Raw genomic sequence first — 115,343 nt, forward strand, 5'->3', positions numbered from 1 at the left:
CCATTCCTACCTCCTCTATGTCAGCAGGAGGTGAATACTCATAACGCAAGATGTATCAGAGCTAAACATGACAGAACAAATACTTAATAATGGAAGGCCAGAAAAACCGTCGGGAATGGATCGATTTCTAAACGCGATAGAAAAAGCCGGTAACAAAATCCCGGATCCCGCAATCCTATTCTTTTATGCACTTCTAATTGTTTGGGGCGCATCCGCTTTACTTTCTAACGTTTCATTCGACTTGATCAACCCTCGAACCGGTGAAGCGCTTGAAGTGACCAACCTTCTCACTGGTGAGGCCCTTGCATCTTTCCTAGCGAACATGGTGACAACATTTACCAGTTTCGCTCCATTAGGTATCGTACTCGTCGCGATGCTGGGTGTTGGTGTGGCTGATTCATCAGGCTTTATCACCACTGGCCTGAAAAAGATGCTTAACTTCACACCCCAGAAGCTTTTAACTCCAATGTTAATTCTGGTAGCTATTGTTTCGCACACAGCAGCAGATGCGGGTTACGTACTGGTTATCCCTCTTGGTGGTATTATCTTCCACGCTGCGGGTCGTCATCCCCTAGCAGGTATTGCCGCAGCTTTCGCTGGTGTGTCAGGTGGTTTCTCAGCAAACTTTATTCCATCGGGCATCGATCCACTTCTTGCTGGCTTTACTCAGACAGCCGCACAGGTTCTTGATACTGAGTACGTCGTGAACCCACTGGCAAATATCTTCTTTACTGGTATTTCGTCTGTGATCATCGTAGCGATTGGTTGGTGGGTAACTGAAAAAGTAATTGAACCTCGCCTATCAGCAACCCCTGTTGATGAAGACGCAGAACAAGCACCAGATCTGGCTAACTTTACAGAAACTGAATCAAAAGCGTTTAAGTGGGCTGGCTACTCTATGCTTGCCGGTATCGCTCTGCTTGTGTTCGCAATCATGCCAGAGAACTCGGCCCTTCGTTCACCAGAAGGCGAAATCACAGCCTTTACGGCGCCTCTGATGAAATCTATTGTTCCGTTGATTTTCATCTTGTTTGTGATTCCGGGTATCGTATACGGACGCGTGGCTGGTACGTTCAAATCGAGCAACGATGTTATTAAAGCGATGTCAGAAACCATGGCAACCATGGGCGCTTACATCGTTATGTCCTTCTTCTGTGCTCAGTTCCTTGCTGCATTTAGCCAGTCAAACATCGGTACTATGTTGGCGTTATACGGTGCTGAAGGCCTTAAAGCGATGAACCTGCCTGGCCAGGCAACGGTTGTAGGTATGATTCTGCTTACAGCTTTTGTTAACCTTCTGGTAGGTTCAGCGTCAGCTAAGTGGGCATTAATCGGTCCTATTCTGGTTCCGATGCTAATGGCAGTTGGCATCTCGCCTGAGCTATCTCAAGCCGCTTACCGTGTAGGTGATTCGGTATCGAACATCATCTCACCTCTAATGGTATTCTTCCCGCTGGTTGTGGTTTACTGCCAACGCTACGTTAAGTCTACCGGCATTGGTACGCTTGCATCTCTGATGATGCCTTACTCTATCGCTATGCTTATTGGATGGACTATCTTCCTGCTTGCGTACTGGGCACTAGGTATTCCACTAGGCATTCAGGCTCCATATACTTACAGTATGTAAGTTATATCAAGCAATATGTTTTGAAGCAGCCAAACGGCTGCTTCTTTGTTTTGCCCATTTGCTGAAATCGTCTTTAAAAGCAGGTAGAATTCGCGCCAGAACCTTTTCAATCCATACCTTCAATACTCGCCATGACATCCAGTTCTTGCTTTACACCCTTTAAACACTCTATCGAACACATTCCGTTACCAGAGAGGTTTACGTTTCCATTTTTCTATCAACCTCATCCGTTGTGCGAGTTGGCTGCGTCTGAGCTGCAACAACACCTTCAGACCCAGCAAGATTGGCAACACAACTTTGGTATAGAAGGAGACACGGAAGATGCTATCGGAAAAATGTTCGGTGTTCTGATCGTCAAAGATCAGCAAGGGGAAATTGGCTATCTTTCAGCCTTCTCGGGAAAGATGGCGGACCAGAACCTTCTGCCAGGATTTGTCCCCCCGGTGTTTGACATGTTATCGGAAGACAGTTTTTTCTTACCCGAGCAGAAAGAAATCAATGCCATTAACCATCAAATAGAAGAGTTGGAGAATAACGAGTCGATATTAAATGCGGTTGAAGTTCTCTCGCGAACCCAAAAAGAGGCAGAACAGTCCATTGCCGAACATCGCAAAGCGATGACAGTAAATCGCAAGAAACGTAAAGCCCTTCGTAACACACCGGATCCTGAGATATCAAAAGAAGCCCATTCAGAGTTGATACAAAAACTAAATCAACAAAGTGTGATAGAGAAACTGCAACTCAGAGATCTGAAGCTCCATTGGGAACAGGAAACCGAAAAAGCACAAACCACACTTGAGGAACAGGTTCAGCCTCTAAATGCCCTAAAAGAAGAGCGTAAAGTTCGCTCGAACAAACTACAGAAAAGACTGTTTGAGAACTACCGTTTTCTCAATAAAGCAGGTCAAGAAAAAGATCTTATCGATATTTTCAAAGACACAACCGCTGTTGTACCACCAGCTGGTGCTGGTGAATGCGCCGCACCAAAGTTACTGCAATACGCTTTTAGCCATAACTTAACACCAGTGGCGATGGCGGAGTTCTGGTGGGGTATTTCACCCAAATCAGAAATACGACGCCACAAAAACTACTATCCGTCTTGCAAGGGAAAATGCGAACCTATTCTTGGGCATATGCTCGAAGGAATAGACATGGATGAGAATCCTCTTCTTAAAAATCCTGCAGAAGGCAAAGAGTTGGAAATCGTCTATCAGGATGAACATATGGTTGTGGTAAACAAACCTGCGGACTTCCTCTCCGTTCCGGGCAAAAACATTGAAGATTCTGTCTATTCAAGAATCAAAAAGATGTACCCCGAAGCCACAGGCACACTGGTTATTCATCGTTTAGACATGTCGACTTCTGGTCTGATAGTACTGGCTCTAAGTGCTCGCGCTCAAAAACAGCTTCACAAGCAGTTTATTACTCGTCAGGCAGAGAAGCGTTATGTGGCACTGATTGAAGGTGTACCTGAATGTGACAGCGGCGAAATTAGTCTTCCAATGCGTGGGGATCCAGATGACAGGCCTAGACAACTAGTATGCTTCCAACATGGTAAACCCGCAGAAACTCGCTGGAAAAAAGTGGAAGTGAAAGATGGCCGCTGTAAACTCTACCTTTACCCCAAAACAGGCCGAACCCACCAACTCCGCGTGCATTGCGCTCATCAGGATGGACTCAATATGCCTATTGTCGGGGACGACCTATATGGGCAGAATGACCACCGACTGTTTCTACATGCAGAGTCGTTGACGCTAGAGCACCCGATTACCAAAGCGCTGATGACTTTTAAGGCAACCGAGCCCTTCTAGTTAAGTCGATTGATCTAGAGTATGTTCTTCGGAACTATGCGCCTAATCTTCACCTTGATGCGCTTATATAAGCTAACTTCCTTATCTGGATTAAAGCTTTCGGAAATGAGCCAGGCATTTTCTGGTTCCATTTCCAGCAACATAGAACTCTTCACATCCTGGGCAATACTCTCCGAGTAAATAACCGTGAAGCTCTCAGTGTTCAGATTCGCACTACGAGGGTCAAAGTTATAGGTGCCAACGACCGTAATGTTGTCGTCAATGGTCATTGTTTTCGCGTGAAGACCAAATATTGGTGTATTAGGGAGGCGCTTGTACATATGCTCGGTCATGACGCGTTGTCTGATCTTGGCATCCGGCCTAAACTCATATATCTCAACACCGGTCTTCAAAAGGTCTTTACGATTCCTTTGGTAGCCACTAAACGCTTCCAGGTTGTCATTTGAAGCCAGACTATTGGTCAGAATTTTGATTTCAACGCCACGATCCACAAGCGATTTGAGGAACCTGCGATCGGCCTTTGTGGTAATCAGGTAAGGCGTTTGTATCACAATACTTTTCTGAGCTTCACTGGCCAGTTCTGCGAGCTTTCTTTGTGTAACACTGCCGCCACCCAAAAAGGACGTTTGATCATTTTTTCCAGGCTCGTCAGAAATGTATTCGACTCTGTCGAGAAACTGGAACTTCTCCTCCTCCATCAGAGATTGAAAGGTTTGTGGGACTTTGGTTATTTCATCTCTGATTTCTGGATGAAAGTTGTCTGGGTTACAAGCGTATGCGTGCAATCGTGAAAAGTCAGGGTTCTCTGAATAAGGATTATCACTAACTAGGTTTTCTACCGAAATACTCTCGCTATACTGCCAGTACTGCTCAAACGACTCAGACACACTGTCGACCACTTCACCTACCAGAAAAACGTCTCTGTCTCTGAAATTATAGGTATGGTCAAAACCAAAATACTCATCAGCAATGTTTCGGCCTCCAGTTATGGCAACCTTATTGTCTGCGAGAAAAACCTTGTTGTGCATTCTCTGGTTCAGCGAGTGAAAATCCGTGGTGAGAGTCACCAGTTTATCGACAATATTTTTCCCTATATTGGCATTGGGATTATAAATTTTAATCTCAATGTTCTCGTGGGCAGTCAACATCAGTAGCTCATCGCCACGAGCTTCTAGCATAATGTCATCGACTAAAACCCGAACCTTTACTCCTCTTTCCGCGGCTTTTACCAGATAGTCGGTCGCAATCAAGCCAACATTATCTACAGAAAAAATAAAATACTGAATATCAATGGTTTTCTCTGCGCGCTCTGTCAACCAAGCCCGAGACATCATAGCCTCAGCCCCTTGCTCCAAAACGTAAACACCAGATTGGTCGTCGAGTTTATGTTGATACGGCTCAATAAAATCAGACAGAGGTGCAGGCTTTACGAACTCGATATCATCGCAGTAGTCTTTGTCTGAAACAGGGACGCTATCCGGTGCCGTACCACACCCCAGCAGCAACAATGAAAGGGAATACAAGGCAGTTCGAATGGTTTTAATTACTCTCATCTCGTATGATCTACAGAAATATTAATGACGCAATTAATACAACATACTCAATACGCTAATTTTTGTCACTCTCTGGGCGATAGAACGTTGAACTGAATATATGAACTGTTCTCAGCAAAAAGGCATTTCAAGGTATATTATTTAATGATAACTGTATTATAATTTAATTATCATACGACGTTACACTACGAGATAATATTTATCATGGAAACCAAAAGTGCTCGCCTGACCGTTCTTATTGATCCTCGCAAAAAACAAGCTTTAGAGCAGCTATGCGCTTCACAGGATATTACCCCTTCTCAGGTTGTTCGCCAGTTGATCCGGGATTATCTGGACAAGCATGACATAGACTATGGTCAAAACGAGCCGGTAAAGAATCCTCAAGTTAAAAGCTAAATGAACATTACTTCTTACAGGTTTACTGCACTGCTTAGTTTGGTAAACCTGTTTTCCAATCCAACCAGTTCAAGCACGCCAGCTTTATAAAGTTTCTTGGACACTCTGGCATTACACCCAGAAACTCGCACAGAGATTCCTTTATTCTGAAGGTCTTGGATTACGCCTTCCAGAGATTGAATACCTGTGATATCGATAAACGGTACTCTTTCCATATCAATAACCACCGTTTTAGGTTCTGTATGGGTTGTTTCTAATACCTGTTCAAACTTCTCTACCGCAGCAAAGAAAAATGGTCCATCTATCGCGAAAATAACCAGATCGTCAGAAAGACTATCCATACCATCATAACTTAGCTCTCTGGCAATGCTCTTGTCCTTACCACTTTTGATCTCAACACTGGATGCCATCCTTCTCAGGAAATGCAACATAGCTAGCACGACACCAATGTTTACAGCGATGACCAGATCAGCGAACACCGTTAGTAAAAATGTAATCAATAGTATGACTACGTCTGCCACTGGCGCTTGCCGAACAATACGCACAAAATGTTTCGCTTCACTCATGTTCCATGCAACAACAAACAGTATCGCTGCTAATGAGGCCAGGGGAACGTGAACTGCCAATGGTGCTAAGAAGAGCAAAATTAAAATCAGAGTAACAGAATGGACAACACCGGAAAGTGGGCTATTCCCTCCATTACGTATGTTAGTTGCCGTTCGGGCTATCGCCCCAGTGGCCGCGAAACCACCAAATAAAGGTGTAACAATATTAGCCAGACCTTGACCAATCAGTTCCTGATTAGAGTTATGACGTGTTCCGGCCATTCCATCCGCCACCACAGCAGATAATAGTGATTCGATAGCACCTAGCATGGCGATAGTAAATGCCGGACCAATCAGTTCTATGATATCTGCACTTTTTATTTCCGGAACAGAAAACTCTGGAAGTCCACGAGGAATACCACCAAAGGCAGTACCTATTGTTCTTACACTTTCAAAGGAAAAGTGGAACTGGATAAGAGTTCCCGCTACCAATGCTACTAGTGGCCCAGGAACTTTCTTTATACCCGGAATACGTGAGCTGAATATAACCAGTAAAATAGAAAAAAGAGCTAGGAGTGTTGTAGTTAAGTCAAACTGCGGTAACACCTCAAACAGACGTATAACTTTCTCATGAAAGTGCTCTCCTGTTACCGAAGGCAGGCCAAAGAAGTCTCGCCATTGCCCAAACCAGATGGTCACACCGATCCCTGAAGTGAATCCAATGATCACTGGTGCCGGAATATATTTGATTACCGCGCCCATTTTAGCCAGACCCAGAGCAACAAGAATAATCCCCGCCATTAACGTCGCTATCTGCAAGCCGGTAATGCCATATTTCGCAGTAATCCCAGACAGGACAACGATAAACGCACCAGTAGGGCCCGCAATTTGCAGGCGGCTACCACCAAACAAAGAAACAATCACACCAGCAATTATTGAAGTATAAATACCTTGTTCTGGTTTAGCGCCAGAGGCTATTGCAAACGCCATGGCGAGAGGTAACGCCACCACCCCGACAATCACGCCTGATACAAGATTGTTTAACCAATTTTTTTTGTTAAATAGGCCAGCCTGACTGGCTTCAGATAAAGCGATCACGAGAAACACCTAAGCACATGTAATTACAATGGCATTATAATACTATTATAATCCAACGCTACAGAAAATAAGAGTATTTACTCTAATGGAGTATGATTATGACCATATATAACTGTTATTTAAGGAATAAGCCTGATAAACGATTGAGTATACGATTGGCAATTAGGAAGACGATAGGATTAGAAACGAGACGAATGGAATTGAAAGGTTTACCCCATCAAATGTGCTTTTTTATTGCCCACTAGCTACTGATAACATGTAGGAAATACCAAGGAGGTGTATATGAATAAATCACCATGGCCATTTATGTTGCTTATCGGAGTATTGGTTCTATCCCCAATCGTTGTTACTCAGATCCTTACTAGTTTCACTTATTTTTACAGTAGCCTATTCATACCAGACGCATCTTCGACCTCTAACGTTTCAGACTCGTTACTAAGCCTAGGGTAGAAACAGGCTCGTCAACTAGTTAAAGGCTTTTCACACTATCGCGAACAACTAAGGTTGGTTCTAGTTGTACTACATCCGGATCAGCGACCTTGTTTTCGATCCGCTGCAATAAAGTATCAACTGCAGCTTTACCAAGGCGATATTTAGGCTGATGGATTGTAGTGAGAGGAGGGACCATAAAATTAGAAATGTAGACATCATCGTAGCCAATAATAGAGATGTCATCAGGAACAGAAAGCCCATGTTTGTTTGCTGCGTTAATGATGCCCATCGCCATCATGTCATTACAGGCAAATATCGCGGTTGGCAAACCATCTTTGCCATTCTGCTCAATAAGTTGATTGAATGAGTCAACACCGCCATCACATTCAAAGTTGGCTTCAATTACCCAGTTGTCTTTGACTTCAAGCCCCGACTCTTTCATTGCCTGACAAAATCCAGCAAAGCGGATTTGCGCCTGGTGACGCTGTAACGGCCCCGTGATACAGCCAATTTCCTTGTGACCACTATCGATTAAGTATTTCGCTGCCAAATACCCACCAAGCTGAGAGTTGTCGATGATTTTGTCGCTTGGGAAATGGGTCTCTCCCCAGTCCATCACTACAGTCGGAATATCTGGATATCGGTCAAACACATCCAGGTACTGGCCTTCCAGTGTCGAACAGAGTAACAGAAGCCCATCAACTCTTTTCTCAAGTAGAGTGTTGATAGAAGACTTCATTCTCTCTTCATCTCCTTCGGTATTACATAGAATAAGGTTGTAGTTTTGCTGATAGCAGCGTCGTTCAACGCCTTTTACAACCTCACCAAAGAAGGGGTTTGTCGAAGTAGTTACAATCAATCCGATGGTTCGGGTTCGGTTCATCTTGAGGCTTCGAGCCAGTGCTGAAGGCGCATAGTTCAATTCTTTAGCTGCCTTCTGAACCTTCTCTGAAATCTCTTCGCTGACAAATCTACTCTGGTTAATGACATGACTTACCGTTGAGGTTGACACCCCAGCCAGCTTTGCAATATCTTTCATTGTTGCCATGTCATTATCCTGTGCTAGTTACTTCGAATGTACTCAGTATACCTTATTGATTTTTAAGAAAACTCTCAACCTCGTCACGATTTGGAATCGATGTTTGTGCACCAAATCTTGTCACTGAGATTGCAGCAGCACCATGGGCAAAAACAATGGCCTCTTCCAGTGGCTTACCGTCCAGTAAACCTGTTACCAATGCACCATTGAAGGTATCACCAGCGGCCGTGGTATCTGTTGCTTCTACTTTAAATCCAGGAATGATACTGCCCTTTCCTTTCTCCTGACTTAGCCAGACGCCTTTAGACCCAAGGGTGATCATAACCGTCGCAATACCTTTCGCGTGAAGTACGTCAGCAGCTAGTTGTGCTGATTTATCGTCAAATACGGTTACGCCAGTCAGTACTTCCGCTTCGGTTTCGTTCGGGGTAATTATATCAACGTGTTTTAGCAGTTCATCGCTTAACTCTCTTGCCGGAGCAGGGTTCAACACCACCTGAGTTCCCGATTTTTTTGCTTCTGCGGCGGCAAGCTCAACACCATTCATTGGTGTCTCAAGCTGCATCAGCAAGTATTCTGCGTCCTTAACTGAATCCAGATAAGGTGTAATTCTTTCAGCGGTTAACTTACCGTTCGCTTCGGCAGAGATACAGATACTATTTTCACCTGTATCTGATACCTGAATCATCGCGATGCCGGTAGGCGTGTTTTCTTCAATCAGTACCGCTTCTGTATTCATTCCTTCATTAGCAAAACTGTCTCGAATTCCGATACCGAAGGCGTCATCGCCTACGCTGGCAATAAACCCGATATCAGCACCTAATCGAACGGCTGCAACTGCCTGATTCGCTCCTTTACCACCTGGGATAACCTGATAACCATTACCATGTAGTGTTTCGCCCGGACGAGGGAAAGAAGGAACTTTTAGGACATGGTCAGCGTTAACACTGCCAAGAACGATTAGCTTGCTCATGAGAATAACCTACCAAATGAAGAATTTTATAAAGATATGATTTCTGAATTTTGCTTCCCTCCCTATAGGGGAAGGGAGAGAAGCAAATAGAGTTTCTTAGGTATTAATTACTTAAGAACCAGTTTTAGAGGAACAGGGATGTATGCTTCAACCTGCTCGCCTTTCAGGATCTTGTCAGCAGTTTCAATACCAAGTGCACCAATTAGCTCAGGCTGCTGTGCAACTGTTGCTGCCATGTCACCACGCTTAACTGCTGCAACACCGTCGTCAGTACCGTCGAAGCCAACGATCATTACATCTTTACCAGATGCCTGAACTGCGCGAAGTGCACCAAGTGCCATTTCATCGTTCTGAGCAAATACAGCTTGTACGTTAGGGTTAGCTGCAAGCAGGTTTTCCATAACGTTCAGACCTTTAGTACGGTCGAAGTCAGCTGGCTGGCTAGCCATTAGTTCCATGTTAGAACCTTTCACTGCGTTCATGAAGCCTTCACCACGCTCACGTGCAGCAGAAGTACCAGCAATACCTTCTAACTGGATAACTTTCGCGTCTTTACCTGCAACTTCAGCAATGAAGTTACCAGCAAGCTCACCACCAACTACGTTGTCAGAAGCGATGTGAGAAACAACTTCACCACGAGTCGCACCACGGTCAAGAGTTAGCACAGGGATCTTAGTGCGGTTAACCATACGAATTGCGTTTGAAACTGCATCAGAATCCGTTGGGTTGATAAGAATAGCTTTAACGCCACGTACTGTTAAATCTTCAACGTTAGAAAGCTCTTTACTTGGATCGTTCTGAGAATCAAGCACGATAAGCTTATAGCCAAGCTCTTTTGCTTTTTTCTCAGCACCGTCTTTCATTGATACGAAGAACGGGTTGTTCAGTGTTGATACCACGACCGCCAATGTGTCTTGCGCGTACGCTGTTGCACTCATCGATGCGGTTAGAACAGCAGCGGAGATAAAAGTAGCAATCTTTTTCATTGTTGTAGTCCTTTGTTTCTGATGTTTCAGTTTCTGATTTATTTATGGTTTAGCATTTGGCCAGCTTACACCAGCCTGTTCGTTATTGTATAACTAATTGTTTCACTTACTTGTTTTTATTATCCACAAGCACTGCCAGAAGAATAACCACTGCTTTCGCAATCATCTGGTAGTACGAAGATACATCTAATAAATTTAGTGCGTTGTTCAGGAAGCCAATGATCAATGCACCAATCAGGGTTCCCATGATTCGGCCACGTCCACCAGCCAGGCTGGTACCACCTAAAACTACTGCGGCAATGGCATCTAGCTCATAAGCCATACCGGCTGTTGGCTGTGCTGAAGACAGTCGAGAAGTCACGATAATGCCGGCCAATGCAGACAACGCACCACAAATGGAGTAAACACCGATCTTCACTCGATCAACGTTGATACCTGACAGGCGAGTCGCAGATTCGTTACCACCCAGAGCATACACATAGCGGCCAAAGCGAGTATGGTTCAGTACATACCATGCTGCTGCGAAGACGATAACCATAATCCATACCGGAACTGGAATACCTAGCGTATAACCGGTACCAAACCATGCAAAAGCATCTGCGGTATCGGTAAAGCCAGTAGAGATTGGTCGACCGTCAGTGAACACCATGGTTACACCGCGCAGAAGCGTCATCGTAACCAGAGTCGCAATAAATGCCTGGACTTTACCTTTGGATATGATGATGCCGCTAATAGCCCCGAGTATCGCACCCGCTAGTAGGGAGACCGGTACAGCAATAATTACCGGAACTTCCATCGCTATCATCGCCGCGGCGAATGCACCACACAGAGCCAGAACAGAGCCGACACTCAGGTCGATACCTGCGGTTAAAATAACCAGTGTCATACCCACGGCAATAATCGCGTTAACAGAGGTTTGGCGAAGAATGTTTAGAATATTGTCGACAGTAAAGAAGTTTGGATTCAAGAACGACACGACTGCAATCAAAAACAGAAGTGCAATCAGTGATTTTTGTTCTATAAGCCACTCTTTGCTAAATAATTTTTTATCATGCATTGGCTGTGTGTTACCTATATTTGTTTTCGTGTTCATGCCGCTTCCTCACTTACTTTCTTACCTACTGCACACGCCATGAGTTTTTCCTGATCTGCATCGCTGGCATCAAATTCACCACTAATACGACCTTCATGCATCACAAGAATGCGGTCACTCATACCCAGAACTTCGGGCATTTCAGAAGAGACAAGAATGATGCTCATGCCTTCTGATTTAAACTGGTTGATTAGTTGATAGATCTCTTTCTTTGCACCAACATCTACACCTCGGGTTGGTTCATCCAGAATCAACACCTTAGGTCTTGTCATTAGTCCTTTAGCGATAGCCACTTTTTGTTGGTTACCACCAGAAAGGTTACCGATAATTTGGTTTCGGGAAGGCGTCTTGATGTTGAACAGACCAATAAAGTCTTCAACAGCGTTTGATTCTTCACCACCTTCAATATGAATGCCTTTGGTAAAGTGTGCTAGCGCGCTCAGCGACATGTTCTCCTTTACTGACAAGCTTAGGACAAGCCCGTCACCTTTACGGTCTTCAGAAATGTAAGCAATACCGCTTGCCAAACCTTCCTGAGGAGATCGAGGTGCGATAGTTTTACCATCAATGATCACTTCACCCGATGTTCTTTCAAGTGCACCGTATATCACTTTCATCAACTCGGTTCTTCCCGCTCCCATTAAGCCGGAGAAACCTAGAATCTCACCGTGATTGAGCGTAAAGTTAATATCTTCTACACCAGAACCTGATAACCCTTTCACTGTCAGACAGTTGGTTTCATGGGCAACTTCAACTCGCGGATACTGCTCATCCAGTCGGCGACCTACCATCATTTCGATAAGAGCATCTTCGTCTGTTTCGACAACGGGTTTTTGACCGATAAATTTACCATCTCGCAGAACGGTAATATCGTCACAAATTTCAAAAATCTCTTTTAGACGGTGAGAGATGTAAACAATGCCACAACCCTGTTCTCTTAGCTCATTGATCACTTTAAACAAAGACGCAGTTTCCGTATCGGTTAGTGCATCTGTTGGTTCATCCATAATGATGACCTTAGATTCAAAAGAGAGTGCTTTTGCAATCTCAACCATCTGCTGTTCACCAAGACTCAACTCGCCCAGCAACTGTCTGGAGCTATGTTTTACATTCAGTCTTGCAAGCAGTGCATCCGCTTCGCGATACATCTCTGGCCACATGATGCGACCAAACTTAGACGTTTTCTCCCGGCCTAAGAAGATATTCTCAGCAATCGTTAATTCAGGTATCAGGTTGAGTTCCTGATGGATAATACTAATACCGGCTTCCTGAGAATGTTTCGGTCCATCAAACTTTGCGTCCGTTCCCTGGTAACGAATAGAACCTGCATCCAGCGAGTAGATTCCAGTGAGCACTTTCATCAAAGTAGACTTACCAGCACCGTTTTCACCTAGCAAAGCCATTACTCTGCCCGGGTATACATTCAGACAAGCGTTATCCAGAGCTTTTACCCCTGGAAATGCCTTATCTATACCGCTGAGTTCTAATATTGGTTGGGTCATTACCGTTCCTCAATACTCTTTACCCTAATGGGCTTAAAACGTTACGCCAGTCTGGAAAATCACATTCGCATAAGGCGTGCATTCACCAGTGCGAACAACTGCTCGGCTTTCAAATGTTCTGACTTTAAACTCTTCATGAGACACATAAGAAATCTTGGTCTCGCGTCCTGTCGATTCAGCGTCTTTACGGATAACTTCTAACAACTCATCATGAAGCTCAGGGCTTACCTGCTTGGTTTCTTCAGCAATCACAACACCTTCAATCTGAGATTCCTTCAGTATGGTTTCTACTGTCTGGATAAAGCCAGGCACACCATGAGTAAGCGCCAAATCAATACGCTCGACATCCTCAGGGATTGGCAGGCCCGCATCAGCAATAGTAATTTCATCAGTATGGCCCAGTGTGCCTACCAGATATGAGATGTCAGAGTTGAGTAGCGCTGATTTTTTCATAATTATTAACCCGAATAGTTTTGCTCTGATTCTTTGTGTCTCGTTTTGCGAACAACACATCGAAACGTTTCGATGAGATAACTATAGACACTATTCTGAAAAGATCTTCTGCATAGAAAAAGATGTGTGACGGAGATCTATCGAAACGTTTCGATGACAATAAAAAATCAGAATCTCGTCACTATTGAGAAATCTATTAAAGGGTTAACTCAGAGAAGAGACCGTCACAAATGGAGCACCATTTGCCTTGGATTCATACATGGCTTTATCCGCTTTCTGGATGATAGAAAGCATATTATTACCATCGAATGGGTATGCACCGAGTCCAATACTTGTCCCTACATTAAGGTCTTGGTCAAGATGAGAAATGTTGATGGGTTTATTAATAATCTGCTGAATTTTATAGCCAAAGTTAGCCAACTCACTCTGGTAATATTTAGGATTAGTGATTGAAAACAAGAGTAAAAACTCATCACCGCCAATCCGGAAACTCAAATCACCGGCTCTGAGCTCTCTGCTCAGGCGTGACGCAATTTCTTTTAAAACAATATCTCCAGCTTCATGCCCATATGTATCGTTTACTTCTTTAAATCCATTCAGATCTAAAAATGCTATACCATAACTGGCGGAGCCTGTGTTTTCAAAATAACGTTCGTTGTAGAGACTTTCTAAGTGCCGTTTATTAAACAAGCCTGTAAGTGCGTCGGTGCTTGCTTCGTTAGAAAGGCTATCAATCATATTTTGAATGGTGGAGTAGTCCTGAATAGTTGCAATGCCACAATGCTTACCAAGATATTCAATATTAGCGATTGAAATTCGCGCATTAAAATCAAGGCCGTTTGAATTTACGCAAGGCATTATATTTCGGGACATCATGACTTTCGCGCTGGACTGGCTACCAATAAAGCCTGAAACTTTTTGTCTGTGATTTTTGGCAGGTGCTTTATGCATTAACTGTTCTAGTTTCATCGAACAAAAAGTTTGCTTGTCATACCCAAAGAGCTTAGAGCAGGAGTTATTCACGAAAACAATATTCGATTCTTCGTCAACGATAAGAATAGCGTCTGCTAAAAAATCTAAAAAGCGACCAATTTCAGTATCTTGTTCCATGAACCATATTCCCGTAACTCTTTGTCAGCAATCTAAATTAGGCTAACGCACTGTGGTAGTTAGTAAAACACACTCCTCTATTAAATCAAAAATATTCATTTCTTGATAGGAAAATAATTGAATAATAAAAGCGTATGCTTTCTATCCTATATCGAATAACTCCACTCTGTTCCTGCCTTTGGTTTTCGCCCGATACATCGCAATATCTGCTTTTTGAATCAACTCTTTCCTTACCGTTCCATTTGTCGGATAACTCGAAACACCGACACTCACTGTCAGTTCTACTCGTTGACCTTCAGACAAAATGACTGGTGTTTGTTCTATTGACTGACGCAGATTCTCAGCGGCCTGGAATGCATGATCACTGTCCAGTCCCGGAAGCAAAGCGACAAACTCTTCTCCTCCCCAACGGAAAAGCACATCTTCTTCTCTTAGATGTTCTTGTACCGCAGTAGTAAACTCTCTGAGCACTTTATCTCCCGCGCTGTGACCAAACTGATCATTCACGCCTTTGAAATGATCAAGGTCTAAAAAGAATACTGAAAAAGAAGATCCACTAATTCGAGCAGTTAAGATTTGCTGCTCAAGAACTTCTTTACACACTCTTCGATTGAAGACACCAGTAAGTTCATCTCGCGCAGCCTGATTTTCTAGACGTTCCTGAAGCATCACCTGCTCTGTGACATTTTGTACCATACCCACGGCCACCATTGGGTTTCCATCCGGGTCGATTTCACTCACTTTGCCTCTGTCATGCACCCAAATGAAATGGCCTGCTCGATTTCTTAATCTATATTTTGCTTCGAACCTCTCTAGTTTTCCCTCGATGTGTTCATCCATAATAGCCAGAACTCTGTCCTTATCTTCTGGATGAATGCCATCTGTCCAAAAATCAACGCTCTTTACCATTTCGTGAGGGCCATATCCCCTCATCTGTTTCAACTTCGGGCTCACATAGAGTTCGTTCGACTGAATATTCCATTCCCATATCCCATCGGTCGCTTCATTCAATGCATACCAAAGACTGTACTTGTGTCCAGCGAGCTCTTCGTTCAGAACCTTTCGACTAGTCATATCCCTGGCGACAGACAAAAACAGATGCTTACCTTCCTTATGTAGATTGCTGGTTCTGACCTCTACAGGAAATACTGTTCCATCTTTTCTTTTGTGTCTGCCCAGAAAAACGTATGGCTCTTTAGACTCGGCAATAACGTTGGCGATCTCTCCCCATTGAGACAGATTAATAACATCGGCCTGGAGACTCAGAACGGATTGATTGAGAATTTCTTGTGGCTCATATCCGACAGATTCAAATGCGGCTTTATTGGCGTATAAAATGTTTGAAGATATGGGGTCAATGAGATATATCGCATCCGGCAGGTCGTGCAGCACGCAGCCTTCTACAACATCGTGCGGGGTATTACTCGTACAATCGGCTTTTGTCACTATTGGTATATCCATCGACAACACCATACATTCAGCAAATAGATATAGGGAAAGATTAGCTATTGGCTATTTTTATGACAAGACCATGACAGTAATAGTGACATTTTTATCCAAAAAAACTATGCATTGGTCACTAAACAATGAATACGATTAGAATAATTTCTTAGGTGGGGAGTCATTTACGGAGATATAAATATCTGTAATACCATTCGCCGCTGCGTACTCTTTTGGTGTGTATACACTTTTCTCTTCGGTATTTATAGGGGTTCGGTTTTTATCATTCCAGATGGCCATCGACACCAGTGCATCAATAACAGAACTGACATCCCCTACTCCATAGTACTGGGCTATCTCTTGGTAAGCACTTTGTGATGTAACCGCAAGTTCACCACATATTTCATTTAGCTTGAACTGAAACTCAATCATCAAAAGTAATTATTTATCATTATATATTTATAATTTGTATACTAATAAAAAATAGTTGTTGAGTAAAAAGTTAATTAATGTGCAAAGTCTCAGTTAGAGCAAATAGTTTAGCGAGCTATTTATGAAAGCTTATTGAGACCTCCCTTCCACAAGGTTTCTCTATACTCGTATAGCGCCAGCCATACTTAGAAATCAGTTTTTCAGTTAACTCCAAACCTAGTCCAAAACCAAGATCTTCGGCTGCTTTATTCTCCGATACATCACTATTAATTATGATTAATTGATCACCCAATTGTCGAATTTCCACGTGCCCTTCATTTGTATGCTGAAAAGCATTTCTCAATAGGTTGGTAACAATAATGCGGCTTAATGTTTCAGGGACCAATATTGTCGTCTCGTCCGTAAAATAACTTACTTGAACCGCTTTTTTCTCGACCAAAAAGCTTAGCTCTTCGCTGATTTGCATTGTAAGAGCACCCAGTGAAATCGTGGTTACCGGCAACTCTTTATCTTCCTGTCGGTTTAACCATAGCAATGTTTCGGTCAGATCAGTCATGGTCACACCTGCACGTTCAATGCGCTCCAGAACCTCCAACTGTTTCTCTTTGCTTTTCTCTTTTTCGATTAACTTACGCAAAAGCTCGCTGTTCGTCCGCGTGACAGCAATAGGCGTTCGCAGCTCGTGACTGGCAAAACCTAGAAATCGTTTTTCTCGCTCTGCACTTTTTCTTACGGAGATGAGGCTCGATTTAATTATTCCGGCAAGCGTATCTAGCTCGCGATAGTGAAAGTCTGGCGTTGTCCTTTTCAGGTCCGTCTCATCGATATTTTTGGCCCAGTTTTTTAAACGCTCGACGGGTGTAGAAACCTGCCGCATCAACAGACCCAGAACAACAGAAAGAATTAAAATGGCTAAAAACGCGAATACAAAGACGATCACTATGTGGGGAAACTTGCCGATTTTTATCTGTTCATCTCCACTTGAAAAATAGATCCCGACATATCGCAACTCACCATCCAAAGTCGATTTCATTACAAAGAAGCCTTGCTGCGGAGGTGTCATCGTCAACAAGGATCCTCCTATCATCTCCTTGTAGACCTGATTCTCTTTTAGTTCTGAGGGATTAAACCTTTCTCTCAGAACGATCGGCAAATCCTCCCATCTTGAAGCAATAACCATATTGTCTTTCACTTCCTCAAGAGGCCCCCTGAGCACCTTGGTTTCCGGATGTCCATCAGAAGCAGTGGAATATCTGGCTTCAGACATCATCAGACGCTCCATCGTGACATCCATTCCTGAAAAAAAGTAACTCAGACTTAACCAAGAAAAAGCAAAGATAGTGACCATACCCGTAATCAAGACAACAACAAGAACATGCAATCTCAAACTCCAACGAATCTTCATGCGTCTTCCTTACTTTGAATAGCAAATCCCTGATTCGTAATGGTGTGAACAAGTTTATGTTCAGACTCTCCATCGACCTGTTTACGGAGGTTATACATATGAACTTTAAGGCTATTACTATCGGGCTGCTCATCTCCCCATACCCGTTGCATAAGAGCTTCACGGCTTACGGTTTTTGGGCTCTCACGCATCAGCACTTCAAGTAATTTTAACGCGGTCGGAGAAAGTTTTAGAGGCTTTCCATTTCTGTAGACCGTTTTTTGGTCAAGGTCCAACATAAGGTCACTGACACCTAGCTTCGATACCTGACCACTACGACGACGAGCAAGTACCTGAGCTCTCACAATGAGCTCTTCCATCGCAAATGGCTTGATCAGGTAGTCATCAGCACCTTTAGAGAACCCGGTTAGTTTGTCATCCAGTGTGTCTCGGGCCGTGAGCATAAGAACGGGAATATCTAGACCCTGCTGACGTAATTTTTCACAGACTTCCAGGCCGCTCATTTTCGGCAAATTAAGATCCAGTATCAGAACGTCATACTGGTTTTCTTTAACCAGGTTATACCCCGAAAAGCCGTTTGCAGCATGATCACAACGAATATCTTCCAAATCCAGATAATCAACCACAGCAGTCGCTAGATCGATGTCATCTTCAACTAGCAAAAATGTCAGATTCTCTTTGGCCATTTTTCCCTCTATGCATGCTACTCGTTGTAATCATGGTCTTTTACGCTTCAACAGTATCGTACTGCTTTCTTTGTAGTTTAGTCACTACCTTGTAAATCAAAGCTTTAATTTCACACTGAATGAAGAGTAATGAAGGCGTCAATATCAGTGTAATCAATGTAGCAAACAAAATACCGTAACCCAGTGCCGCTGCTGCAGGAATCAAAAACTGTGCCTGCACAGAGGTTTCACTCAGCAGTGGAGCAAGGCCCGCAAATGTTGTAATTGAGGTTAGCAATACCGCTCTTAAACGTCCGGTACAAGCGCCAACTATCGCATCGTGTACAGACATTGATTTCTCTTTGACCAGCTCATTAAATCGGGAGACCAGAAGTAAACTGTCATTCACGACTACACCACTCAGAGCAAGAATACCATTCAATGACAGAATACTGATGGTCAAATCATTCCCCCAATGACCCAGAATCGCTCCCACAATACCAAATGGAATGGCAACCATGATAATAAGCGGTTGTACATAGGACTTCAGAGGAATAGCCAGTAAAGCATAGATACCAAACAGGGCCAGTATAAACATATTGCTCATCGAGGACTGAGCCTCTTGCTGTTGTTCAGCTTCACCAGCGAAATCCACCGCAAGCCCCGGATATTGAGCCTGTATAGACGGCACCAACTCGCTCTCTAGTTTCGCCACCAGTTCGTTAGAGGCAATCACACTGCTATCCACGACGGCAGTTAAGTAAACCGCGCGCTGACTATCGATACGTGTTACTTCCGATACCTGATATTCAGAATAGACATTGGCAACCGTAGTAAGTGGTACCAGCGCACCATCCGCAGTTCGAATATTGGCATTCATGACATCAGCAAGTGTCTGTCGTTCTGTCTCAGGATAACGAACTTTTACTTTCACCTCATCTTTGCCACGCTGGAATTTTTGCACCGTATCCCCACCAAAAGATAGCAGCACCTGCGAAGAAAGCATCGCAGTATCAAGTCCTAACGCACGGCCTTGCTTTGTCAGTTCGAATCGATACTGGGGCTCACCAGGGTCCAAGTTATCGTCAATTCCGCTCACGCCATCAATTTTCTGGAGCGCCTGTTTGAAATCGTTACCCGCAGAAATGACTGTTTCGTTGTCCCACGCTTTCAGCTCGACCTTGAAGTTATCCACCATTTCACGTTTGGTTAAAATCTTCAGCTTCTTCACACCTTCCATGTTTCCGGTTAGCTCTCCCCAACGCTTTGCAAAGGTGTTCGCATCGTATGCTGCATCCTCTCCAAGCTCCACCTGAATCGAGCCAGAGTCATCCGCACTGGCAATAACCTGAAGGTGAGCAATACCTGAAGCTGAGTCTGTTGATAATTCTTCCGTCAGTTGTCTATCCGCTTCCAGAGCAGTGGCTTCCAGCGAGATTAGATTGCTATGGGTTTGGCCAAAGCTGGCATCGTTGTACATGCTCATATCTGCATTGATTCGGTCGCCAACGATTTCAGGGAAGAAAGCGACTCTGACCGAACCGGTAAAAGGCATTCCAATCACCAATACAAACAGCGCGATAAACAACATAATCACTGCATATCTGAATTTCAGAGCCAACTCTATGACGTTCTTATAAACATTATCGTTAAACCACTGTAAAGCAGAATCAGCACCATGCTGAATGTAAGCAAATGGCCCTTTTTTCTCACTTCGTTTAGTGTTTATATGCGCCAAATGAGAAGGGAGAATTAGCTTAGACTCCACCAGTGAAAGTAATAAACAAATGGTCACGACCGTAGCAAACTGCGCATAAATCTGGCCCAGCTTTCCTTCGACATTAGCGATTGCCACAAAAGCAACGACTGTTGTCAGCACACCAAAGATGGTTGGCGCAGCCACTTTTAATGTCCCTTTAATGGTATTGTCAACGGAATCACCCTCGTTTCTGCGTGTGGTATAGATGCTTTCTCCAATGACTACCGCATCGTCTACCACAATCCCCAGAGCCATGATAAAACCAAATGTTGTCATCTCGTTTATTGTCAGACCGGTAAAGGTGTCTGTCATAAAGAAGAGCGTTCCGCAGAACACAAACGGTAGACTTGCAGCGACCCAGAACGCTACTCTGATGTTCAAGAACAGCGCCAGAACAGCGAATACCAACGCAATACCTGTAAGCGCATTTTTTATCAAAAGTGATAGCCTGTCTTTAATGATCTCACTTTCGTCGGCCCAGGACTCAAGCGCTACACCTTCAGGAAGAATATTGCTACTGTTCCACTCTTCTACCACCTGATTGACCTGCTCTACAATGCTGACCACATCACTGTACTGATCCATAACCACCTGAATAGCAATTGAGTTCTGTTGGTTGTAACGAGATAGCACAAAGGTATCATCTTCAAAACTGTCGGTTACCTGTGCAATATCACCCAATAAGATTTCAGTGCCACCTGTTGTCGTTAGAACGGGAATTGATTTGAACTCTTCTATCTCATAGGCTTGTTGCGACACTTTCAGGTAAGCGCTCTTGTCACCATTACGCAGGCTCGTGGAAATCAAAGTGGACGACTCCGCATTTATCGCATCCGATATGTCCGAAAGCTTCAGACCATATGCCTGCAACATAGCTTCGTTTACCTCGACCGACAGCATAGGATCTATTTTCCCGCTCATTTCAAGATCGCTGATGGCGTCTTTACTCAATAGTTCTGATTTCAGTCGTTCAGCCAAAGATTGCAGAGTCGTTCTGTCTGCTTCTCCTGACAACTGAAGCCAGATTGCGTGATCTTGATGCCTGGCTTTATCAATCACAGGTTTTTCAGCATCCGAAGGGAAATTACTAATCGCATCAACGTTTGTTTTAACGTCTGCTAATAGGGTATCCAGATCATAATCACTCTCTTTTTCGATAGAGACACGACTGCCGCTCGAGTTCGATGTAGAAGTGATCCGCTTGATACCCGATACGGTTTCCAGCGCTTCCTCTATCTTGATGGCTAACCCTTCCTCAGCTAAGACCGGGTCACCACTGTCATAAACCACAGAAACTGTCACAACATCGGGTTCAAGTGCAGGGAATGCTTCTTTTCTCAGCTCATTGAGAGAAAACAAACCAACAACAATCATGCCAATCATCAAAAGATTGGCGGCCACTGAATTTCGGGCAAACCAGGCAATCGGCCCGGTATATTTTTCTGCTGAATTACTCATAGTAACCCTCTATGACTGGCTGAACTTTCATGTTGTTCTGGAAGCTGATCAATGGACGTTTTACCACTTGAGCATCTGATTCAGTAACCGGTGTTACATAAACACTGTCTTGTTTGGCAAACTTCACATCGGCCGCAACACGGTTTAGAAGACCACTATCGTTGACTAGCCAAAGTTCCCCTTGCTGGGATATAGCTGATGATGGTAATTCCCAAAGATTCTCAAGAGATTTGCCAGAGATGGTTGCCTGGACAAAGGTGCCCGGATAAAGGTGCGTCCCTTTTTCCAGAGGTTCATCTACCGCGATAACTAAAGAGCGTTGTCTGGTTTCGCTGGAAAGATGCTGCTCAGTACGAACAACATACCCTTGCCACTCAAACCGAAGATCAGAAGTCGTTAAAGTCACAGGCCACTTTTCGGTTTTAAGCGTTTGATTGTCGAAAACAGGCAGGCTGCTCCATTGTTCCTCAGACAAGGGAATTTCTACTTCAACACTATCAATGCTGTATAAGGTCGCAACCTGAGAGCCCGCCTGAACGTAACTACCGGGTTGAATATCTCGGGTAATAACCAATGCATCAAATGGGGCTTTGATGATTGAATTACTCAGATCACGTTGTGCTTTCTTCAGCTCTTGTTGTGCATTTTCTAGCGTTGCTTTTGCATTCGCAAGCTGAGGCTCACGAAGAACAAGTGGTGAATCAGGCTCACCAGACAAACCTGAACGCTGCCATTCAAGCTTTGCCTGTTCACCCTGTCTCTGTTCTTCAAGATAGTCCAGTTTTGCTTGTGCAACACTCGCTTTCGCCTGTGTCACAGCCTGCTGGTAACTGGTATCGTCAACGTGTGCTAATACCGTCCCTTTTTTCACTACCATACCTGTTTCGAAACTATCACTGATGCTCTCCACTCTTCCTGACACTTCGCTGGTAAAGGTAAGTTCATATTTAGAATGAACTTCACCATAACCAACAACTTCAGATTCATAGCTTGAAGGTTGAGTTTTCTGAACCGCAACCTGCTGCAGAGCAATAACAGGTGCAGCCTTCACAGGTTTAACATGAACTGGTTCTGACGTAGATTCATGCTGGATTTGCTCCGATACCTCTTTGTTCGGCACCTCTTTTTTTGGCATTTGGGCCCCATTAAAAGCCGCAGCTCCAAAAATGGCCGAGGCTGATAATAAAGTGATTGCGATAGTAATAGTGTTTAGTTTCATGCTTTATACCCCAGCCCCAAAGCGAGACCTAAGTCAATCCGGTTTACCAGACGCTCGTAAATCGTATTTACCAACTGAGCTTCTGTGTCGTATGTTGTTTGTTGTACCGTCAGCAAATCCAGAATGTTTACTAACCCCTGACGATAACTCTCTTCATAGTTATCTGAGCTACGCTGCGCACTGGCTAATGCATCACTCAGGTGCTGCTGTTGTTGCTCAAACGAATACTCTTGCCCCAATGCGTTTTCAACCTCATTTACCGCCGTCAACAATGTGTCCTGATACACCCAGAAACTCTTTTCTGTCGTTAGCTCCGCTTTTTCAGCCGCAGACTTCAGAGCACCTCCCTGAAAAAAAGGGGCAGACATTTTGCCTAATAAGCTCCAAAGAGGGCTGACGAGAAGTGCATCTGAAGGATTATCGGCAACGGAAGTTAAGCTGGCCGAAAGATCAATAGAAGGAAGCATTGCTTTGTATGCGGCTTCAGTTCTAAGCGCTTCGGCTTCGATGGAGTAATAAGCCGCTTTGACATCAGGGCGACGCGAGAGAGTCTGATCCGATAACTGACTGACTGGATTAATTACATCTGGAAAACTTGCTGATACTACAATCTCAGAAGCGTCCTTACCCCACTCACCGGTAAGTAAAACAAGACTGCGCTGACTTTTCGCTAAGCTTTCCTGATAACCTGCCAAAGTTGAACGAGTGGATGCACTTGAGGTTCTGGCATCGTCCAAATCTTTAAGGCTACCCAATCCAACCTGATAGCGTTGAAGAACCAAATCTTCATTATTTTCCAGGATGTCCAGACGACGGGTTTCAATTTCTACTAACTGTTCATATAAGCTGATTTGCAGCCAGGTGCGCATTATATTCGCCACCAACACATCTTGTGTTTCCTGCAATGTCGCCTGTGAGTTCGCGATATCTTTATCCGATGCAGCAACACTCGCTCCAAGCTTGTTCCATACATCCAGCTCCCAACTTACGGTGACATCACCGGTGTAACTATCGTCACTATCTTCTTTGGCATTTCCGCTATAAGAGGCGTTCACAGTGGGAAGGCGGTCTGCGTTTGTCACACCCTTTTGGGCATAAAGAATCTTAAGCGAAGCGATACTTTGCCGAAGGCTGGGGTTGTTTTTTAGGGCCGTATTGATGTAGTCATTCAGCTCAGGGATATCGACAAGATCGGTAAGTGAAACCTCATCAGGAACTTCCTGATTTTGATTACTGTGCTCTGCAATGTACTTGTCAAGCAAGGCCGCGGTTGTCACTTGCGAACTGTTGGTTGCACGTTCAGCATAATTGACATCGCTGCTACTCGCACAACCAACAAGGCCGGTAACCACAATTGCGATTAATGTATGTTTAAAGGTCATTTAGACTGTCTCCTTTAAGGTTAGAGACAGAATAACGACCTATAGGGTTAAGGCTGGGTTAAGGCACCTTTACCACAATGAACAACCACCCGGTTTTTGCCCAATCGTTTTGCTTCAAACAAAGCTTCATCAGCCTGTGTAATCAGCCATTCTGGTCGTGTGTCGCAGGAAGGCACCATATAAACCCCTCCCACACTAATAGTAATAAACTCACCTGCATTCTTGGCACGGGTAGCTATCTTCATGCTTTCGACGGCCATGCATAGTTTCTCGCCAATATCACGAACACCCTGTTCGTCCGTTTCAGGCAACAGAATACAAAACTCTTCGCCACCATAACGAGTTACCACATCTGCAGGCCTATTTACCGTATGTTGTAACGTTCGAGCGACTGTTTTCAACGCTTCATCTCCGGCAAGATGGCCTTGAGTATCGTTGTAAGATTTAAACCAATCAATATCAAGCATTAACACACCCAGAGAGTATCGCTCTCTGGCTGCGCGCCTGACTTCCGTGGGGAGATGCATATCCAGATGACGGCGGTTGTAGATTCCGGTTAGCCCATCCAGTTCCGACAGCTGTTCTGCCTTCTCTTTCTCATGGATTAGCGCTAACTCAGCAATGTGCTGCTTTTGAATGCGTTTGTGAGAGAAGTTGTTTCCAAATCCAATGCCAACTGTTCCGAGTAACCAGACAACACCATAAGAAAGGGTGACAGTTTGAATTGTTTTGTCTTTTACCTTGAGATAGGGATCTATTGGAACTGAGACACCTACCCCCCCTCTTACATCGCCAACTTTATACCCCTGGTGAGCATGGCACTTTAAACAGCCTTCAGATGTGATAAATGTTTGCATGTATCTCAGAAAGGGTTTTCCATCGATGGTGGTAAATTCTGAATACTCTTTTACTCCTTCATCAAACATGTCCAACACTTTGCGCTCCCATTCATCAGGTGCGTTGTCGGGGTTTAATGGTTTGAGGCTTGTTATGCGCCCCTTGATGCCATAGAGCTCAGAGTATTCGTCCATGGTTTGCCGCAACATATATGCTGGATTCATTAAGGTCAGGGATTTGCCTTCAGGGGTAACCAGATCCCTGTCAACAATATGCGCTAAGTGTGGGTTCGGAGGGGTAGACTCAGATACCGGAACATATATACCACCACGTTTTGTCACCCAGTTACGCAAGGCGATATCTTTGTTGAAGTTAGCTCTGGCTTCCATCTGAGCATACTCTACGGCATGCTTTTCCTCTATCAAGATAGTCCAGCTAACCAGACCTGCGATAGACAAGGTCCAAAACAGAAATACGGCAAATGTTGTTGTGTGTAGCCGCCTGGTTCTTTGTAATAATTTGCTACTCATAGCGTGGTCATTTTTATCTAGCCAGATTTTAGTATGGCACAACAAATATGAATCAACAGCCATATATTGCTCTTTGTTACAGATGTTTCTCGCATTAACACTATTAATAATTTTGTTAAAAATCAACGCACAAGGAAGTAGTTAGTCATAGCGATAAAGCCCTTGCTCTTAAGTTCGAAAGCTCGTTATACTCTGCTCATCATTTCTTCAGGAGATTACGCCAATATGAACAACTAAGCCTGTCATCCATTTATCACATTATTTTTTTGGATCTACAGGGTTAGTAGGCGTAGCTCACTTTCCGATACTTCTTTGCACTCAAATTTTTATCTATAGCGTTATTGCGCCCGTAAATTGTGCATCGATCTATACTCACAATGCTTTCGTGAAGCTGCGGCTCTTGTCCCTGATATACAGGAGGCAAACTATGCCAGTATTAAACGCTTATGAAATAAGCCATCAGTTCGATAATGGCGAAAAACTGTTCGAACATATCTCTCTCACCATGAACAAACGTCGTATTGGTTTAGTCGGCAAAAACGGAGTTGGTAAAACGATTTTGTCATCCATTTTGTTGGGGGAAAGAGCACCATCCAGTGGTGCGGTTATACCACCAGCGTCCTATGCTGCTTACCGACAACAAGCATCAGAACTTCTCTCAGGAGATGCTTCTATTGCTCAATTTTTGGGTAAAGACAAAGTTCTTCAGGCACTTGAGGAAATCGAAACAGGAAGCTGTAGTGCTGAGTGGTTTGATTTGGTCGGCGATGACTGGGATATAGAAACCCGACTAAGACAGCAGCTAGAAATCATGGGACTGCCACAAGATCTCTATTTTCCCTGCGCCCAACTCAGCGGTGGGCAGTTGGCTCGTTTGCAACTATGGCAACTATTTGATCAGAAGGCAGAGTTACTTGTTCTGGATGAACCATCCAACCACCTGGATACGCACGCAAAACAATGGCTGATTGAGTCTATAAACTCGTATGACGGGGCAATTTTGCTTATCAGCCATGACAGAGCGTTGCTTCGTGAGATGGAAGAGATATGGGAGCTCTCCACACTCGGACTACAAGTATTTGGCGGTAACTACGACTTCTATGCTGAGCAAAAGCGCACTGAGGTGAATGCGGTTGAAAGGCAGTTAGCCAGTGTTGAGAAGCAAAAAAAGCAATTGGAAGAACAATTACAGCGTAATCGGGAGAAAGCCGAACAAAGGGCATCACAAGGCAATAAATCGCGTAAAGATGGAAGCCAGTCAAAGATATTACTAGATGGCCAGAAACAAAGTGCTGAAAATCGCGCCTCAAATCGGAACAAAAATGCTCAGCTAAGGCAAATGCATTTACAGCAAAAAGAGCAGGAGTTGAGTTCCAGAAAAGAGCAACTTAAACCCCAGAAAATCTATCTGGCAGACAGCCATACCTCTGCGCGCAAAGTTATCTCGATTTGCGAGGGCATGCTTGCATTTGGGGATCATCGAACGATTACGCTACAGGTTTATGCTAACGATAAGATACACCTCAAAGGCAATAACGGATGCGGTAAGTCTACGTTGCTGCAAACGTTGCTCGGCAACTTGTCTTTGTCTCAAGGTGAGATGCTGGTGAATACACCACTGTATTACCTAGACCAACACTTTGGCGTCATTCGCGAAGATATTTCGATATTGAGTAACTTAACTCGGAGCTGCGAAGGCTTAAGGGAAAGTGATGCCAGAACATTGTTGGCAGGTATTGGTTTTCGACGTGATAGTGTGTTTCGACTTGGGGGAATGCTGAGTGGTGGTGAGAAGATGAAACTATCAATGCTCATTGTCAGCCACCAACCATCAAAACCTTTGTTGTTACTGGATGAACCGGATAACCACCTCGACCTTGATTCGAGAATCATGCTGGCAGAGGCTCTCAGCTCTTATCAAGGCGGATTTATTCTGGTCAGCCATGATGATGATTTTTCATCTGAATCCGGAGTTAATCGCAGATTTAGTCTGGGCTAAGAAAGAGTAACTTGATAAAGCAGGTCACGATATTTGACCTGCTTTATCCTGGAAGTCGAGTTATGTGCGACGAATCGGGTGACTTACTTGCCCGAGGCTGAATAACACGTTAAATTTATTCACATTCTTAGCGTTCTTTGTAGAGTAATTCCATTGATCAATCTCGAACAAATTCTAGCGTTTGTCACAACCGTTGAGGCAGGATCATTTTCCGCAGCGGCAAGAAAACTCAACAAAAGCCAAAGTTCTGTAAGTATTGGCGTCAGTAACCTTGAAGACGAGTTAGACCTGGCACTGTTTGATCGCAATACCCGCAAACCTACGCTAACCGAACCCGGTGAACGCCTTTACCACCAGGCAAAACTTCTACTGCGCCAAGCGGATAAGATGAACAGTTTTGCATTAGCACTCAACAACAATGTTGAAAGCAAAATTGTTGTTGGTGTTGATCCTATGGCGCCACTCTCCTGCATAGACTCCATCTTGCTCAAGATAGATCGAGAGTTTCCCAATACGGAAGTGGAAATCCAACTACTCAATCATTCAGATCTGCAACAAGCACTCCTTAATCACACCATCGATCTAGGCATCCATTTTGGTGCGGATGCTTACCCTCAATACCTCAATTTCGTGACTATCCTCCAGTACGAATGGTTATGCGTATGCAGCACTGACTATTCTCTCGCTGCACTTGATAGTATCTCGAACGAAGAACTGCTAGCTGCTCGCCAGATCATCTGTGAATCGCTCCGGCATCATCCCGTGTTAAGCAAAACCTCAATCTTCTCTCAGGATACCTGGGATGCAGACAACCTTGCTCAGTGTAGCCATTTAATTGAACTGGGATTAGGTTGGGGAATTTTACCCGCGGACTGGTGTGCTGAACGTTTTGAGCTAGGCGCTTTAATAGCCATTGAACCTGAATTTAATCAAGCCAAGATGTTCTCAGGGTTAGATCTTGTGTGGGCCGCAAATCGGGATATAGGAAAAGTGTGCAGAACCATCATCGAGCACTTTACTGCTAGAAAATCGGGTAGTAATTAGATGAGTTTATTTGATTATTGCGAGTAGGATGAAGTCATCCTACTCTCAACCTGAGTTCTACGAAAGCACCACAGATAAGCAGATGCTGCGCTACTTATTTTTACTCTGCTCCACCAGTTTCTCATGCCAGGCGTCGTTTCCGTCCCGTTTACTCACATCATATTCAGAACAGAACTGAGATATGGTCATGTTGCTGTCACCCGTTGCTAACTTAAGCGCCAATTCGACCCTTTGAAGTTTGCTCTGGAGACGCAAAATCTGACCCGCATTCGGGCTTTTTTGCTTAGCGTACTTTAGAGCGGCATGTTTACGCTCTGCAGCCCCGGCTCTTCGATCGGCCTCACCCAGTAGAAATCTAAGCTGGGCAACACTTTTCCCTTTTTTGAAAGCAGGACCGATCAGCTCCACACAGTCATCAAATGATGGTTCTTCTATATAGGGATCTACTTTGTAAGCCTGCTGGCGCATCCACTCTAAAGCGAGTTCTTCATCTGACATAATGAAATCTTTACGAATAAAAGGGTTCTAATACTATCTTTTTATGACACGTCGCCGCAACAGCGATTGGTCTCTTAGAAAAAGGAGATCGACTTGCGGCCCTTGCCTGGTTTCTTGTCTTCTTCAGGCTTGCTCACGCTATCTTGTTCTTCAGTTTCCTCAGATGCATCGACATCTTCTAACTGAGTTTCAATAGGATCTTCGTCTGCCATTACCGTTTCATGCATCGGATTATCATCATAGTGATACTCCTCAGGAAGCTCTTCGCTAGCACCCTCTTCCGACTGATCACAGATGATCAGATAGTACTCCTGATTAAACTCAACCAAATCACCATCATAGAGTTTGCGTCTTTTTCGGGTCTCTAATTCACCATTAACCGCGACATAACCTTCACTAATGATATGTTTCGCTTCGCCACCGCTTCCTACCAGATTAGCAATTTTGAAAATCTTAAAAAGCTCTATAGGTTGCTCAGCAATCTCAATACCTATCGCTTCTACTTCAATCTCTTCCATCGGCTCTTCAGAGTGTTCGTCGTACATTTTATTTACCAGTCTTAAATTTTGGTGGGTAGAGTACCCTATGGTTCATCGGGTAACAATCTTGCGCGGGACTAATTCTACCCCGGCTTGATAACGTTTTGCAGAGGCATTCAGGGCACACGCAAGGGCACTGTCCGCAATAAGTTCAAATTGCTGCGGTAATGAGTTGATTTTAATAGGTAAAAAGTCCAGTAATCTGTTGTCACCAAAGGTACCTAACTTTAACTGTGTCATCAGCGCAGGGCGTTCCAGTAAGACATCAAGCACACCTTCAAGCAAAGTATATGAAGTCGTTACGATCGCATCGGGCAAAGTACCTTCTTTAATCCAATTCTCAAGTATCTTTTTGCCCTCTTCCCTATGGAAGTGGTCCCCATGCGCAACAATCGATTTCTTGGACTGAACTTTCACCGCGGATTCAAAACCCATTTGTCGCTCTCTGGATACGTTCAAATTAGGGAGTGCGCCAATAAGACCAACCGTATCGACCTGCTCAGATAAAACAGAATGTGTTAACTCAAACGCAGCACTAAAGTCTTCGCTGATTACACATGCAAAATGTTCATCGTCTAACGGGCGGTCAATAGCAACAACCGGAGTGCCCTTTTTCTGAACTTTTATATAGTGCTCACTCGCGTTAGGTAAGCAGCTTGCAACAAATAAAGCCTCAATTCTTCTGCTGATCAGCGCGTCTGCAACGCTGGTTTCGATTTCTGGATCGTCATCAGAGCAACCAATCAAAATCTGATATCCCGCCTGACGAGAGTTTTGCTCTAGCAACTTTGCAAGTTTGGCGTAACTGGTGTTTTCCAGGTCCGGAATGATCAAACCAAATGAACGGCTATTCCCCGCCCTCAGTGATGATGCAGCATGGTCCGGTCTGTAGTTATGCTCTTCAACTACAGCCATCACTTTCTTCTGTGTCTTCTCACTGATTCGGTACTTTTGAGCTTTACCGTTAATTACATAACTGGCCGTTGTTTTAGACACGCCTGCCAGCTTTGCTATTTCATCCAATGTCATCTAGGTCACCTTTGCTTCACGCCACCACCGCAAACTGTGGTTACAGAGTATATGTGCGCTGGATCATAATTTCACAGCTTATTTTATTTTCTTGGTTGAATTATACGCTGAACCGATTCAGTATTAAAGCTGAAAGGATTCAGCAAAACTTGAAATTTGATGAAAGTCACCTAAATTTCAGATATGCGGCAGGTACAAAGCAATCTAAGCTATTGAAACGTATTTGCTGAATTTTTTTAAAGCAAAGCTGAACCGATTCAGCTTAAGCAATATATAAAGATAAACGTAAAAAGCAGAACAGAATAACGGATAAGCAATGCTCCTATGGAGCAAATGAGGCTATAAACGATGTTAAAACTAACAACCACCGAGATAAAACTTCAGCAAGCAGCAGACGACAAGCAAATCGCGATTAAAGCAATTGCCGCTGACCTGACAGAAAAAGGACTGGTTGACACCGGTTATGTTGAGGGAATGCTAAACCGCGAAGCTCAGAACTCGACATTTCTTGGCAATGGTATTGCTATTCCGCACGGAACAACAGATACCCGTGATTTAGTAAAGCATACCGGTGTTGCAGTTCACCATTTCCCTCAGGGTGTGAATTGGGGTGATGGCAATACCGTCTACGTTGCTATCGGTATCGCAGCAAAATCCGATGAGCACCTTGGTATTCTCAAGCAGTTAACTAAAGTACTTTCTGATGATGAAGTTGAAAATCGTCTGAAACAGGCAAAATCGGCCAAAGAAATAGCGGCCCTGCTCAATGGCGAAGTTCAATTTGAAGCCGATTTCAACGAATCACTCATTCAGACCAACTTCCCTGCTACCGATATGGTTCAGCTTAGCGCGGTAGCCAGTGGTCTTGTCAAAAATAGTGGTGCCGCAACCGAAAGTTATGTATCCGCTCTTGTGACTAAAAAACCAACCAACCTGGGTAATGGCTTATGGTTAGTCAGTAGTTGCGAGGGTGTATCCCACACTGCTATGTCTTTTGTATCCGCTGAAACTCCTTTCAATTATGAGGGTAAATCAGTTAAGGCGCTTATCTCTGTAGCAGCCTGCAACGGTGCACACAAAGAGATGATGGACAAACTGAGTCAGCTTGTCTTCCAGCAAAAGCAAAAAGCAATTGCAGAAGCAACTTCAACAGAGTTAGTGGCAATGTTTAGCGATGAAGAAGCTGAAGCACCTGTTGTTTCAGATGACAACGTTGCTGTTTTCAAGATTAAAAATGCTCATGGTCTGCATGCTCGACCTGGTGCAATGCTGGTCGCCGAGGCGAAGAAGTTCGAATCAAGCATCAAGGTAGCTAACCTGAATGGCGATGCAAAGCCAGTTAACGCTAAGAGCTTGATGAAGGTAATTGCAATGGGCGTTAAAAAAGGCCATGAACTCCGCTTTGTCGCTGACGGTAGTGATGCACCACAAGCTCTTGCAGCAATAGGTGCAGCAATTGAATCTGGCCTTGGCGAAGGTTAAGGAGCGAGATATGACTACCAATAAAGTTGTCACTGTTACCTTAAACCCGGCTTTGGATCTAACCGGAAGCCTGAACACATTAAATGTTGGTTCAGTTAGTTTGGTCAACAAAGGATCGCTACACGCAGCAGGCAAAGGTGTGAACGTTGCCAAAGTACTCTCTGACCTCGGTGCCGAAGTTACAGTTACCGGTTTTCTTGGTAAGGATAACGAAGAGATGTTTTGCCAACTGTTTGAAGAGATGGGAGCAAAAGATCAGTTCGTTCGTGTAAATGGCGCCACCCGGATCAATGTAAAGCTTGTTGAAGAGTCTGGTTCTGTCAGCGACATCAACTTCCCTGGTGTAGAAGTGAAACAGCCTGAAATCGACGAATTTGAGAAAACCATCTTCGAACTCGCAAAAGACCACGACTACTTTGTGATAGCCGGAAGCCTGCCAAAGGGAATTAGCCCTGAGCTCTGTGCTAGCTGGATTCAACGTTTGCATGAACTTGGTAAAAAAGTCCTGTTTGATAGCAGCCGCGAGGCACTTGCCGCTGGCCTTGATGCAAACCCATGGCTAATAAAGCCAAATGATGAAGAACTGGCTGAGTTTACTGGTCGCACTCTGGAAAGCGCAAAAGAGTGCCAGTTGGCTGCGATGACACTTGCCGACAAGGGCATTGAAAACATCGTTGTATCCATGGGTGCAGACGGTGTGATGTGGTTAAACGATAATCAGTGGGTTCGATCACAACCGCCTCGTATGGAAGTTGTCAGTACAGTTGGAGCCGGAGACACGCTGGTAGCTGGTCTGTGCTGGGGACATATGCAGAATATGGATAAGCCACAATTACTCACTTTTGCCACTGCCCTTTCTGCATTAGCGGTATCTCAGGTGGGCGTTGGTGTACAGAGCCATGAAGAGCTCCAATCACTACAAAAAGAAATTCAATTTCAAACGCTTAACTAGTACGGAACGAGTTAAGCAATAAAATATTATTAAATAAGGTCGAACATTATGAATATTGCAATTATTACGGCATGTCCGAGTGGAGTTGCAAACAGCATTATCGCTGCGGGCCTGCTAAAACAAGCAGCTCAGTCGTTATCGTGGAATGCAAAAATTGAGTGCCAGTCTGCTGTCATAGAGGGCGATACTCTTTCAGCACAAGATATTGTAGACGCAGAAGTGGTCGTTATTGCGGCTAACGCACCGGTCGATACAAACCGTTTTGTAGGAAAGAAAGTTTATCAGGCCGAGATTTCGGACGTGACAGAAGACGCAAAAGCGTTTCTGGAAAAAGCAGTCTCTGAAGCAACCGTTCTAAGCACTTCAGAGGCAACGACATTTGAAGCTACTTCTGCTTCTGAAGGTCCAAAAAAGATCGTTGCTATCACTGCATGCCCGACCGGTGTTGCTCATACCTTTATGGCTGCTGAAGCATTAGAAGAAGAAGGGAAACGTCGTGGACACCAAATTAAAGTTGAAACCCGTGGCTCAGTGGGTGCTAAAAACCAGCTAACAGAGCAAGAAATCGCTGAAGCGGATTTGGTTATTATCGCAGCTGATATCGACGTACCACTTGATCGCTTTAATGGCAAAAAGCTTTATAAGACAAACACTGGTCCAGCACTTAAGAAAACAGCCGAAGAGATGGATAAAGCGTTTGCTCAGGCAACCACGTACTCACACTCAGGTGGTTCTGCTTCTCAACCCGCATCAGAAGAGAAAAAAGGTGTGTACAAGCATCTAATGACTGGTGTATCTCACATGTTGCCTGTGGTTGTAGCAGGTGGTCTTATTATCGCCCTGTCTTTTGTATTCGGTATCGAAGCCTTTAAAGAAGAAGGTACTCTGGCGGCAGCACTCATGCAGATTGGCGGTGGTTCCGCATTCGCTCTAATGATCCCTGTTCTGGCGGGTTATATTGCCTTCTCTATTGCTGACCGTCCGGGTCTTGCTCCGGGTCTTGTTGGCGGTATGCTGGCATCTTCAATTGGCTCTGGCTTCCTTGGCGGTATTGCAGCCGGTTTCATTGCTGGTTACTCAGCAAAATACATTGCGGATAACGTAAAACTGCCTCAGACACTGGAAGCACTTAAGCCTATTCTAATCATTCCACTGGTATCGACCTTATTTACTGGTCTGGTGATGATTTATATCGTGGGCGGTCCGGTTGCCAGCATCATGACAGCAATGACTGATTTCCTTCAGAATATGGGCAGCGCTAACGCGATTCTTCTGGGTATAATTCTGGGTGCAATGATGTGCTTTGACTTGGGTGGTCCTGTCAACAAAGCAGCCTATACTTTCGGTGTCGGTCTTCTGGCTTCTGAAACTTACGCACCAATGGCGGCAATTATGGCTGCGGGCATGGTTCCGGCTCTAGGTATGGGCCTGGCAACTTTCCTTGCTAAGAACAAGTTCACCGCCAGTGAACGCGAAGGTGGCGTGGCTTCATTCGTGCTAGGTCTGTGCTTTATCTCTGAAGGTGCAATCCCATTCGCAGCTCGTGATCCAATGCGTGTCATCCCTTGCACAATGGCAGGTGGTGCAGTAGCGGGCGCGCTGTCTATGCTATTTACCTGTGAGCTACTGGCGCCTCACGGTGGTCTGTTTGTTCTCCTGATTCCAAATGCTATCTCACCAGTTCTAATGTATCTGGTAGCAATTGCAGCGGGTACCGCAGTAACAGGTTTTGGTTACGCATTTCTTAAGCAAAAAGACCAGGCAACAGAAGCTATCGCTTAACCCATTCCAGCGGTAAACTTGAACCCTTAGGGCACTCTCATCGAGTGCCCTTTTTCATTTCTCTGTAACGTTTTTCTTCACGAGATCATTCAAGTGTGCGAAGGATCATAAATTTAATTTTTGGATCGAAATATTGATTGAATTATTAGCTGAATCGATTCAGTATAAACATAAAGCTGAAGCGATTCAGCAAAAACAAGAAATCTGGTCAATCAATATATTTCAATAAGTTAACAACATTGATTGAGTGGTAAATCAAACAAAAAAGGTCGATTATTATGAACATTGCAACAGGTACAAAAAAAATTGTCGCCATTACTGCATGTCCAACAGGTGTTGCACACACTTTTATGGCAGCAGAAGCACTTGAACAGGAAGGAATTAAGCGTGGCTATCAAATTAAGGTAGAAACACGTGGCTCAGTGGGTGCTAAAAACCAGTTAACCGATCAGGAGATTGCTGAAGCCGATATCGTGATCATTGCTGCTGACATCGACGTTCCACTAGACCGTTTCGATGGCAAAAAAATGTATAAAACCAAAACAGGCCCGGCTCTGAAGAAAACCGCTGAAGAGATGGATAAAGCACTAGCCCAAGCTACCGTTTACAAACATTCTGGCTCTGCTTCATCCTCTCAATCTACAGCAGAAGCAAAAGGTGTTTATCAGCACCTGATGACCGGTGTATCTCACATGCTGCCTGTAGTTGTCGCAGGTGGTCTTATTATCGCCCTATCCTTCGTATTTGGTATCGAAGCGTTTAAAGAAGAAGGCACATTAGCGGCTGCATTGATGCAGATTGGCGGTGGTTCCGCCTTCGCTCTGATGATCCCTGTTCTGGCTGGTTATATTGCCTTCTCTATTGCTGACCGTCCGGGTCTTGCTCCGGGTCTTGTTGGCGGTATGCTGGCATCTTCAATTGGCTCTGGCTTCCTTGGCGGTATTGCAGCCGGTTTCATTGCTGGTTACTCAGCAAAATACATTGCTGATAACGTAAAACTGCCTCAGACGCTGGAAGCACTTAAACCTATTCTGATCATTCCGCTGGTATCAACTCTGTTTACTGGTCTGGTGATGATTTACATCGTGGGTGGCCCGGTTGCCAGCATCATGACGGCAATGACTGACTTCCTGCAGAACATGGGCAGTGCTAACGCGATTCTTCTGGGCATTATTCTGGGTGCAATGATGTGCTTTGACTTGGGTGGTCCAGTCAATAAAGCAGCCTATACTTTCGGTGTCGGTCTTCTGGCTTCTGAAACTTACGCACCAATGGCGGCAATTATGGCTGCAGGTATGGTTCCAGCTCTGGGTATGGGTCTGGCAACTTTCCTTGCTAAGAATAAGTTTACGGACAGTGAGCGAGAAGGTGGTGTAGCGTCATTTGTTCTGGGTTTGTGCTTTATCTCTGAAGGTGCGATTCCGTTTGCAGCGCGTGATCCAATGCGTGTCATCCCTTGCACGATGGTAGGTGGTGCAGTAGCGGGCGCGCTGTCTATGCTATTTACCTGTGAGCTACTAGCGCCTCACGGTGGCCTATTTGTTCTGCTGATTCCAAATGCAATCTCGCCAGTTCTGATGTATCTGGTAGCAATCGCAGCAGGTACTGCGGTAACAGGCTTTGGTTATGCATTTCTTAAGAAAGGTGAAGAAGTCCAAACAGCAACAGCTTAAACCTTGATTGACTCTCCCCCTAGAGAGCAGGCCCAGCTGCTTTTATAAGTGGCACTTTCTGGACACTCATCTGAGTGTCCTTTTTTCTTTAATTACTTTTGTTTAATATCACCTTCGTTTAACAGCTGTAAGAGCTTCGAACCTGGCATTGGTCGGTGATAATAGAATCCCTGGATATTATGAAAGCCAAGAGAAGACAAAATCTCTACCTGATTCCTTTCCTCTACCCCTTCCACGATGACGTTCATATTTAAGGTCTCTGAGATCATTTTCATCGACTCAAGAAGCGGAATAATGGTGGAATCTTCACTTAGGTTATTCACAAATACCCGGTCAATCTTGATGATATCAAACGGATATTGACGAATAAAATCAAGCCCGGAATACCCTGTTCCAAAATCGTCTATCGCGACTTTAATTCCTATGTCGGTTAATTGTTTAAGGTGGCTTTTAAGTAACCCAAGCTCATTAGAAGAGAAGTTTATATCTTCGGTGATTTCGAATATTAACTTACCCGTTATTCCCGGCTTATCTCGATACAGATCAATAAAACGCTCAACAAAATTAGCCTTCAGGATCAAAGAGCGACTGATGTTCAAACTAACATAACGCTTTTCAAATATTTGCTCGTTATCAACAACAAAAGCAATGACTTTATTCATCACCTGCTCAGTTATTGCGTCAATTAAATTTAGCCTTTCTGCCAACGGAATAAAAATACCCGGTGAGATATAACCTTGTTTGGGATCCTTCCATCGAACTAGCGACTCAAAACCTACGACACTTTCATCTTTGCTATCAACAATTGGCTGGTAGTAAACGTCAAGCTCATTGTTTCTCAGTGCATTTTGCAATGCACCTTCCAATGAATTTCCTGAGATTCTTTTGTTTCGGGCATAGACATAGTAAACGGAAAGAAAAGCCGCAATGAGTAATCCTATCCAGCTTTTCACCAGGAAAAAATGAACGTAATACTCTTTAGAAGTGTAGACACTTACCTTGATTGGATATTTGCCAGAAACAGAGCTGGAAGTTGCCTTTTTATCCTGAAGGGATGGATCTTCTGCAATGTTTCGGGATATCACATTTACTTGATACCTGAGCCCCGGTTCTCTTAAATCTTCAATCGCTCTAAAAATATAACGTGGCGGAATTAAAGCGGTAACACCATTGCCGCCTTCACCTGTGAAAAGAAGAAATACCGAGCGTAACTGACTCACTTTAGATTTTGTATAAGAGAGTGTCGCTCCCTCGCTCTCCAAACGATTCATTATCGTCTGGTAGAGAAAGAATGACCCATCATTGGCATTATTGGTGCAAAACACTTCACCACTCGGATAAAAAACGCCTATTTCCTTAGCTAAATTGGATTCAAAGACTTCCTTATTCAGCAGGACAGAAAGCTCATCACATCCACTATCAATAATTTCCGTTGAAGTCAGATGCATCAAATCTGACTGAACAGAATCAAATGCGTGGTTAAGCTCCGATACTGCATCGGTAGCAATATTGTCCGCATGCTTATTCGCCATAGGGACTAAAAATATTAAACCGGACAAAAACACGACAAGATATATAAAGGCAATATGCACCCAAAGAGCACTTACATATTTCTGAAGCCATAGAGGAATCTGATTCACGTTCATGATGGTTTTCTAATATTTGAGTTATTACTCAATACTATACGCTTAAACCCAAAATATAAAAACAACAAATACTTGGCATATGCAATTGTATTCTATGGAATTTAATCGGGGTATTTAACACGGATAGCTTTAAACTCCTCAATATGATCAAGGAAGAGATCTATCAAATTTGGATCGAACTGAGTGCCGCGATTTTCTTTGAAATACTCGATCACACTTTCAATGGGCCAGGCTTCTTTGTAGCAGCGCCTGCTTCTTAACGCATCAAAGACATCTGCAATCGCGGTTATTCGTGCAAAAATATGGATTTCTTCACCCGCTTTTCCATCTGGGTATCCTTTTCCATCCCAGCGTTCATGGTGCTCTAGCGCGACTACAGATGCCAGATTCATGATATCGCCTTCATCGTTGTGCAATAGGTTGTAACCAAGCTTGGCGTGAGTCTGCATCAACTTCCATTCCTCTGGAGAGAGTTTACCTGGTTTATTAAGAATCGCTTCCGGGATGCCGATTTTTCCAACGTCATGCATCGGGCTTATGATTTCTATGACCTCACGCTCCCGGTGAGAAAGCCCGGCTAATTTTGCCAGATGCGAAGAAAGGGTGGCTACACGCTTAACATGGTTCCCGGTTTCGCCTGAGCGCGTTTCAATAGAATCACCGAGTACGTTAATTAAGTTTTTCTGAACATGTAGCGTCTGATTCTGCAACGCGACAATTTTTCGATCCTTGCGAATCATTTCCCGCTTACGTTTTAAAGACAACGAAAGCACGCCAATAACACATATAAGCAGGACGATAACTGCGCCCAGGCTCAACAGTATCTCGTAATTTCGCGTCCAGAATGAAATCGGCTTTCCAATAATGACCGAATCTTTAGGTAAGGCTCGTTCTGATATTCCATATTTCTTTAGGGCTGAGTGTATAAATACAGCGGGTGAATCTACCTCTGGAGATATCGAAATCTGAATAGGATCAGGCAATTGTTTACCTAAAATATCCACCATCTTTATACCCAAAGAGTAGGAGCGATTCACGTATCCTCCCAATACGTCTCCTTTGAGATAAAACCCCCAATAGACAAAAATTGGAGCACGGCTGGCTGAAGACAAGGTCAGGGCTGTTTTGGTGTACCCATGATAGATATTATTATCAATCTCGGTATTGAAGTGGGTTAAAATAACTGCGTCATCTGGAGATATCTTAGAAAGTAAAGATTCCGCATCGGCCAATGTTATGCCTTTTATTTCGACGATTTCGATATCTGTGTATTTCTTAGCTTCATTCATAAATACACTATGAATCAGTACAGAAGAAACCGACTCATCCGTCAGATAATATAGTTTCTTCAGATTCGGCCTTAATTTAGCAATAAGTGCCAGGTTTTCGGCTATATAGTCTCGCTCGTTAAGGATTGTCCCTTTATCTGTTGTATCTGTTAACGAGACTTCAAGATCACTGATTCCAGCCGCAACGGTTGGAACACCTTTCAGGCTCTCTACCATAGAACTATTTAAAAACTGTAGGGCGCGATCATCGGTGACTAGAATGCCATCAAAATGGTAGTTACGATATTTTTCATCAAGATAGTTATCATAAACCTGGAAATACTCCTGATTAACTAATCGCTTCGTGTCCATATACTCTATAGACAACTTTACGGTTTTATTGGAAGAGTCAAACGCATCAGAGATGCCAGCCTGAAACTCTTTTGTCCACTCGTAACCGGGATCGTATGAATGCAGGATTAATATATTCTGATGACTGGTTTTCTGAAGACCTGCTTGATGAACTGCTGGCGGAGAAGAATTAGCAAAGAGCCCCGAGCTAAAAATACCGAAGAGAAGAACAAACAGCGCTAATATGAAGTTGCTTCCCAGCTTCACCCTGCTTCTCTCCTCAACTCACTAATATATAACTAAGCAAAGCATATTTTAGGGAATTTACACCTGCAAATTCGGCTAAGCGTGACCTGGTACTGCATATTTCTGTTTGACTCGTGCAGCAATGAAATCCACCGCAACTTTTACTTTGGGAATGGCATAGTCGAGCTTCTGATAAAGAAGGAAAATAGCCAAATCACCACTCGTGTTCACTCTTAAGCTCTGTTCAAAACTAAGGGCAACCAGATCACCGCTTTCCAAGGCTGGCCTAAGAGACCATTCCGGCAACATGATGATTCCCTCTCCTTCTATCGCTTTCTCCAACAACCAGCGCCCATTGTTGCTAATAAGTGCCGGATTTCCCGAAACGTTTTGCCACTGCCCATCGATTTCAGACAACCAAGGGATCGGCCCTGAGGGTGTTTTAAAGAGCAAAGCTTTGTGCTGTTTTAACTCCAACGTATCTTCTGGCAGGCCGACAGAATTAATGTATTCAGGGGAAGCGGCTGCAATAAAGTCGTTATCAATCAAACGAAGCGCGATCACTCTCTCATCCGGTGCATATCCACCACGAATGGCGATGTCTACATCATCTTTGTCTAAGTTCGATAGCGTATCACTCATAACCACATCTAATACGACATCGGGATAACGCACACGAAACTCATCAAGAATTGGACGAAGAACGGTCTCACCAAACCCAACCGTGGAGCTAATTTTCAAAACCCCTGTTGGTTTGCTTTGATATTGCTGCACCATGTTTTCAGATTGCTTCAACTGCCCCATGAGAGACTTCATCTCGACCAGATAAGCGGCACCGACTTCAGTGAGTGCGACACTTCGTGTGCTTCTTACTAACAATTGAGCACCAAGTGACGCTTCCAAATCAGCAACTCGTCTGGATATAGAGGAAGCAGGAACATTGTGCCGTTTGGCAGCTGAAGTAAAACTGCCTAACTCAACAGTATCGATAAAGTATGAAATCGCTTTGAATTTATCCACATTATTGCCTTAATGACAAAACTGATTCGTAAAACATACCCTATTTCACTCTGTTTTCATATGTAATACTCATTTCAAATTATAAGGAGAACACGATGAGTCAGTACAAAGAAATCTTGCTAACGAAAAGACCTGATAGAAATCCAATTGGTGCACACCTTTTTGAGGTCGTCGAAAAGAAAATACCGACCCCTGCACCTGGAGAGTTCCTTATCAAGCAAACATACATGTCAATGGATCCAGCGATGCTGGGATGGATGATGCCTGATGAAGACAGCTATATCCCACCTGTCGCACTAAACACGCGTATGCGCTCTAGTGGCTATGGCGAAGTTGTTGCTTCAAATCACCCAGATTTTGCTGTCGGTGACAAAGTAATGGGCATGATTGGTTGGACAGAGTACTCAGTAAGTAATGGACAGGGTATTAACAAGCTTTCTTCCGATATCGATGCAGAAACCGCATTATCGGTATTCGCGCTTCCAGGCCTGACAGCAACGCAAGGCTTATTTAATATCGGTAAACCTAAAAAAGGTGAGACCATTGTTGTTACAGGTGCAGCGGGTTCTGTCGGTTCTATCGTCGGTCAACTTGCAAAAGCGGATGGCCTGAGAGTTATCGGTGTGGTTGGTAGTGATGATAAAGCAGCCTGGATTGTAGATGAGCTCGGATTTGATGGCGCGATTAACTATAAAAAAGACGACCTTGCCTCAAAGTTGGAAGAACTGACTCCTGAAGGTATAGACGTTTTCTTCGAAAATACCGGTGGTGCCATTCAACAACATATATTTAATCGAATGAATGTACACGGTCGAATTGTTGTATGTGGCATGATCGCCGATTATACAGCGGCAACACCATCACCCGGTCCGAATTGGATACCATTAATTAAAAAGCGTATTACTGTTCAGGGATTTGCTATGCCCGATCACTTTGGTGACGTCCCTCAGTTGTTGGCGAAACTTACCCCTTACGTAATGCAAGGTAAAATTAAATATCGCTCTCACGTCTTAGAAGGGTTAGATAGTGCTATGACTGCACTGAACTTGTTTTTCACTGGTGAAAACCAAGGAAAATTAATGATTAAGCTATAAAAACAGACATTTCTGATAGTAGTTTAAATAGCGGCAGTCGAAATTTCGATTGCCGCTTTAATTGCAATAAAGATTAATATATACAAAGAAGCATATATATTAATCTCAATAATGATTTTGAGCTTTAAAGCAAACTAAATACATTGAACTTATGTATGTATATTAGATAGAAACTGATCAAATCTCTAATCACGAGACATTTTGTCGCTAATTTCACGTTTATATATCAAATTTTGAATAAAACCTTGAGCTAATATGAAATTGTTATATTGCATATGTGGAATATATTTTTTACAACCAGTAGAATCGAATTATCTCGAAACAATAAATTAACAAATTTATCGATAGGTTGGCTCTTCTTCGCTCGGAATTATGGAAATAAGGAAATTTTCAAACATCCCGCTTATCCTAATGGTGTCGGTCTTCCTGACGCTAGACTTTACTTTGCTGTTCTTAAACCTCAACTTAACCCAAAAACTCGAAAAAGACGCTGAAATAATTAACCTCGCGGGCCGTCAACGCATGTTGTCTCAACGAATTGCGAAATCATGTCTTGTTGATTGCGCAAGTACTATTCCAGAAGAAAAAAAACGGTTTGGGGACACTATCCATTCAGCAGAACTGTTCCAAAACACATTGATTGCTTTCTCTAAGGGTGGCTATGTTGAAAACTCCTATGGAGAGACTATTTACATCAACGCTATAGAAGATTTGGAAAGCCAGCGATATATCGTAAGTACGTTTTCTATTTGGGATGGAGTGTACGAAACACTCAAATACTGGGAAAAGAACAAAAACAGACCGTTAACAGAAGACAAACGCCAGTTAATTGTCTCTTATGCAACGGAGACTAACGAAGATGTTCTAGTGTTAATGGATAAGCTCACAGTACGCTCAGAAGAACTCTCAAATCAACACGCATCACTATTGAGGCACGCTCAAGTCGTTATCTTCATCCTGGTTCTTATCAACTTTCTTGCGATTTTATATCGCTTTAAACAAGCTGGCCGAGATCAGAATATATTTGTTCACCAGTTGGAAACGCTTATTCATCACTTGCCGCAAGGTATTTTATTTATCGATGAAAATCAAAACGTTGTTTATGCGAACAGTGTTGCAAGCAAAATCTTCCGTATGACGTTAGATGAACTAAAACTTCACTCGGTACATGAATTACTACCTACACCACTCGTTAGTGGCTCTGTGATGATCAACGATAAACATATTGAAGTAGGCATCTCCAGTGTGGTCTCAATCCCACGCGAGATGAAGATGATAAGCCTGTTAGATGTCACTGAATCAATAAATCTCAAGAAGAAATCTTCGTACGACCCACTCACTCAATTACTCAATCGCAATGGTCTGGTAGAAGCTTATAGCCAAATTAAAGGCACATCTTCTCAGGTTTGCTGCCTATTTTTAGACCTGAATAAGTTTAAGGCTGTGAACGATAGGTATGGTCATGCCATTGGTGATCAGGTACTTGCGATCATCGCCATGAGGATTAAGTCATGTGTAAAATCTGAGGATATAGTGGCAAGGTTTGGTGGAGATGAATTTGTCATTCTTTTGGATGAAAAAATGGCTAACGAAGAGATAGCCCAACTATGTTCGCGTATCGACAATGCCGTTAACAAGCCCATTGACATAGAACACCTTATTATTGAATTAGGTGTCAGTATTGGTGTGCGGATCGGCTATCCCGATGATGAGTCGATGGAAGTTATTATCGATGATGCCGATCGTGCAATGTATATCAACAAACGTCAGTCACGCTTGCTACTGTAGTCACCCCCTGCTCTCTTTAGCCTGTAAGTACATTGTCCTCTGGATACTTAAGTAATGTAGGCTCTGGCCGAGCCAGCATAAATGCGAGGGTTAGCGGCCCTATTCGACCAATTATCATCACCACTATCATGATGTACTTCCCGTACACGGTGAGTTCTGAAGTTAAACCCGCCGTTAGACCTACTGTTGCAAAGGCAGAGATCACTTCAAACATTATCTTGTCAAAAGAAGCGCGCTCAGTAAGCATAAGCAGAAACATGGACACCGTTATCACAAGACCACTCACGACTATGATTGCTAGCGAGCGGGTTACTGTCGACCTGCTAATTGTTTTCTTAAACATAACAACATGTTTTTTCTGCCGAAGAAAAGCCAATGTCGCGGTAATAGCCACTGCGAAGGTAGATACCTTTATTCCGCCCCCTGTAGAAGTCGAACCCGCACCGATTAACATCAGAATAATCATGATAAACAGTGCTGGCTGAGTAAATCTGGTCAGATCTACACTATTAAAACCTGCGGTACGAGCACTTGCTGATTGGAAGAATGCTGCAAGCCACTGTCCAGATACACTAAGCTCACCCAAGGTATTAGCATTGCCTTTCTCCAGCATCCAAAAAAAGAGCATTCCTAAACCAAGCAACACTGGCGTCGCTACCAACATGATTTTCGTGTGAAGTCGTAATTTTCGAACTCCCTTTTTCCGATTCATTACAACATCACCGACAACCGTGAAACCGAGTCCACCGATAATGAACAGTGCCGAAATAGGTAGTATGACCATTGGTTCATTTACAAAACTACTCATACTATCTGAATAGAGAGAAAATCCGGCATTATTAAAAGCAGAGATAGCGTGAAACAGGGCATAAAAGGTACCTGTTGACCAACCATACTCAGGTACCCACTTAAACGATAGCAACAAAAAACCGATCAATTCAGCGACCAATGAAAAGGCGATAATTCCCTTCACCAGTTTATGTACATCCACTCGCTTTTCCTGACCAAGCTCCTCTTTGGTGACCGCTTGCTGTTGCAGGGACAATCTCATGCCGAACATATAAAAAAGAACAGCTGACAACGTCATCTGCCCTAGCCCACCAATTTGCATAAGAAACATCAGTAGAATCTTGCCGGAAAGCGTAAAATGTTGACCAGTATCGACCACACCTAGCCCAGTGACACTAATAGCAGAGGTTGCAGTAAATAGAGCATCGACAAAAGATAACCCCCATACCGAAAATACCGGCAAAGTGAGTAATACAGCGGCAGGAATAAGTATCGCCAGAAAACTCCCAAAAATAACCTTAGGCTCTGAACCTGTCTGCTTACGTCCGCCTTTAGTGACGGTGTAACTAGAGCTTCCAATTAACATCGGCCTCATAGTGTTAGTATCTTTCGCTCTAACAACGATTGAGGTCCCGTCACGATTAGGAGGTCACCAATTTCCAAAACTTTCGACATATCCGGTGATGTGATGACCTCTGGCCCTCTTTTAAAACCCAAGATCTTAATATCGTTGCCCTGACAAACGGGCAGTTGAGACAACTTTTTCCCCATCAGCTTGTGACCAATAAGTACCTCAGTCATAGCAATGCCACTACCTAAGGAGTGAAACTCCAGAACCCTTTTATCCAACATTTTTCTGGCGACCCTAATACCCATATCTCTTTCGGGCATGATGATGTGATCAGCGCCAATCTTCTGCAGTATCTTGCTATGAAATCTGTCGTTGGCTTTCACCCAAACGGTTTTAGCTCCAGCCTCTTTAACAACCAACGTAGTCAGAATACTGGCATTAACATTCCCCCCTATTCCCACCAGCACCATGTCGTACTCTTCCAGCTTTAGCTCTGCAACCGTCTCCTCGCTGGCACAGTTCGCGACTATCGCCTGGCTCACTACACTGGCGGCTTGACGAACTTTTTCTTCATCAATATCAATCGCCAACACCTGAGCCCCAGTCTCTTCCAGCTCCTGACAAACGGAAAGTCCAAATCGTCCGAGACCAATAATCGCAAACTGCCTGTTTTCAAATCTCATACAAAAACCTTTAAAAAAAACCAGCAATATAAATGTCAGAAAAAAAACTTAATTGATTGATTTATATAAACTAGTTAAGAAAAACAATAACCGAAACAATATCGGGGAAAGATACCGCAACAGGTGAATAGTTTTGCAAACGTTAAGTTAAATTCATAAAAATGTGATAGTTTTCTTCTTATAAACAAACAAAATGAATAACTCGCCAATCCCATGAACGACTTTATCCAAAAGCTAGAAGCGACTCTGGCCACCTACAATCTCGATTGGAGCAACGATATTCTGCTGCTGACTCTCTTCAGTTTATTCGCCTGGATCATCTGGAGAGTCGTTGTCGGAAGAATAGAGAGCATTGCTGACAAAACGCGAATTCAGTGGGATAACGCAGTCATATCCGCCGTCAAAACTCCTATCAGTACGTTAATCTGGTGTTGGCCAGCAACCGTTTCGTTCGGGCTAGTCATGGAAAATTTCCTGACTCACTCAGTAAACTGGCTTGGTACGCTGAAATACATTCTGGTCATTACCATTTTCGTCTGGATTATTATTCGATTAGTCACCAATGTTGAAGAGCAAGTCCTAAAAGACTCCAAACGGGACGAAACAACGGTTCAGGCAATAGCAAAGGTCATCCGACTCGCCTTTATCGTGATGGGCCTGCTTTCTGTTATGCAGACTCTGGGACTTAGCCTCTCGGGATTACTTACCTTTGGTGGTGTCGGTTCTATTTAATCTTGATTCTAAATTGTTATCATTTCATCAAAAAGCCTTTAAATACAAGACAAAACCAGCCAAAATCCACCCAGCGGAACATTGACAATTGTCAGTTTAACACCTAATGTCAATTTACTTGTCAAAATTATGGTAAGAAAATGAATCCTGCGGCAATTTCTGAACTATCACTATTAAGAAGTGCGTTATCGAGTGGGTACTCTATCTATCTAGAGTCTGTAATCGATACTGTAGTTACTGAGAATAATAGACGAACATTAATGAATATTTATGCATCCTACTGTTATTTGATGGAGCAAGGTAGTTACTCAGGCTTGGATATTTTAAATAACTCGAAAATGTTTAATCAACATTTTCGGCTATATACAGGTTTCATCTACTCAAACGACAGGTTAACGATGAAAACTAAATATAGCTACTGCCACTCGTTAAAAAATATATTTAAGCGCATCGCACAGGATAAGCAGTTAACGTTTGATAACATCAAGCTTTCTCATTCTAAAATTTCAGAGGATGCCTCTAATTGTATTGAACAGTTTTGTGAGATTAGGGTTGATCAGACAAAGGCGAAATATCTGAACGGTTGGAGCGTTGAATCAAAAGAAGGCAAAAAGTTAGAAGTTCATCTAGACGCTATTTATGTAGCATTTGGGGAATCTTTTACGGATATAATTCATTCAGCCATTAAAGATTACGCATTTAAACATAAGGTTTCAACACTTAAACATAACATCAGTCACCTCAAGAATCTATTCATAGGCATGGTGAGCATCTATACTAAGCGCAACGGCTTTACGATAGAGACCTACCTTAGTCGAAATCACGCCCAAGCCTTCTTTCATAAGATATATAAAATCAATTTGGCTCGCTCTCAAGCTTCTCTACGCTGCCCCAAATCCTTCCATGAAAAATGGAAGGCGTTAATTTCAGTCTACCGAGAGTGCTTTATCGACACAGGCATTTTCGATGAGCCACTTAAGCCATTCATTATCCCTGAGTGGAAAGAGCCAGCGGGCAAAGCCCCCACCTTTTCTGTTGGCGGAGAGCCAAAAAAAGAAGAAACTCTTCGCTGGTTCGCAAATATTCCGTTAAAAATCAAGGATCAAGAAGCAATTGAAATTATCACGCAGCGATTGGATAGAGATATGTCTCATATCAAGCATGTGTGCCAATTAAAGTTTAAAGAACTTATAGAGCGTGATGTGAGAAACCAAGAGTACATGAAAATAGGCTCAGTGAAGCCTGTAAATGCTAAATCCAACTACGCTTATTTTGGTTTTTGTGGTGTGGGTGAGCTTGAAAATACTATTGCTACGTTTTTCCATTATGGAATTAAAGGAAAGGCAGACTACACAAGATACTTAGGCTTTAAAAGCAATACACAGCAACTCATTAAAGAACTGAACCTCCCTACTAAATCAACACTTCATGTGCTGCTGACATTACTTATCATAGAGCACCCTCTAATTACGCCCAGCTGGATTGATAAGTGGTATCTGTTTGATGAAAATGGCAATCAAACAGGTTACAAGGAAATGAATGGTCAGTATGTTGCGGTGAGTTATAAATCTCGTAAAGGAGCAAGTAACGCACAGCAAACCGTGATACTTAATGAATTCAGTAAGTCTGTGGTTGAGTTTTTAATACAGCATACTCAGATGGCCCGTGATTATTTAAAAAACCAAGGGAAAAAAGGGTGGCGAAAAATGATGCTTACTGCGACTGTAAATGATGTTTTGCCTGTCCATATCATCCATAACTCTAAGATTCATAATGCTGAGTTTTCCGATTGGTTGCGTGACCCGAAATTGATGGATGAAAATCTGAACATCACCCTATTAGACGCCATAGAGATTGCGGAAATTTACTCGTTGCGCTCTGTGAGAAGGCACCGTGGTCTTCAAATCTATCTTGAAACTCAATCAATGGACGCTGTTGCCGAAGGATTAGGGCATAAGCGTAAAGACCCGAAAATACTGGCTTCGTACTTACCTAAACCTTTGATGGACTTCTTTAATGCCAGATGGGTGCGACAGTTCCAAAATGCGATCCTACTGGAAGCTCTAAAGGACTCTAAATACTTGCTGCAAGCCGTAATTATGAGCACAAAAGATATTCAAGAATTTTTAGAACATCATGGGTTGAGTGGTATTCCAGAGCATTTCAACCATGGTTTCGGGAAACAGGCAACAGGCCGCAACAATGCTGATTTAGCTTTTAATGAGATTGCGTACACAATCTCAACATCACTCTTACAACTGTTAATAGCAATCCGCTTTATTGTAGAAAACTCTGATGATGAGGTGATTTTTTTAGACATTGTTTCTCACTGGTATCAGTCAGCCGTGTTCGTTATTGATTCCCTAACGACAAGCGGTAATTATCGAGGTGATGCGGAACTGATGGATATGTACGAAATTGCATCCAACAATAAAATAGACACCAACTTAATCATTGGAGCGTTATTATGCTAAATGTCGTCATTAATAATAACCAAACAGCGCAACTGATAGAGGACATTGTACTAGACCACTCCCTTCTTGATGGTTTGGATTCTGATGTGGTTAAAGACATTATCAATTATTCAGCATTCAACGATGACTACCGAGTGTTAGACATTCTGGCGAACATTCATACTGGCATTTACGATTATAACGAAAAAACGCCTGAGTGGTTAGAGTCGAGCTTTGAAGACGCGCAATGGGTAGTCAAATTCAAGAGTAAACCCAGAACTATATATTGGGATAGCGTCTATTTGGATGATGGAAAGAACCTGACTGATAAAGCCCATGGAAAGCTCTTAAATGCCTTTAAATACTGGATTTTAGCGGTTGGCAACCCCTTTGAAAATGGTGGTAAACTTGTCAAGAAAGCGACAGCCAATGGTACGTTTAATCGGGTTATCCTTCTTATCAACGCTATCTTATTGCACTCCAAAACATTAAAACTTGCGGAATACCAACTGCAAAATGTGGACGAAGATTTCTGGCGTAATACCCTAATGAAAATAGCCATGAATGGCACTGATGGTGTGTATGAATTTGATAAGCGAGCCGAAGATCTTCTTAATCAAGTCAGCGATGAGATTTCAGACGATGAAGTTCAACAATTTCAAAATAGCTACCCACACATATTAAAAACCGCTCATAACGATGACACTCGCTTGTCTTTAAAGCATCGCCAAAAAGCCTGTGCGTGGCTTTTTAAGCAAGGTTTTTATAAAACAACTCACCGTGGTTATTTATACAACGGCAATACCGCAAGACTTATGGCGTTGTTATTTGAGGGCAAAGCGCTTTATCACGACGTTCTTGGGTTGAGAACTTATCCAGAACTGCACCTTAAAGGGGCTGAGCTAAGAACTGAGTACCGTGCGGTTGAAAATAAAGATACTTCATCAGGATTAATCGATATTAATATTTCAGCCCATATCTCCTCACTGAACCTGATTTATACTAACCTTGAGCGTAAGGATGCTGCTCAGCCACCTTTAACTACCAAAAAGCTTAATACTCGTAGCATTGGGTTGTTGATTGACATCAAAAAGTCAGGACGAACACGAACACTACCGCCTAAATTCGTTTTTAATTTAATTAAGCAGTGCTTCGAATTTGCAATGGAGCACCTTCCCGAAGGTCCAAGCACAGTTAATCTACTGGATGAGACACTAACTCTACTTTCAGAGGGGAGAGATAAGTCAACAAAAAAGAACTCCAACGCACATCGCCCCAATAACGGTACCAAGGCGTTTGATGAAGTCCTACATCGAAATATGGCTACTACAGAGCGGAGCTACTGGTTTCAAGCTGACGCGATAAATTGCTTGAGCAGTGATTACCTAGAAAAAGGGGTTAAGCAAATCGAACGCTTTATGCTATGTGATGAAAGTCGCTACGGTAGAATAAGAAACAATGAGAGTCTCTTTGATCTATTCTCGGTACTCCAAGGTGCAATACAGATACTCGTAGGCGCACTCATGGCAAGGCGACAAGATGAATTAGTGAGTCTGAAATCGCATGAAAATCTCTCCCCTAATATTGACCCCTTTTCAGAAAAAGGAAGTCAATCTGAATATAATTTAGTGTTCAAGGTTAAGAAATCGGGCAATAGTGAAAAGAACGCCACTGTAGAGAGACCGATTCCACACGCTATTGCTCGCCTCGTTTGGCGCCTTGAGCAGTTCAATATAAAAGCGATGAGTTTAAAGCTAGGTCAAAAAAAACTGTCTCTCTTCAATGTTTTAGATACGCAAAAATGTCAATTATCACCTATCGGTACAGACACATTCAATGGACATCTTGATGCTGCATGTGATTTTTTCGAAACGGATTTAGTTCAATACCCTGATGGGGAGTATCGCAGGAACTACGTGCGTCAGCACCAATTCAGACGCTTTTTTGCGATGACGTTCTTCTGGTCGAAAGGCTTTGACGGCATGGACTCGCTTCGTTGGATGCTTGCACATACCGATAAGGAACACCTATACCGTTATATCTCTGAATCCGAGCCGGGCGAGGTGCTAAACGGAGCGAAGGCAAGTGTGATTGTGCGTGGTATCGTAGACCCAGATTCAGACATTGCCGATCTTGATGGTATTGAAGAGCTTCGTAAGATAATTGCTGAGCGATTAACGGGTGACACCTCAACCCCGATAACAATCCAAACACTCAGTGAAGCGGTAAAGGATTACGATGATGAGTCTTATTTAACCGTTCCTACTATCAGCCAGATTCAAAAAGAACAGGATGTAGAATCTGAAGTGCTTACACTTATTGATAAAGGTTTAATTACGTTAGAGCCAGACTTTTTCACAATAAAGGACGTTGACGGAGAGGAAGTTAAGGACTTCAACCTCATACTAAAAATAAAAGACTTAGATTAAGAATTAAACGAATGAAAGTTTTAGAGAAGAATCAAACGAAGGTACTTGAAACAGAGAAGTTCTTGCGAGAAATAATTACCTCACCTACTGAGTTTAAGGGTAATGAGGAGTTGATAAAGGCACTAAACTCTCAAACTGGCATTGCTAAATACGAAAACCCAGAGAGAAATATTCCGTCATGCTCTCTCAACACCCTAAAAAGCAATTCAGAAGCGCTTTTAGATAGAGGTTTCTTATCTCTTGACGAACTTCGTATCAACGCTAAATTGGCGATTAATAGCGTTCCTTATGGTGAAAAATCTACCAGAGGTAATAAGCAAACAGCTACTGGTTTAAAACATAAAGTCTCCGAACTTGAAGCTCAACTTGATGCTGCGCAACGTAGTAACGCCTTGCTGACCGCTATGGTTATGGAAATGCGCTCCAAGCTAAAGCAATTAGCAATGCATGAGGGTACTCAAGAAGAGCGTCAGGAACTTTATAGAGTCCACAACCGAAAACTTGAAGCTCAGATGAACTACACGTTAAATGGAGAGATGTAATGCCTGTTAGTAAGCTTGAAGGTTTTGAGCAGTGGGATCATCTTGGTTTAGATCGGAAACTGGTTTTTCGAAAGCCTGTCGATATGCATTTCATCACTTACAGTAATCATATGCCTTGCTACGAGGCTAATGCCTATATGCACATGCTTATGTCGAGGGGTCTAAAAAAAGGCACGCTTCGTAGTTACGCCCACGACATTATTCACCTTGTTCGATTCGTTGAAACACAACCGCTTTTAAATCGGTTCAGCCAATTAACCGATTCGACATTCACGCTTTTTGTTCAATCATTACAAGCGGAAAGAACCCCTCTTGGTAAACTAAAACGCAAGAACAACACAGTGATAAAAATTGCTCATACCTGCCTTGAGTTCTTACAGTTTATACAGAATTTTCATGATTTGAGCCACTTTATCGGCAAGGGTAAAGAGAACTCGGTTCAAATACAAGAGAAGGTCTATAAGCTTAAACAGGAGGGGTACAGTGGGTTTATAGAGGGTGTTACAGTCTCCCACACAGCGATACCAACAAAAAATGATATTGTTAAACGACACCCAGTTTCGGTAAAAGATGCTCTTCGTGTTTGGGATTTTGTATCACGACAAAAGAATAAGGATAGAAGACGTAGGGATATGGCACTCTACTGCGCTATGGAGCAATTAGGCGCTCGTGTCAGTGAACTTTGTTTAATTAAACTGAGTGATTATGAGACCGCTAGGCGTAGTGGTCTGTTGAAGTTAACCACATTAAAACGCAAGGATGACAACAGCACTCGAAAGATCCCTGTGCCACACGTTTTCCTATCTTCGGTTGCAGGGTACATTAAGACTCGAAAGAAGATTATGAGACAGAAGAAGGTACAACATGACTTTTTATTTATCAGCTTAACCTCTGGTCAACCTCTCTCTCCTGATTCATGGACAAAGTATATGAATCAATGGAAGAAGAAGCTAAATATCAAAGGTGAACTCCACCCTCACTTATGGCGACACGCCTTTATCACTGACAAACTAAAAGAACTTATTCTGACCACGAAAGAGGTGAACGATAAGGATGATTTTAGAAAACATATCCTTCATACACACACATTTAAGCTACAACTACAGCAGTGGACAGGTCACACGACGCTCTCTTCGTTGGATATATATATTGACCTCGCATTTGCTGAAATTAACGGCTATACAAAGGTTTACAATGCATTATCCCTAAAGTCGAGTGTGGAACTTGTTAAGCAAAATGTAGAACTATTAAAAGGTCAGATTTCACGTAAAGAGCTTACAGCTACGGCCGCAATTGTCGAGCTAGAGAGGTTGCTAAAGAGTTTCGAAACGGATATTGAGGGCAGCATCAATCCACCCTCTAGCAGTTAGTTCACAATGTTGGGCTTATTTAACCTGATCCCCATAATGACTCGCTTCTGGAACTGAAACTTACTTCAAGCCACCAAACTTTAACCTCAGACGTTTTCAGCTATTGACTAAAGTTAAAGTGATGTCAGGTCAGGAGGTGCGGTTTAGCTAACGTGTTTCTGCCTCGAATCAAGCCGAAAAACCCAGAATTCTTACCTTCGGAACAAGCTGGAAACAGGTTAGGACAAGAGCCATAGGATTTCGCTTGAAATTGGTAAAAAACAAAGATCATATATGAATAGGGATCAATTTATTGATCACGCTTTATTGACTTTTTTTTTCGTAAATATAATAAGTTACAGGGGGAACTTTGTCTTTTTAAAAAACAGAAAAGTTCCGCAACCATACTAAATAAGCAGCCCTATAACGAAGCTGGACATAAATCATTTAGGAAAGTTAATCTAAATCGCTTCGATAGTATTAGTTTTTCCTTCGTGATTAGATTCTGTGCATTAACTTTGAAAAGTTAGTGCTGAGTATAAATGCAAAAGGTAATACTTCAAAACCTTACCTTTATTTGTATTCTAATTACGCAGCGTACCAATCAGCCAACACTTCCGCTTGCTCAAGTACCAGTTTTGGGGATTTCCATTTACGCAATAATTGACCTGCTCTTCCTAATCTAGCCTGTTACATACAGGTAATCCACTCACACTTAACCAATGAGCCTCATAAAATACTTGAAAAGTCCAACCCGGAACCGCCTTCCTCCACCCACAGAGTTTTTGTAATAAGTTCCCGTAACATCAAGTTCCATTGCACCACTTTCAGCCCAATGAATTGCTTTGTTTGAAAAGTCTAAACCGGAAAGTTTTTCGGCTGCGGCCTTCACTTTATCTTCACAACCACCTGCACTTATAATCTCATGAATAACTAAACCAAGGGCTAACCAAACAGATGGTGAGTAGTGAAGTCCATCCCTGTCGTTTTCGAACTGCTTTTTCATGCTAGATAGCCATTCTATAAAGAAAATAGTTATTAGTTTTTTAGCGTTAGTCTTAGTTTTTTCGTCAAAGGGGGCTTTGCCGGAATTAAAATCATTTATTCTGTTTTTATCTTGAGCACTAGCTCCTGCAATTGCACCAAGAATCATTCGAATCATGGTGGATTCTGTTGTTATGGCTAAATCTGATTTGGCTAACCTGACAGACGAAACCATTCCGCCATATTTATTCAAAGAAATAGTATCAGCGATTTCTTGGACATATTCTTTTATTGGTTCTTCTTTAGTTAAGACTCCGGGTAAAGGAGCATGTAGTTGTTCGTTTTTCTTACTATATAAATTGTAGTAAGAAGTCATGTCACGGCGGTCAATTCCATTATCTGAATTAAATATCAATGTTAGTTGGATAGGGAGTTTAGATAATAGCTGCCTTACTTCACTATTATCAACGAGATTTTTTCTAGATGATTTTCTTTTTTTTCCAAAAGGATGCTTAATACCAAGCAGGTCCATTATTGCAAATAAGCTCAGCACTCCATCAACGATTAGTGTGTTATTTGCGTAATATGATAACTGGATTTGGTTATTACTCTTCTTTTTAACTAAAGGCACATCTCCTATGGCGAAAGTTAGGGACAGCACTGGCATTTTAGTTTTTCCTAACAGACCTTGAGAAATGATGTCACAAATATCTGAAATCTTTGATGCATTTGTCCTATGATGAATAGCCTGAAATGTAGCCTCCATATCTGAAGCGCAAGAAGGAGACGCAAAATCGAAATAGTTTGGAAGCTCAATAGCCATTAGGTGTGTAACTAAGCACTGATCGTATAAATCACCGAGATCTGGACTAAGACCTGTAACTGAAACTCTCTTCACGAATACCACTCAATCATAAAATCACAACACACCATTTTCGCATTTTTTTATCATTGCAACTTGATCGGACGCTGCGTCCGATCAATAATTACTTAATCTAAAGTAAACTAAAATCCAAATCAGATGAATACAGAATCAAACCAACATGAAGACTCGCTTGTTCAAGCTTTTCTCGACGAGTATGCAGCCCTGCCTGAAAGCTATATTGCTAGCTCTAAAGAGCTGATGGAGAATTCGAAGGAAAAGCTTTCACCAGAAATCATGATAGAGATTTTCAAATCAAAGGCTAAGTACTACCCACAACTTAAGGTCATTGACTTACCTATACGTATCGAGACAGTTCATGTAACTCCAACAATTGCACGTGATATGTTGAGGTTCTCTAGGCGCGGCGCAATCAATGAAGGACTAAAAAATCGTCGAGTCAAAGTAACGACCGTTAAGCGTTTCACAAAAGATATGGACGAAAGGAAATGGTGTTTAACAGGAGAGCCTATCATTATCGGTTTTGATGGAGAGATCCAAGATGGACACACTCGCCTAGAAGCAGCAGCCCAATCCAAATTTGGATTTATTACCGTAATTCTTTGGGGTGTCTCCGATCAATTGTCATTTGCGCATATAGATGTAGGAAACATACGTTCAAGAGCCGAAGTTTTAGAAATGTCTGGTGTCAAAGTTAATGCAAGAATACTGGCGCAAGCTGCATTGCTAGCCCAATGTTTTGATAACACACCGAATATTTATCACTTTCGTGGTACTCAAGGTAACAAATACCATCAAGTAGAGACCATGGATTATGTAAAGAAAAACCAAGAACTCCTCCACTCTGTAGCTTTGGTTGAAAATTTAGCCAAAAAGTACCGAAGAGAGATACAAGCCTCACCAGCTACATACGCTTTTGCTCACTACCTTATTAATAAAGAAATAAAAAATTCAGGGCTAACTGAGTTTACGATCACACCAGAACATTACATAACAAAAATAATTTCTGGCATAGGGATTAATAGCAAAGACGAAATTGAGTATCAAGTCAGGAACTATTTGCAGACAATGCTTGGGCAGGGGACATCTTACAATCTACTTTGTCGGCTATCGTCAATATTTAAGGGATGGAATAAACACCTTGGAATTTCTATTTTTGGAAAAAAAATCGCTGTTCGTCGTGTAGCCAAATTCACAAGGGACGATGACGGCAACAGAGTAAAAGCCAATGGTTCTGGAAACATAAATGAGCCATTTACTGTACCATGCCTTCGTCCCGGAAAAGCATCATCCAAGATTACAAAACAAGCAGCTATAAAAATAGTTTAAGTTCACGAGGATTATAATGCTTTTGTTGATACTTTTTACTCTCCTGAGCACGTTTTCTATTTTATCTATTAGATTCATAATCTTAATAGTCTTTGCTATCAAAAGTAGCCAATTAAGCGTTAGTTTTGGATGGCACTATATGATAGGAATACCAATCACCTTTTCTAGCGCGTTTACTACTTTAGTCGCAATTCTAAATTATTATTAGTTAGTGTGCTTGGTATTGGTACTGATAAACTTGTACCAATACCATAACGAAAATCCTAAACATACCAACCATCAGCCAACACTTCGGCCTGTTCAAGCACAAGCTTGATAGCCTCTTCAGCAGCATCCGGCGGGTACTTCCAACGACGCAATAAACGTCGGACAAGGTTACGCATACGAGCACGAACGCTATCCCTCTTTTGCCAATCTACAGTCGCTGATTTTCTGAGTTGGTGCGTTAGTTCAATAGCCAACTTACGAAGGTTTTCATCGCCTAGCTCTCGTACAGAGGCTTCATTGGTTACCAATGCACGGTAAAATGCGATCTCATCTACCGAAAGGTTCAGACGATCCATCATCTCTGCATCGGCCTGCATTTCTTTAGCCCACTGGATCAGCTCTTCGATCACCTGAGCTGTTTCAATATTCCTGTTGTGGTATTTCTTGAGAGTGCCCAAAATACGGTCAGAATATTTTTTCTCCTGAATCACATCATTTTTCATCCGGGCCTTTACCTCATCACGAAGTAACTTTTCCAGAAGCTCGACTGCTAAGTTACGCTCCTTCATATGCTTAACATCTTCAAGGAACTCTTCGGAAAGTAGGCCAATGTTTGGCTTGTCTAACCCAACCATCTTGAAGATGTCATCGACACCTTCAGCTACCACAGCATTGTCCAAAATCTGTTTTAGAGCAGAATTTCTCTCTTCATCACTACGCTTTTTATCTACCGTAGAATGCTTGATGAAAGCTGTTTTTATCGCAGAGAAGAATGCTATCTCGTTCTTATAACCCTGAGTTTCGTCCATGGTGTTGCAAAGCGAGAACGCCTTCATCAACGCAGCCATTACATCAAGAAAACGACGCTTGCCATCCCGTTCACCTTTAGCGTTAGTCAGGCCAGATAAGTGGTTAACAGCTCCCGGAAGCAACCTTAGTGCATCGGTCTCATAATCTGGGCGGTAATTAAATACGGAACCCTCAACGGGAGTTGCGAACATCCCTCGGACAATATCGACTTTTTCCATCAGAACAGAAAATGCTTCTGCTGTGTCAACGGTTGGTTGACCTTTACCTTGGCTATTGGTGTAGGTCTTCAGGGCGTTTTTCAACTCATTGGCGATACCAATGTAGTCAACGACCAAGCCTCCGGGCTTGTCCTTAAATACCCGGTTAACTCGGGCAATTGCCTGCATTAGGTTGTGCCCCTTCATGGGTTTATCTACATACATAGTATGACAGCACGGAGCATCAAAACCTGTCAGCCACATATCACGCACGATAACCAATTGCAGTTCGTCTTCAGTGTCTTTGTAACGTTTCTCAAATAGCTTTTTCGTTTTCTTGTCGTAGATATGAGGCTGAAGCTTTTCCTTATCGGCAGCAGAGCCCGTCATTACGATCTTGATTGCGCCTTTATCAGGATCTGGGTTGTGCCATTCTGGTTTGAGGGCAACGATCGCATCATAGATATCGACACATATCTCACGGCTCATTGCTACTATCATCGCTTTTCCGGGGAAAGTAGCTGTCCGGGTGGTAAAGTGCTCTACCAAATCTTTGGCAACCTGCTCCACGCGAGGCTTCGCACCAACTAATTTTTCTAAAGCTGACCACTGAGATTTAATCTTTTCACGAGACTCCGTCTCTTCATCTTCACCAATCTCATCTTCGACTTGGTTGTTGAGTTCGTCGATTTCTTCTTGGTTAATATCCAGTTTCGCCAAACGTGATTCGTAGTAAATTGGCACAGTAGCACCATCATCAACCGCATCTTGAATATCATACACAGAAACATAATCACCAAAGACACCTCGGGTATCTTTGTCATCCATAGCGATAGGCGTCCCTGTAAAGCCAATGAACGAAGCATTAGGCAAAGCGTCACGCATATACTTGGAATAGCCATAAACGTACTTGTGACCTGTTATAGAACCATTGCCGTCTTTGATTTCCGTTAGCTTAGCTTTGTTTCCGTATTGGCTGCGGTGCGCCTCATCTGAAACCACAACAATATTAACTCTTTCAGATAGCACCGGATGCTCCGTTTCTTCTGCTAAAAGGGCAAATTTCTGGATAGTAGTGAAGATAATTCCACCGGATTGGCGATCTAAAAGGAGCTCTCTAAGTTCATCTCGATCATCTGCCTGCTGCGGGATCTGCTTGAGCGTCTCCTGAGCCATACCAAATGTGTTAAACAATTGCCCATCAAGATCATTTCGATCTGTGACTACAACAATAGTTGGGTTGTTCATTAAAGGCTGTTGCAGAAGCTTGCTGGCATAACAAACCATAGATATAGATTTACCGCTACCTTGGGTATGCCATACCACTCCCGCTTTACCAGAGCCCTGTTTAATGTTGTCTAATGCAGGAATTGTCGTCTCAATAAAATTCCCTGTGTTATTGGCCGCAAGCACAGTGGCATCAACGGCGGCACGCACCGCATGGAACTGATGATATCCAGCTATTTTTTTTATGATGTTGTCATTGTCCGTTTCAAAAAGAACGAAATAGCGAATGTAGTCTAATAATAAATCTTGTTTGAAGAAGCCTTTGACCATAGTCTCAAGTTGATACTCCCATAATGGTCTATCACCTTCATAAGAGACTGTTTTCCACGGTAAGAATCGTTCCTTATTCGCTGTCAGCGACCCTACTCGTGCGTGTATACCATCACTTATTACCAATGCCTCATTAAAAACAAACAGGTCAGAAATTTCATTTTTGTAAGTTTGAAGCTGGTTATAGGCATTCCAGATATCAGTGTGTTCATCGGCAGGGTTTTTTAGTTCCAGCACAGCAATAGGTAATCCATTGATAAACACCACTACATCCGGACGACGATTCCCTTTGGTTCCTGTGATGGTGAACTGGTTTACAACCAAGAATTCATTCTTGTCGGGATTATTGAAGTCAATCAGAGAAACATGAGTATGCTTTGTAACAGGAACACCGCCTTCAATAGCAGTGAACTCAACAGGAACCCCTTCTATCACGTACTTATGGAAACCCCGGTTATTTTTAATCAGGATCGGAGATTCTGGAGTGGTTATGGTAGCAACCACTCGGCTTAATGCTTCCTGTGGAACAGTTGGATTGATGACCTCAAGTTGATTTAACAACCGCTCCTTTAGAACGACTTGGTGATAATCCTCCCTTTCTGGAGATTCTCCATCAGGAGCGATTTCATAACCATTTTTGTAAAGGTATCCTTGCCCGGTAAACCACTCCAAACATTGAGTTTCCAACTGATCTTCAGTAATCATTATATTATTTCCTGACGTTACCTATTTGTTCCACGCACTTGTTATTAGTCGGCCTGTTTGATTGTAAATGCCCACTTGTTCTATGTAGTGGTGGAAGTCTGAATTTTCTAAAACGATGCGGTTTGCAGATTGCCAATCGACACCGTTGCGCTCTTTGGCTGGGATCATAATTTGGCTGTCAAACAGAGATTCGGTATCAAGTATCAACACACCTATTCCATGCAGACTGCTAAGCATTTGAAGCTCTGCCTCGACATCAGCGTTTAATCCTGTAGCGACCAAATAACCGAAGTTTGCCCAACTAGAATTCGAAACAGCTTGAAAGAAGTATTTACGTACGTTTCCTTTGGTAAGGTGCTTCTTAACTTCAAATGACCAGAGACGAGTTGAACTGTGATTTCCGCTACGCACACACGTACGGACAATTTCATCCCACCCTTGATCAAGTGGCTCCAGAGCAACGATGTCTGGATGTAACCAATGATTTCCACCGCTTCCATGAGTATTCTTTGATTTTCGCTCATCAATGCGTTGGCAGAATAACCCAAGATCCTTGCTAAGGTATTCAATCAGCATTGGATATAGATCGTGCTCACTGAAGCTTTGTGATACTAGCGGAGTATCAACTTCTGGCTCATCAATACCATCATTTGAATCGTTAGTTGGAAGTGTTTCTGGATTATCATCCCAGTAATATATCCTCGGGCGGGGTTTATCGCGTGTAGCCACATTTGCACACGTTTTTTGAGCTCTTTTAGTCCGTTGACCACCGACCTCAGCAGCGAGTTGCGCAATGAGCTTTTCTTCGGTGTCATAACGAGGATTCGTCTGCTTCTCTTCCATTTCTTTTGGGTAACGAACCACAAACTCTTTTGCGAGATCCCGAGCAGTAAACTTCTTGTCGGGATTCGCTTTCAGCGTTTCGATAATCATTTCTACTCGGGTAGTCATCAGCTTACCTCTGTCAATTCGTCGTTTTGCGCTAACTCGATTTCGCCGGAAAGCAATTTAGGAAGCAGGGTGTCACGTAGGCCCTCTAAGCTTTGGTTTTCTTCATTGCCAGCAATAGTCTTCTTCAGCATAATCGAGATTAGAGTCCCAAACTTTTCAAGCACTGAGTCAGATGGAATAGGAAATTCCAGACTGTTTAGAACCTTCTGATTGAGAAGGGGCTGTGCCGCACCTCCTGCATGCTGGTTTAAGTCAAGATATTTCAATAGGTATAGAACAAAAGGTAATTGCGCTTTACCTTTCTTAGGGTTAGCCACAATTGTGTTATCCGACGCCCAAAATTCAGAATTGCAATATTCGATAGAACCGCAGTAAGCCCCAACTCGACCGATAATTACAGCATCATCAAACTTAGATTCCTCGCTAAAACCAATAATGCCATTGGCTCCGTATAGCGGGTAGCTGCCACCCTCTGATTTCTTCCCTGATTTGCCATTTGCAAACTTAATAAGGTCAGAAAGGTTACCTACTGACCATCCTTCAGGTATCAAACCTAACTCGCTTTCAACGAGCTTTTCCGGGAAAAGCAAGGCAGTGGCAGCATCCATACCCTCTGGTTGTTCACCATTCATCTTGGCTTTTACAGGATCGAAATCGACAAACCATGACTTGAAGATGGCTTGCGCCATTTGCTCTAAGGTTTGATTTGTTTGATTATTGACTTCAGCTTTTTTATTTAAGTTATACAGAGTGTCACCAATGATCTTCTGAACTGCCATTGGTGGAACTTTGATATTCAGTTTCAAAACTTCAGTCTGACGTAAACCAAATACAGATGAACCTGTTGCCCTACCGACTATTTCAGATTGAAAGGCTATTGTATTCATGTATGCATATAAGTAACGGCTATAAAGGACTTCAGGGTTGGCCCGCAAACAAAAGATCCTTTGACCTAAGACTATCGGATAAGCCTCGTCCCAGTACATGCAATGCCCTAGAGTCGCGCCTTCAGAAACTAAAAAACAGTCACCTCTGGCAACATCAACTGACATCCATTTCTTGTATACATCATACGTGACATATCTGATTGCATCTGTAGCGACTAGTTTTCCCGCATTTACATTTTTAGCTGAAATAGTAGGTATTCCACTTTCTACCCAGTCGCTTTTTAACTTTCTCGGTGTTTTACCTCTATGGTCAATTACAAGCTCCAAGCAAGCGCCAAGTTCCATATCAACGAAGTCGGTTGGACTAGATATCATAACCTAACCCCGCAAGATTATTCTTGATCTCGGCTTCCAGCGATGCTGATTCGGCAAGCTGTTCACTTAACTTAGAAGTCAGTGCTGCCATCTTCTCGGCAAAAGGAACACCATCATCCTCTTCTTCCGCAGCACCAACATAACGTCCCGGAGTTAGAACAAAGTCATGCTTAGTGATTTCTTCAAGCGTTGCTGATTTACAGAAACCAGCGTGGTCTTCATAACCAACACCATGAACTTCCTCACCAGTCTTCCATGCGTGGTATAGGTCGGCGACTTTCTGAATATCGTCAAAGGTAAAATCACGCAGAACACGGTCTTTCATATAGCCAAGGTTACGCGCATCGATAAACAGAACTTCACCGCTACGACCACGTAGCTTGCGCCCGGCCTTATCCACACGAGGATTCTTATTCTTGGTCAGAAACCAGACACAGGCAGGGATCTGGGTATTGGTAAACAGTTGACCCGGAAGAGCTACCATACACTCAATCAGATCATTTTTGATCAGAGCTTTACGGATCTCACCTTCGTTGTTGGTAGTTGAACTCATAGAGCCATTTGCCAACAGGAGTGCCTGTGAGCCATCCGGAGCCAAATGGTGAAGCATATGCTGCATCCATGCGAAGTTCGCGTTTCCAGCAGGTGGCAGGCCGTATTTCCAGCGTGGATCGTTATCGTCTACCCCCGTATTCCACTCTTTCATGTTAAACGGTGGGTTTGCCATAATGAAGTCAGCGCGTAAATCTGGATGCTGGTCATTGGTGTAAGTGCTCGCTGGCTCTTTACCGAAGTCATAATCCAAACCACGGATAGCCATATTCATCGCTGCTAGCTGCCAAGTGGTATGGTTATACTCCTGACCGTAGATAGAAATTTTCTGTTTCTGGGTGACAGGGTCAAAGTGCTTTTCATTTGCATAACGTTCGATAAACTTCTCTGACTGAACAAAGAAACCACCGGAACCCATTGCGGGGTCATAGACACGACCTTCGAACGGCTCAATCATCTCAACAATCAAGCTTACGATAGAAGCAGGCGTATAGAACTGACCACCTTTCTTACCCTCTGCAAGAGCGAACTGACCCAACATGTATTCGTAGACATGGCCTAAGATATCTTTACTATTCAGGGATGCATGGTTAAACGGGATGGTCGCAATCAGGTTGATTAGTTCATTTAACTTTGACTGGTCTATGCGAAGCTGGGAGTAGTGCTTGTTCAGAACGCCTTTCAGCTTGGGGTTATCGCGCTCAATTCCTTCCAGTGCATTATCTATTAGGTGGCCTACAGAAGTAATGCGCTTCGTTTTTCCCTCGATTTCAAGGTCTGCCCCACCGATAACCAAAGGGCCGTTGTCTTGCAGGAACTGCCAACGGGAGCCCACTGGCAACCAGAAAACATTTTTCTCTGTGTAAAAATCTCGCTGTTCGAGTTCGATGTTGATCTCTTCGAACAATTCTTCTTGAGAGTAATTCTCAGGATCTAAAAAGTACTCATGATCTGGATTCGATAGATCTGCTTTGATTTCTTCTTGGCGGATCTGAAATGCATCGGATACGTACTTAACAAAGATCAGACCCAGCACTGCATGCTTGTATTGTGCAGCATCTAGGGTGGAGCGCAGCTTATCTGCGGCAGTCCAGAGCTTGTTATCCAGCTCCTTAAGGAATTCTTGTTCTTTCTGGTTCATTTTGCGTAACTTTTTGACGTTCGAATCGGGAAATAATACTCCTAAGTTGGTGAGTTTTCATTGGTTTGTACCATGGTTTAACTGATTTGTTACGAAAAGAGGGGCATATCATGGTTGGTGGATGGAACAAAGGAATGAGAATTGGACAGAAGAAGGCGCTTAAGCTTGAAGATATCTGGCGCATCCGCATTCGATTAGAGCTTGAAGAGCGATTATTTGAGTTGGCACTGTTTAGCCTTGCCATTGACTGTGAGCTCAGGGCTTGTGACTTGCGAAACCTGAAAGTACAAGACGTTAGCCGTAGTGGTTGCGTAATGTCTAGAGCCATCGTGCGGCAAAAGAAGACCCATCAAGAAGTTCACTTTGAGATCACACCAAAGACTCAGCAGACACTGTCACAGTGGATCATTCAAAATACATTGGTACCAGCAGACTATCTGTTTCCTAGCCCGCGACGAAAGGGGCAGCCAATCTCATACCATTACTACACCACATTGGTTAACCGTTGGGTGACTGATATCGGTCTAGATAAAACGCAGTACGGGACATATTCCTTGCGAAGAACCAAGGCTTCCTTGATCTACGCCAAGACCAAGAATCTTAGAGCTATTCAGTTACTTCTGGGTCATGCTAAGCTCGAAAGCACGATTGAATACCTTGGTGTTGAGATTGAAGATGCGCTAAGGGTTTCAGATAGTTGTGAAACTTAAACATGACATGTTTATCAGGGAGATAAGCTTGCTGTTGTTAAATCGAAGGAAATAAATTATGAGCATCAATGATATATCATCTCAAATAGACTCAACAATTGAAGAGCTAACAGAACAAGCAGAAAATTTAAAAGAAGATGCAGAGGCAACAATTGGCTACGCACAAAGCATTAATAATGAGGTAGTAAATCGTTCTGAACATTACGTTCCACTAGATGATCAACCATGGGGTGAAGAACTAGTTCGCACTGATGGCATGATTGAGGAAATAGAATCGGTCATTACCAATCTAGAGCAAGCTAGGGAAGAAGAAGACCTGAGCAAAGCCGTTGAAATGGTTAAGAATTCAGAAGATGTTATTAATGAACGTCAAGATACTTTCGATGACTGTTTCCGCGATGATTTTATTAAAAAGGCAAAAAAAGAAACCAGTGGTGACTGGGGCGATGAGTACGATGAAAATGACTGGGACGAGGATTATTAACGAGTATCCTGTGTTGAGAATACAATACCCCTTCACGATCTAATCAATATAGTTTTCATGGGACGAAAGTTAACTCGCTTTTGTCCCAGATAGAGCTGAAAGCCCGGAACCGCTAACCAAAAAAGGATTTTTGTTTTGTTATGCTTGTTGTTTACTGGCCTTTGTTACCAGTTGAAACTCCAAACCAGAACGTTTTGAGTTTCTGGTTTTGTAGCGAGCAGCATATAGTTCAAAAAAGTCTGAAAGCTTCTTTAGGGGTTAATTAGCTATTAGAACACCAGTTTTCAGGCTCAGATTCATTTGCTAAGTCTATTCTTATCAATGAGTTAAACTCATCATTTTGTAAATCATAAATTAACTGATCTAATCTTTCTTCTATGTGAAAAAATGACACTTTTTTATACAGGCAAAAAATATGTATTTTATGAATCAACTCACTATACTTAAATATGTTTAGATCAGCGCTATCGAAGTGACAATCTTTTAGGTTTGAACCGAGTGTATGAAACTTGAACTCTATACAAAATTTAAGGTTGTCAGAGTACCAATACCATTTACTATCGCGACAAACGAGACTGTACTTACTGACTATTGACAACTTACTCATCTTCACTCCAATAGGGGGACTTTTCTAAGAACCACTTCCAACATTTTTATTGAAGGTGAAATAAAAGGAGATTCTGGATTGGTCAGCCTGTTAAGACATATCGAGTTCTCACTTTTATGTGAATAAACTCCATCCCCTAAAGAGTTGACGTCACACTCTATCTTGTCGACGGCTAAATTAAACCGCTCAAGAAGATGTTCTCTCTTCTTTGAAGATATTATAGCAACTCCATTACGTTCGAGAATCCAAATACTATTCACTTTTATCCTTTAGAAGAGCCACGAGCTCAGCTCTTGTCAATTTAAGCCATTCTGGAGGGTATATCCCATTATTTACTTCCACGCCGAGGTGCTTACAAATACGACACTGATAGCGATTGTTATGAATTTGTTCTCATTCGTGCTGATCGCCAGTATAAGGGCAAAGCAGAAAAGATGCTAACTCACGAGTATATGCTTGCAATATATTATTAATATCTGATGAGCTATCCATTTTACTTTATCAGGCGATAATCGTTTGTTCAGAGAAGAAGATATGCGCTTATCTCGCTGTTAACAAGAAAACAAATGACGTGATTCTCTAGAGTTAGGCATAATATGCGTCATAGTGTGGCTTGTCGTTCGTTTCTATGGCGTTTGTAATGATCTCCCATGCGTTAGTTAACTGCGGCTGCACAGCTTCGGGGAACTGAACGCCTAGCTCCATTGACCTAGCATGGCATTTTTCATTCATGTACTCATACAACGTATTTGCTTTAACTTCCGCATCTTCAATGTTTTTCAGTAGATTAGGTGCTATCTGGTCTTTGCCGTTACCCCTGAACTCAGTCAGATTGAAACGGAACGAAAAGTACACTTCCATTATCTTCCTCACGTACGATTGCACTGCAACAGAATCACAATTCTCTGGTCGCTCTACAGCTTCTTTAACCTTGCTGATCAAGTAAGCATACTCGGATCTGTGGTCTTTAAGTAGCTTAGGCAATGGGTCAATCTTAGATTGATCGCCTGTACGATTAACTAGGAAGAACTGTGCTCGCTTTGCTGTGCCCGTCTTAGTCCTACTGAAATAGGACAACCACGTTTTTACTAAGTTGAAGAACTCAAAGTTATGCGTAGAAATGAAAAGCTGTTCGACCTGCTCATGACCTAGCTTACTTTTGATAATGCCTAGAACGTTATAAATGTGGTTTGAATCAAGGCTACAGATCGGGTCATCCAAATACACGATAGGCTTGATGCCATTTAAGGATTCATCTTCTAATTGTGTAATGAAGTACGCAAATGCTATTGCAGTACGTTCACCATCAGATAAGTGCTTTGCCTCTCGATCTTCACGCATGAACTTATACGTGCCATCTACAGGTTTAATCTCTATATCAGTCTTACCGAAGTACTGTCGCAAGTTGTCGTTTAGACTATGCGCTCCCTGTTTAGTGTTATTAAGTTCAGCCTTTATCGCATCAATACGTGCCTGATTAGCGTTGATCTCGTTTTGTGCGGTGACAGCAGCATCTTTAAACGCTTGTATATCAAGCTGTGCTTGCGGGTGGTCGTAGTTCTGTGTTTCTTGGTACACATAGTGACATTTGATTGCTTCAATAGCCTGACGCTGCTCTGTGGAATGGTTAGCAGCCCGCTCATTGTGCGCTTTTATCGATGCGTTGAATTGCTCCATCAAGTCTGTAACTAACGGTAAAGGGTAGTCTGATGCATTAAATGGAAGTACCTCAGCCATGTGCTCTTTCTTGTCAGTAAGTAACTTAACCAGTGACGCTTTTAGTTCTTCGACAGAATCATCGATTGGCTGGATTTGGCTTCTTAATTCGTCAAAACCTTTCTGTAGATCTGGGTAAAGTTGACTGGTATCTGGAATACTTGATGTGAATGCTTGTGATTGAACCGAAGTGATAGCAACATCAATCCTTTGGCTAAGGTCTTTGTACGCTTTCGAAAAATAAGCATTTAACTCATCAATTCTTGCCTGACTAATCGTGTTGTGACAGAACTGGCAGGTGGTGTGTCCAGCGTTACGCTCTATCCCTTCTTCAACCCAGCTTCTAAGGCTTTTATCTGCATCCAACTCAGCAATAGTTATCTGTGTTACTGAAGTCGCCATGATTGATTCAATGTCACCCAAAATACCTTTCATTTCTGGGGTGCTAAGTTTAACTTTAGACACACTTGAAACAGCACTGGCTCTCGCTGTATCAATGTAAGCACTCATTTGTTCTGGTGTTAGATCATGGCTAGCTTCAGCAGATGCAAGCATGGATCTTACGCTTGAAGCATTGAATGTAGACCTACCTAGAATACTCAATACCGCAACGTTTCGACCTACTTCAGTTAAACGATTGTTTTTCTCTTTTTCTTTGCTTGCTGCGAATCCTGTGTTTTGATCTCGCTTAACTTCCTTTGCAGGAATAGCCTCTTGCAATCCTTGAAGCTCTGTTTCTAGTTCGATGTTACGTTCACCTACGATCAAAACAGGGCTTACGCTTGATTCATCAAAATTAACGTTTTTAACGATGTAATCTGAATTGAAAACGCGTAGGTTTTCTATTTTTTGTAAGTTGTTACTTTTGATAGAGCTAGCTTCATGACAATCGACTTCAAAAGATGCCCCAGTGAAGCCTTCTGGTATTTCACCTAGCTGCATTGCTTGGAAAACACGTGAAAGCGTGGTCTTTCCAGAATAATTAAAGCCATAGAATAAGTTAAATTGATAGAAAGGTTGACCAGCGTTAGTGTTGGCATCCTTGAAGATACCGAAGTTTTTTATAGACTTTACGTTCTTAAACATGCACATACCCCAACTAGGTGACTATTCATTCTACTATGCATCATCTAAGATTGGATGTGACTGCTATCAACTTAGTTGCTTAATTTAATTAGGCGTTTGAATTACCACCCCTGAAGGAATTCTTCATGGTTGCCAGCACGGAATGGGGCAAAACCGCTTTAGGCGATTTGCTCTAACGAGCTTTTGTCCCGAATAGAGCTGAAAGTCCGGAACTGCTAACTTCAGCAATAACACTCAAATGAGGCTGGAACTCTGGTGATGATTGAGATGATATAGCTCACCGTACCACCACTAAAACGGCTGCAATTCAGTTAGCATTGTAGGCTCTGGCAAGTTCTCGCTCCACCTCCACTAAAGGGTGGCTGACGTTATGATTGCAAATTTCGTCAATCGTTTCAGACACATTCTTCCACACTAGATATGTATCATCAGTATTCAATGTGAAATCATCTGACTGAGCCAGTATATCTAAAGCGTCTTTTATCGAGCTGTGCTCTAGGTATGGGCTAAGCGAGTTAATCAAGATTGCTCTTTGGTTTGTCCGCATATCTTCAGTAAACCAGTTTCGTCTGTAATCGTCATAATCAACTCCGACGTAACCCCACTTTCCAGTCATCGAGTCCCATAAATTTGAGAAAATGCATTTGATATTTCGAGCTATCAGCGATTCATTTTGACGGAGAAAGCGCGGATATCTGGCATTCTTAATGCGTCGTTTTTCATCTTTGTTAGGCATACCTTCCTCCCTTAAACAACTATAAGGCTCTCCAAACGAAGTAAACACGATAATTGACAGACAATAGTAATTTTTGAGCTTTTAGTGATTCTATACCAAGCGGGTGTATCACCCTGCTCCCCTTAGGGTAAGCTATGAATAATCTTGGCATAATCTAGAGCCCTCAATAATCATAAACAGATTGGATAGAGCATGAGCCATCTGTAAGCTTAACTCTCGTAAGCTTGTCACCAATCAAGAGTGGGTTCCAATTTACTTCGAGCCTAGAGTTTCCATGACCATAATCAAGATAGATACGCTGCGTAATTGTCTCACCCCCCTGAGAAGGTAAAATCCCGTTTTCAGTTTCATAAATGAATTCTGCGGAGCAATTAACGTCGGCAACCATAAATTCATTGCAGGTGGTATCTAAGGCCACGTTGTAATACACACTGCATGATACAATTTCTTTACTTATAATAGATCTTTGACATTCAAAATTCGTGTCAGTGATACTTATCTTTAATGCGGCCGTATCTGCGTTGCATTTAGGTTTATCCTCACCGTTTTCATCAAAATAATGTTTCCTCAGAACTCTCATGTATTTTGAAGAGGCATATCCTAATTTCTTTCCTTTTAGATATACTATCGCCCAGCCTTTTGTAACGGGGAGAGCGAATAATGTCTGACCTTTCTGGAGCTGACTTGTTACACTGGCCGTAGTAGAGGGCTTATCCCTTACGTTTAATTTCTCTGCCGTAATCTCTACAACCAATATTTCATCAGCATACGATGAAGCTATCAGTGTAGTGACTAAAATAAAGCACAGTGAAATTTTCTTTGCCAGCCTGAATATCATGATAAAACCTTATTGAATTGTACCTAGCGTGCGGCAGCGGCTTCTAAATCAAGATTTGATGCAGGTATGCCGCAAATATCTAAAACTTCGATACACTTTCTAAAATTTTTTTCATCAATAGAAGCAAGTGATAGCATCGTTGGTTGATGACGCCACATCATATATAAAAACTCATTTAACATATTTACTGCCCCCACATCACCAATCTGAGCGGCGTCCTTCTTTTTATCTTGTAACAATAACACCCAAGTGAAGGCAGCTTTCTGATTGAGCTCTAGAGGGCTTAAACATGTATCAATAATTTCCCATGTCTTAGTGGGTAACCCTCTAAGCATCATAGTAATTTCTATCTTGGAATGCCCAATGTCTGACATCTTAGACTTAGTCAATTTTTTAACTCATGTTCAAACATGTTGTTCCTTACAATAATATTAAATGAGCGATTTTGTCCCGAATAGAGCCATAGCACCCAGAGCAGTCGCTTAGTTAAATTGTAACAACCGTCCTTTGTAAAAGCAGAGAGCTTGAGCTTATTCTTTCCATGCAATTAAACCCTCCAACTCAGCAATACTTCTATCCCCGTATCGGGAATAAAGCTGCTTGGTATTAACCGATGCGTTAGAGGTATTGTTCACACCTGCAACAGATTTGTAGTTACAGATTTTGGCGCTGATATTACCGACCTCAAGTCCGGATTTCCGAGAAATTTCGCGAGCAAACTCGCTTTGCTTTCCTCTAGGAAACCCCAATTTTTCTAATTTCTTGAATGCCAATAAGCAACGTAATTCATTTAGTTCGTTCCATAGAGAAGTTTCACGATAGGTCATATGAGTCACCTTGTTGTTTCTGTTATGCTTGTTGCTTACTGGCCTTTGTCACAAGTTGAAACTCTAGACCGGAACGCTTTGACTTTCTGGTTTTATAGCGAGCAGGATATAGCTCAAAGAAATCTGAGAGCTTCTTTAAACCATAGTTTCTGGTATCAAAGTCGGGCTTCAGCCTTTTCAAATAGTTTCCAACTTCACCCAACTTAGCCCATCCAGACTCGTCACGATAGTTCTGCCATGACTGGTGCATCAACCTCCAGAGTTCACGATCTCCGTCTTTTATTGCTAAAGGTTGAGGACTCTCTTCATCAGGTTGTGATTCTTCCGGGGTGATCGAAGCTAAATTCTCTATCGCAATAAAATCATCGCAAGCGTTCTTGAAGGCGGTTGGTGTCATAGATTTGCCTACACCGATGACATGGATTTCTGATTCTCTTAACCGTGTAGCTAAGCTTGTAAAGTCACTATCACTAGATATCAGAGCAAAAGCATCAAACCTTTGGGTATAGAGCAAATCCATCGCATCAATGATCATCAGTGAATCAGTGGAGTTCTTCCCTGTTGTGTACGCAAATTGCTGCTTAGCCTGTATTGCAAGTTCGTTTAGCGGTTGCTTCCAGTTCTTTAGGTGTTCGGAGGAAAAATCCCCGTATGCTCTTTTAACGATGATCTGGCCGAAGCTGGATAACTCTTCAACGATCAAACTTAATTTTGAGTGCGGAGTATTATCTGAGTCGATCAGAACCGCTATTCTTTTATTTCCCATATGCCAATTGATTCTTTATTTATTATCAAACTCATCGTGCTCAATCCATACAAGTTAGCACAAGAGCCAAGAAGGAAGTTTGGGATATATCGAATTCAAGAAAATTTTCAGGATTGCTTTTGTCCCAGAGTGTAATGGAACTAATAATTTTCCACTCAGGTTGTCCATGAGCTGAATCGCCGTACTTTAGTAAGAAGATCCTGCCGTACCAATACTCTCAAAAAAGTCACCATGTTGTGCATAGTCATCCACCTTTTCGATAATGATCTGCTCTTTTAGACTAGGACGGTTTGGTAGGCTAGTCTGTCGATCTCGACCTGAATCTGGAATAAATCCTAACAATTTAGTTTGTTGTGTCACCGCACCACCAACCAAATCAAAATCACGTTCAAACTCTTTTTCAGTTATATGCCTCGCCTGAAATTTGCACAATGAGGCGATCTCGTAGAATAGCTTCATAAGCAAGGGACCAGATTTATACATAGCACCATCAAGAGCAGCATTATATTGTTGGGCTGCTTCAACATTCTTCCCCTCTACACGAAGACGCTGAGCGTCAAGCCATTTCAAAGCCCACTTAGGTGGTATAGATAAAGTATTGACCCATTCTTGTATCGAGTATTCTGATCCCGACCCCATCGTCATTAAATCGGAGTTGGGGATGGTTCCAGATTGATTATAAGCGAGTTGATAATAAGCTATGCGCTCATGATATCGCTCAAGATCCTGAACAGCCTGTGCGAACACTTCAACCGTTCCGTTACCATCAAGTCGACCATCAAGTAAAACAGAAGCTGGTGTGTTGGATATGTCGTCTAACCTTGGATAAACAAACAAAGGATCCCAACTGACTTCACATTGATTGTCTTTCAGATGAAGATTAACGTTATGTGAAATAAAACAGGCAAAAGCCAAACGATGTGTGTGGTCACTCCAAGTCTCACTCTCTTGGCTCAGAATGGGAGATAGAACCTGTTTAAAACCTCGCCACTTAGTACGTTGATAGCGTGATAACCCCTCAATGCTTTGTTTAATCGCCAAGTCAACTTCACAACTTTCAACCTCGCTCCATGACGTTGGTGATGCTCCGGACTTTTGGAGTGCATGGTACTGGCTAAGCTTGTAAGGCGATTCGCCTTGGCGTGTCAGCGCGTCATCAAGACATGCTCGCATTGGCCAATTATTATGCAAAATCGCCTGTAGATTGCTCAATTGTGGGTAACCAGCCTGTGCAACCAAATTAACTAGTAGAGATTTGAATACCTGATTAATGAAATACTCATAAGCCTGCGGTATCGACTCTTCGACAAACGTGAACTCGCGGATCCATTCAGCATAATACTCCATTGCTTGATGGTAAAACGATGCAGCCAAGGAGGCCTCAACGTCATTAGGATATCGCTTTGCAATAAGTTGACTAACCGATTCAGTGAGCATTCTAAGCTCATCCACATGACAAAACCCATGTTTAGCATAGCTAACCACAGCGGCACGGACCGAACGATGCTGCTTGGTGCGCAATCGCATTTTAGGTACGCGTTTTGTGGTTTCCTCAATCAGTGCCTCAAGCGTCACTTGTCCATACAGATTATTAAGATGCTTTACCGCGTCGTCTAATACCTTTCGGTGTTCAATTTCTGTAGGAGGGACACGAAAAGGCGTCTTTTGTGTATCATCGTGCCAAACATTGAGTACATCACAAAGGATCTTATGAAATTGACTAAGAGACGGCATAGAAAAAGTTGAAGTGTTCATTTATAACCCACTGTGTTGTTTTGATACTTCCAAACTAATCGAGTCGAATATCAAATGGTTGCAATTTGTTTAGGGCAACCGCGCTAAGAGCGCTTATAGTCGAGTTAGCAAGAACAGAAATAGACTTTCAGATGAATGGTAGTTATTAGCGAACTAATAGAGCCTTCTAACCTCATTGATTCTATCCTTACCATAAGCAAGATCACCATTTATTATGATGGTGATCTAGATGTTTTCAGTAAGTAGGCTTTATCAAGCTGTTACTTCGAACGAGGCGGATTGTTACCTCTGCCACCACCAGATGGGTTGCCTGTTTTACTCGGGCCATTTGCAGGTGTTTTACTTGTCATTTTTATTTCTCCTTTTCTTAATGACGGCTATTTTTGATTAAAAGCTTAGATGCCTCTAGATTAAGCCAGTCATGAAAACCTGACTAGGTATGAAAACGTCTATTAAGGGAAATTCACATTATTTATGTTTAATAACAAGGAGGTAATCATTGATCAAAATCAAAGCCGAATGCCCGCAACACCTTTCCTGTACCGATGTTTTAGAGTCGTGACACTAAGGCGCTTTTGTACCGAATAGATAGAGACAGAACACCCAGAACAATTGATCAGACTTTATTGTCATTCACAATGGGTATTGAAGAATCTGCAAAGCCGTAAATGATCAAACTTTATTGTCTGCCAACAGATGTATCGCGACGAATATGCTGCTTCCCACGCACATCGGTACACATATAGTAGATGTTTTATGGCTGGATCGAGACCTACGATGCATTCGATGCTCGTGTTTATATGTGGTGTGGTCACCTGAATGTAGGTCGCTGACCCAAATGCGGATTTCTATATTTGCGTGGACAACAAATGTTTCATTCTGAATTTTAGGAAGTGGGTGGCTTTGTTGCGTAATTCAGACGAGATACCTAACAGCCTAAAGTTGATCAGGGCTGTAGAGCGTGGTGACTTGATACTATTTAGCTGGAAAGCTAATCGGCGTAGAAGCCCCGTCATGACTGGAGCTTCTAACTTTTTCAGCCTATCATTTGGTTACATGTACTTTATTGACTTCTGACAAGCGGTGGAAGTCGTTACCAGTTGGGGCCTGAGATACTCTTAGCTTGAATTCTGGCATTACAGCATACAAATGGTCAAAAATGTCCGATTGAATACGTTCATAATCACCCCATACAGTGGTGGTGGTAAAGCAATAGATCTCCATCGGGATACCATCACGCGTTGGTGCTAGCTGTCGAACCATCAGGGTCATGCTGTTATTTATGTCTTGATGCGCACGTAAATAATGCTCCAAATAAACACGGAAACTACCCAAATTAGTCAGTCGACGGCCATTGATAGAGCTAATGTTATTTATATGGTGTTCCTCATTGTAGAGCGTAATCTCCTCTACCTTACTTTTAATATACGGCTCTAGCAATTGCACTTTAGTTAGTTCAGACACCTCAACTTCATTGAGGAAATGAACACTGGTTGCATCTATCATCACACTACGTTTAATGCGTCTGCCCCCCGCCTCTGTCATCCCTTTCCAGTTTTTGAATGAATCTGAAATCAGAGCGTAAGTTGGGACTGTGGTGATGGTTTTATCCCAGTTTTGTACTTTAACTGTAGTGAGGTTGATTTCAATGACATCACCGTCTGCGCCATGTTTCGGCATTTCGAGCCAATCACCCACACTGAGCATTTTGTTGGCTGATAACTGAACCCCTGCGACTAAACCAAGAATTGGGTCTCTGAATACCAACATTACTACTGCAGTCATAGCACCTAAGCCACTTAGCAATATGATTGGTGATTTCCCAATTAAAATGGAGGTAGATAGGAGAGCCGCAATGACAAAGATAATGATTTTAATGCTCTGAATGATGCCTCTAGTAGGCATGTTACGCCCAGCCTGAGTACGCTCAAGTAGTACATCGAGAATACTCAGCAATGAAAATATCGATAACAAGGCATAAAGTACAATCCATAGTGAGACTATTGTCAGCAATATTTCCCGAAGTGCGCTTTCTTGTGAGAGCCATAAATTGGCCTGAAAACCAACCACTACCCCTTGAATAAGCAAAGCGATTTGACTGAATAAATTACTACTGAACAGCTCATTACGCCAAATAGCCCGAGATTTATTGGCGCTACTCTTTAACCGCACTAAGAAAACACGGTGAAACATGAGATGAATGACAATAGCAATCAATAGAATTAGGCCAAGTGCCTCTGCAACTTGAATCAAGTCCGATAACTGGATGTTGTATTGGCCGAGCCAACCTTCAAAGGATTTTAACATTGAAATCTCAACTTTAAATTATTGATAATGGCAACATATGTTACTTACAACTGTGCAATTGGTACATGTCAAAACTTATGTATACGAGAATTATATTGTTAATGCTCTCTTCTTTAGGTACACGATATTAGTTTACATAATCTGCAACTGTAATTGACTGTAAAGTATCAACTTGAATAAGTGACAAATGGACTCTTAAACACAGGTGATGTGGCAGACCCAGTGTTCACATCTAACTACTAAATGAATATCTATTCATGAGGGTGAGCTAGATAGAGGTAAAGTTGAGTGGGGGACATAGATAGCTACTCGATCAAATGAAAAGATGAACCGCCAATCGTTCTGCTAGCACCTGAAGCGATTAATCCCACTAACTCTGACAATATTCTAAATATACAATTGACAACATTCCCAACTAAAATTCAGTATCAGGAAAAGGTTTAATTGTCGGTCTGGCAGCAAAAGACCTGCTATCTAACTTCTTCGGTGGGATGATGATCTACTTCGACCGTCCATTTAAAGTTGGAGACTGGATTCGTTCACCTGACAGGCAAATAGAGGGAACGGTCGAGAGAATTGGCTGGCGAATGACCATCATCAGAACGTTCGATAAACGCCCACTTTATGTACCTAACTCTGTATTCAGTAGTATCGTTGTGGAAAACCCTTCAAGAATGCTTAACCGCCGAATATACGAAACCATCGGCCTGAGATACGACGATACGCAGAAAGTTGAAGCTATTATTCAAGACGTGAAAAGTATGCTAGAGAATCATCCTGACATCGATTCGAACCAAACTTTGATTGTTAATTTCAATGCGTTCGGTCCCTCGTCACTCGATTTCTTTGTCTACACTTTTACCAAGACCGTAAACTGGGTTCGTTTTCATGAAGTGAAGCAAGATGTTTTGTTGCAAGTGATGGCAATTATTCATAAACACGACGCAGATGTTGCTTACCCGACACAAACTCTAAAAATAGAGCCACAGGGTTTGCCACCAGAACTTAGAACACCTTCAACCGATGTTAGCTGAGGTGTACCCGTTTTTATAACCAAAGGATTGAGAGGGGAAAATGACCGCTAAGGTAAAATGGGGAATTATTGCACCAGGACGAATTGCACATAGATTTGCCGCGGCCTTCTCAGATATGGGCGATGGCGAACTGTATGCCGTAGCCAGCCGTAACAAAACACGAGCAAATGAGTTTGCGGCACATCACAACATACCCGTGGTTTTCGATAGCTACAATGAACTGATCGATAGCGATAAAATTGATGCTATCTACATAGCAAGCCCTCACCGTTATCATTTTGAAACCGCAAAACAGTGCTTAGAGGCAGGCAAAGCGGTGCTATGTGAAAAACCGCTCACGGTTACAGCTAATCAGAGCGAGATGTTGTTTTCAATTGCCAGAGACAATAACGCATTTTTGATGGAAGCGCTCTGGAGTCGCTTCTTACCTTGCTGGAAACAGGTAAAACATTGGGTTGATGAAGGAGAAATCGGAGAGATTCAACTTCTGCGTTCTACCTTTGGTTTTCAACCAGAAAACAACAAAACGAATGAGCGACTTTTTAGTCTTGATCTGGCGGGAGGGTCACTTTTAGATACAGGAATCTATAATATTGCTCTCACTCAATTTCTAATGCAGAAACGCCCTGATCACATACATTCTTCAGTAGCGGTCGGAAAAAGCGGGGTAGATGAGCGCTGCTCAGTTTTGCTTGACTATGGCGATGTCACCAGCCAGTTCACCTGTTCATTCCTGAGTAAGTTAGATAACGAGTTCCACATTACTGGAAGTAAGGGAACCATCGTAGTTGATGGCAACTTCTGGGAGTCGACGTCCGCAAAACTCATTCCCGTAGATGGAGAGGTGCAGATTTACCATCAACCCTATCGAGCTAGTGGATTTGAGTATCAGATAGATGAAGTGCACCAATGCCTTATCGAAGGTAAAGCTTTCAGTGACAATATGTCTCCACAAGCAACCATCGACAATATGAAGGTTATGGACGAAATATTAGATAAAGCAGGCGTTAAATATCCGTTCGCTGATCGATAGATAAAAAAATCCACCTCATGATATGAGGTGGATTTTACTTTCTAACCAAAGTCGTTGTTATTTTGATCCTTTATGCTTTGCGTCGAGCTTCGACCGCGTCTGCCAGTTGGCGAAGTACTTTTTCTGTATCTTCCCAACCAATACAAGCATCAGTGATAGACTGACCGTAAGTTTCCGCTTTACCGTCAACTAAATCCTGGCGGCCTTCTGTAAGATGTGATTCGATCATCACGCCAAAAATCGACTGCTCACCACCAGAAACCTGCTCGCTCACATCATCAGAAACCACCAACTGACGTTTGAACTGTTTTGAGCTGTTTGCATGGCTGAAGTCAATCATCACTTTCTGACGTAGTTTCGACGCTTCTAGTTGCTCTTTGATGCTTGCAACGTGTTCTGCACTGTAGTTAGGCTCTTTACCACCACGAAGAATGATATGACAATCAGGGTTACCCGCTGTTTCAACAATCGCAGAGTGGCCAAATTTAGTTACTGACAAGAAGTGGTGTGAAGACTCTGCTGAGCGAATTGCGTCTGAAGCGATCTTAATATTGCCATCAGTACCGTTTTTAAAGCCAATCGGACAAGACATACCCGAAGACAGCTCACGATGAACCTGAGATTCAGTAGTACGAGCACCAATTGCCCCCCAGCTGATAAGGTCCGCAATGTACTGTGGTGAAATCATATCCAAAAACTCACTCGCAGTCGGCATACCCATTTCCGTTAGATCCAGCAACAGTTTACGTGCTGTGCGAAGACCATCATTGATACGGTAAGTGTCATTCATGTATGGGTCGTTGATAAGTCCTTTCCAACCAACCGTTGTACGAGGCTTTTCAAAGTAAACGCGCATAACAACTTCAAGGCGATCACCCAGCTCATCACGCAGTACTTTTAACTTTTCACCATACTCAATAGCCGCCTTAGGATCATGAATAGAACATGGGCCTACAATGACCAACAGACGGTCGTCTTCACCTTCTAAAATGTTGTGGATAGCCTTTCGGGCCTGATAAGTCGTGGAAGATGAATTTTCTGATGCTGGAAAGCGCTCAAGTAGTGCTATTGGAGGCAGTAATTCTTTAATTTGATTGATTCTTACGTCGTCAGTTTTGTACATCATGTTGCTTCTAGTCCTACTTTATAATACTCACCCACATAGTATTTTTATCTAAATGTGAGCTATCTCTCGTTCTATATAGACGTAACTTATCTTTTAAAAACGAAGAGTTCAATCATTATTTTTATCAAATTTCAATAAAGGCACCAATTTTACACTTTTAGCAATTCGTACATTATTATTTACAGCTCAAATTTCAGTCTTTCGAAAAGCTTTTCTCAACACAACAAATGCAATATCACCGGGATATTGTTAAGGTAATAAGAGAACATAAAACCGTAAAGAGCATATAGATTTCAGTGACTAACGCAGTTGAGTTTAAACTTGTCGACAAATGGTTTGGCGATTTTCAAGCGCTAAAATCCATAAACCTTGATATACGAGAAGGTGAGATTGTTGTTATCTGTGGCCCTTCTGGTTCAGGAAAATCGACGCTTATCCGTTGTATAAATGGGCTTGAAGCCTATGACAGTGGCAAGGTTACGGTTATGGGTGACAACGATCTGAACAATCAAAGCGGTAAAGTTGGGATGGTATTTCAGCACTTCCACCTTTTTCCTCACTTGACGGTGCTTGAGAACCTGATGCTGGCACCGATGCGCACTTTAAAGCTCAGCAAAAATGAAGCTGAAGATCGTGCTAGACACTTTCTCGAAAGAGTTCATATCTCAGATCAAGCGGACAAATACCCTGTACAGCTTTCCGGTGGACAGCAACAACGCGTAGCAATAGCACGCTCGCTCTGCATGAAGCCAACTATTATGTTGTTTGATGAACCGACGTCAGCACTTGACCCAGAAATGATCAACGAAGTTCTGGATGTAATGATTGAGCTGGCAAAAGATGGAATGACCATGGTTTGTGTTACCCACGAAATGGGTTTTGCAAAGAAAGTCGCAGACCGTGTTGTATTTATGGATGAAGGAAAAATTATCGAAACCGCACCACCACAGCAACTATTCAGTGCTCCAGAACACGAGCGTACTCAGGCTTTTTTAAACCAGATACTCAGCCACTAATATATGCTGCTAAAAATTTTAAAGCCGGTCGCATCAGCGCTACTGCAAATCACAATCTTATTAGTCGGTATCATCTGGCTATTGGATAGCGGTGCAGACGCTATGGGCTATCGCTGGCAATGGGAACGCATCCCTGACTATCTATTCTTTTATGAAGATGGTGAATGGTGGCCCGCCGAGCTTATGGAAGGTTTGCTGGTGACTATCAAGATATCCTTCTACGCACTCATTGCCACCTTGGTGATCGGTTTAGGGACCGCTTTGCTGCGTTTGTCTGATTCCGTCGTCGGTAGAGTGCTAGCCCGAGGTTACGTTGAGTTGATACGCAACACTCCTCTGCTTGTTCAGATCTATCTTCTTTATTTCGTGTTTGGACCAGTGATCGGCCTAGACCGTTTTGCAACGGCAGTGCTTGCACTCGCACTGTTTCAGGGAGCATATACCGCCGAGATTTTCCGGGCTGGTCTCAACAGCATTCCCAAAGGACAGTTCGAGGCCTCACACTCTCTGGGCTTACCGAAATTTAGCACCTACAAAGATGTGATTCTGCCTCAGGTTATTCAAAGAACCTTGCCACCGCTAACCAACGAAGCAGTATCACTTATCAAAAACTCGTCTATAGTCAGTGTCATGGCTATTTTTGATCTCACGACTGAAGGCAGAAATATCGTCTCAGAAACAGCCATGCCATTTGAAATATGGTTTACCGTTGCGGCCATCTATTTGGCCCTGACACTTTCGCTTTCCGGGTTGGCAGCACTGCTTGAACATAAGCTCGGTGCACAGTGGAGAACTCAGTGAAGACATCAATAATCAAAAGGAGAACACCCATGAGGCTTTTAAAAACAGCGGTGACAGCTCTGTTGGGATCTGTATTATCCCTTCCGCTGCTATCGTCTTCCGTATTGGCTGCGGACACACCAAACTTAGATCATATAAATGACCGGGGAACAATAAGAGTTGGTATGTCCACATTTGTGCCTTGGGCAATGCGAAATAAACAAGGCGAGTTGATTGGATTCGAAATAGACGTTGCAAAACGTCTTGCTCAGGATTCTGGCTGGAAAGTTGAGTTTGTGCCAACCGCGTGGGACGGCATCATCCCAGCGCTACTTGCTAAGAAATTCGATGTCATTATTGGTGGCATGTCGATCACCGAAGAAAGATCGAAAAGCGTACTGTTTACTAAACCCTACTCTCACTCGGGTGTTCAGGTAGCCGCAAACAAAGAACTTGCAGATGGATTTAGCCAATTCAGCGACTTCAACTCCAGAAGAGTAAAGATCGCAGCTCGTCGAGGCGCACATACGGTTCAGGTTGCGAGAGATACCTTCCCTAAAGCGAAAATCCTTCAGTTTGACGACGATGCTCAGGCATTTCAAGAAGTACTAAACGGTAATGCTCATGCAGTGATCGCATCAAGCCCTAAACCAGAACACGAAACCATCAAACATAGTAATGTCTTGTTTCTTCCATTCACTGAGAGATTGTCTCAGGGTAACGAAGCCTTTGCTGTACGTTTAGGTGAAGTAGACAAAAAAGCTTACTTTGATAAGTGGATTGAAGACAGAACACAAGACGGCTGGCTGTCTGAGAGATACGAATACTGGTTTGCGTCTCTGGACTGGCAAGATCAGATCGCTGATGGCCAATAATCAATAGCTAAAACGGGAGTAAAATCAGACTGTGTCTGTTGCAAAAGTAGATAGTTCCAAAGTTGAAGTAAAGCAAAGCACTGTAGCTTTGAATAAGCTCGATTACATATTGCTTGCTATCATCGCTATGGTGATTTCCTGGCTGTACTACCGTTCATCGGTTGGCGTCAATTACCACTGGAACTGGAGTGCGGCGATAGATCTGATTTTTACTCCCCGTGCCGATGGCAGCCTTCCCTACTTTTTTCAAGGGTTAATCTCAACACTTCGCCTGAGTATTTGGGGAATGGTTTTCGCCCTACTTCTGGGCACCCTGTTAGGTGTCGCGCGCCATTCTCAAGTAAAACTGTTCCGAATACCGGCAACTGCATACATTCAGTTGATTCGAAACATACCTCCTCTGGTGTTCGTTTTTATCTTCTACTTTTTTATCTCCAATCAGCTAATTCCATTATTAGGATTAGAGTCCATATTGCGAGAGCACAATGGTGAGATAAATGCGTTACAGTCGTTTCTGTTTGGCAGAGCAAGCCTTTGGGAGAACTTATTGTCCGGAGTACTATGTGTCGGCTTGCTTTCAGCCGCCTACATCGCGGAAGTCGTCCGGGCTGGTCTTGAATCTATCCCGAAAGGACAATGGGAAGCTGCACACTCTCTTGGCCTGTCAAGTTGGTCGAAATACCGTTATGTCATTGCTCCTCAGGTTTTGACTGCAGTGGCACCTCCACTTGCTGGTCAGGCGATATCCTTAGTCAAAGATTCATCTATCGTATCTCTTATCTCCATTCAGGAACTGACCTTTGTTGGCACAGAAATCGCTAACTCTTCTGGCTTGATTTTCGAAATCTGGCTGCTGGTTGGTTTTGCTTATCTGGTGCTCTGCTTAGGCCTTTCTGTACTCTTTTCCCGACTAGAGGCTCGCAGCCGTAAGCACCTGAATTCTAATTAAGACATATTCACGTCACAAATATGTAATCTTACTCTCTGGCTGTATATACCATCACTATACTTAAAGTAAGGCGATGATATTGGAGAGTTCAAATGGCAGAGATCAGTTACTTACCTATGACCGTTGGCCTTCTCGGTGGATTAGCGGTTTTCCTCTACGGCATGGATAAAATGTCAGATGCGCTAAAAAAAGCCGCTGGCGACAGAATGAAAACCGTTTTGGCAAAACTCACCACTAACCGTTTTGCCGGAGTGATGACCGGAGCAGGATTAACAGCCGTTATTCAGTCATCATCGGTAACCACTGTACTGCTTGTCGGTTTTATCTCTGCTGGTCTTATGTCGTTAACTCAAGCCGTTGGTGTCATCATGGGTGCCAATATAGGTACCACGGTTACGGCTCAAATCATTGCATTCAAAGTCACGAAAGCCGCATTAGCCATGGTTGCTGCCGGTTTCTTCGTTAGTTTTCTCGCAAAAAAAGAAGTCACGAAACACTACGGTAATATGCTTTTCGGGCTTGGCCTTATATTCCTGGGTATGAACCTGATGAGTGAAGCCATGTCTCCGCTCAGAACCTTCCAGCCGTTCATCGACGCTATGGCTCAAATGGATAATGTGCTCTTAGCCATTCTTATCGCAGCCACCTTTACCGCGCTTGTTCAATCCTCCTCTGCCACCACAGGTATTGTGATTGTTCTCGCTGGTCAAGGGTTTATATCCCTGGAAACAGGCATCGCCTTGGCGATGGGGGCCAATATAGGCACCTGCGTGACGGCAGTACTGGCAGCGATTGGTAAGTCGAGAGAAGCAATGCAAACCTCTGCTGTGCATATCACCTTCAACGTTCTCGGTGTGATTATCTGGCTCCCCTTTATCAGTTACTTGGGACAGATGAGTATTAACATTTCCCCCGTTCATGCCGATCTTACAGGTATAGATAGAATGGCCGCGGAGCTACCTCGTCAGATAGCCAATGCAAATACTCTATTCAATGTTCTGAACACCGTTATTATGTTGCCGTTCGCTGGTGTTTTTGTCTGGCTGGTGCGAAAACTTATTCCTCATAAGCAGAAATCTCGCACGGGTAAATCTAAGAAAATCCGACCTAGATATCTCAATGCCGCTTTTCTTGCGACACCCGATATTGCTCTTGATCAGGCGCAACTAGAGTTGGGACGAGTGGGACGACGTGTATGCAATATGCTGAACTTGTTGCCGCCCCTTGCACTTAGCTACGAGAACGAAGAAGAGCGAAGAAAAGTAAGAGCAAAACTTAAAGAGATCGAGCAGATAGAAAAAGAAGTCGACCAACTACATATGGCGATATTAGCCTACCTTGGTCGGTTAAGAATGCAGGCATTATCAGACAGCCAAAGTAGTCAACAAATCAAACTTATAAGCATCACTGACCAACTGGAAAGTTCTGCAGACCTTGTTGTCGATGGCATGCTTCCAATGGCTTATAAGACCTTAAATGAAGGAACAACCGCCAGTCCGAAGATGCGAGAAGCATTGGACTCTGTACAGGAAAGAGTAAAAGACGCGATGCTCGATTGTGTCAACGCGATTCGCCGTGATGATGACGAACTTGCTGAAAAAGTTCTGAGTGCAAAACGAGAGCTAAATTCACAGCTGAACTCTGTTCTCGCTCATCAGGCGACACATTTGAGAGCAAATGATCCTAACAGACTCCGGGTATTCCGCTACGAGATGGAATGGGTTGAGCAACTGAAACGTATTTATACACTCAGCAAAAGGATGGCTAAGCTGCAACTACGTAAACGCTCTGTCGCGAAGAAAAAAGAAGATTAATTTCATCAGGCAAAAGTCTCGCTATATTGGCATGCCCTTTATAGTGAGACTTGACTACTCCGCTCTCCACTCAACTTCAATAAGCGTTTTTTCTCCGCACTTAACTCTTCCAGTGAACTGATCACCCGACTGTATTATCCCAACACCCTTTGGTGTTCCGGTCATAATTATATCGTTGGTTTGTAAAGTGGTGTATGTGCTTAGCTCTTGCAAGATAAGCCTTGGCGGATAAAGCATCTGGCTAACGTGTCCACACTGAATCTTCACTCCATTGATGCATAACTCAACACTCAGATCATCGATGTCAACCTTTCCTAATGGTACAAATCGACTCAGTACCGCGGAACCATCGAAGGCTTTTGCTCTTTCCCAGGGTAAACCCTTCGATTTCAGGGAAGATTGAAGATCCCTTTTCGTTAAATCAAGACCGAAACCGACAGCGGCTAAACTCTTCTTTCGAATTAAAAAGCAAATCTCAGCTTCGTAATGCAGTGGTTCCTGATGAAAGGCAGTGAGTCTGTTCGTGATTGCTGAGTTAGGTTTGTTAAAAACGACCATCTGATCGGGCACTGCATTACCGAGCTCGTGAATATGCTCTACGTAGTTTCGGCCAATACAAACGACCTTTGATGGCTTTACCTTACGCTCACCCAATAAAACAGTATTCATCTACCCTTCCCTGGAAACTCAATCAGTTATGCAAACAGATATTCTATCTCGATCGCAAAAAATGGTTCTACTACTGAAATCAAAATAACTGACTACGACTGCACAATTACCTAAATTTATAAGTTGCACACAATTTAGTTGCATTCGATTATTTTTGCACATATACTTCCTAGCAACTTAATTGCGCACAATATAAATTTAGAAAGGAAGAATTATGTCAGCTCTATACACAACATCTGCAACAGCATTAGCAGGCCGCAACGGTAAAGTTGCAACGGATGACGGTCTGTTAGAAGTGAATCTTGCTTATCCAAAAGCGATGGGTGGTTCTGGAGACGCAACTAACCCTGAACAGTTGTTTGCTGCGGGTTATGCTGCCTGTTTCTCTAACGCAATTCTGCATGTTGCGCGTGAAGCTAAAGTAAAAATCACTGAGGCACCAGTCACAGCTGAAGTAGGTATCGGCCCAAATGCAGAAGGCGGTTTTGCCTTAACCGTTAGTCTGGCCGCAAAACTGGATTTGGAACAATCCGCTGCTCTTGAACTGGTTCGCACTGCGCATAAGGTGTGCCCATACTCGAACGCAACTCGCGGTAATATTGATGTTGCCGTAACGGTCAACGGTGAAACTATTTAATTTCTGTGCACAGGGTCGGTCACTAATCCACTACCTGATTCCATTTTCACAAAAAACGCTCGCTGAATTAGCGAGCGTTACTTTTATCTGTTGTTCAAGTTTATAGGTATTCACACAAGTATGCGGTCGCTACTTCAACTTTCACATCAAAGGATGAATCACCAGCCACTTCAAATGCATCTCCGCTGTTGAATGTACGCCAATCATCTTCGCCTTTACGCTTAATCGTCAACGCTCCCTTAACAACTGTCATTCGTTCCGGAGCTGCTGTACCGAATGTGTATTCGCCCTGAGCCATCACACCTACACTGCTATCACCGTCTTCCTGGGCAAAACCAAGGGATTTAACACCACCTTCAAAATATGTGTTCTCTTTGATCATAATACGTCCTGTTTTATTTCTGTCTGTTTAACTTTTTATTTACTATCTTTTTTATAGTTCAGAACCCTTTTTATCGAATTATCAGCAAGGGCTCAACCATTAATTTCTTTGTGTATAGAGCAATTTTGTTCAAGTTTTCCATCGAACACTCAATTATATTGTGGAAAAATAGTTAGCAAACTAGGATTAGGAAACATCAATGCCAAAGAAAAACCACTTTCAGTTTACCCCCAGTAAGCACCTTGATACGGTGACGACGCTGAGTGCAAACATGAGTGATTTTTCTTACGATAAGCATGCTCATGAAGAGTTCTCCATCGGAGTCACCCTTCAAGGAAGCCAGGAATTTTTTGCCAGCCGTGCCTTTCACAAGAGCGGCCCAGGCAATATTATTCTGTTTAACCCGGATGATGTTCATGACGGTCACTCGGGTGGGGATACCAACCTGGAGTACGTCATGCTCTACCTCCATCCTGACGAGTTAAAACCTTCGTTTCAGGCTCTGGGCGCTGATATGACCCACTCTTTAAGAGTCGAAGACACAGTACTCAACGATCCCATCTTGCGCCATCAGGTGATCAACTTGTCTCAACTGATCCACGACGAAAACTCCTCAAAAATGGAGCATGAATCGGGGGTATTTCAGGTTGCTCAGTCACTGGTGAGATTAAGCGGACAGTTGAAAGGCATTGCGTCAGAAACTCGTGCAGACAAGCTTCTTTTAAGAGCAAAAGATTTTATCCAGGCAAATCTTCATCAGGAGATCTCCATTGATGATATTGCGAAAGCAGCAAATCTATCGAAATTTCACTTTATCCGATTATTCCGTTCCCAGTTTGGCATAACACCTCATCAATACGTTTTGAGTTGCCGTATCAACAATGCCAGAAAAGCATTAGAAGCAGGAACACCTGCTGTTGATGTCGCTCAGGCCAGTGGCTTTGCTGATAGCAGCCATCTGAACCGTCGATTCAAACGTTATTATGGAATGACTCCAAAACAGTATCAGTTACAACTTTCCAGTTAGTACTTATTCAGGTAATCGCTCGTTATGCTAGAAATCTTCGCTTACGGGATCAGTGTTATGTATAGCCCTGGTCCAATTAACCTACTTGGTCTTCACAGTGGTCTTCAAGGCAAAGCCAAAACTCATTTAGGATTCTATATTGGTGTGGCATCTGCAATGCTGGTTCTGTTTATCTCACTCGCTTTTCTTGGGTCAAAAGTGATAGATAAATCTGTCCTGCCCTACATTAGCACTCTTGGTTGTAGCTATATTCTGTATATAGCCTGGAAAGTGTTCCGAGCGAATGTGAACATCAAAACGGAAAGCAATAGTAAAAGTGATTTGAAGTATCGTGACGGATTGATCATGCACCTGCTCAACCCAAAAGCACTTATTGCGACGTTACCTATTTCTACTATTCAGTTTCCGGCAGCAGGCATTACGGGCAGTCAGATTATTGTATGGTCTCTCGTTTTATCCATTGTCGCTTTCGGAGCGCCTGCAAGCTATGCATTGGCAGGATCGATTCTGGGCAAGAAGATAGAGAACCCGGTTTATTTTAAAACCTTCAATATCTTGATGTCCGTGATGCTGGTTTATGTCGCACTTAGCATTGGATACGAACATATCTATCAGGCTTGGGTATAGATATTCCACCTAAATTTCCGGGCAAGTTGCTCGAGTTTCGCTGTTTCCTGATTTGATTCTTGCCTGAGCCATTCCACAAGCTCGTCAACAATCGGGGACTGAGTTCGTTGATGATAGTAATACTTCCAGGGGCTGGGATATATCCCAGCCTTTTCGGGGCAGACTAAGAACCCACGCTCCAGCCCCGGCAGTACTAGAAGTAAATCGGTCACCGTGGCTCCTTGCCCTGACAAACAAGCACTGAGTGCCAAATCAAGGGTAAAAAAAGTGGTGTTTCTTACGCGGCTTTTTGTCGGGTAATCAATGGCCTGCAGCCATGACTTCCAGTCAGCATGATCCAGAGTCGGGTGCAGGCGAGGCATTTTCAATACGGCATCTAAGTCCATCTCGTCTTTCAGTAAGCTCTTAGCGCATACAGGCGCCATATATTCTTCGCGCAGAAACAACGCTTCTCCTTCCCGATTGAGCTGCTTGTGATGTTGAGATGTGAATATAAACAAGTCGTAGTCATCACTTGTGTTTTCTTCCACGGTAGGAATAACAACGATCTCATAGTCCGAATACCGCTCGCTCAGCTTCTGGATTTTCGGTATTAGAGAGCGTGTGGCATAGCTTAAACCCGCTTTAATAACGATTCGACTCGCTTCTGGCTCTTGCCAGGATGAGACTAATGATTCAACCGCCTGATAATTACTACTTAACACGGAAAACAGTGCCTGCCCTTTTTCTGTCAACTCGATCGACCGATGTTTTCTGGTTATCAGAGATGCACTGAGCTCATCTTCGAGCTGTTTAACTTGTCGACTCACTGCGCTTTGCGTCACGTGCAGCTCATCCGCAGCTCGAGTGAAGCTCATCAGTCTTGCTACTGACTCAAAGGCTTTCAGGCTATTGTTTGAATAGGGCAAATGCGGATATGGCGTCATAGTTGCTCTGTGTTTTGCATGATCTGAAGTAATGTGAGAATGGCATAAATGTTAATTGAGCACCAGAGGTTAAAGGTTTATCTTTGCCATAATTCACTGAGGGTAATATGAAAAAGATTTTATCGTTGGCATTTCCATTAATTATTTCGCAGCTTATCGCGATGGCTCTGGTACTTACTGATATCTGGATGATGTCCAGATTAAGTATTGCTGACCTTGCGGCAGGCGGTCTGGGCGCATCTGTCTACTCCTTTGTCTTTCTTGTCGCAGGCAGCATTGTTGGTTGTGTTGCTAACCTGATTGCCGTGGCTTATGGGCAGAGCTTATCTCGACCCGATTTTGGTATGCAGCAAATTCGTTATGCGGTCAAAGGCGCGGTCATGCTTACCGTACTGCTTACTGCGATATTAACTCTCAGTTTTGTGTTTGCCCCAGAGTTGCTAAAAGTGGCAAAGCAGTCTGACGATGTTATTGCCATTGCGATGAGTTATCTCGATGCACTTAAATGGGCAATGCTTCCAACGCTTCTGCTGCTCGTACTTCGCGGATTGACCAGCACTTTTGGTGATGCTCGCTCTGTGATGATTATGTCGATAGCAACCGTAGTATTGAATGTTCCTGTTAGCTACTTTCTTGCTTTCCAGCTCGGTTGGGGTATATCCGGCATAGGTGCAGGCACGGCAATTGCCGCATTCTTCATGCTTGTTGCTTATGGTTGGTGGGTATTCCGTCAACCAAAATACTATCGATTTGCACCCTGGCTAAATAGAGAAGAGTATTCTTTAAAGTTGATGAACCCGCTGTTTGCTATGGGGGTTCCTATTGCGATTGCAGGTATTCTGGAGCACGGGCTTATTTATGGTGGAACTCTGATGGCGGGTATGATCGGTGTCGCATCGCTGGCACTCCATCAGATTCTGCTGCAGTGCCTAAGCTTTACCTGGAACATCAATTTTGGTTTTTCTCAGGCTTCTGCAATTTTGGTAGGTAAGGATTTTGGTGCAGACGATTACGAAGGCATCAAGCGTACATCTAAGAACAGTTTTATTCTGGTGACCGTTTTGAGTGCGGTTATGGCGGCAGTATTTATGCTATGGCCGGACGCAATTGCCAACCTATTCCAGTTGGATGCAGACGGTCAAACAGAGCTGACTTCGTTACTGTCCTCAATGATCTGGATCGTAGCCTTGTGCTTTGCTGTTGATGCCTGGCAGTTACTAGCAATCAACTTGCTTCGTGGTATGAAGATCGTGATCGGTCCAACGGTGATAACTGCTATCGGCTACTGGGTGTTCGGTTTGCCTGCAGCATGGCTATTAATGCAGTCTTACGGTTTGGCGGGTATTTGGGGTGGTATTGGAGTCGGATTAGCCGCGACAGGCATTTTCCTTCTCATACAGCTCGTCTTTGCAATCAACCCCAGAAGTAACGAAGACAAACAGCTCGCAGTCTAGTTTGTTACTCATCAGATATAAAAAGAGCTGGACCATGCCAGCTCTTTTCGCATTCGGTTGAACTTACTTCTTAAGCAGGAAGTTAACCAACTCGATGTACTCGTCAATTGAGCTGATGTTGCCGTCAGGAGTTAGCAAGTACTTGTTATTCACAATAACACTTGGAACGCCTCGCAGACCTGCATCTTTAAACCCTTTGTCAAAACGACGCTGCATAGATTCAACGGCAAAACCATTAAATGCCGCATCAAATTTAGCACCATCGATACCGTGATCTACGAAAATCTGACGTAGTTCAGCATCGTTTTTTGGTGGCTGCTTCAGTTCCTGAACCTGACGGAACATTACCGGGATCATTTTATCTTCAACTTTTAGAGCAACCATTGCTGCGTATGCTTTTGACATGGAAGTACCCATGCCGCCACCCATGAATGAAGGGTGTGCTTTCTGGAACTTAGCACCTTCAATAAGCTTGCTCTTTAACTGAATCATTACAGGTTCAAACTGGTAGCAGTGTGGGCAGTAGAAGGAGAAATATTCTGTAACCGTCGGTTTTGCTGTTCTTTGAGTATCTAGCTCTTGATAGTGCTTACCTTCTTCAAACTGTGCAGCGTTCACTGCAAAGCTAAATAAAACAGATGAAACAAGTGCAAAAATCTTTTTCATTATGGATTCTCTTTATGATCTTTATTTATATCTTCTTTGTGCCAGTCGCTTAGCTCTGGCATATAACATGCGGTAATGGGCAATGCCCCAATAAATGAAAAGAGGTTAAACAATCGGTGGGCGGAAGATCTTTTCAGCGAAGCTTCGTGTCTTCCTCATCTGTTCGTTTTGTATAAGGAGCAGAGAAGACTCTTGATTCGATGCGATTTCAATAACAGAAGTAGCTGGAAATAGTGTCGTTACATTAATCGATGGGCAGCAACTGTGTGATGCTTTTGTATCGGCCCCCGATACAACCAACGCATTCTCCCACGCAAGATTAGTATGAACCTGCAGTTCGTCATGTTGCTGACAATCAAGAGCCGGAGCCTCCATTTTCAGCATAGCTTCGGTACCATCTTTGTAATTGGCATAAACAAAGTTGTTTGAAGAAGCGATGCCAAAGACCGAAGTCAGCAGCGCGACTAAAAGCAAATTACAAATCAATACTGTACGACGAAAGTAGCTCATCAATTCACACGTAAGAAATCCATTTCCGAATCATAACTGATTAAGACCGTATTGTGTCAAATTTAATTTCTACCTGTTATCCCAATCAGAAATTGAGGTTCAGAGCACCTGCCCAGATTTTATTTACAAAAGTTTAACGACACCCAAGCAAAGACCAGAAAATAAAGATAAACTAGACACTTACTCAACTTATACGCTGCTCAGTTCTCTACCGGATAATGATAATGGCCATCGACCTGTCTAAATATAAATGCTTCATCTTCGATATGGACGGAACACTGATTGATACTATGCCCGCAAACCTTGCCGCGTGGGAAAAGACTGCAAATCAATTTGATTTTCCGTTTGATGCAGATTGGACTTATCAGCTAAGCGGTCAACCTAGCGCAAAAATGGCGATGCAAATGATTGAGCGCTACCAGTTAGAACTGGATCCTTATGATATCGCCAGAGAAAAAATGGCGCATTACCTTGGACTCGAAAGCCACGGTGATTTAATTGAATCCACCTACTCTCTACTAGTTCAATATCAAGGGCAAAAAGCAATGGCCATTGGTACCGGAAGCCAGCGAAAAAGTGCCATGCTGTTGCTTGAAAGCAAGGGGGTTGTCGACCTCTTCGATGCAATAGTCACGTCAACGGATGTCGAAAACTATAAACCCGCACCAGATACCTTTTTACTTGGAGCGGAAAGAACTGGAGTTAGCCCAGAAGAGTGTGTTGTTTTCGAAGATACTGAGTTAGGCAAGCAAGCGGCACATGCCGCCAGAATGGATTGCATCATGGTAGAGAACGACACCCTTATTTTTTATCCATGCCCAGGAAAAGAAAACGAGAAATGATTGAGCTAGGGACACGAGAATATCGATCAGTAAGCTTAACCATGGCATTTGGTTCGTTTGTTATTTTCTGTAATCTCTACTTGTTCCAGCCCATTCTTCCCACTCTATCAAAAGAACTCGACATTTCCGCGACACAGGTTAACTGGATCTTCGCAGCCACCACTTTTACCTTGTCCATGTTTCTTGTTCCATGGGCGCTGGTATCCGAATCTATCGGTAGAAAGCAAGTGATGTTACTGGGTCTGTTTGTCCCTCCTTTTATTAACTTCTTGATGCTGCTCTACCCTAGCTTTAACGCCATGGTTGTCGCCAGAGCCGCAATGGGTGTTTCGCTGGCTGCCTTTGCTTCGGTCGCTGTTGCTTATATGGCAGAAGAGATGACACCACAAGCTTTGGCACAATCAGTTGGCAGCTATATCGCGGCGAACTCTCTGGGAGGCATCACAGGAAGAGTTGTTGGTGGTGTACTTGCAGACTGGTTCGATTGGCAAACCGCCGTTTTGGTTATCGGTATTTTTTCTCTGGTGGGCGCATTTATCGTTCTGCGCAATCTACCTTCGCAGAAGTATTTTAAACCTCAGAAAGGACTGTTTTTTGTTCACAACCGAGGTTTAGTTCAACATGTTCGAGATAAACAGGTGTGGTTTGCCATGATAATTGGTGGGCTGAACTTTGCTTTGTTTGTTAACCTATTTTCTGTAATTGGGTTTAGGCTTTCCGAGCCTCCCTACTCTCTGCCATCCAGTTTAACCTCCCTGGTTTTTCTCTGTTATCTCTCTGGAACCATAAGCTCTGGGTTTAGCGGAAAGTGGACATTAAAATTTAACCCCATCAGCGGTATCGCGTTTGGCAGTCTGGTCTTGATGGCCGGAATGTACATAGCATGGTTTGAAAGCATTGCTATGATGATCATCGGACTGCTTCTTATTAGCACTGGTGGATTCTTTACTCATGCATTGGCTTACAGTTGGGTAAGTCAGAAAGCCAAATCGGCAAAGGCAACCGCTACCGCGTTGTATCTGGTTCACTACTATATTGGTGGCAGTTTTGGTGGTTTTCTGCTTATCTACTGCTGGCAAAAAGGTGCATGGCCTCTCGTGCTACTTGGCGGCACAATTCTTAGCCTCGGAATATTATGGTTGAGCTATCGCTTGAGAAGTAAAAGCACTAATTAATAAAATCATCTGCAATTTTTTTTCTTCTACCCCGTTCTATATAGCCAAGATAATAAAAAAGTGCTCAGCATACGGGGGAGAAATGAAATCCATATTTAAAGGGCTTGTTGCCGTTGCCTTAACTGTTCCTGTCTTTTTCTTACTATTCAGCGCAGAAAAGACATCTCAGGTTTCTGCAAAAACATCATACTCAGGAAAAACTGAGGTTGCGACGCTTGCCGGTGGTTGCTTTTGGTGTACAGAATCTGACTTCGAAAAGCTCGACGGTGTTATTGATGTTGTTTCTGGATACTCTGGTGGCAAGTTAGAAAACCCGACTTACAAGCAAGTTTCATCCGGGAAGTCCGGTCATATCGAAGTGATTAAAGTCAGTTATGACCCAGAAGTCATCGACTATGAGGGCATTCTCGATCACCTGTTGCGTCATATGGACCCAACCGATAACAAAGGTTCCTTTGTTGATCGAGGACCACAATACCGCCCGGCTGTTTTCTATCATAATCTGGAACAGAAAGAGATCGCAGAACGCTTCTTAAAAGAAGTCGACGAAGCCAAAATATTTAAAAAACCATTGGCAACAGAGATCATTGAATTCAAGAAGTTCTATCCTGCAGAAGATTACCATCAGGATTACTACAAGAGAAACAGCATCCGTTACAGCTACTACCGCCACGCTTCTGGTCGTGACGCATTCCTGGATAAGGTATTTGGTAAAGACAGAGAAGAAAATCCGGTAACACTTCGTCAGTTGATTGACCAGAAGAATCAATCATCCTCTGTGAAGGAGTATGTAAAGCCGTCTGCTGACGAGATAAAGAAGATGCTGACACCACTTCAGTACAAAGTGACACAGCATGAAGGAACAGAAAGGCCGTTTAACAATGAATACTGGGATAATAAAGAAGAAGGTATCTACGTTGATATTGTAACAGGTGAACCACTGTTTTCTTCGACCGATAAGTATCGTTCTGGAACTGGTTGGCCTAGCTTTACCAAGCCAATTAACCCAGGATATATCACGACGAAAACGGACTATCTTCTTGTATACCCAAGAACAGAAGTCAGAAGTCGATTTGCTGACTCCCACTTAGGGCATGTGTTTAAAGACGGTCCGGCTCCAACAGGGTTACGTTACTGCATGAACTCAGCAGCCATGCGCTTCATCCCTTATAACAAGATGGAAGAGCAAGGCTACGCTGAGTACCTATACCTTTTCGAGAGTTAATTCTCTTACAGAGCAGCGACCAGAGATTGGACTTCTTGTTCAATCTCTTTGTTTCTGAAAGTGCCCGTTTCTAAATCAAAGTTGTCATAAAAGCTAGGCACGGAAACCGCTCCTTTCACATCTGCAGCAAAATAAGGTGCAGACTGCTGAGCTTGAGCAAGTACATTAGCCGCACCACCTGGGCCCGGAGACGTTGCCAACAAAATCATAGGTTTGTTCTGAAATACCTTCTGGTCGATTCTTGACGTCCAGTCAAACAAGTTTTTATATGCCGCAGTATATGAACCGTTATGTTCAGCAAAAGAGATAACTATCGCGTCCGCTTCTCCTAGTTTGTTGTAAAACGCTTTTGCCAGTTCCGGTTGTCCTAACTCTTTCTCTTTGTCTTCACTAAACAGTGGGATTTCATATTCATTAATATCAAGTAGCTCTACATTCGCACCCTCAATTTGAGTGGCTGCAAAGTAAGCTAAACGCTGGTTAATTGAATTTTTGCTGCTGCTTGCTGCGAATGCTAATACGTTCATGATGATTCCCCTCGATTGATTCTGTTTATCACTCATTTGTTTTGTTGAGATAACTATAGATCTTTAATTTAAAGGAATTAATAATGCATATGTAAAAGGATTATTTCCATTTGACTATCAATCCAAGAGGATGACCATGAAATCAAACCTGTTAGACGGTGTGGCTGTGTTTGTAGAAGTAGTGAACAGCGGAAGTTTTACTAACGCAGCACATAAGTTAGGTCACTCCACATCTCATATCAGTAAAGAGATCAACAAACTCGAAGAAAGAGTCGGAGTCAGACTACTGCAGCGTACAACACGGACGCTACGCCTGACACCTGAAGGTGAGATTTACTATCAGAAATGCAGCCAGATAATTGATGACGTTATTGAAGCAGAAGATGCGGTCAGTGGTAAACAAGGAAAACCGAAAGGCTTGCTTCGAATTAGCTGCCCTGTTGCATTTGGGATCTCCAGAATTGAGCCACTTCTTTCCGAATACCTAAGCCTGTTTCCGGACATCGAACTCGATATTGATCTTAGTGACCGAAAAGCAGATCTTATTGCCGATGGTTTTGATGTTGTCATTCGGGCAACACCTCAGCTGGAAGACTCTACACTAGTCAGCCGAAAACTATTGGATTCCTCAGTACTAACGCTCGCTTCACCATCATACCTGTCTAAACATGGTGTCCCTCAACAGCCTGAAGATTTAGAGCGACATAAGGTTATCAATTACAGCAACCTTAAGAATCCTAATATCTGGACATTTTTCAGCGAGAATAAGGAGCCATTACACATACGGGTTAATGGTCAAACCAAGTGCAATAACTCCAAGATGATCCTGGCGCTAGCCGTGGCCGGGCAAGGCATCGTCCGCATGCCAGAATTTAATGTCGGAGACGAAGTCAGCACTGGAAAACTTCAGGTTATTCTTGAGCATTTCGAACAATCACCTGTCGGGGTCTTTATGGTATACCCAAGCCGTAAGCATATGTCTTCCAAGGTGCGAAGTTTTATCGACTTCTTTGTCGACCGACTAAATGACTAGATTCCATGAACCTTATTCCGTGAGTTTGGCTCCGGGTCTTTCAATACCTTCAGAATCATCTGGGTTATAAAGTTGACAGGTCTCCAATGACAAGCAACCACATTTGATACAGCCTCCCAACTGGCTTTGCATCAACTTCAAGCTATGAATTTTGGCTTCAAGTTTATCGTGCCAATCTGCTGCCAGTTGCTCCCACTCTCCTCGGTTTGGTGCTTTATCTTTTGGTAATGCCCCTAAAGCATCTGAAATTTCGCTCAGCGTTAAGCCAACATTCTGTGCAGCTTTAATTACAGCAATACGCCTTAGCACCTGTCTATTATAACGCCTTTGATTTCCCTGATTTCGATGGCTGCTAATCAATCCTTTTGTTTCGTAAAAGTGCAATGTGGGAACACTCACCCCTGCCCTTTTCGCTACCTGCCCGACACTCATTTCCATATCAAATAAAATCCTAATTCACGCTTGACCTCAAGTTAACTTTAGGAATTAAAGTTAAAGCCGTCCAGTAAAAATACAAGGAGGTTAAATGTTTATTGCTATCTATGAGTTTGAAATCAAACCCGGAACAGAGTCGGTATTTAGAAAGGCTTGGCTGGAAGTCACCAAAGAGATCTATCTCAATTGCGGAAGCCTAGGATCTCGACTTCATACCACCGAGACAACAAACACCTTTATTGGATACGCTCAATGGCCAGACAAGAAAACTTGGGAGTCTGCCCCTCAGGTTGAATCTTCAAACTACAAAGCTAATCGAAAAATCATGAAAAATTGCCTGGTCAGCTCACGTACGATTCATCAACTTGAAGTACTGAGTGACTACCTACAAAAGACAGAACTCAATAAATCAGAAACGCAGGGGGCTTTATGAGAACTTACATTGAACACGCCAACATTTCTGTAGTGGATGCACAGCACACTATAAAACTGCTTTTAACAGCAGCGCCAGACTGGTCAATCCGGGGAGAAGGAAAGATGGATAACTGGTTTGGCAGACAAATCCGTTGGTACCACATCGGAGACGAAAATTCTTACATTAATATTCAAGATGCGGGTGAAGGTCTAGCGAAAAACTGGAAAGAGCATTGGACCGGTGTAAAGCATATCGGCATCGTGGTTGAAGATTTACAAGCGGTGATTGAACGCCTTACGAAAGCGGGGTACGAACTTGACCACATGGGAGGAGAACATCCGTACCGAAGAAGTGCCTACTATATAGATAAGCACAATCTTCAGTTTGAGTTTGTGGAGTACCTGACTGACCAACCAGAACAGAGAAACGATTACTCTCTATAACGGTTGGGTATGCGGCCTGCGCCCAATTAACTATTGCAAGACGGCACCTCTGATATGCGGTGCCTATTTTGGCTCCTGTTTTCTAAGTGAGACTTAAGGTTAGGATACGCTTCTAATGCTGACGGGTTCTTCGCCAGAATATCCAGTAAAATCTGAATGTCAGTTAATATATCACCAAGCTCTGCTCTCGCTTTCAAATCCATCATTTATTACCTCGATTTAGCCCATAACCTTAAACGAACATAATTAATCTTCATTCAAGTTATGGTGGTTAATTAATTGATACCGAGATAATGACAGGGAGTTTATTTGTAAGGTACTCAACAGTTGATGGAAATAGTTAGAAATAAATTTTGGTGACTTCCATATAGATCAAATTGAAGTGAACCAAACACGTAATGCGTAGGCTACCCAGAGGTAGCCTACAGAAAGAGAGCATACTCGATGCTATTCGAAACGTTTATAGTCGACAGCTAATTTTCTCTATCTCCTCTTTCCACTGCCTCTGTAAGTTCGGCTTTTGATGCTTGGGTTTCCGATGTAAATCATCTTCTAGCAGTGACTCTAGTTCTATCAAACGTTCCAAAAGTCGCTCCTCATCTGACATTATCGACCCTGCCGAAGGCGAACTTTGTTTTACTTCAGGAACTCGGTCATGTACTGAAAGTAGCGGTTGATCAATAAGTTGCTCATATACGTCTTCAGCGGATAAATACTCCGTCAGCTTCCCATTGTGAATTAACCAGAACCGATTACAGCTTCGCTCAATCAAGCTACGATCGTGACTAACCAAAACAGTCGCACCTTCAAACTCATTAAGTGTCTCAACAAGCTCCTCTTTTCCTTCCATATCTAAGTGGTTAGTCGGCTCGTCAAGAAACAGCAGGTGATACCTCGCAAGCGTAAGTCCGATAAACAGTAATCGGGCCCTCTCTCCACCACTCAGTGAAGCCACTTTTTGATCGTGCCTGATGTACTGAAAGCCAGCGCTGATTAACGCTCGTTTGCTTTGCTCGTCGCTAATTGAAGCAAAATGGCATAACGCATCTGTCAGTGTGTCGGAGTCATTCAGTTGCTCTAGTGACTGATCGTAGTATCCCAGGCGACATCGATCATGGAAGGTTACTGAACCATTAGCTCTATCAATGCAGCTAGCTTCTTCAATCTGTTTTTGCAGATACAGCCAATGTAAGCGGTTTAATAATGTTGACTTACCACAGCCATTACTGCCTAAAACAGCGATGCGGTCGCCACTTTTAATACGCATTTCTGGCATATCAAATAGTGCTTGATGACTTTGTGGCGGTTTGACCACAAAAGGGATCGTTTCCACTAGTCTGTTTGCAGGTAATGCCTCTCCCTTGAGCTTCAAACTCCAGGGGACACCTTCACTCAGCTCTGTCTGCTCCTCTTCAAGTCGCTCTTTTCTGGCAAACATGGTTTTCGCTTTTCGAGCCAGATCTTCGTTATCGTAAACCTTACCCCACACCGCTAATCGCTTAGCGCTTTTCTCTATACGATCTATCTCTTTCTGTTCGCTAAAGTGACGCGCTCTGTCTTGCTCATCTTTGTCTTTGAGAGCTTCTCTTGCCTGAGAGCAAGGCAGCGAAAAATGATGAAGTGACTGGTCACGCATAACCCATGTTGTGTTGGTGACTGAGTCAAGCAGAGTTTGATCATGGGAAACTAATACAAATGAGCCCTTCCACTTCATTAAGAACTTCTCCAGCCACATAAGTGAAGGAAGATCCAAGTGGTTACTGGGTTCGTCGAGTAAAAGCAAATCAGGTTCGTTGATGATAGCTCTGGCTAATAGCAATCGCATCTGCTGACCACCACTACAGTTCAGCACGGGCATCGTCCAATCGGCTTCAGAAAAGCCTAACTCCGACAACAGCAATTCCGCTCGCCAATCTTCGCCTTCGTCAAGAGAGTCAGACAACGAGTCCAACACCGTCATTGAATGAAGTTCATGTGGAATGTGCTGTTCTACATAGCTCATCAGGCATTGCTTCGCTTTAGAGATATGTCCTTCACTTGGTGCGAATTGTCCGTCTAGTAGTTTAAGCAGTGAACTCTTACCACAGCCATTGTGTCCAATAAGACCGATCTTATCGCCACGATTAACCGTGATATTTAGCTCTTTGAAAAGCGCGTTAGAGGTGTAAGAAAGTGTAAGGGATTGTGCAGTTAAAAAAGTACTCATAATTATCTCAAGAATTTTGGGTGCAAAGCACCGTTGTCAGGGTTGACAATAATTCTTCGAGCTTGAGGGAAAGTACTCGAGTGACGTTTTTCGTCGAAAGGTAATTATTCGCTCAAGTCGAGATTATCGCAACGCGATATCAATAACTCTTGAGCGGGCCTTAATGCCAAATAAACGTGGGTTGATCGAACACCACAAAGACATAATTTCCTCCTTAGATTATCTATGAAAATATATTAATTTTCGGTTATTCGGTGTAAAGCATTCTAACTTTGAACAAAACAAAGTAAAGCGAATAAACTTCAAAATGATTACGTTCATAACTATATAACGTTGTATTATCGAGAAAGCTAATAAAATAACCGGACAATGATATGAAGTTAGACGCAATATTATGGGATTACGATGGCACTTTGGTAAATTCCGTACCAAAAAACATTGATATTACAAAAAACATCCTCTCTATCGTTGCTCCACACCTGACAGGTGGCAACCTTCCTAAATGTTTGCTCAGTGAAGTTGAGTATCACAAAGCGAACCATGGTGCAAAAAACTGGCAAGAGCTGTACGTGGACTACTATGGTCTATCGCATAAAGAAATGCTTATAGCAGGTGGAATGTGGGCGGAACATCAGGAGAAGAATCAAACTGAAGTTACCCTTTTTGAGGGCATCCGCGATGTTGTTCACCAGTTTTCACATATCAGCCATGGTGTATGTTCCCAAAACTCGCGAAAGAATATTCAACAGGTACTTGCGCACAATGGCATCGATACCCCGTTTAAAGCGGTTGTTGGCTATGATGATGTCTCAAGCGGACATCAGAAGCCCCACCCGCTCGGTGGTATCAAATGCCTTGAATCAATCTTTGGTCATACTAACAGCGAATTGCTCATGTATATTGGTGATCATGAGGCCGATACCAAATTTGCCCAAAACCTACAGCTTGAGTTAGGCGATAAAACCAGAGTAATTTCCGTCGCTGCTGCATACAGTCATTCAAACCCTGATAGTTGGACAATTAAACCTGATTACATCGCACGTGATGTAGAGGATCTTCTTCATATCATAGGAAAATATGCATAGGGTGACACAAGAAATTGAAATCCGTTTTCAATGCTACCTATTCATTTTTAAATTACGTAGTGGGCTTTTATATCGTCAAGTTATTGCAGTACATGATTACGTTTCTGCCTGACTCTTTTCCAATATATAGCTGCTCATCAGCTTTCTTAAGAGCCCTACTAAGACCCTGTTTTGCTTGTTCGGTTGTGATACTTTCAAGCGCTGAAGATATAGGGGCAACACCAATAGATATAGTAACAACATTGAAAGGTGAATTCTTAGTGTGGGGAATATCAAGATTCTGTACAGCGTCCTTAATGGCAACAACTCTCCCTTTCAAATTATTTTCATCTTTCCCTGTCAGTATGAAAACGAACTCCTCTCCCCCAAGACGGCAACCTAGCTCATGCGGTTCCAATATACCATTCATACTATTAGCGACTTCAGTAAGAGTATTATCTCCTTCTGTATGACCATAAGTGTCATTATAACGCTTAAAGTTATCTATATCGCATATCAAGACATAGACTAGCTCATTTTGAAGTAAACTCTTTTGAACCAAGCTTATTCCATATTTTTGATACTTAAAGCGAGAGCCGATACCTGTGAGAGGATCAGTTTCCGTTTGATTCTGGAGAATACGTAATTGGTTTTTAATTTTAGTAATTAAACTGGAATAGGAGCGAGCTAATTCACCGATTTCATCTGCGCGCTTTATTTCAGGTATTTTGGACTGATCAATCTTCTCAATATCTTGTTTCATCGATGAAGCTAGCTCTTTTAATGGGCTAACCAGCCAAAGTGTGATGATATAAATAAGGAGGAAGGAGACAAATAAAGCCAAAATAGCTTCTTCTAACACGTTAACTAGCAGTTCTTCTTTTATTTCCTGCAAATCAGATGCGTCGACAACAGCCCAGAAATGTCCTCCATTTTCGTTCCTCAACTCAATTTGGACAAAAAGCAAATTTACTTCTTCATCCAAAAAATACTCTGCGTTTCTCATTTCTTCGGGAGCTTGGGGAATAGGAAGTGACTTTAATTGAAGGTTTTCATTTACTACTTCTAGGTCTACCTTCACTTTATTTATCAAATGGTTAAGCTTTCTTATATGAACGGTATTGGTTGCAGGTGTTTTTGTTAACGTGCTTTCTAGTTGATTCAGTTTAGCTACAAGTTGCTCAGCTTCCTCTGGAGTTACATCAAGCCGCCAGCCTTTACTTTTCTCTATTGAGTACCGGACCTCAACTTTACGATTGGAATAATCACTGGTACCGGAAACTTCAGCAAACTTCAGATTTGGTATAGCTTTAAGGCTATCCAGTGTCGATTGCATAAGTAAGTTGGCGTAATTTCGTCCCGCAACAGAGCCAGAAAAAAAGGTATTGTAAGCAGCTATATGACTGGCCGACATATCAGCAAGGTATTCAACTTTGGTAGTCCAATCATTTTGATAACGAGAATAGGACATACCAAAAATGATGGATAGCACAAGTGCCAGATGCGAAATAAACAACATCTGATTTACCGTCAACCTCCCCAAAAGTCGGTTACTCAATGCTGTTACTCTTTTTTATCATCATAAGTGCTCAACACAGGTTCAGCACAAGTGCCATTAATACAGATGTCTTTGTAGGTAGTGTGGCAACTTTCACAGAAGCTTGGCTCCAGAGAAGGATGCATAGAGGTAATATCTTTACCTTTGCGATCATAACTTCCGTATAATGCCATGCCTCCAACGTGTTCAGTAACCCATATAATTCCTTGGACTTCCGACACAGCAACAACCGTTGGACCATCAGAATAAGGACCATGTGTTTTGTATTGCTCCAACTTCTCAGGGTTAACTCTAATTGTCAGCGGTGAGCCCTTACCTTCATTTATCCACGCGTAAGCACGAACAGATTCCTGAATGAATAAAGAGGTATCTGGAGGTAAAACCGTATCAGCCGGAAGGTTCATCGACTCTTTTACCACGGGCCACTCTTCCCAACCCTCTGGGTAGCTTGCATCAGATCCAGCAAAACATTGACCTGTGAATGTTAATGAGGCTATCGCACCTATCACAGCAGTTTTAAGACGTATAAAAACTTGCATATCGTTCCTTGAAAGCATTTCGAGCCTGACGCTCAGTATTTAGTTTGAAATACATATTAACTGCATTTATTAGGAGCGCAAATAATAGTAGGTATCCCAACATGTAGCACCACGATTGCTTAAGATATATTTGTGACACATTCGATATTTTTACGTGATAGACGGATTTTCAAGGCTACTGCCCTTTGACGATCAGTGACTTGATTACGTGAGCCCCCTCTCAATTGCAAATCTATATGAGTTCATTACTGGACAAAGACAACTGGATATACATACAGTTTTCTTGCGGAGTACTGTAGTACAGTGACGATTCCACGAGTACATCTGCAAACCACTTAATATATTTCAATATCCATAGGAGAAAAGTTATGCCTCAAGATTTTGATGATATACCATCAATTATTTCCCATTTGTCCCTGGGTACCAATCAACTCGAGAACGCTATTAATTTTTATGATGAAGTATTAGCAACCATTGGAGCAAGCCGGCAAGAAGAAGTACCTGATGTAGCAGTTGCTTATGGTAAGAGATTTCCTGAATTCTGGGTGCAGATCCCATACAATCAAAAACCTGCAGAGGTTGCCAATGGCGTACACTTCGCCTTTATTGCCCCCTCAGAAGAGGCTGTACAGGCTTTTTACAATACCGCAATGAAACTGGGGGCCACATGTGACGGTGAACCTGGACCTCGTCCAGAATATGGAGCTCCATACTATGGTTGCTTTGTCCGGGATTTGGATGGGCATAAGATTGAAGCCGCGTTCTGGGACGAAACAAAATTGTAGTGTGGCCCTTTTATACGATTTCGAATATCCATGTGTTTCTTTAAACACATGGATAAATACTAAAAAACGCCAACTATTAACTCTCTAACTCATCAAAATAGCTTTGTAAGCGCTGGGAACCATAAGTTGGAGCAATGGCGTCACCACTTAGCATCGTCAAAAAGAATTCCGCGGGACCACCATATTTTTCTGGCAATCGCTTAGCAATTGAGAGTGACAAACTTCGTAAACTATCAGGCACGTGAGTAAGACGACCAGGCTTACCTAGTGATCTAAAGGCGAGATGTGCTATTTCATTGACCGACAACACATCAGGACCACCAACCGCAAACTCTGTTTCATCGCTTTCAATCGCATCAAGACAGAATTTGGCCAAATCCTCACCGTGAATAGGATTCATTCGAGTATTTCCATCTCCAAAGGCGTACACACGTCCACTCTTAGCCATGTTATAGATTTCAGTCATATCTGAAAAAAAGCCATTCGGCCTTATTACACAGGGGATAAGTTCTTTAGATTCTAGTAACTTGGTCGCGAAGCGTTCTTTGGCTCTTAACAACCTAACTCCAGGATGCTTTTGTGCGTTAAAAGCAGACACATAAATGAACTTTCTCACACCCGCTCGCTTTGCTTCTTCGAGCAGATTTAGGTTAGCCTGATAATCGACATCCATATAACTGAGGCCATCTTTTTGCCTAGTGATACCCAGGCAAGAGATCACAACATCAACATCCGTACAAACGCCTTTAAGCTGCTCGGGTTTAGTTACTTGCGCCTCTCGAATCTGTTCATTCGCAACGCCACAATGTCGTAGTTTTTGCTTGTTGCGCGCGAGAGCTAGAAAGCTAGCACCATTTGCTTGCAGTTGCTTAATAATATGTTGTCCTAAGTAGCCTGTTGCCCCGGCAACTAGAATTGTGTTCGATGTCGTCATCTTTAATCCTTACCTCTAAGAAACATTATTCCGCTATTGCTCTGCGATAGGGTTCTTCTCTTACACCGTGAGAAAGCACCAACTTAATGATGAAGATTGGAGCAATCCACTCTAGCCCCTCTGGTGAGGTCATAATCTGAGCGAGAATGATTGATAGCATAACGATCAGCAGAGCAATTGGGCGTTGCAAGTACAGCGGGACAAGGTGGACGAAGATAATGGATGCCATCATCAAGCCATACCAAAAGAACGCATAAGACCATGTGATATCAAAACACAGCGGTATTGCAAACAGCTGGAAATGAATCGCTGGAAACAGGAATTTGCTCCCGACCAACTTACCTAACCAACTTACGTTCAGGTTTTGGTCCGTGTGAAGGTATCGTTTCATCGAACCCAGTGAGTTGGTTAGTACTCCACCGATCATATCCAGAGTAAGTACCGCTGCTACAACAATTTGCGACACGCTCCAGTCGAGTTCCTTCCAGGCGAAAAAGTATAAGATTACAGGAGCAATAAATGCCGCATAATTTGCAATTACACTCTCTGCTTTCGTCGCTCCGTAACCCGTCGTGAAGTTAAATTTGCCATTGCACTGCCAGTTAATAGGTGCATTTTTTAATGTGATTTGCTCGTTACTCATGGAGTTTCCTCTCTTCTTGAATTTGTTGGACGACTAACTTCTTTATATAGTCCAGTCGGTCCAAATAAAGGATAATTGATCGAAAACGATCCTGTCAATAGTTATTTAGTCCATACGGTCGATAACAACTAATTTTATCGACCAGTGGACTTTTATAGAGAACGGGAATATAGTCCAACCGGACTTTTAAAGAGGTAAACCATGCCAAAAATCGTAGACAGAGAAGCATACCGCAACGAACTTATTGCTAAAGCGGTGGACATTTTTTCAGAGCATGGATTGAACGGATTGGGAATGCGAGGCATTGCAGAGGCACTCGGTGTTTCCAAAAGTGCGCTCTACCATTACTTTTCCAGCAAAGAAGAGCTATTTACCGCCTGTACAGAGTTTGTGTTAGAGCCACATTCACTCTATGGCATAGACAGTAAAGCCTCGCTCCCTGAAGACAAAAACCAGGCCATAATTCAACTTTTAACAGCGCTGGATAACCGGTTTAAGGGTGAAATGACGGTACTTCTGGACTATGTGAAAAACCGGGATAGTAAGGATGTTGCTAATGATGAACTACTGCAAATGGCAGACAACCGATTCCTGACAGAGCTTATTAAGGTAGTAGGTGAAGAACATGCTAATCAGGCTTACGCCCTGGTGCTTGGCGGGTTAATGGCTCGAATGTTAAATGGTAACCAGACTCAAATTGAAGAGATTGCGTCTTGGGTACTGCAGCTATCAAGTAGTAAAGAAAGCTAAATTAGTCTTTAACGGATATAAAAAGGGGCAGGTGTTCTACCCTGCCCCAAGCTTGTAAGTTAACCAATCCAGTTTATTGCAACTTGAACTGACCTACAATGTTCGTCAGTTGCACATTCGCATCAGCCAGACTTGAAGCTTCAGCGTTTACTTGTTCTCCGCTGTCTGCAACACGCTGAACCATTTCACTCATCTTAGCCATATTTTCGGTGATCTCAGCCGCAACCGCATTTTGCTGTTCTGCTGCTGTCGCAATCTGCACATTCAGGTTGTTGATACCGTCTACTGATTCACTAATGTTATCAAGATCTTCGACCACCTGATTCGCCTGCGTAGACGCTTCCACACAGCTCTCACGTGTTGCGTTCATTGCTGTTATCACGCTCTCTGAGCTGTCAGTTAGTCGATTAATGGTATTCTGAATCTCTGTCGTACTGTCCTGAGTTCTCGAAGCAAGTGCGCGAACTTCATCGGCAACCACGGCAAATCCGCGTCCATGTTCACCAGCACGCGCAGCTTCGATAGCTGCATTCAATGCTAACAAGTTGGTCTGCTCAGCAATTTCACCAATCACTTTAAGAACATTGGTGATCTCGTTGATGTCACCACCCATGTGGTTGATCTGCGAAGCCGCGTCTTCCACTTTGTTCACCAGTTGCAGAACCATATTAGATGCACTGGAAACGGCTTCTCGTGACTCGTCTGTCTGAGCGTTGGTTGTACCGGTAAATTCAACAGCATCAGCCGTATTCTGAGCGACATCATTCGAAGTCGCGCTCATCTCATCCAGCGCAGTTACTACCATTTCAGTTTCAGCTTTGTGCTCTGATAATACTCTGCGGTTTTCGTCCGTTTGAGTCTGAAGAGTGCCTACACTGCTTCCAATGCGATTGGTCATGTCAGAGATATCCAGCATCATGCTCTGTAAGCTTTCGATGAAAGTATTGATATCACGAGAAATTTGGCCAAGGTCATCATTACTGGTTACTGGCAGGCGCTGAGTTAAATCACCGTTACCACTTGATAGCTCACTCACTGTTTTCTTCAGTGCCAGCACAGGGCGATATGCAACGCTTAAAATCAGATAGATAGCAATTGCTGAGAATACGACCAAAGAAAGTGTTGTGATAACAGTTGTATCAAGTGATTCTTCTACGGAGTGATATACGACCGATTTGTCCAGACCAACCAGGATATGCCACTTAGTATTGTTATCCAGATTGATGGTTTGATAGTACGCTACCTTATCCATTCCAAGGAGCATGTACTCATAAAGACCCTGCTCATTAGCCAGCATCTCTTTTTCCAACGGAACCAAATCCGGGAAATCTGACAGACGAGACTTACCTGGTACATCTACTTCACCCGTCGAAGCAATTGTCAGCCCGGTGCCATCATAAAGCGCAGCGATCGCACCATCAAATACCATCTCTTCAACAATAGGTTTCAGAGCAGTTAGCTCAATATCTGCCAGCAATACACCAAGAAGTTTACTGCCGTTATAAAATGGCGTAGCAATACTGATCATCAAGGTTCCGGTTGATTTACCTGTGTAAATGTCCGTGATAACCGTCTTTCTTTGATTCTTTGCAGACTTATACCAGCCCCTTACACGAGGATCATAAGAACTGGCGTCATAGCGCCCTTTGTTGCTGTTAAACGCAGAGCCATCTTCATATCCTACAACAATCGCTGATGCACGTGACATTGAAGCCACTTGCTTTAGAGATCCCATGATCTCGCCTTCATCATTGAGACCCGCGAAGTAAGGTGCTGTTCCTTCCATATCTGAACGAATACTCAGCATAAACTGAGCTACTTTGTCAGCACTTGCAGAAACCTTAAGCATTGAGTATCTGTCCACATCCTCTGTTACCAGAGTTGACAAGTTTTTATAAGAAAAGTACCCAAGAACTATCATGGAGATAGCAAGTAATAGAATAGACGCTGATACGATGCGCCCCTTAAAATTCATTAATTGGCTCAAGACAACCTCGTTATTAGTCAGTTTTTTTTGATATTGTCCGCATTCTAGCACGCTAAAATTACATTCATTAACTGAATATGTAGATTTTTGTCTAATTTTTCTTCAGCAATCGTTTGCACAATATATATGTTATTTCCAATATGGAAAATTATATTGGAAATAATTTCAATCGTGGAAACAAGCGGTATTTAGTATGATTAGAAGGTATAAAAATTATAGGTTTCAACATGAATCAGACCCTGCAAATCATCACAGACAAGAACCTCAACTTTAAGCAAAAAACGAATCTGCTCGCAGCTCAGGCGGACAATAGCCTCCCTTACGTTGCCGTACCAGAGCGAGTCAGCAAAGCCTTAGAAGAGAATGTACTTTGTGATATTTTTGAAGGCCACGCCCCATTTAAGCCAAGGTATGTATTACCTGACTATGGTAAGTTTTTAAAAAATGGCTCAAAACATCTGGAACTGGCGCCAGCGACCAATTTGGATGAAGCCATTAACATGCTCACCATCATCTATCATCACGTTCCGTCAGTAACCAATATCCCGGTCTATGTCGGTCAACTTGATGACATTTTGCTTCCATACGTGGGAACTTTGACTGAAGAGCAGATTTATCAAAAACTCAAGCTTTTCTGGATCATGCTGGATCGCACTCTGCCAGATGCATTTATGCACGCCAATATTGGCCCTACGGATAATATAATCTGCCGTACCATTCTGCGCGTAGATGCAGAGCTGAAACAGATCGCACCCAATCTGACCTTTATGTACGACCCTAAGGTCACTCCAGACGATCTGCTACGTCAGGCAACAAGTAACATCTGCGAATGCAGCAAGCCCCACATTGCTAATTACCCAATGCATGCGAACACCTTTGATAGCAAAGGGTTTGGTATCGTGAGTTGCTACAACTCTCTGCCTCTGGCTGGTGGTGCCAACACTCTGGTTCGAATGAACCTGAAAGAAGTTGCCCTACGCTCTGATAACCATGAAGACTTCCTGGCAAACATGCTCCCACACTACTGTGATGTAATGTTTGAACTTATTGAAGCAAGAACAGCTTTCTTACACGAGCAATCGAACTTTTTCGCCAGTTTTCTTGTTGAAGAAGGCCTGATTGAAGAAGACAGATTTGCACCAATGTTTGGTATCTATGGCATGGCTGAAGCAGTTCAGGCTTTATTTGAAAAAGAAGGCAAAGCTGTCCGTTACGGCCATGACTCAGAAGCCGCTGAACTGAGCTACAAGATTTCTGAAAAATTGGCGGGTATCGTAGAATCGACTCCAGTCAAGCATGGACTTAATGGACGTGCGTTACTTCACTCTCAGGCAGGCATTAGCCTGGATAAAGATGTGACACCAGGTGTGCGCATTCCTTATGGCACCGAACCTGATCCGGTAAGCTACATTAAAACCACAGTAAAGCATCACAAGTTTTACCCTTCGGGTATCAGCGATATTCTTACCATCGACGAGACGGTAAAGAACAACCCGGAAGCCATGTATAACTTATGTAAGGGTGCTATCTCTCTTGGTATGAGAGAGTTTACTGCGAACGTTAACTCGAACGATCTTGTTCGTGTTACCGGCTACATGGTTAAACTTTCTGACATTGCGAAGTTCAAAGAGCAGGGATCTCGGGTGAATACCACCTTCCTTGGTTCTGAAGCGGCAGACAATACTGGCATACTTGAGCGCCAACCACGTGTTGTTAGTCAGGAGATGTCTCCTACTTATGATTTCGGCTAGGTGCCTGTCGTCCGTATGCAAAGCTTCGACTCTAAAAGTAATGTAATTAAAAGCCATACATCAGATGAAATGGTACGGACAACAGGTAACCAAAAACGAGCAAAGGTAAGCCGTGTGCTTACCTTTTCTTGTGTTGACGGACCAGGTAACCGACTGGTTATCTTTATGCAAGGATGCAATTTTTCTTGCGCTAATTGCCACAACCCCCACACCATTAACCATTGCAATCATTGCGGAATCTGTGTCAGTCACTGTCCTGATGAGGCCTTAACCTGGTCAAGTGATGGCAAGGTTCATTGGCACGAAGACAAATGTACCAACTGCGATAAATGCATTGAAGTTTGCTCTTATCTGTCAAGTCCTAAGGGGTGGGCATACTCCGTTGACGACCTGCTAGAGATTATTCGTGAGAACCACTTCTTTCTCGAAGGCATCACTGTATCTGGCGGTGAGGCAACATTAGAAATTTCGTTTATCACCGAGTTGTTTAAAGCTATCAAAGCGGATAGAGAGCTTAATCACCTAACCTGTTTTATAGACAGTAACGGGACACTTTCCGAAACGGGCTGGCAGAAAGTATTGCCCTACCTGGACGGTACAATGATCGATCTTAAAGCGTGGCAGGCGGAAACTCACGAATGGCTCGTAGGCCGGGACAATCACAGAGTCTTCAAGTCCATAGACTTCCTTGCTAATAACCATCGATTACATGAAGTTCGTCTATTACTGATACCAGGAAAAACTGATCTTATTGACGAAGTAGAGTCTGTCGGTCACTACCTATCTCGTCTACCCAGCGATGTAGTTATAAGAATCAACGCGTTTCAACATCATGGCGTGTCTGGAGAAGCTCTCTTCTGGGAGACCTGTACTAAAGAAGATGTGGAGCAATTCAAAAGTAAGCTAGTTCCCATCCTTGGTCGGGAAATTATCACGCCTGCTGTGATACTTTAATCAAGCTGTATCTTCGTCGCCTCTTCGACCAACTCGTTATAAAGCCACTTCATTGATGGATCATTGGTACTGGCTTTGTTCCATACGATGCTGAACGCCACTTTACCATAATCAAAAGGAAGCTTTTTCATCACCAACCCTTTCGCCTGCAGTGCTGTCTCCGCCCAGATCCTTGATGTTGTAAACAAGAAATCCGTTTGGTGACACATTAAGGCTGCGCTGCCAAAGTCCGATACGGAAATGGCGATTTTTCTTGGTTCAAACTGCTGAGCCAGATTCTGCTCAAAATAAGGAACACTCAGCTCTTTCTCAACAATTCCGATATGGCGATACTTCAGGTACTTCTTGATGGTTAAATCATCATTGGCTATCGGATGTTCCGGATTCATCAGGCACACCATTTCGTCATTAAGAATACTGTGCCAATGAAGATCCCGATTTTCAGTCGGAGGCTGGGAAATATCATGCGGAAGTAAGACAATATCGACCTGACCTCGGATGAGAGCATCTAACCCTAACTGCTCTTTCGAGTAAATCTTGAAAAATGAGTTGGGTGCTTTTTCTGAAGCAAGCTTCGCCATTATGGGGGCAAACACTTCAAATGCGCTGCTTCGCATGGACAGCTTAAACGTGCCAGAGTAACTTTCAGGATCAAACGATTGTTGGTGAATCACACCATTCATGCTGGTAAGTACAGAATGCACCGTTGGGCCAATTTTTAAAGCGTAGGCCGTTGGAACAAGCTGAGTACCATCCCGATAAAACAGTTCATCACCAAGCAAGTTTCGTAACTGTGACAATATCTTACTGATGCTTGATGGACTAACACAAAGTTGCTCACTGGTTTTAGTAACACTGTTGGTTGCAAGTAAGACATGCAGCACTGTCAGGTGCTTAAGGCTAATACGAGAAAGTTGAATGTAGTCCATCGATAGCTCTGCTTTTTACTAGATAGCCAATGCTTTTTGATCTTGTAACACGCTCTCTAACTCCTCTGCCGGAACAGGCTTGCCAAAAAGATACCCTTGCGCACAGACGCAATCGCTCACCTGAAGTATTTCCAGCTGTTCATTGGTTTCCACACCTTCGGCTATTACCTTGAGAGACAAGGCTTTACCCAGCGCGATAATCGCATTGGCGATAGCGATACTCTGCTGATCTTTGATATTGGAAACAAATGAACGGTCAATTTTGATTTTTGTTAAAGGCAGTTTTTGCAAGTAGCTTAGCGAGGAGTAACCGGTACCAAAATCATCAATAGCAATTTCAACACCAAGGTTTCTGAGCGCTTCTAGCTGAGCAATGGCGCCACCCGAGTTATCCATCATGGAACTTTCTGTCACTTCTATTTCAAGGAAATCCGGACTGAGATTATTGACCTCTAGAATTTTCTCTACATGTTCTGAGAAATCCCCACGCTGCAACTGTCGACCGGATACGTTAACCGCAATGCGACCAAACTCATATCCCCGGCTACGCCACAGTGCCGCTTGTTGGCACGCGGTTAAGAGCACCCACTCGCCTATGTTCTGGATAAGACCGGTTTTTTCTGCAACAGGAATAAAATCTGCAGGAGGTACAGGACCAAGTGACGGATGATTCCAACGAAGCAAAGCTTCAAAACCAACCAACTGCTTAGTTTTGATATTGAACTGTGGCTGATAAACCAAATGAAATCCATCATTATCCAGAGCGTCATGCATCGCCTCTTGCAATCTAAGATGCGACTCTGACTCTTGCGTCAGCGCCTGGGTATAGAAAGCATAGTTGTTACGACCATTTTGCTTAGCGCGATACATGGCTGCATCTGCATTTCGAAGCAAAGTATCACTATCTCTGCCGTCATCAGGGTACATAGAAATGCCCACACTGCCCGTCAATCGATGACGCTTACCATTCGATAGCTCAACCTGAGTGCCAAACAGGGACATTAGTTTACTCACTACCGCCATAACCGAGTCAATATTGGAGACACCGGCTATCAATACAACAAACTCATCACCACCTATTCGCGCTACCGTATCTTCTTCCCTGACACACTCTTCAAGACGCTCTGCCACCTCACAAAGCACCTCATCGCCAATCAGGTGACCGTAGGTATCATTGATATGCTTAAAATGGTCAACATCGATAAAAATGGTCGCAAGTTGGCCACCATTTCTCTTCGCATGGTGGATTTCATGTTCTATCTGGCTGGATAGCTTAAGACGGTTCGGTAAATCGGTGAGCGGGTCGTGGTAAGCCATATGAATAAGCTCAGCTTCACTCTGCTTTTGCAGGGAGATGTCCACGAAAACCGACACATAATTACAAGCTTCACCCTGCTCATCGTAAACCACACTGATGGTTGACTGCTCTGGATACACTGCACCATCTTTGCGTCGGTTCCAGATCTCGCCTTTCCAACGCCCCTCTTCTTCCAGCGCTCCCCACATCTCTTCATAGAAAGGTTTTTCATGGCGGCCGGATTTAAGGAATCGAGGGTTGCGCCCAATCGCTTCTGCTTGGGTATACCCAGTGATTTCACAAAACGCCTGATTTACATAGACGATATTCCCCAAACGGTCTGTAATGATCACCCCTTCTACCGAGTTTTCGAACACGGTACCGGCAATCATCAACTGTTCTTCTATAAGCTTGCGATTGGTGACATTTCGGGTCATACCAATGGTGCCAACAACTTCACCGTTATGGTCTGTTAAGGGCGCTTTAATCGTTTCATGCCAGTTCTTGCCTTCAGCGTCATGGGCATCAGCGCACTCCTCAACAACCAGTTGACGGCCCGCTTTGATCACCCGAACATCTGCCGCACTGTATTTGTCGGCAATTTCCGGTTCAAACAAATCATAGTCAGACTTACCTATTAAATCTGTTCTAGAGTGTTGCCAAGCTTCTTCGCAAGACTGATTAAAATGCGTATAGATCCCCGAGATATCTTTAATCCAAATGTGGTCTTCAAAGCTATCTATAAAGGACTGAAATGTCGGCTCAAGGTACTGTCCTGAAGATATTCTCAAGTCATCTTTTCTTGAAGTAACTTCCTGATTGTGGACTTCTGAAAGGTCTTTTTCAATCTGGCTTGCAAGGTTATTAGACAAGAAAAATATATCGTCTGAATCCGGCTCTGTATCCGCGAAAGTCATAAGGACGCCGTACACAGAATCATCAGGCCAGAAAACGGGCATGCCAGCAATAAACTGATGTTGTTTTGTTTTTAACGTAAGTGCCTTGCCGAAGTTTAGAATTCTGAATGCGTGAACTTCCAGCTCACGAGAAACCGTATCCAAATCGTAGATATTATCTGAATGGGCGACGACACCTGAAATCTTCTCGTCAATGACCCGAGCAAGAATAAATTGGTATCCGGAGAGCCTTGCCAGCATGGATAGGTTATTGTGCCATCCACCTATCACCGCTAATGAGATTTTGTCGCCTAACATAGAAGATTCTTTTACTGCGCCACAACATATAACCTGACAACTAGTTTTCTATATGCAGGTCGACATTAATAAAGTGCCATAATATATCAACTAATCAGGTATATAACATCGTGTGGTAACACAGTTTGTTATCTTAGTCTTCAGAAATTGCTATGCGATAGTACCTATCCTGGTTGGTTTTTATCACGTTAAAAACCTCTCCATCCAACTTTTGATCCTCTACCAGAGGCTCAAGCCGGGACATAATGTCATCCATAGAAAGATTTACCAATCGATAAGGCCGCTTTTGAGCAAGGGCCTGGAAATTATCCGCTACCGCAATAATCCGTGAAGGCACGTCCAACTCATCACCCTTCTTGTTGTAGGGATACCCTGAGCCATCAAGGCGTTCGTGGTGGTTTGAAGCCCACTGACCGATTGGAGAGCCGGGGAAGAAACTTCTTAAAGTATGTTCAGTGTCGACAGTATGTCTGCGAATACGTGTGTACTCTTCTCTGGTTAGACGATGCCCCTTATTTAATATGCTGTCAGGCGTTCTCAGTTTTCCAATATCATGAAGCAAACCAGCGACATAAATCAGTTCCTGAGTCGTTTCATCGAGTCCTAACTCTTTTGCTAAAGAGCGAGATAGCTCTGCCACTTTATCAGAGTGCTGGTAGGTAAAAGCGCTCTTTGCGTCTACAATACGGGCCAGAAATCTTGCCATCTGTTTGACATCATCAATACTCAACTCGCCACTGTAATCACCTTTCGCATCTTCCGACAGCGCCTGAACTTCGATGTATGCAGTATCCATGTTGTACCAGAAGCCATCCATGAAGATGAGTTCCTCCATCGCATTCACCATTTCAGGATTAAACATGGTGCCAGACTGAGATTTGATATGTTCTGAAATGAGCTCTTTATGAAGCGTAACGGCTTCCTGATGGTTGTCCTGAATATAATAAGCTCTTAAAAAATCAAGCCTGTCCGCTATGTAAACAACCGCAGCAATATCA

The 115,343-nt window shown here is 43.0% G+C and carries 96 protein-coding genes and 2 pseudogenes (1 of these 98 only partly in view); 42 read left to right on the top strand and 56 right to left on the bottom strand.

Annotated features, from left to right (window positions below; translation table 11 throughout):
- The first annotated feature begins 67 nt into the window (after window positions 1-67).
- Together SNR28_RS06220 and SNR28_RS06225 are read left to right on the top strand one after the other, a co-directional pair.
- Complete coding sequence (locus tag SNR28_RS06220) at window positions 68-1,627, top strand: AbgT family transporter (RefSeq protein ID WP_375748345.1); 1,560 nt, start codon at window positions 68-70, stop codon at window positions 1,625-1,627.
- A gap of 131 nt (window positions 1,628-1,758) precedes the next feature.
- Window positions 1,759-3,438 carry a pseudouridine synthase gene (locus SNR28_RS06225; RefSeq protein ID WP_375748346.1) on the top strand — a complete coding sequence of 560 codons (1,680 nt, stop codon included), beginning with the start codon at window positions 1,759-1,761 and terminating at the stop codon, window positions 3,436-3,438.
- Between the two features lie 14 nt (window positions 3,439-3,452).
- On the opposite strand, the gene SNR28_RS06230 is transcribed toward SNR28_RS06225, so the two are convergent.
- A complete protein-coding gene (locus SNR28_RS06230) occupies window positions 3,453-4,991 on the bottom strand; it encodes a phospholipase D family protein (protein ID WP_375748347.1) in 1,539 nt (512 codons plus the stop codon).
- 204 nt (window positions 4,992-5,195) lie between these two features.
- On the opposite strand from SNR28_RS06230, the gene SNR28_RS06235 reads away from it, so the two are divergent.
- The gene (locus SNR28_RS06235) at window positions 5,196-5,387 is read left to right on the top strand and encodes a hypothetical protein (RefSeq protein ID WP_375748348.1); all 192 of its coding nucleotides are present in this window, start codon (window positions 5,196-5,198) and stop codon (window positions 5,385-5,387) included.
- Between the two features lie 14 nt (window positions 5,388-5,401).
- Here the strand turns inward: SNR28_RS06235 and SNR28_RS06240 are convergent, their stop codons facing one another.
- The gene (locus SNR28_RS06240) at window positions 5,402-7,030 is read right to left on the bottom strand and encodes a SulP family inorganic anion transporter (protein ID WP_375748349.1); all 1,629 of its coding nucleotides are present in this window, start codon (window positions 7,028-7,030) and stop codon (window positions 5,402-5,404) included.
- A 282-nt stretch (window positions 7,031-7,312) separates the two neighbouring features.
- Here SNR28_RS06240 and SNR28_RS06245 point away from each other — a divergent pair, with 282 nt between their 5' ends.
- Window positions 7,313-7,480, top strand: coding sequence for a hypothetical protein (locus SNR28_RS06245; RefSeq protein WP_375748350.1), 168 nt, complete (start codon window positions 7,313-7,315; stop codon window positions 7,478-7,480).
- Window positions 7,481-7,499: 19 nt separating this feature from the next.
- On the opposite strand, the gene SNR28_RS06250 is transcribed toward SNR28_RS06245, so the two are convergent.
- From SNR28_RS06250 to SNR28_RS06320, 15 genes are all read right to left on the bottom strand, one after another.
- Window positions 7,500-8,510, bottom strand: a complete 1,011-nt coding sequence (locus SNR28_RS06250; RefSeq protein WP_375748351.1) for a substrate-binding domain-containing protein — start codon at window positions 8,508-8,510, stop codon at window positions 7,500-7,502.
- Window positions 8,511-8,553: 43 nt separating this feature from the next.
- Complete coding sequence (gene rbsK, locus SNR28_RS06255; protein WP_375748352.1) at window positions 8,554-9,474, bottom strand: ribokinase; 921 nt, start codon at window positions 9,472-9,474, stop codon at window positions 8,554-8,556.
- Window positions 9,475-9,581: 107 nt separating this feature from the next.
- Window positions 9,582-10,460 (bottom strand): ribose ABC transporter substrate-binding protein RbsB, encoded by an 879-nt coding sequence (rbsB, locus tag SNR28_RS06260; RefSeq protein WP_375748353.1) that lies wholly within the window; start codon window positions 10,458-10,460, stop codon window positions 9,582-9,584.
- Between the two features lie 106 nt (window positions 10,461-10,566).
- Complete coding sequence (rbsC, locus tag SNR28_RS06265) at window positions 10,567-11,553, bottom strand: ribose ABC transporter permease (RefSeq protein ID WP_375748354.1); 987 nt, start codon at window positions 11,551-11,553, stop codon at window positions 10,567-10,569.
- Window positions 11,550-13,055 (bottom strand): ribose ABC transporter ATP-binding protein RbsA, encoded by a 1,506-nt coding sequence (gene rbsA / locus SNR28_RS06270; RefSeq protein WP_375748355.1) that lies wholly within the window; start codon window positions 13,053-13,055, stop codon window positions 11,550-11,552. Before rbsA ends, rbsC begins: the two co-directional genes overlap by 4 nt.
- 33 nt (window positions 13,056-13,088) lie before the next feature.
- Window positions 13,089-13,508 (bottom strand): D-ribose pyranase, encoded by a 420-nt coding sequence (gene rbsD / locus SNR28_RS06275; RefSeq protein ID WP_375748356.1) that lies wholly within the window; start codon window positions 13,506-13,508, stop codon window positions 13,089-13,091.
- 204 nt (window positions 13,509-13,712) lie between these two features.
- Complete coding sequence (locus SNR28_RS06280) at window positions 13,713-14,618, bottom strand: diguanylate cyclase (protein WP_375748357.1); 906 nt, start codon at window positions 14,616-14,618, stop codon at window positions 13,713-13,715.
- A gap of 141 nt (window positions 14,619-14,759) precedes the next feature.
- Complete coding sequence (locus SNR28_RS06285; protein ID WP_375748358.1) at window positions 14,760-16,079, bottom strand: diguanylate cyclase; 1,320 nt, start codon at window positions 16,077-16,079, stop codon at window positions 14,760-14,762.
- 135 nt (window positions 16,080-16,214) lie between these two features.
- Entirely contained in the window at window positions 16,215-16,490 is a 276-nt protein-coding gene (locus tag SNR28_RS06290; RefSeq protein WP_375748359.1) for a hypothetical protein, read from the bottom strand.
- 115 nt (window positions 16,491-16,605) lie between these two features.
- Entirely contained in the window at window positions 16,606-17,895 is a 1,290-nt protein-coding gene (locus tag SNR28_RS06295) for a sensor histidine kinase (protein ID WP_375748360.1), read from the bottom strand.
- On the bottom strand, window positions 17,892-18,581 hold the full coding sequence (locus SNR28_RS06300; protein ID WP_375748361.1) for a response regulator transcription factor: 690 nt from the start codon (window positions 18,579-18,581) through the stop codon (window positions 17,892-17,894). Before SNR28_RS06300 ends, SNR28_RS06295 begins: the two co-directional genes overlap by 4 nt.
- A gap of 40 nt (window positions 18,582-18,621) precedes the next feature.
- Window positions 18,622-21,777 (bottom strand): efflux RND transporter permease subunit, encoded by a 3,156-nt coding sequence (locus SNR28_RS06305; protein ID WP_375748362.1) that lies wholly within the window; start codon window positions 21,775-21,777, stop codon window positions 18,622-18,624.
- Window positions 21,770-22,996, bottom strand: coding sequence for an efflux RND transporter periplasmic adaptor subunit (locus SNR28_RS06310; protein ID WP_375748363.1), 1,227 nt, complete (start codon window positions 22,994-22,996; stop codon window positions 21,770-21,772). The genes SNR28_RS06305 and SNR28_RS06310 overlap by 8 nt, the downstream gene beginning before the upstream one ends.
- On the bottom strand, window positions 22,993-24,378 hold the full coding sequence (locus SNR28_RS06315) for a TolC family protein (RefSeq protein WP_375748364.1): 1,386 nt from the start codon (window positions 24,376-24,378) through the stop codon (window positions 22,993-22,995). Before SNR28_RS06315 ends, SNR28_RS06310 begins: the two co-directional genes overlap by 4 nt.
- A gap of 47 nt (window positions 24,379-24,425) precedes the next feature.
- Window positions 24,426-25,808, bottom strand: a complete 1,383-nt coding sequence (locus SNR28_RS06320) for a diguanylate cyclase (RefSeq protein ID WP_375748365.1) — start codon at window positions 25,806-25,808, stop codon at window positions 24,426-24,428.
- 364 nt (window positions 25,809-26,172) lie between these two features.
- Between SNR28_RS06320 and SNR28_RS06325 the strand changes: the two genes are divergently transcribed.
- Both SNR28_RS06325 and SNR28_RS06330 read left to right on the top strand, forming a co-directional pair.
- Entirely contained in the window at window positions 26,173-27,744 is a 1,572-nt protein-coding gene (locus SNR28_RS06325) for an ABC-F family ATP-binding cassette domain-containing protein (protein ID WP_375748366.1), read from the top strand.
- A gap of 153 nt (window positions 27,745-27,897) precedes the next feature.
- Window positions 27,898-28,788 (top strand): LysR family transcriptional regulator, encoded by an 891-nt coding sequence (locus SNR28_RS06330; protein ID WP_375748367.1) that lies wholly within the window; start codon window positions 27,898-27,900, stop codon window positions 28,786-28,788.
- A 90-nt stretch (window positions 28,789-28,878) separates the two neighbouring features.
- On the opposite strand, the gene SNR28_RS06335 is transcribed toward SNR28_RS06330, so the two are convergent.
- From SNR28_RS06335 to cra, 3 genes are all read right to left on the bottom strand, one after another.
- Window positions 28,879-29,286 (bottom strand): hypothetical protein, encoded by a 408-nt coding sequence (locus SNR28_RS06335; protein WP_375748368.1) that lies wholly within the window; start codon window positions 29,284-29,286, stop codon window positions 28,879-28,881.
- Between the two features lie 74 nt (window positions 29,287-29,360).
- Complete coding sequence (locus tag SNR28_RS06340) at window positions 29,361-29,831, bottom strand: RNA-binding S4 domain-containing protein (RefSeq protein WP_375748369.1); 471 nt, start codon at window positions 29,829-29,831, stop codon at window positions 29,361-29,363.
- A 45-nt stretch (window positions 29,832-29,876) separates the two neighbouring features.
- A complete protein-coding gene (cra, locus tag SNR28_RS06345) occupies window positions 29,877-30,854 on the bottom strand; it encodes a catabolite repressor/activator (protein WP_375748370.1) in 978 nt (325 codons plus the stop codon).
- A 348-nt stretch (window positions 30,855-31,202) separates the two neighbouring features.
- Between cra and fruB the strand changes: the two genes are divergently transcribed.
- From fruB to SNR28_RS06365, 4 genes and pseudogenes are all read left to right on the top strand, one after another.
- A complete protein-coding gene (gene fruB, locus SNR28_RS06350; protein ID WP_375748371.1) occupies window positions 31,203-32,336 on the top strand; it encodes a fused PTS fructose transporter subunit IIA/HPr protein in 1,134 nt (377 codons plus the stop codon).
- 10 nt (window positions 32,337-32,346) lie between these two features.
- Window positions 32,347-33,288: a 1-phosphofructokinase gene (gene pfkB / locus SNR28_RS06355; RefSeq protein WP_375748372.1), complete on the top strand. Its 942-nt coding sequence runs from the start codon at window positions 32,347-32,349 to the stop codon at window positions 33,286-33,288.
- A gap of 48 nt (window positions 33,289-33,336) precedes the next feature.
- Entirely contained in the window at window positions 33,337-35,070 is a 1,734-nt protein-coding gene (gene fruA, locus SNR28_RS06360) for a PTS fructose transporter subunit IIBC (RefSeq protein ID WP_375748373.1), read from the top strand.
- Window positions 35,071-35,357: 287 nt separating this feature from the next.
- A pseudogene (locus SNR28_RS06365) lies at window positions 35,358-36,743 on the top strand (fructose-specific PTS transporter subunit EIIC); the annotation flags it as partial.
- A 92-nt stretch (window positions 36,744-36,835) separates the two neighbouring features.
- Here the strand turns inward: SNR28_RS06365 and SNR28_RS06370 are convergent.
- From SNR28_RS06370 to SNR28_RS06380, 3 genes are all read right to left on the bottom strand, one after another.
- Entirely contained in the window at window positions 36,836-38,389 is a 1,554-nt protein-coding gene (locus tag SNR28_RS06370; protein WP_375748374.1) for an EAL domain-containing protein, read from the bottom strand.
- Between the two features lie 101 nt (window positions 38,390-38,490).
- Window positions 38,491-40,275, bottom strand: coding sequence for an HD domain-containing phosphohydrolase (locus SNR28_RS06375; protein ID WP_375748375.1), 1,785 nt, complete (start codon window positions 40,273-40,275; stop codon window positions 38,491-38,493).
- A gap of 75 nt (window positions 40,276-40,350) precedes the next feature.
- Complete coding sequence (locus SNR28_RS06380) at window positions 40,351-41,274, bottom strand: LysR family transcriptional regulator (RefSeq protein WP_375748376.1); 924 nt, start codon at window positions 41,272-41,274, stop codon at window positions 40,351-40,353.
- Window positions 41,275-41,369: 95 nt separating this feature from the next.
- On the opposite strand from SNR28_RS06380, the gene SNR28_RS06385 reads away from it, so the two are divergent.
- Window positions 41,370-42,368: an NADP-dependent oxidoreductase gene (locus SNR28_RS06385; RefSeq protein WP_375748377.1), complete on the top strand. Its 999-nt coding sequence runs from the start codon at window positions 41,370-41,372 to the stop codon at window positions 42,366-42,368.
- 372 nt (window positions 42,369-42,740) lie between these two features.
- The gene (locus SNR28_RS06390) at window positions 42,741-44,156 is read left to right on the top strand and encodes a diguanylate cyclase domain-containing protein (protein WP_375748378.1); all 1,416 of its coding nucleotides are present in this window, start codon (window positions 42,741-42,743) and stop codon (window positions 44,154-44,156) included.
- A gap of 16 nt (window positions 44,157-44,172) precedes the next feature.
- On the opposite strand, the gene SNR28_RS06395 is transcribed toward SNR28_RS06390, so the two are convergent.
- Complete coding sequence (locus SNR28_RS06395; RefSeq protein ID WP_375748379.1) at window positions 44,173-45,540, bottom strand: TrkH family potassium uptake protein; 1,368 nt, start codon at window positions 45,538-45,540, stop codon at window positions 44,173-44,175.
- Complete coding sequence (locus tag SNR28_RS06400; RefSeq protein ID WP_375748380.1) at window positions 45,537-46,199, bottom strand: potassium channel family protein; 663 nt, start codon at window positions 46,197-46,199, stop codon at window positions 45,537-45,539. The genes SNR28_RS06395 and SNR28_RS06400 overlap by 4 nt, the downstream gene beginning before the upstream one ends.
- Before the next feature lie 213 nt (window positions 46,200-46,412).
- Between SNR28_RS06400 and SNR28_RS06405 the strand changes: the two genes are divergently transcribed.
- The 5 genes from SNR28_RS06405 (at window position 46,413) to SNR28_RS06425 (ending at window position 53,725) form a co-directional block, all read left to right on the top strand.
- Window positions 46,413-46,931, top strand: a complete 519-nt coding sequence (locus SNR28_RS06405) for a hypothetical protein (protein ID WP_375748381.1) — start codon at window positions 46,413-46,415, stop codon at window positions 46,929-46,931.
- Window positions 46,932-47,071: 140 nt separating this feature from the next.
- Window positions 47,072-49,405 (top strand): hypothetical protein, encoded by a 2,334-nt coding sequence (locus SNR28_RS06410; RefSeq protein WP_375748382.1) that lies wholly within the window; start codon window positions 47,072-47,074, stop codon window positions 49,403-49,405.
- Window positions 49,399-51,813: an integrase gene (locus SNR28_RS06415; protein ID WP_375748383.1), complete on the top strand. Its 2,415-nt coding sequence runs from the start codon at window positions 49,399-49,401 to the stop codon at window positions 51,811-51,813. Before SNR28_RS06410 ends, SNR28_RS06415 begins: the two co-directional genes overlap by 7 nt.
- An 11-nt stretch (window positions 51,814-51,824) precedes the next feature.
- A complete protein-coding gene (locus SNR28_RS06420; protein ID WP_375748384.1) occupies window positions 51,825-52,355 on the top strand; it encodes a hypothetical protein in 531 nt (176 codons plus the stop codon).
- Window positions 52,355-53,725, top strand: a complete 1,371-nt coding sequence (locus SNR28_RS06425; protein ID WP_375748385.1) for a tyrosine-type recombinase/integrase — start codon at window positions 52,355-52,357, stop codon at window positions 53,723-53,725. Before SNR28_RS06420 ends, SNR28_RS06425 begins: the two co-directional genes overlap by 1 nt.
- Window positions 53,726-54,419: 694 nt before the next feature.
- Here SNR28_RS06425 and SNR28_RS06430 read toward each other — a convergent pair.
- A complete protein-coding gene (locus tag SNR28_RS06430) occupies window positions 54,420-55,586 on the bottom strand; it encodes a hypothetical protein (RefSeq protein ID WP_375748386.1) in 1,167 nt (388 codons plus the stop codon).
- A 123-nt stretch (window positions 55,587-55,709) separates the two neighbouring features.
- On the opposite strand from SNR28_RS06430, the gene SNR28_RS06435 reads away from it, so the two are divergent.
- Window positions 55,710-56,900, top strand: coding sequence for a chromosome partitioning protein ParB (locus tag SNR28_RS06435; RefSeq protein ID WP_375748387.1), 1,191 nt, complete (start codon window positions 55,710-55,712; stop codon window positions 56,898-56,900).
- Between the two features lie 263 nt (window positions 56,901-57,163).
- Here SNR28_RS06435 and SNR28_RS06440 read toward each other — a convergent pair whose 3' ends face one another.
- Genes SNR28_RS06440 through SNR28_RS06455 form a run of 4 tightly spaced genes read right to left on the bottom strand, consistent with a single transcriptional unit; the run spans window position 57,164 to window position 64,282 of the window.
- On the bottom strand, window positions 57,164-60,376 hold the full coding sequence (locus SNR28_RS06440; RefSeq protein ID WP_375748388.1) for a type I restriction endonuclease subunit R: 3,213 nt from the start codon (window positions 60,374-60,376) through the stop codon (window positions 57,164-57,166).
- A 21-nt stretch (window positions 60,377-60,397) separates the two neighbouring features.
- The gene (locus tag SNR28_RS06445; protein WP_375748389.1) at window positions 60,398-61,327 is read right to left on the bottom strand and encodes a COG2958 family protein; all 930 of its coding nucleotides are present in this window, start codon (window positions 61,325-61,327) and stop codon (window positions 60,398-60,400) included.
- Complete coding sequence (locus SNR28_RS06450; protein WP_375748390.1) at window positions 61,327-62,589, bottom strand: restriction endonuclease subunit S; 1,263 nt, start codon at window positions 62,587-62,589, stop codon at window positions 61,327-61,329. Before SNR28_RS06450 ends, SNR28_RS06445 begins: the two co-directional genes overlap by 1 nt.
- A complete protein-coding gene (locus tag SNR28_RS06455) occupies window positions 62,579-64,282 on the bottom strand; it encodes a type I restriction-modification system subunit M (RefSeq protein WP_375748391.1) in 1,704 nt (567 codons plus the stop codon). Before SNR28_RS06455 ends, SNR28_RS06450 begins: the two co-directional genes overlap by 11 nt.
- Before the next feature lie 110 nt (window positions 64,283-64,392).
- Between SNR28_RS06455 and SNR28_RS06460 the strand changes: the two genes are divergently transcribed.
- Window positions 64,393-64,992 (top strand): tyrosine-type recombinase/integrase, encoded by a 600-nt coding sequence (locus tag SNR28_RS06460; RefSeq protein WP_375748392.1) that lies wholly within the window; start codon window positions 64,393-64,395, stop codon window positions 64,990-64,992.
- A gap of 58 nt (window positions 64,993-65,050) precedes the next feature.
- Complete coding sequence (locus tag SNR28_RS06465; RefSeq protein ID WP_375748393.1) at window positions 65,051-65,476, top strand: hypothetical protein; 426 nt, start codon at window positions 65,051-65,053, stop codon at window positions 65,474-65,476.
- A 1,192-nt stretch (window positions 65,477-66,668) separates the two neighbouring features.
- Here the strand turns inward: SNR28_RS06465 and SNR28_RS06470 are convergent.
- From SNR28_RS06470 to SNR28_RS06505, 8 genes are all read right to left on the bottom strand, one after another.
- Window positions 66,669-68,885: an AAA family ATPase gene (locus SNR28_RS06470; protein WP_375748394.1), complete on the bottom strand. Its 2,217-nt coding sequence runs from the start codon at window positions 68,883-68,885 to the stop codon at window positions 66,669-66,671.
- A gap of 307 nt (window positions 68,886-69,192) precedes the next feature.
- The gene (locus SNR28_RS06475) at window positions 69,193-69,621 is read right to left on the bottom strand and encodes a hypothetical protein (RefSeq protein WP_375748395.1); all 429 of its coding nucleotides are present in this window, start codon (window positions 69,619-69,621) and stop codon (window positions 69,193-69,195) included.
- Between the two features lie 163 nt (window positions 69,622-69,784).
- On the bottom strand, window positions 69,785-70,459 hold the full coding sequence (locus tag SNR28_RS06480; protein WP_375748396.1) for an SH3 domain-containing protein: 675 nt from the start codon (window positions 70,457-70,459) through the stop codon (window positions 69,785-69,787).
- Between the two features lie 23 nt (window positions 70,460-70,482).
- Complete coding sequence (locus SNR28_RS06485; protein WP_375748397.1) at window positions 70,483-70,848, bottom strand: hypothetical protein; 366 nt, start codon at window positions 70,846-70,848, stop codon at window positions 70,483-70,485.
- Between the two features lie 141 nt (window positions 70,849-70,989).
- On the bottom strand, window positions 70,990-71,286 hold the full coding sequence (locus tag SNR28_RS06490; protein WP_375748398.1) for a hypothetical protein: 297 nt from the start codon (window positions 71,284-71,286) through the stop codon (window positions 70,990-70,992).
- 22 nt (window positions 71,287-71,308) lie between these two features.
- Entirely contained in the window at window positions 71,309-72,052 is a 744-nt protein-coding gene (locus tag SNR28_RS06495) for an NYN domain-containing protein (protein WP_375748399.1), read from the bottom strand.
- A gap of 186 nt (window positions 72,053-72,238) precedes the next feature.
- Window positions 72,239-73,807 carry a hypothetical protein gene (locus SNR28_RS06500; protein WP_375748400.1) on the bottom strand — a complete coding sequence of 523 codons (1,569 nt, stop codon included), beginning with the start codon at window positions 73,805-73,807 and terminating at the stop codon, window positions 72,239-72,241.
- A gap of 1,044 nt (window positions 73,808-74,851) precedes the next feature.
- Window positions 74,852-76,114: a mechanosensitive ion channel family protein gene (locus tag SNR28_RS06505; protein WP_375748401.1), complete on the bottom strand. Its 1,263-nt coding sequence runs from the start codon at window positions 76,112-76,114 to the stop codon at window positions 74,852-74,854.
- A 437-nt stretch (window positions 76,115-76,551) separates the two neighbouring features.
- Between SNR28_RS06505 and SNR28_RS06510 the strand changes: the two are divergent.
- Both SNR28_RS06510 and SNR28_RS06515 read left to right on the top strand, forming a co-directional pair.
- Window positions 76,552-77,148: pseudogene (locus tag SNR28_RS06510) on the top strand (mechanosensitive ion channel family protein); the annotation flags it as partial.
- A gap of 40 nt (window positions 77,149-77,188) precedes the next feature.
- Window positions 77,189-78,181, top strand: coding sequence for a Gfo/Idh/MocA family protein (locus tag SNR28_RS06515; protein ID WP_375748402.1), 993 nt, complete (start codon window positions 77,189-77,191; stop codon window positions 78,179-78,181).
- Between the two features lie 70 nt (window positions 78,182-78,251).
- Here SNR28_RS06515 and aroG read toward each other — a convergent pair whose 3' ends face one another.
- Window positions 78,252-79,304, bottom strand: a complete 1,053-nt coding sequence (gene aroG, locus SNR28_RS06520; protein ID WP_375749908.1) for a 3-deoxy-7-phosphoheptulonate synthase AroG — start codon at window positions 79,302-79,304, stop codon at window positions 78,252-78,254.
- A gap of 293 nt (window positions 79,305-79,597) precedes the next feature.
- Between aroG and SNR28_RS06525 the strand changes: the two genes are divergently transcribed.
- From SNR28_RS06525 to SNR28_RS06545, 5 genes are all read left to right on the top strand, one after another.
- Complete coding sequence (locus tag SNR28_RS06525) at window positions 79,598-80,323, top strand: amino acid ABC transporter ATP-binding protein (protein WP_375749909.1); 726 nt, start codon at window positions 79,598-79,600, stop codon at window positions 80,321-80,323.
- Between the two features lie 3 nt (window positions 80,324-80,326).
- Window positions 80,327-81,124, top strand: a complete 798-nt coding sequence (locus SNR28_RS06530; protein ID WP_375748403.1) for an amino acid ABC transporter permease — start codon at window positions 80,327-80,329, stop codon at window positions 81,122-81,124.
- A gap of 29 nt (window positions 81,125-81,153) precedes the next feature.
- A complete protein-coding gene (locus tag SNR28_RS06535; RefSeq protein WP_375748404.1) occupies window positions 81,154-81,978 on the top strand; it encodes a transporter substrate-binding domain-containing protein in 825 nt (274 codons plus the stop codon).
- 127 nt (window positions 81,979-82,105) lie between these two features.
- Window positions 82,106-82,927 (top strand): amino acid ABC transporter permease, encoded by an 822-nt coding sequence (locus tag SNR28_RS06540; protein ID WP_375749910.1) that lies wholly within the window; start codon window positions 82,106-82,108, stop codon window positions 82,925-82,927.
- A 92-nt stretch (window positions 82,928-83,019) separates the two neighbouring features.
- On the top strand, window positions 83,020-84,741 hold the full coding sequence (locus tag SNR28_RS06545; RefSeq protein WP_375748405.1) for a Na/Pi cotransporter family protein: 1,722 nt from the start codon (window positions 83,020-83,022) through the stop codon (window positions 84,739-84,741).
- A gap of 54 nt (window positions 84,742-84,795) precedes the next feature.
- Here SNR28_RS06545 and SNR28_RS06550 read toward each other — a convergent pair whose 3' ends face one another.
- On the bottom strand, window positions 84,796-85,410 hold the full coding sequence (locus SNR28_RS06550) for a fumarylacetoacetate hydrolase family protein (RefSeq protein WP_375748406.1): 615 nt from the start codon (window positions 85,408-85,410) through the stop codon (window positions 84,796-84,798).
- 214 nt (window positions 85,411-85,624) lie between these two features.
- On the opposite strand from SNR28_RS06550, the gene SNR28_RS06555 reads away from it, so the two are divergent.
- The gene (locus SNR28_RS06555; RefSeq protein ID WP_375748407.1) at window positions 85,625-86,047 is read left to right on the top strand and encodes an organic hydroperoxide resistance protein; all 423 of its coding nucleotides are present in this window, start codon (window positions 85,625-85,627) and stop codon (window positions 86,045-86,047) included.
- A 100-nt stretch (window positions 86,048-86,147) separates the two neighbouring features.
- Here SNR28_RS06555 and SNR28_RS06560 read toward each other — a convergent pair whose 3' ends face one another.
- Window positions 86,148-86,429, bottom strand: coding sequence for a pyrimidine/purine nucleoside phosphorylase (locus SNR28_RS06560; protein WP_375748408.1), 282 nt, complete (start codon window positions 86,427-86,429; stop codon window positions 86,148-86,150).
- A 199-nt stretch (window positions 86,430-86,628) separates the two neighbouring features.
- Between SNR28_RS06560 and SNR28_RS06565 the strand changes: the two genes are divergently transcribed.
- Window positions 86,629-87,456: an AraC family transcriptional regulator gene (locus SNR28_RS06565; protein WP_375748409.1), complete on the top strand. Its 828-nt coding sequence runs from the start codon at window positions 86,629-86,631 to the stop codon at window positions 87,454-87,456.
- 24 nt (window positions 87,457-87,480) lie between these two features.
- Window positions 87,481-88,083 carry a LysE family translocator gene (locus tag SNR28_RS06570; RefSeq protein WP_375748410.1) on the top strand — a complete coding sequence of 201 codons (603 nt, stop codon included), beginning with the start codon at window positions 87,481-87,483 and terminating at the stop codon, window positions 88,081-88,083.
- On the opposite strand, the gene SNR28_RS06575 is transcribed toward SNR28_RS06570, so the two are convergent.
- Window positions 88,068-89,009, bottom strand: a complete 942-nt coding sequence (locus tag SNR28_RS06575; protein ID WP_375748411.1) for a LysR family transcriptional regulator — start codon at window positions 89,007-89,009, stop codon at window positions 88,068-88,070. The genes SNR28_RS06570 and SNR28_RS06575 overlap by 16 nt on opposite strands.
- A 107-nt stretch (window positions 89,010-89,116) precedes the next feature.
- Here SNR28_RS06575 and SNR28_RS06580 point away from each other — a divergent pair, with 107 nt between their 5' ends.
- Window positions 89,117-90,463, top strand: coding sequence for an MATE family efflux transporter (locus SNR28_RS06580; RefSeq protein ID WP_375748412.1), 1,347 nt, complete (start codon window positions 89,117-89,119; stop codon window positions 90,461-90,463).
- Between the two features lie 63 nt (window positions 90,464-90,526).
- Here SNR28_RS06580 and SNR28_RS06585 read toward each other — a convergent pair whose 3' ends face one another.
- Together SNR28_RS06585 and SNR28_RS06590 are read right to left on the bottom strand one after the other, a co-directional pair.
- Entirely contained in the window at window positions 90,527-91,129 is a 603-nt protein-coding gene (locus SNR28_RS06585) for a DsbA family protein (protein ID WP_375748413.1), read from the bottom strand.
- A gap of 105 nt (window positions 91,130-91,234) precedes the next feature.
- Window positions 91,235-91,639, bottom strand: coding sequence for a hypothetical protein (locus SNR28_RS06590; protein ID WP_375748414.1), 405 nt, complete (start codon window positions 91,637-91,639; stop codon window positions 91,235-91,237).
- A 224-nt stretch (window positions 91,640-91,863) separates the two neighbouring features.
- Here SNR28_RS06590 and SNR28_RS06595 point away from each other — a divergent pair, with 224 nt between their 5' ends.
- The 3 genes from SNR28_RS06595 to msrB all read left to right on the top strand — a co-directional run bounded on the left by SNR28_RS06595 (window position 91,864) and on the right by msrB (window position 94,881).
- Window positions 91,864-92,481, top strand: a complete 618-nt coding sequence (locus SNR28_RS06595; protein ID WP_375748415.1) for an HAD family hydrolase — start codon at window positions 91,864-91,866, stop codon at window positions 92,479-92,481.
- Window positions 92,478-93,656 carry an MFS transporter gene (locus SNR28_RS06600; protein WP_375748416.1) on the top strand — a complete coding sequence of 393 codons (1,179 nt, stop codon included), beginning with the start codon at window positions 92,478-92,480 and terminating at the stop codon, window positions 93,654-93,656. The genes SNR28_RS06595 and SNR28_RS06600 overlap by 4 nt, the downstream gene beginning before the upstream one ends.
- Before the next feature lie 82 nt (window positions 93,657-93,738).
- A complete protein-coding gene (gene msrB / locus SNR28_RS06605; protein WP_375748417.1) occupies window positions 93,739-94,881 on the top strand; it encodes a peptide-methionine (R)-S-oxide reductase MsrB in 1,143 nt (380 codons plus the stop codon).
- Between the two features lie 5 nt (window positions 94,882-94,886).
- Here the strand turns inward: msrB and SNR28_RS06610 are convergent, their stop codons facing one another.
- The gene (locus SNR28_RS06610) at window positions 94,887-95,408 is read right to left on the bottom strand and encodes an NADPH-dependent FMN reductase (RefSeq protein WP_375748418.1); all 522 of its coding nucleotides are present in this window, start codon (window positions 95,406-95,408) and stop codon (window positions 94,887-94,889) included.
- Window positions 95,409-95,544: 136 nt separating this feature from the next.
- On the opposite strand from SNR28_RS06610, the gene SNR28_RS06615 reads away from it, so the two are divergent.
- A complete protein-coding gene (locus SNR28_RS06615) occupies window positions 95,545-96,441 on the top strand; it encodes a LysR family transcriptional regulator (RefSeq protein ID WP_375748419.1) in 897 nt (298 codons plus the stop codon).
- A gap of 12 nt (window positions 96,442-96,453) precedes the next feature.
- Here the strand turns inward: SNR28_RS06615 and soxR are convergent, their stop codons facing one another.
- On the bottom strand, window positions 96,454-96,879 hold the full coding sequence (soxR, locus tag SNR28_RS06620; RefSeq protein ID WP_375748420.1) for a redox-sensitive transcriptional activator SoxR: 426 nt from the start codon (window positions 96,877-96,879) through the stop codon (window positions 96,454-96,456).
- 88 nt (window positions 96,880-96,967) lie between these two features.
- Between soxR and SNR28_RS06625 the strand changes: the two genes are divergently transcribed.
- Together SNR28_RS06625 and SNR28_RS06630 are read left to right on the top strand one after the other, a co-directional pair.
- Entirely contained in the window at window positions 96,968-97,309 is a 342-nt protein-coding gene (locus SNR28_RS06625) for an antibiotic biosynthesis monooxygenase family protein (RefSeq protein ID WP_375748421.1), read from the top strand.
- Window positions 97,306-97,734 carry a VOC family protein gene (locus SNR28_RS06630; RefSeq protein WP_375748422.1) on the top strand — a complete coding sequence of 143 codons (429 nt, stop codon included), beginning with the start codon at window positions 97,306-97,308 and terminating at the stop codon, window positions 97,732-97,734. Before SNR28_RS06625 ends, SNR28_RS06630 begins: the two co-directional genes overlap by 4 nt.
- A gap of 26 nt (window positions 97,735-97,760) precedes the next feature.
- Here the strand turns inward: SNR28_RS06630 and SNR28_RS06635 are convergent, their stop codons facing one another.
- Together SNR28_RS06635 and SNR28_RS06640 are read right to left on the bottom strand one after the other, a co-directional pair.
- The gene (locus tag SNR28_RS06635) at window positions 97,761-97,940 is read right to left on the bottom strand and encodes a hypothetical protein (protein WP_375748423.1); all 180 of its coding nucleotides are present in this window, start codon (window positions 97,938-97,940) and stop codon (window positions 97,761-97,763) included.
- Window positions 97,941-98,194: 254 nt separating this feature from the next.
- Window positions 98,195-99,940: an ABC-F family ATP-binding cassette domain-containing protein gene (locus SNR28_RS06640; protein WP_375748424.1), complete on the bottom strand. Its 1,746-nt coding sequence runs from the start codon at window positions 99,938-99,940 to the stop codon at window positions 98,195-98,197.
- A gap of 374 nt (window positions 99,941-100,314) precedes the next feature.
- Between SNR28_RS06640 and SNR28_RS06645 the strand changes: the two genes are divergently transcribed.
- Window positions 100,315-101,025, top strand: a complete 711-nt coding sequence (locus SNR28_RS06645; RefSeq protein ID WP_375748425.1) for an HAD family hydrolase — start codon at window positions 100,315-100,317, stop codon at window positions 101,023-101,025.
- A 67-nt stretch (window positions 101,026-101,092) separates the two neighbouring features.
- Here SNR28_RS06645 and SNR28_RS06650 read toward each other — a convergent pair whose 3' ends face one another.
- On the bottom strand, window positions 101,093-102,523 hold the full coding sequence (locus tag SNR28_RS06650; protein WP_375748426.1) for a diguanylate cyclase: 1,431 nt from the start codon (window positions 102,521-102,523) through the stop codon (window positions 101,093-101,095).
- 44 nt (window positions 102,524-102,567) lie between these two features.
- Window positions 102,568-103,101: a hypothetical protein gene (locus tag SNR28_RS06655; protein ID WP_375748427.1), complete on the bottom strand. Its 534-nt coding sequence runs from the start codon at window positions 103,099-103,101 to the stop codon at window positions 102,568-102,570.
- 368 nt (window positions 103,102-103,469) lie between these two features.
- Between SNR28_RS06655 and SNR28_RS06660 the strand changes: the two genes are divergently transcribed.
- A complete protein-coding gene (locus SNR28_RS06660; RefSeq protein WP_375748428.1) occupies window positions 103,470-103,886 on the top strand; it encodes a VOC family protein in 417 nt (138 codons plus the stop codon).
- Window positions 103,887-103,962: 76 nt separating this feature from the next.
- Here SNR28_RS06660 and SNR28_RS06665 read toward each other — a convergent pair whose 3' ends face one another.
- Window positions 103,963-104,820, bottom strand: coding sequence for an SDR family oxidoreductase (locus tag SNR28_RS06665; protein ID WP_375748429.1), 858 nt, complete (start codon window positions 104,818-104,820; stop codon window positions 103,963-103,965).
- 25 nt (window positions 104,821-104,845) lie between these two features.
- The gene (locus SNR28_RS06670; RefSeq protein WP_375748430.1) at window positions 104,846-105,463 is read right to left on the bottom strand and encodes a hypothetical protein; all 618 of its coding nucleotides are present in this window, start codon (window positions 105,461-105,463) and stop codon (window positions 104,846-104,848) included.
- 201 nt (window positions 105,464-105,664) lie between these two features.
- On the opposite strand from SNR28_RS06670, the gene SNR28_RS06675 reads away from it, so the two are divergent.
- The gene (locus SNR28_RS06675; RefSeq protein ID WP_375748431.1) at window positions 105,665-106,213 is read left to right on the top strand and encodes a TetR/AcrR family transcriptional regulator; all 549 of its coding nucleotides are present in this window, start codon (window positions 105,665-105,667) and stop codon (window positions 106,211-106,213) included.
- Between the two features lie 73 nt (window positions 106,214-106,286).
- Here SNR28_RS06675 and SNR28_RS06680 read toward each other — a convergent pair whose 3' ends face one another.
- Window positions 106,287-108,188 carry a methyl-accepting chemotaxis protein gene (locus tag SNR28_RS06680; protein ID WP_375748432.1) on the bottom strand — a complete coding sequence of 634 codons (1,902 nt, stop codon included), beginning with the start codon at window positions 108,186-108,188 and terminating at the stop codon, window positions 106,287-106,289.
- Window positions 108,189-108,427: 239 nt separating this feature from the next.
- Here SNR28_RS06680 and SNR28_RS06685 point away from each other — a divergent pair, with 239 nt between their 5' ends.
- Window positions 108,428-109,951 carry a YjjI family glycine radical enzyme gene (locus SNR28_RS06685; protein ID WP_375748433.1) on the top strand — a complete coding sequence of 508 codons (1,524 nt, stop codon included), beginning with the start codon at window positions 108,428-108,430 and terminating at the stop codon, window positions 109,949-109,951.
- Between the two features lie 69 nt (window positions 109,952-110,020).
- The gene (locus SNR28_RS06690) at window positions 110,021-110,905 is read left to right on the top strand and encodes a YjjW family glycine radical enzyme activase (protein ID WP_375749911.1); all 885 of its coding nucleotides are present in this window, start codon (window positions 110,021-110,023) and stop codon (window positions 110,903-110,905) included.
- On the opposite strand, the gene SNR28_RS06695 is transcribed toward SNR28_RS06690, so the two are convergent.
- From SNR28_RS06695 to SNR28_RS06705, 3 genes are all read right to left on the bottom strand, one after another.
- Window positions 110,902-111,834 (bottom strand): LysR family transcriptional regulator, encoded by a 933-nt coding sequence (locus tag SNR28_RS06695; protein WP_375748434.1) that lies wholly within the window; start codon window positions 111,832-111,834, stop codon window positions 110,902-110,904. The genes SNR28_RS06690 and SNR28_RS06695 overlap by 4 nt on opposite strands.
- Window positions 111,835-111,852: 18 nt before the next feature.
- Window positions 111,853-114,345: an EAL domain-containing protein gene (locus tag SNR28_RS06700; RefSeq protein WP_375748435.1), complete on the bottom strand. Its 2,493-nt coding sequence runs from the start codon at window positions 114,343-114,345 to the stop codon at window positions 111,853-111,855.
- A gap of 133 nt (window positions 114,346-114,478) precedes the next feature.
- Window positions 114,479-115,343, bottom strand: the 3' portion of a protein-coding gene (locus tag SNR28_RS06705; RefSeq protein ID WP_375748436.1) for an HD domain-containing phosphohydrolase. The gene runs 389 nt beyond the window's last position; 865 of the gene's 1,254 nt are visible here — the last part of the coding sequence; its start codon lies beyond the right edge, outside the window; it ends in the stop codon at window positions 114,479-114,481.

It is taken from the genome of Vibrio iocasae (genome assembly GCF_042245395.1).
GTDB lineage: Bacteria > Pseudomonadota > Gammaproteobacteria > Enterobacterales > Vibrionaceae > Vibrio > Vibrio iocasae.

Bases quoted from the DNA above. Each gene is read 5' to 3' on its own strand.
- SNR28_RS06220 (WP_375748345.1), top strand. From the start codon at position 68: ATGACAGAACAAATACTTAATAATGGAAGGCCAGAAAAACCGTCGGGA.
- SNR28_RS06225 (WP_375748346.1), top strand. From the start codon at position 1,759: ATGACATCCAGTTCTTGCTTTACACCCTTTAAACACTCTATCGAACAC.
- SNR28_RS06230 (WP_375748347.1), bottom strand. From the start codon at position 4,991: ATGAGAGTAATTAAAACCATTCGAACTGCCTTGTATTCCCTTTCATTG.
- SNR28_RS06235 (WP_375748348.1), top strand. From the start codon at position 5,196: ATGGAAACCAAAAGTGCTCGCCTGACCGTTCTTATTGATCCTCGCAAA.
- SNR28_RS06245 (WP_375748350.1), top strand. From the start codon at position 7,313: ATGAATAAATCACCATGGCCATTTATGTTGCTTATCGGAGTATTGGTT.
- SNR28_RS06250 (WP_375748351.1), bottom strand. From the start codon at position 8,510: ATGGCAACAATGAAAGATATTGCAAAGCTGGCTGGGGTGTCAACCTCA.
- rbsK (WP_375748352.1), bottom strand. From the start codon at position 9,474: ATGAGCAAGCTAATCGTTCTTGGCAGTGTTAACGCTGACCATGTCCTA.
- rbsB (WP_375748353.1), bottom strand. From the start codon at position 10,460: ATGAAAAAGATTGCTACTTTTATCTCCGCTGCTGTTCTAACCGCATCG.
- rbsC (WP_375748354.1), bottom strand. From the start codon at position 11,553: ATGAACACGAAAACAAATATAGGTAACACACAGCCAATGCATGATAAA.
- rbsA (WP_375748355.1), bottom strand. From the start codon at position 13,055: ATGACCCAACCAATATTAGAACTCAGCGGTATAGATAAGGCATTTCCA.
- rbsD (WP_375748356.1), bottom strand. From the start codon at position 13,508: ATGAAAAAATCAGCGCTACTCAACTCTGACATCTCATATCTGGTAGGC.
- SNR28_RS06280 (WP_375748357.1), bottom strand. From the start codon at position 14,618: ATGGAACAAGATACTGAAATTGGTCGCTTTTTAGATTTTTTAGCAGAC.
- SNR28_RS06285 (WP_375748358.1), bottom strand. From the start codon at position 16,079: ATGGATATACCAATAGTGACAAAAGCCGATTGTACGAGTAATACCCCG.
- SNR28_RS06290 (WP_375748359.1), bottom strand. From the start codon at position 16,490: ATGATTGAGTTTCAGTTCAAGCTAAATGAAATATGTGGTGAACTTGCG.
- SNR28_RS06295 (WP_375748360.1), bottom strand. From the start codon at position 17,895: ATGAAGATTCGTTGGAGTTTGAGATTGCATGTTCTTGTTGTTGTCTTG.
- SNR28_RS06300 (WP_375748361.1), bottom strand. From the start codon at position 18,581: ATGGCCAAAGAGAATCTGACATTTTTGCTAGTTGAAGATGACATCGAT.
- SNR28_RS06305 (WP_375748362.1), bottom strand. From the start codon at position 21,777: ATGAGTAATTCAGCAGAAAAATATACCGGGCCGATTGCCTGGTTTGCC.
- SNR28_RS06310 (WP_375748363.1), bottom strand. From the start codon at position 22,996: ATGAAACTAAACACTATTACTATCGCAATCACTTTATTATCAGCCTCG.
- SNR28_RS06315 (WP_375748364.1), bottom strand. From the start codon at position 24,378: ATGACCTTTAAACATACATTAATCGCAATTGTGGTTACCGGCCTTGTT.
- SNR28_RS06320 (WP_375748365.1), bottom strand. From the start codon at position 25,808: ATGGCTGTTGATTCATATTTGTTGTGCCATACTAAAATCTGGCTAGAT.
- SNR28_RS06325 (WP_375748366.1), top strand. From the start codon at position 26,173: ATGCCAGTATTAAACGCTTATGAAATAAGCCATCAGTTCGATAATGGC.
- SNR28_RS06335 (WP_375748368.1), bottom strand. From the start codon at position 29,286: ATGTCAGATGAAGAACTCGCTTTAGAGTGGATGCGCCAGCAGGCTTAC.
- SNR28_RS06340 (WP_375748369.1), bottom strand. From the start codon at position 29,831: ATGTACGACGAACACTCTGAAGAGCCGATGGAAGAGATTGAAGTAGAA.
- cra (WP_375748370.1), bottom strand. From the start codon at position 30,854: ATGACATTGGATGAAATAGCAAAGCTGGCAGGCGTGTCTAAAACAACG.
- fruB (WP_375748371.1), top strand. From the start codon at position 31,203: ATGTTAAAACTAACAACCACCGAGATAAAACTTCAGCAAGCAGCAGAC.
- pfkB (WP_375748372.1), top strand. From the start codon at position 32,347: ATGACTACCAATAAAGTTGTCACTGTTACCTTAAACCCGGCTTTGGAT.
- fruA (WP_375748373.1), top strand. From the start codon at position 33,337: ATGAATATTGCAATTATTACGGCATGTCCGAGTGGAGTTGCAAACAGC.
- SNR28_RS06370 (WP_375748374.1), bottom strand. From the start codon at position 38,389: ATGAACGTGAATCAGATTCCTCTATGGCTTCAGAAATATGTAAGTGCT.
- SNR28_RS06385 (WP_375748377.1), top strand. From the start codon at position 41,370: ATGAGTCAGTACAAAGAAATCTTGCTAACGAAAAGACCTGATAGAAAT.
- SNR28_RS06390 (WP_375748378.1), top strand. From the start codon at position 42,741: ATGGAAATAAGGAAATTTTCAAACATCCCGCTTATCCTAATGGTGTCG.
- SNR28_RS06395 (WP_375748379.1), bottom strand. From the start codon at position 45,540: ATGAGGCCGATGTTAATTGGAAGCTCTAGTTACACCGTCACTAAAGGC.
- SNR28_RS06400 (WP_375748380.1), bottom strand. From the start codon at position 46,199: ATGAGATTTGAAAACAGGCAGTTTGCGATTATTGGTCTCGGACGATTT.
- SNR28_RS06405 (WP_375748381.1), top strand. From the start codon at position 46,413: ATGAACGACTTTATCCAAAAGCTAGAAGCGACTCTGGCCACCTACAAT.
- SNR28_RS06410 (WP_375748382.1), top strand. From the start codon at position 47,072: ATGAATCCTGCGGCAATTTCTGAACTATCACTATTAAGAAGTGCGTTA.
- SNR28_RS06415 (WP_375748383.1), top strand. From the start codon at position 49,399: ATGCTAAATGTCGTCATTAATAATAACCAAACAGCGCAACTGATAGAG.
- SNR28_RS06420 (WP_375748384.1), top strand. From the start codon at position 51,825: ATGAAAGTTTTAGAGAAGAATCAAACGAAGGTACTTGAAACAGAGAAG.
- SNR28_RS06425 (WP_375748385.1), top strand. From the start codon at position 52,355: ATGCCTGTTAGTAAGCTTGAAGGTTTTGAGCAGTGGGATCATCTTGGT.
- SNR28_RS06435 (WP_375748387.1), top strand. From the start codon at position 55,710: ATGAATACAGAATCAAACCAACATGAAGACTCGCTTGTTCAAGCTTTT.
- SNR28_RS06440 (WP_375748388.1), bottom strand. From the start codon at position 60,376: ATGATTACTGAAGATCAGTTGGAAACTCAATGTTTGGAGTGGTTTACC.
- SNR28_RS06445 (WP_375748389.1), bottom strand. From the start codon at position 61,327: ATGACTACCCGAGTAGAAATGATTATCGAAACGCTGAAAGCGAATCCC.
- SNR28_RS06450 (WP_375748390.1), bottom strand. From the start codon at position 62,589: ATGATATCTAGTCCAACCGACTTCGTTGATATGGAACTTGGCGCTTGC.
- SNR28_RS06455 (WP_375748391.1), bottom strand. From the start codon at position 64,282: ATGAACCAGAAAGAACAAGAATTCCTTAAGGAGCTGGATAACAAGCTC.
- SNR28_RS06460 (WP_375748392.1), top strand. From the start codon at position 64,393: ATGGTTGGTGGATGGAACAAAGGAATGAGAATTGGACAGAAGAAGGCG.
- SNR28_RS06465 (WP_375748393.1), top strand. From the start codon at position 65,051: ATGAGCATCAATGATATATCATCTCAAATAGACTCAACAATTGAAGAG.
- SNR28_RS06470 (WP_375748394.1), bottom strand. From the start codon at position 68,885: ATGTTTAAGAACGTAAAGTCTATAAAAAACTTCGGTATCTTCAAGGAT.
- SNR28_RS06475 (WP_375748395.1), bottom strand. From the start codon at position 69,621: ATGCCTAACAAAGATGAAAAACGACGCATTAAGAATGCCAGATATCCG.
- SNR28_RS06480 (WP_375748396.1), bottom strand. From the start codon at position 70,459: ATGATATTCAGGCTGGCAAAGAAAATTTCACTGTGCTTTATTTTAGTC.
- SNR28_RS06490 (WP_375748398.1), bottom strand. From the start codon at position 71,286: ATGACCTATCGTGAAACTTCTCTATGGAACGAACTAAATGAATTACGT.
- SNR28_RS06495 (WP_375748399.1), bottom strand. From the start codon at position 72,052: ATGGGAAATAAAAGAATAGCGGTTCTGATCGACTCAGATAATACTCCG.
- SNR28_RS06500 (WP_375748400.1), bottom strand. From the start codon at position 73,807: ATGAACACTTCAACTTTTTCTATGCCGTCTCTTAGTCAATTTCATAAG.
- SNR28_RS06505 (WP_375748401.1), bottom strand. From the start codon at position 76,114: ATGTTAAAATCCTTTGAAGGTTGGCTCGGCCAATACAACATCCAGTTA.
- SNR28_RS06515 (WP_375748402.1), top strand. From the start codon at position 77,189: ATGACCGCTAAGGTAAAATGGGGAATTATTGCACCAGGACGAATTGCA.
- aroG (WP_375749908.1), bottom strand. From the start codon at position 79,304: ATGTACAAAACTGACGACGTAAGAATCAATCAAATTAAAGAATTACTG.
- SNR28_RS06530 (WP_375748403.1), top strand. From the start codon at position 80,327: ATGCTGCTAAAAATTTTAAAGCCGGTCGCATCAGCGCTACTGCAAATC.
- SNR28_RS06535 (WP_375748404.1), top strand. From the start codon at position 81,154: ATGAGGCTTTTAAAAACAGCGGTGACAGCTCTGTTGGGATCTGTATTA.
- SNR28_RS06540 (WP_375749910.1), top strand. From the start codon at position 82,106: ATGGTGATTTCCTGGCTGTACTACCGTTCATCGGTTGGCGTCAATTAC.
- SNR28_RS06545 (WP_375748405.1), top strand. From the start codon at position 83,020: ATGGCAGAGATCAGTTACTTACCTATGACCGTTGGCCTTCTCGGTGGA.
- SNR28_RS06550 (WP_375748406.1), bottom strand. From the start codon at position 85,410: ATGAATACTGTTTTATTGGGTGAGCGTAAGGTAAAGCCATCAAAGGTC.
- SNR28_RS06555 (WP_375748407.1), top strand. From the start codon at position 85,625: ATGTCAGCTCTATACACAACATCTGCAACAGCATTAGCAGGCCGCAAC.
- SNR28_RS06560 (WP_375748408.1), bottom strand. From the start codon at position 86,429: ATGATCAAAGAGAACACATATTTTGAAGGTGGTGTTAAATCCCTTGGT.
- SNR28_RS06565 (WP_375748409.1), top strand. From the start codon at position 86,629: ATGCCAAAGAAAAACCACTTTCAGTTTACCCCCAGTAAGCACCTTGAT.
- SNR28_RS06570 (WP_375748410.1), top strand. From the start codon at position 87,481: ATGCTAGAAATCTTCGCTTACGGGATCAGTGTTATGTATAGCCCTGGT.
- SNR28_RS06575 (WP_375748411.1), bottom strand. From the start codon at position 89,009: ATGACGCCATATCCGCATTTGCCCTATTCAAACAATAGCCTGAAAGCC.
- SNR28_RS06580 (WP_375748412.1), top strand. From the start codon at position 89,117: ATGAAAAAGATTTTATCGTTGGCATTTCCATTAATTATTTCGCAGCTT.
- SNR28_RS06585 (WP_375748413.1), bottom strand. From the start codon at position 91,129: ATGAAAAAGATTTTTGCACTTGTTTCATCTGTTTTATTTAGCTTTGCA.
- SNR28_RS06590 (WP_375748414.1), bottom strand. From the start codon at position 91,639: ATGAGCTACTTTCGTCGTACAGTATTGATTTGTAATTTGCTTTTAGTC.
- SNR28_RS06595 (WP_375748415.1), top strand. From the start codon at position 91,864: ATGGCCATCGACCTGTCTAAATATAAATGCTTCATCTTCGATATGGAC.
- SNR28_RS06600 (WP_375748416.1), top strand. From the start codon at position 92,478: ATGATTGAGCTAGGGACACGAGAATATCGATCAGTAAGCTTAACCATG.
- msrB (WP_375748417.1), top strand. From the start codon at position 93,739: ATGAAATCCATATTTAAAGGGCTTGTTGCCGTTGCCTTAACTGTTCCT.
- SNR28_RS06610 (WP_375748418.1), bottom strand. From the start codon at position 95,408: ATGAACGTATTAGCATTCGCAGCAAGCAGCAGCAAAAATTCAATTAAC.
- SNR28_RS06615 (WP_375748419.1), top strand. From the start codon at position 95,545: ATGAAATCAAACCTGTTAGACGGTGTGGCTGTGTTTGTAGAAGTAGTG.
- soxR (WP_375748420.1), bottom strand. From the start codon at position 96,879: ATGGAAATGAGTGTCGGGCAGGTAGCGAAAAGGGCAGGGGTGAGTGTT.
- SNR28_RS06625 (WP_375748421.1), top strand. From the start codon at position 96,968: ATGTTTATTGCTATCTATGAGTTTGAAATCAAACCCGGAACAGAGTCG.
- SNR28_RS06630 (WP_375748422.1), top strand. From the start codon at position 97,306: ATGAGAACTTACATTGAACACGCCAACATTTCTGTAGTGGATGCACAG.
- SNR28_RS06635 (WP_375748423.1), bottom strand. From the start codon at position 97,940: ATGATGGATTTGAAAGCGAGAGCAGAGCTTGGTGATATATTAACTGAC.
- SNR28_RS06640 (WP_375748424.1), bottom strand. From the start codon at position 99,940: ATGAGTACTTTTTTAACTGCACAATCCCTTACACTTTCTTACACCTCT.
- SNR28_RS06645 (WP_375748425.1), top strand. From the start codon at position 100,315: ATGAAGTTAGACGCAATATTATGGGATTACGATGGCACTTTGGTAAAT.
- SNR28_RS06650 (WP_375748426.1), bottom strand. From the start codon at position 102,523: ATGTTGTTTATTTCGCATCTGGCACTTGTGCTATCCATCATTTTTGGT.
- SNR28_RS06655 (WP_375748427.1), bottom strand. From the start codon at position 103,101: ATGCAAGTTTTTATACGTCTTAAAACTGCTGTGATAGGTGCGATAGCC.
- SNR28_RS06660 (WP_375748428.1), top strand. From the start codon at position 103,470: ATGCCTCAAGATTTTGATGATATACCATCAATTATTTCCCATTTGTCC.
- SNR28_RS06665 (WP_375748429.1), bottom strand. From the start codon at position 104,820: ATGACGACATCGAACACAATTCTAGTTGCCGGGGCAACAGGCTACTTA.
- SNR28_RS06670 (WP_375748430.1), bottom strand. From the start codon at position 105,463: ATGAGTAACGAGCAAATCACATTAAAAAATGCACCTATTAACTGGCAG.
- SNR28_RS06675 (WP_375748431.1), top strand. From the start codon at position 105,665: ATGCCAAAAATCGTAGACAGAGAAGCATACCGCAACGAACTTATTGCT.
- SNR28_RS06680 (WP_375748432.1), bottom strand. From the start codon at position 108,188: ATGAATTTTAAGGGGCGCATCGTATCAGCGTCTATTCTATTACTTGCT.
- SNR28_RS06685 (WP_375748433.1), top strand. From the start codon at position 108,428: ATGAATCAGACCCTGCAAATCATCACAGACAAGAACCTCAACTTTAAG.
- SNR28_RS06690 (WP_375749911.1), top strand. From the start codon at position 110,021: ATGGTACGGACAACAGGTAACCAAAAACGAGCAAAGGTAAGCCGTGTG.
- SNR28_RS06695 (WP_375748434.1), bottom strand. From the start codon at position 111,834: ATGGACTACATTCAACTTTCTCGTATTAGCCTTAAGCACCTGACAGTG.
- SNR28_RS06700 (WP_375748435.1), bottom strand. From the start codon at position 114,345: ATGTTAGGCGACAAAATCTCATTAGCGGTGATAGGTGGATGGCACAAT.